Annotated in this window: 114 protein-coding genes (1 of these 114 cut by a window edge); 28 read left to right on the top strand and 86 right to left on the bottom strand. The window is 63.1% G+C overall.

Annotated features, from left to right (window positions below; all coding sequences use genetic code 11):
- On the top strand, positions 1 to 1077 hold a 1077-nt coding region (locus tag DRF71_RS28730), incomplete at its 5' end, for an ABC transporter permease (RefSeq protein ID WP_232831576.1).
- 96 nt (positions 1078 to 1173) lie between these two features.
- Here DRF71_RS28730 and fsa read toward each other — a convergent pair.
- Entirely contained in the window at positions 1174 to 1827 is a 654-nt protein-coding gene (gene fsa, locus DRF71_RS18645; protein WP_112312008.1) for a fructose-6-phosphate aldolase, read from the bottom strand.
- A gap of 132 nt (positions 1828 to 1959) precedes the next feature.
- On the opposite strand from fsa, the gene DRF71_RS18640 reads away from it, so the two are divergent.
- From DRF71_RS18640 to DRF71_RS18620, 4 genes are all read left to right on the top strand, one after another.
- The gene (locus tag DRF71_RS18640; RefSeq protein ID WP_112312007.1) at positions 1960 to 4152 is read left to right on the top strand and encodes a primosomal protein N'; all 2193 of its coding nucleotides are present in this window, start codon (positions 1960 to 1962) and stop codon (positions 4150 to 4152) included.
- A gap of 1057 nt (positions 4153 to 5209) precedes the next feature.
- A complete protein-coding gene (locus tag DRF71_RS18630; protein WP_112312005.1) occupies positions 5210 to 5917 on the top strand; it encodes a DUF484 family protein in 708 nt (235 codons plus the stop codon).
- A gap of 26 nt (positions 5918 to 5943) precedes the next feature.
- The gene (locus DRF71_RS18625; protein ID WP_112312165.1) at positions 5944 to 6876 is read left to right on the top strand and encodes a tyrosine recombinase XerC; all 933 of its coding nucleotides are present in this window, start codon (positions 5944 to 5946) and stop codon (positions 6874 to 6876) included.
- Between the two features lie 46 nt (positions 6877 to 6922).
- A complete protein-coding gene (locus tag DRF71_RS18620; RefSeq protein ID WP_112312164.1) occupies positions 6923 to 7627 on the top strand; it encodes a CDP-alcohol phosphatidyltransferase family protein in 705 nt (234 codons plus the stop codon).
- A 143-nt stretch (positions 7628 to 7770) separates the two neighbouring features.
- Here the strand turns inward: DRF71_RS18620 and DRF71_RS18615 are convergent, their stop codons facing one another.
- The 4 genes from DRF71_RS18615 to DRF71_RS18600 all read right to left on the bottom strand — a co-directional run bounded on the left by DRF71_RS18615 (position 7771) and on the right by DRF71_RS18600 (position 10747).
- Positions 7771 to 8607 carry a DMT family transporter gene (locus DRF71_RS18615; RefSeq protein ID WP_112312004.1) on the bottom strand — a complete coding sequence of 279 codons (837 nt, stop codon included), beginning with the start codon at positions 8605 to 8607 and terminating at the stop codon, positions 7771 to 7773.
- 81 nt (positions 8608 to 8688) lie between these two features.
- On the bottom strand, positions 8689 to 9135 hold the full coding sequence (locus tag DRF71_RS18610; protein WP_112312003.1) for a methylated-DNA--[protein]-cysteine S-methyltransferase: 447 nt from the start codon (positions 9133 to 9135) through the stop codon (positions 8689 to 8691).
- Positions 9132 to 9617: a DUF1176 domain-containing protein gene (locus tag DRF71_RS18605; RefSeq protein ID WP_232831575.1), complete on the bottom strand. Its 486-nt coding sequence runs from the start codon at positions 9615 to 9617 to the stop codon at positions 9132 to 9134. Before DRF71_RS18605 ends, DRF71_RS18610 begins: the two co-directional genes overlap by 4 nt.
- Positions 9618 to 9817: 200 nt before the next feature.
- Complete coding sequence (locus DRF71_RS18600) at positions 9818 to 10747, bottom strand: LysR family transcriptional regulator (protein ID WP_112312001.1); 930 nt, start codon at positions 10745 to 10747, stop codon at positions 9818 to 9820.
- A 102-nt stretch (positions 10748 to 10849) separates the two neighbouring features.
- Between DRF71_RS18600 and DRF71_RS18595 the strand changes: the two genes are divergently transcribed.
- Positions 10850 to 11053 carry a DUF1127 domain-containing protein gene (locus DRF71_RS18595; protein ID WP_232831574.1) on the top strand — a complete coding sequence of 68 codons (204 nt, stop codon included), beginning with the start codon at positions 10850 to 10852 and terminating at the stop codon, positions 11051 to 11053.
- A gap of 120 nt (positions 11054 to 11173) precedes the next feature.
- Here the strand turns inward: DRF71_RS18595 and DRF71_RS18590 are convergent, their stop codons facing one another.
- Together DRF71_RS18590 and ileS are read right to left on the bottom strand one after the other, a co-directional pair.
- Entirely contained in the window at positions 11174 to 11761 is a 588-nt protein-coding gene (locus DRF71_RS18590; protein ID WP_157971154.1) for a hypothetical protein, read from the bottom strand.
- Positions 11762 to 12349: 588 nt separating this feature from the next.
- On the bottom strand, positions 12350 to 15301 hold the full coding sequence (gene ileS / locus DRF71_RS18585) for an isoleucine--tRNA ligase (protein WP_112311998.1): 2952 nt from the start codon (positions 15299 to 15301) through the stop codon (positions 12350 to 12352).
- 216 nt (positions 15302 to 15517) lie between these two features.
- Here ileS and DRF71_RS18580 point away from each other — a divergent pair, with 216 nt between their 5' ends.
- The 3 genes from DRF71_RS18580 to DRF71_RS18570 all read left to right on the top strand — a co-directional run bounded on the left by DRF71_RS18580 (position 15518) and on the right by DRF71_RS18570 (position 17614).
- A complete protein-coding gene (locus DRF71_RS18580; protein WP_112311997.1) occupies positions 15518 to 16711 on the top strand; it encodes an FAD-dependent oxidoreductase in 1194 nt (397 codons plus the stop codon).
- 93 nt (positions 16712 to 16804) lie between these two features.
- Entirely contained in the window at positions 16805 to 17182 is a 378-nt protein-coding gene (locus DRF71_RS18575) for a DUF2237 family protein (protein WP_112311996.1), read from the top strand.
- 42 nt (positions 17183 to 17224) lie between these two features.
- Positions 17225 to 17614, top strand: a complete 390-nt coding sequence (locus DRF71_RS18570; RefSeq protein ID WP_112311995.1) for a group III truncated hemoglobin — start codon at positions 17225 to 17227, stop codon at positions 17612 to 17614.
- Positions 17615 to 17970: 356 nt separating this feature from the next.
- Here DRF71_RS18570 and trpB read toward each other — a convergent pair whose 3' ends face one another.
- Both trpB and DRF71_RS18560 read right to left on the bottom strand, forming a co-directional pair.
- Positions 17971 to 19203: a tryptophan synthase subunit beta gene (gene trpB, locus DRF71_RS18565; protein WP_112311994.1), complete on the bottom strand. Its 1233-nt coding sequence runs from the start codon at positions 19201 to 19203 to the stop codon at positions 17971 to 17973.
- A 300-nt stretch (positions 19204 to 19503) separates the two neighbouring features.
- Positions 19504 to 19968 carry a helix-turn-helix domain-containing protein gene (locus tag DRF71_RS18560; protein WP_112311993.1) on the bottom strand — a complete coding sequence of 155 codons (465 nt, stop codon included), beginning with the start codon at positions 19966 to 19968 and terminating at the stop codon, positions 19504 to 19506.
- Positions 19969 to 20055: 87 nt separating this feature from the next.
- Between DRF71_RS18560 and DRF71_RS18555 the strand changes: the two genes are divergently transcribed.
- The 7 genes from DRF71_RS18555 to DRF71_RS18525 all read left to right on the top strand — a co-directional run bounded on the left by DRF71_RS18555 (position 20056) and on the right by DRF71_RS18525 (position 27390).
- Positions 20056 to 20793: a hypothetical protein gene (locus tag DRF71_RS18555; protein WP_157971152.1), complete on the top strand. Its 738-nt coding sequence runs from the start codon at positions 20056 to 20058 to the stop codon at positions 20791 to 20793.
- Between the two features lie 79 nt (positions 20794 to 20872).
- Positions 20873 to 21508 carry a (d)CMP kinase gene (locus DRF71_RS18550; RefSeq protein ID WP_112312163.1) on the top strand — a complete coding sequence of 212 codons (636 nt, stop codon included), beginning with the start codon at positions 20873 to 20875 and terminating at the stop codon, positions 21506 to 21508.
- Positions 21509 to 21566: 58 nt separating this feature from the next.
- Positions 21567 to 23732 carry a CHAT domain-containing protein gene (locus DRF71_RS18545; protein ID WP_112311991.1) on the top strand — a complete coding sequence of 722 codons (2166 nt, stop codon included), beginning with the start codon at positions 21567 to 21569 and terminating at the stop codon, positions 23730 to 23732.
- A gap of 213 nt (positions 23733 to 23945) precedes the next feature.
- Positions 23946 to 25625, top strand: a complete 1680-nt coding sequence (rpsA, locus tag DRF71_RS18540) for a 30S ribosomal protein S1 (protein ID WP_112311990.1) — start codon at positions 23946 to 23948, stop codon at positions 25623 to 25625.
- Positions 25626 to 25975: 350 nt separating this feature from the next.
- The gene (ihfB, locus tag DRF71_RS18535) at positions 25976 to 26257 is read left to right on the top strand and encodes an integration host factor subunit beta (protein ID WP_112312162.1); all 282 of its coding nucleotides are present in this window, start codon (positions 25976 to 25978) and stop codon (positions 26255 to 26257) included.
- 99 nt (positions 26258 to 26356) lie between these two features.
- Positions 26357 to 26719 (top strand): lipopolysaccharide assembly protein LapA domain-containing protein, encoded by a 363-nt coding sequence (locus tag DRF71_RS18530; RefSeq protein ID WP_112311989.1) that lies wholly within the window; start codon positions 26357 to 26359, stop codon positions 26717 to 26719.
- A complete protein-coding gene (locus DRF71_RS18525; RefSeq protein WP_112311988.1) occupies positions 26716 to 27390 on the top strand; it encodes a phosphoribosylanthranilate isomerase in 675 nt (224 codons plus the stop codon). The genes DRF71_RS18530 and DRF71_RS18525 overlap by 4 nt, the downstream gene beginning before the upstream one ends.
- 95 nt (positions 27391 to 27485) lie before the next feature.
- Here DRF71_RS18525 and DRF71_RS18520 read toward each other — a convergent pair whose 3' ends face one another.
- The 5 genes from DRF71_RS18520 to DRF71_RS18500 form a co-directional block, all read right to left on the bottom strand.
- The gene (locus DRF71_RS18520; protein ID WP_112311987.1) at positions 27486 to 28046 is read right to left on the bottom strand and encodes a F0F1 ATP synthase subunit B; all 561 of its coding nucleotides are present in this window, start codon (positions 28044 to 28046) and stop codon (positions 27486 to 27488) included.
- 4 nt (positions 28047 to 28050) lie between these two features.
- A complete protein-coding gene (locus DRF71_RS18515) occupies positions 28051 to 28602 on the bottom strand; it encodes a F0F1 ATP synthase subunit B' (protein WP_112311986.1) in 552 nt (183 codons plus the stop codon).
- An 87-nt stretch (positions 28603 to 28689) separates the two neighbouring features.
- Complete coding sequence (locus DRF71_RS18510) at positions 28690 to 28926, bottom strand: F0F1 ATP synthase subunit C (protein ID WP_092899130.1); 237 nt, start codon at positions 28924 to 28926, stop codon at positions 28690 to 28692.
- A 49-nt stretch (positions 28927 to 28975) separates the two neighbouring features.
- Positions 28976 to 29686 (bottom strand): F0F1 ATP synthase subunit A, encoded by a 711-nt coding sequence (locus DRF71_RS18505; RefSeq protein WP_112312161.1) that lies wholly within the window; start codon positions 29684 to 29686, stop codon positions 28976 to 28978.
- A gap of 54 nt (positions 29687 to 29740) precedes the next feature.
- On the bottom strand, positions 29741 to 30109 hold the full coding sequence (locus tag DRF71_RS18500; RefSeq protein ID WP_112311985.1) for an AtpZ/AtpI family protein: 369 nt from the start codon (positions 30107 to 30109) through the stop codon (positions 29741 to 29743).
- Between the two features lie 238 nt (positions 30110 to 30347).
- Here DRF71_RS18500 and DRF71_RS18495 point away from each other — a divergent pair, with 238 nt between their 5' ends.
- Positions 30348 to 30728 carry an ArsR/SmtB family transcription factor gene (locus DRF71_RS18495; protein WP_112311984.1) on the top strand — a complete coding sequence of 127 codons (381 nt, stop codon included), beginning with the start codon at positions 30348 to 30350 and terminating at the stop codon, positions 30726 to 30728.
- A gap of 290 nt (positions 30729 to 31018) precedes the next feature.
- On the opposite strand, the gene DRF71_RS18490 is transcribed toward DRF71_RS18495, so the two are convergent.
- The gene (locus tag DRF71_RS18490) at positions 31019 to 32527 is read right to left on the bottom strand and encodes a malonate--CoA ligase (protein WP_112312160.1); all 1509 of its coding nucleotides are present in this window, start codon (positions 32525 to 32527) and stop codon (positions 31019 to 31021) included.
- Positions 32528 to 32831: 304 nt separating this feature from the next.
- Between DRF71_RS18490 and DRF71_RS27545 the strand changes: the two genes are divergently transcribed.
- Positions 32832 to 32999, top strand: a complete 168-nt coding sequence (locus tag DRF71_RS27545) for a hypothetical protein (protein WP_157971151.1) — start codon at positions 32832 to 32834, stop codon at positions 32997 to 32999.
- Here the strand turns inward: DRF71_RS27545 and DRF71_RS18485 are convergent.
- The 17 genes from DRF71_RS18485 to argB form a co-directional block, all read right to left on the bottom strand.
- A complete protein-coding gene (locus DRF71_RS18485; RefSeq protein WP_112311983.1) occupies positions 32968 to 33777 on the bottom strand; it encodes a division plane positioning ATPase MipZ in 810 nt (269 codons plus the stop codon). The two genes, DRF71_RS27545 and DRF71_RS18485, sit on opposite strands and share 32 nt — an antisense overlap.
- A 229-nt stretch (positions 33778 to 34006) precedes the next feature.
- Complete coding sequence (locus DRF71_RS29070; protein ID WP_269814382.1) at positions 34007 to 34129, bottom strand: hypothetical protein; 123 nt, start codon at positions 34127 to 34129, stop codon at positions 34007 to 34009.
- Positions 34130 to 34337: 208 nt separating this feature from the next.
- Complete coding sequence (rpmE, locus tag DRF71_RS18475) at positions 34338 to 34559, bottom strand: 50S ribosomal protein L31 (protein WP_092899140.1); 222 nt, start codon at positions 34557 to 34559, stop codon at positions 34338 to 34340.
- Between the two features lie 11 nt (positions 34560 to 34570).
- The gene (gene rplS, locus DRF71_RS18470) at positions 34571 to 34945 is read right to left on the bottom strand and encodes a 50S ribosomal protein L19 (protein ID WP_112311981.1); all 375 of its coding nucleotides are present in this window, start codon (positions 34943 to 34945) and stop codon (positions 34571 to 34573) included.
- Between the two features lie 407 nt (positions 34946 to 35352).
- Positions 35353 to 36168 (bottom strand): tRNA (guanosine(37)-N1)-methyltransferase TrmD, encoded by an 816-nt coding sequence (gene trmD, locus DRF71_RS18465; RefSeq protein ID WP_112312159.1) that lies wholly within the window; start codon positions 36166 to 36168, stop codon positions 35353 to 35355.
- A 187-nt stretch (positions 36169 to 36355) separates the two neighbouring features.
- Positions 36356 to 37342: a hypothetical protein gene (locus DRF71_RS18460; protein WP_157971150.1), complete on the bottom strand. Its 987-nt coding sequence runs from the start codon at positions 37340 to 37342 to the stop codon at positions 36356 to 36358.
- A gap of 373 nt (positions 37343 to 37715) precedes the next feature.
- Entirely contained in the window at positions 37716 to 38222 is a 507-nt protein-coding gene (rimM, locus tag DRF71_RS18455) for a ribosome maturation factor RimM (protein ID WP_112311979.1), read from the bottom strand.
- A gap of 55 nt (positions 38223 to 38277) precedes the next feature.
- Positions 38278 to 38637, bottom strand: a complete 360-nt coding sequence (rpsP, locus tag DRF71_RS18450; RefSeq protein WP_112311978.1) for a 30S ribosomal protein S16 — start codon at positions 38635 to 38637, stop codon at positions 38278 to 38280.
- Between the two features lie 44 nt (positions 38638 to 38681).
- Positions 38682 to 38978, bottom strand: coding sequence for a chorismate mutase (locus DRF71_RS18445; RefSeq protein ID WP_112311977.1), 297 nt, complete (start codon positions 38976 to 38978; stop codon positions 38682 to 38684).
- Entirely contained in the window at positions 38975 to 39529 is a 555-nt protein-coding gene (locus tag DRF71_RS18440; protein WP_112311976.1) for a GNAT family N-acetyltransferase, read from the bottom strand. Before DRF71_RS18440 ends, DRF71_RS18445 begins: the two co-directional genes overlap by 4 nt.
- On the bottom strand, positions 39526 to 40044 hold the full coding sequence (locus DRF71_RS18435; RefSeq protein WP_157971149.1) for a GNAT family N-acetyltransferase: 519 nt from the start codon (positions 40042 to 40044) through the stop codon (positions 39526 to 39528). The genes DRF71_RS18440 and DRF71_RS18435 overlap by 4 nt, the downstream gene beginning before the upstream one ends.
- On the bottom strand, positions 40041 to 40607 hold the full coding sequence (locus tag DRF71_RS18430; protein WP_112311974.1) for a demethoxyubiquinone hydroxylase family protein: 567 nt from the start codon (positions 40605 to 40607) through the stop codon (positions 40041 to 40043). The genes DRF71_RS18435 and DRF71_RS18430 overlap by 4 nt, the downstream gene beginning before the upstream one ends.
- The gene (gene ffh, locus DRF71_RS18425) at positions 40604 to 42127 is read right to left on the bottom strand and encodes a signal recognition particle protein (RefSeq protein ID WP_112311973.1); all 1524 of its coding nucleotides are present in this window, start codon (positions 42125 to 42127) and stop codon (positions 40604 to 40606) included. Before ffh ends, DRF71_RS18430 begins: the two co-directional genes overlap by 4 nt.
- A gap of 229 nt (positions 42128 to 42356) precedes the next feature.
- Positions 42357 to 43322 (bottom strand): aldo/keto reductase, encoded by a 966-nt coding sequence (locus DRF71_RS18420; protein WP_232831573.1) that lies wholly within the window; start codon positions 43320 to 43322, stop codon positions 42357 to 42359.
- A gap of 64 nt (positions 43323 to 43386) precedes the next feature.
- Positions 43387 to 43890 carry a SixA phosphatase family protein gene (locus tag DRF71_RS18415; RefSeq protein WP_112311971.1) on the bottom strand — a complete coding sequence of 168 codons (504 nt, stop codon included), beginning with the start codon at positions 43888 to 43890 and terminating at the stop codon, positions 43387 to 43389.
- Complete coding sequence (locus tag DRF71_RS18410; protein WP_112311970.1) at positions 43887 to 44549, bottom strand: ferredoxin; 663 nt, start codon at positions 44547 to 44549, stop codon at positions 43887 to 43889. Before DRF71_RS18410 ends, DRF71_RS18415 begins: the two co-directional genes overlap by 4 nt.
- 128 nt (positions 44550 to 44677) lie before the next feature.
- Positions 44678 to 45559 carry an acetylglutamate kinase gene (gene argB / locus DRF71_RS18405; RefSeq protein WP_112312158.1) on the bottom strand — a complete coding sequence of 294 codons (882 nt, stop codon included), beginning with the start codon at positions 45557 to 45559 and terminating at the stop codon, positions 44678 to 44680.
- A gap of 178 nt (positions 45560 to 45737) precedes the next feature.
- Between argB and DRF71_RS18400 the strand changes: the two genes are divergently transcribed.
- Complete coding sequence (locus tag DRF71_RS18400; protein WP_198672257.1) at positions 45738 to 46367, top strand: TetR/AcrR family transcriptional regulator; 630 nt, start codon at positions 45738 to 45740, stop codon at positions 46365 to 46367.
- 12 nt (positions 46368 to 46379) lie between these two features.
- Here the strand turns inward: DRF71_RS18400 and DRF71_RS18395 are convergent, their stop codons facing one another.
- From DRF71_RS18395 to rplO, 21 genes are all read right to left on the bottom strand, one after another.
- Entirely contained in the window at positions 46380 to 47156 is a 777-nt protein-coding gene (locus tag DRF71_RS18395; RefSeq protein ID WP_112311968.1) for an ABC transporter permease, read from the bottom strand.
- Positions 47156 to 47881, bottom strand: a complete 726-nt coding sequence (locus DRF71_RS18390) for an ABC transporter permease (protein ID WP_112311967.1) — start codon at positions 47879 to 47881, stop codon at positions 47156 to 47158. Before DRF71_RS18390 ends, DRF71_RS18395 begins: the two co-directional genes overlap by 1 nt.
- Positions 47882 to 47906: 25 nt before the next feature.
- Complete coding sequence (locus tag DRF71_RS18385; protein ID WP_112311966.1) at positions 47907 to 48683, bottom strand: transporter substrate-binding domain-containing protein; 777 nt, start codon at positions 48681 to 48683, stop codon at positions 47907 to 47909.
- Positions 48684 to 48709: 26 nt separating this feature from the next.
- Complete coding sequence (locus DRF71_RS18380; protein ID WP_112311965.1) at positions 48710 to 49516, bottom strand: ABC transporter ATP-binding protein; 807 nt, start codon at positions 49514 to 49516, stop codon at positions 48710 to 48712.
- 27 nt (positions 49517 to 49543) lie between these two features.
- Positions 49544 to 50356: an alpha/beta fold hydrolase gene (locus DRF71_RS18375; RefSeq protein ID WP_112311964.1), complete on the bottom strand. Its 813-nt coding sequence runs from the start codon at positions 50354 to 50356 to the stop codon at positions 49544 to 49546.
- 3 nt (positions 50357 to 50359) lie between these two features.
- Positions 50360 to 50578, bottom strand: a complete 219-nt coding sequence (locus tag DRF71_RS18370) for a tautomerase family protein (protein WP_269814386.1) — start codon at positions 50576 to 50578, stop codon at positions 50360 to 50362.
- Complete coding sequence (locus tag DRF71_RS18365; protein WP_112311962.1) at positions 50575 to 51603, bottom strand: LLM class flavin-dependent oxidoreductase; 1029 nt, start codon at positions 51601 to 51603, stop codon at positions 50575 to 50577. Before DRF71_RS18365 ends, DRF71_RS18370 begins: the two co-directional genes overlap by 4 nt.
- Positions 51604 to 51785: 182 nt before the next feature.
- Positions 51786 to 52436, bottom strand: a complete 651-nt coding sequence (gene yihA, locus DRF71_RS18360) for a ribosome biogenesis GTP-binding protein YihA/YsxC (protein WP_112311961.1) — start codon at positions 52434 to 52436, stop codon at positions 51786 to 51788.
- Positions 52433 to 53194, bottom strand: a complete 762-nt coding sequence (locus DRF71_RS18355) for an MOSC domain-containing protein (RefSeq protein ID WP_112311960.1) — start codon at positions 53192 to 53194, stop codon at positions 52433 to 52435. The genes yihA and DRF71_RS18355 overlap by 4 nt, the downstream gene beginning before the upstream one ends.
- A complete protein-coding gene (yidC, locus tag DRF71_RS18350; protein WP_112311959.1) occupies positions 53191 to 55071 on the bottom strand; it encodes a membrane protein insertase YidC in 1881 nt (626 codons plus the stop codon). Before yidC ends, DRF71_RS18355 begins: the two co-directional genes overlap by 4 nt.
- A 256-nt stretch (positions 55072 to 55327) precedes the next feature.
- Complete coding sequence (locus DRF71_RS18345; RefSeq protein WP_112311958.1) at positions 55328 to 56866, bottom strand: putative bifunctional diguanylate cyclase/phosphodiesterase; 1539 nt, start codon at positions 56864 to 56866, stop codon at positions 55328 to 55330.
- A gap of 69 nt (positions 56867 to 56935) precedes the next feature.
- Positions 56936 to 57808, bottom strand: a complete 873-nt coding sequence (gene ttcA / locus DRF71_RS18340) for a tRNA 2-thiocytidine(32) synthetase TtcA (protein WP_112311957.1) — start codon at positions 57806 to 57808, stop codon at positions 56936 to 56938.
- A 62-nt stretch (positions 57809 to 57870) separates the two neighbouring features.
- Complete coding sequence (locus DRF71_RS18335) at positions 57871 to 59202, bottom strand: replication-associated recombination protein A (RefSeq protein WP_112311956.1); 1332 nt, start codon at positions 59200 to 59202, stop codon at positions 57871 to 57873.
- Positions 59203 to 59225: 23 nt separating this feature from the next.
- Positions 59226 to 60638 (bottom strand): trypsin-like peptidase domain-containing protein, encoded by a 1413-nt coding sequence (locus DRF71_RS18330; RefSeq protein WP_112311955.1) that lies wholly within the window; start codon positions 60636 to 60638, stop codon positions 59226 to 59228.
- A gap of 185 nt (positions 60639 to 60823) precedes the next feature.
- Entirely contained in the window at positions 60824 to 61234 is a 411-nt protein-coding gene (rplQ, locus tag DRF71_RS18325; RefSeq protein WP_112311954.1) for a 50S ribosomal protein L17, read from the bottom strand.
- A gap of 181 nt (positions 61235 to 61415) precedes the next feature.
- Entirely contained in the window at positions 61416 to 62432 is a 1017-nt protein-coding gene (locus DRF71_RS18320) for a DNA-directed RNA polymerase subunit alpha (RefSeq protein WP_112311953.1), read from the bottom strand.
- A 145-nt stretch (positions 62433 to 62577) separates the two neighbouring features.
- The gene (gene rpsK / locus DRF71_RS18315; protein ID WP_092899195.1) at positions 62578 to 62976 is read right to left on the bottom strand and encodes a 30S ribosomal protein S11; all 399 of its coding nucleotides are present in this window, start codon (positions 62974 to 62976) and stop codon (positions 62578 to 62580) included.
- A gap of 15 nt (positions 62977 to 62991) precedes the next feature.
- Positions 62992 to 63360: a 30S ribosomal protein S13 gene (gene rpsM / locus DRF71_RS18310; protein ID WP_112311952.1), complete on the bottom strand. Its 369-nt coding sequence runs from the start codon at positions 63358 to 63360 to the stop codon at positions 62992 to 62994.
- Between the two features lie 179 nt (positions 63361 to 63539).
- The gene (locus DRF71_RS18305) at positions 63540 to 64127 is read right to left on the bottom strand and encodes an adenylate kinase (RefSeq protein ID WP_112311951.1); all 588 of its coding nucleotides are present in this window, start codon (positions 64125 to 64127) and stop codon (positions 63540 to 63542) included.
- A 51-nt stretch (positions 64128 to 64178) separates the two neighbouring features.
- Positions 64179 to 65537: a preprotein translocase subunit SecY gene (gene secY, locus DRF71_RS18300; RefSeq protein ID WP_112311950.1), complete on the bottom strand. Its 1359-nt coding sequence runs from the start codon at positions 65535 to 65537 to the stop codon at positions 64179 to 64181.
- A gap of 112 nt (positions 65538 to 65649) precedes the next feature.
- Positions 65650 to 66123 (bottom strand): 50S ribosomal protein L15, encoded by a 474-nt coding sequence (gene rplO, locus DRF71_RS18295; RefSeq protein ID WP_112311949.1) that lies wholly within the window; start codon positions 66121 to 66123, stop codon positions 65650 to 65652.
- A gap of 221 nt (positions 66124 to 66344) precedes the next feature.
- Here rplO and DRF71_RS18290 point away from each other — a divergent pair, with 221 nt between their 5' ends.
- Positions 66345 to 66875 carry a TonB C-terminal domain-containing protein gene (locus DRF71_RS18290; RefSeq protein ID WP_112311948.1) on the top strand — a complete coding sequence of 177 codons (531 nt, stop codon included), beginning with the start codon at positions 66345 to 66347 and terminating at the stop codon, positions 66873 to 66875.
- Here the strand turns inward: DRF71_RS18290 and DRF71_RS18285 are convergent.
- From DRF71_RS18285 to rplB, 18 genes are all read right to left on the bottom strand, one after another.
- Positions 66863 to 67855, bottom strand: a complete 993-nt coding sequence (locus DRF71_RS18285) for a glycosyltransferase family protein (RefSeq protein ID WP_112311947.1) — start codon at positions 67853 to 67855, stop codon at positions 66863 to 66865. The genes DRF71_RS18290 and DRF71_RS18285 overlap by 13 nt on opposite strands.
- Positions 67856 to 67956: 101 nt before the next feature.
- Positions 67957 to 68148 carry a 50S ribosomal protein L30 gene (gene rpmD / locus DRF71_RS18280; RefSeq protein ID WP_112311946.1) on the bottom strand — a complete coding sequence of 64 codons (192 nt, stop codon included), beginning with the start codon at positions 68146 to 68148 and terminating at the stop codon, positions 67957 to 67959.
- Positions 68149 to 68152: 4 nt separating this feature from the next.
- Entirely contained in the window at positions 68153 to 68713 is a 561-nt protein-coding gene (rpsE, locus tag DRF71_RS18275; RefSeq protein ID WP_112311945.1) for a 30S ribosomal protein S5, read from the bottom strand.
- A gap of 118 nt (positions 68714 to 68831) precedes the next feature.
- The gene (gene rplR, locus DRF71_RS18270) at positions 68832 to 69191 is read right to left on the bottom strand and encodes a 50S ribosomal protein L18 (RefSeq protein ID WP_112311944.1); all 360 of its coding nucleotides are present in this window, start codon (positions 69189 to 69191) and stop codon (positions 68832 to 68834) included.
- 11 nt (positions 69192 to 69202) lie between these two features.
- Positions 69203 to 69736: a 50S ribosomal protein L6 gene (gene rplF / locus DRF71_RS18265; protein WP_112311943.1), complete on the bottom strand. Its 534-nt coding sequence runs from the start codon at positions 69734 to 69736 to the stop codon at positions 69203 to 69205.
- Between the two features lie 10 nt (positions 69737 to 69746).
- Entirely contained in the window at positions 69747 to 70145 is a 399-nt protein-coding gene (rpsH, locus tag DRF71_RS18260; protein WP_112311942.1) for a 30S ribosomal protein S8, read from the bottom strand.
- A 12-nt stretch (positions 70146 to 70157) separates the two neighbouring features.
- Entirely contained in the window at positions 70158 to 70463 is a 306-nt protein-coding gene (gene rpsN, locus DRF71_RS18255; protein WP_112311941.1) for a 30S ribosomal protein S14, read from the bottom strand.
- Positions 70464 to 70481: 18 nt separating this feature from the next.
- The gene (rplE, locus tag DRF71_RS18250) at positions 70482 to 71042 is read right to left on the bottom strand and encodes a 50S ribosomal protein L5 (protein ID WP_112311940.1); all 561 of its coding nucleotides are present in this window, start codon (positions 71040 to 71042) and stop codon (positions 70482 to 70484) included.
- A gap of 1 nt (position 71043) precedes the next feature.
- Positions 71044 to 71349, bottom strand: a complete 306-nt coding sequence (gene rplX, locus DRF71_RS18245) for a 50S ribosomal protein L24 (RefSeq protein ID WP_112311939.1) — start codon at positions 71347 to 71349, stop codon at positions 71044 to 71046.
- Position 71350: 1 nt separating this feature from the next.
- Positions 71351 to 71719, bottom strand: coding sequence for a 50S ribosomal protein L14 (gene rplN / locus DRF71_RS18240; RefSeq protein ID WP_112311938.1), 369 nt, complete (start codon positions 71717 to 71719; stop codon positions 71351 to 71353).
- Positions 71720 to 71807: 88 nt separating this feature from the next.
- Positions 71808 to 72041 carry a 30S ribosomal protein S17 gene (gene rpsQ, locus DRF71_RS18235; RefSeq protein WP_112311937.1) on the bottom strand — a complete coding sequence of 78 codons (234 nt, stop codon included), beginning with the start codon at positions 72039 to 72041 and terminating at the stop codon, positions 71808 to 71810.
- A gap of 11 nt (positions 72042 to 72052) precedes the next feature.
- Positions 72053 to 72253: a 50S ribosomal protein L29 gene (gene rpmC, locus DRF71_RS18230; RefSeq protein WP_112311936.1), complete on the bottom strand. Its 201-nt coding sequence runs from the start codon at positions 72251 to 72253 to the stop codon at positions 72053 to 72055.
- A gap of 196 nt (positions 72254 to 72449) precedes the next feature.
- Positions 72450 to 73178, bottom strand: a complete 729-nt coding sequence (locus tag DRF71_RS18225; protein WP_232831571.1) for an MgtC/SapB family protein — start codon at positions 73176 to 73178, stop codon at positions 72450 to 72452.
- 139 nt (positions 73179 to 73317) lie between these two features.
- A complete protein-coding gene (gene rplP / locus DRF71_RS18220; protein ID WP_112311935.1) occupies positions 73318 to 73731 on the bottom strand; it encodes a 50S ribosomal protein L16 in 414 nt (137 codons plus the stop codon).
- 13 nt (positions 73732 to 73744) lie between these two features.
- Positions 73745 to 74470 (bottom strand): 30S ribosomal protein S3, encoded by a 726-nt coding sequence (rpsC, locus tag DRF71_RS18215; protein WP_112311934.1) that lies wholly within the window; start codon positions 74468 to 74470, stop codon positions 73745 to 73747.
- Complete coding sequence (gene rplV / locus DRF71_RS18210; RefSeq protein WP_112311933.1) at positions 74470 to 74850, bottom strand: 50S ribosomal protein L22; 381 nt, start codon at positions 74848 to 74850, stop codon at positions 74470 to 74472. The genes rpsC and rplV overlap by 1 nt, the downstream gene beginning before the upstream one ends.
- 3 nt (positions 74851 to 74853) lie before the next feature.
- Positions 74854 to 75132: a 30S ribosomal protein S19 gene (rpsS, locus tag DRF71_RS18205; protein WP_112311932.1), complete on the bottom strand. Its 279-nt coding sequence runs from the start codon at positions 75130 to 75132 to the stop codon at positions 74854 to 74856.
- Positions 75133 to 75135: 3 nt separating this feature from the next.
- A complete protein-coding gene (gene rplB, locus DRF71_RS18200; protein WP_112311931.1) occupies positions 75136 to 75975 on the bottom strand; it encodes a 50S ribosomal protein L2 in 840 nt (279 codons plus the stop codon).
- Positions 75976 to 76320: 345 nt separating this feature from the next.
- Between rplB and DRF71_RS18195 the strand changes: the two genes are divergently transcribed.
- The gene (locus DRF71_RS18195) at positions 76321 to 76950 is read left to right on the top strand and encodes a hypothetical protein (protein ID WP_112311930.1); all 630 of its coding nucleotides are present in this window, start codon (positions 76321 to 76323) and stop codon (positions 76948 to 76950) included.
- A 79-nt stretch (positions 76951 to 77029) separates the two neighbouring features.
- On the opposite strand, the gene DRF71_RS18190 is transcribed toward DRF71_RS18195, so the two are convergent.
- The 7 genes from DRF71_RS18190 to DRF71_RS18160 form a co-directional block, all read right to left on the bottom strand.
- Positions 77030 to 77326, bottom strand: a complete 297-nt coding sequence (locus DRF71_RS18190) for a 50S ribosomal protein L23 (protein ID WP_112311929.1) — start codon at positions 77324 to 77326, stop codon at positions 77030 to 77032.
- Positions 77323 to 77943 (bottom strand): 50S ribosomal protein L4, encoded by a 621-nt coding sequence (gene rplD / locus DRF71_RS18185; RefSeq protein WP_112311928.1) that lies wholly within the window; start codon positions 77941 to 77943, stop codon positions 77323 to 77325. The genes DRF71_RS18190 and rplD overlap by 4 nt, the downstream gene beginning before the upstream one ends.
- On the bottom strand, positions 77940 to 78665 hold the full coding sequence (gene rplC, locus DRF71_RS18180; RefSeq protein ID WP_112311927.1) for a 50S ribosomal protein L3: 726 nt from the start codon (positions 78663 to 78665) through the stop codon (positions 77940 to 77942). Before rplC ends, rplD begins: the two co-directional genes overlap by 4 nt.
- 10 nt (positions 78666 to 78675) lie before the next feature.
- Complete coding sequence (rpsJ, locus tag DRF71_RS18175) at positions 78676 to 78984, bottom strand: 30S ribosomal protein S10 (protein WP_092899250.1); 309 nt, start codon at positions 78982 to 78984, stop codon at positions 78676 to 78678.
- Positions 78985 to 79372: 388 nt separating this feature from the next.
- Entirely contained in the window at positions 79373 to 80548 is a 1176-nt protein-coding gene (gene tuf, locus DRF71_RS18170; RefSeq protein WP_112311926.1) for an elongation factor Tu, read from the bottom strand.
- 116 nt (positions 80549 to 80664) lie between these two features.
- On the bottom strand, positions 80665 to 81369 hold the full coding sequence (locus tag DRF71_RS18165) for a hypothetical protein (protein ID WP_232831570.1): 705 nt from the start codon (positions 81367 to 81369) through the stop codon (positions 80665 to 80667).
- A 136-nt stretch (positions 81370 to 81505) separates the two neighbouring features.
- Positions 81506 to 83812: a DNA topoisomerase IV subunit A gene (locus DRF71_RS18160; RefSeq protein WP_112311925.1), complete on the bottom strand. Its 2307-nt coding sequence runs from the start codon at positions 83810 to 83812 to the stop codon at positions 81506 to 81508.
- Between the two features lie 153 nt (positions 83813 to 83965).
- On the opposite strand from DRF71_RS18160, the gene DRF71_RS18155 reads away from it, so the two are divergent.
- The 7 genes from DRF71_RS18155 to DRF71_RS18125 all read left to right on the top strand — a co-directional run bounded on the left by DRF71_RS18155 (position 83966) and on the right by DRF71_RS18125 (position 89358).
- Positions 83966 to 84616 (top strand): SH3 domain-containing protein, encoded by a 651-nt coding sequence (locus DRF71_RS18155; protein ID WP_112311924.1) that lies wholly within the window; start codon positions 83966 to 83968, stop codon positions 84614 to 84616.
- A 69-nt stretch (positions 84617 to 84685) separates the two neighbouring features.
- Positions 84686 to 85513, top strand: a complete 828-nt coding sequence (locus DRF71_RS18150; protein ID WP_112311923.1) for an SDR family NAD(P)-dependent oxidoreductase — start codon at positions 84686 to 84688, stop codon at positions 85511 to 85513.
- Between the two features lie 138 nt (positions 85514 to 85651).
- Positions 85652 to 85858 carry a twin transmembrane helix small protein gene (locus tag DRF71_RS18145; protein WP_112311922.1) on the top strand — a complete coding sequence of 69 codons (207 nt, stop codon included), beginning with the start codon at positions 85652 to 85654 and terminating at the stop codon, positions 85856 to 85858.
- Between the two features lie 47 nt (positions 85859 to 85905).
- Entirely contained in the window at positions 85906 to 86508 is a 603-nt protein-coding gene (locus tag DRF71_RS18140) for a cob(I)yrinic acid a,c-diamide adenosyltransferase (protein WP_112311921.1), read from the top strand.
- Positions 86509 to 86671: 163 nt separating this feature from the next.
- Positions 86672 to 87433, top strand: coding sequence for an electron transfer flavoprotein subunit beta/FixA family protein (locus tag DRF71_RS18135; protein ID WP_112312156.1), 762 nt, complete (start codon positions 86672 to 86674; stop codon positions 87431 to 87433).
- Positions 87433 to 88344, top strand: a complete 912-nt coding sequence (locus DRF71_RS18130) for an electron transfer flavoprotein subunit alpha/FixB family protein (RefSeq protein WP_112311920.1) — start codon at positions 87433 to 87435, stop codon at positions 88342 to 88344. Before DRF71_RS18135 ends, DRF71_RS18130 begins: the two co-directional genes overlap by 1 nt.
- Positions 88345 to 88482: 138 nt before the next feature.
- A complete protein-coding gene (locus tag DRF71_RS18125) occupies positions 88483 to 89358 on the top strand; it encodes a 3-hydroxybutyryl-CoA dehydrogenase (protein ID WP_112311919.1) in 876 nt (291 codons plus the stop codon).
- A gap of 22 nt (positions 89359 to 89380) precedes the next feature.
- Here the strand turns inward: DRF71_RS18125 and DRF71_RS18120 are convergent, their stop codons facing one another.
- From DRF71_RS18120 to DRF71_RS18085, 8 genes are all read right to left on the bottom strand, one after another.
- Positions 89381 to 90814, bottom strand: coding sequence for a mannitol dehydrogenase family protein (locus DRF71_RS18120; protein WP_112311918.1), 1434 nt, complete (start codon positions 90812 to 90814; stop codon positions 89381 to 89383).
- Position 90815: 1 nt separating this feature from the next.
- Entirely contained in the window at positions 90816 to 91589 is a 774-nt protein-coding gene (locus DRF71_RS18115; RefSeq protein ID WP_112311917.1) for an L-iditol 2-dehydrogenase, read from the bottom strand.
- A complete protein-coding gene (locus DRF71_RS18110; RefSeq protein WP_112312155.1) occupies positions 91586 to 92581 on the bottom strand; it encodes an ABC transporter ATP-binding protein in 996 nt (331 codons plus the stop codon). The genes DRF71_RS18115 and DRF71_RS18110 overlap by 4 nt, the downstream gene beginning before the upstream one ends.
- A gap of 8 nt (positions 92582 to 92589) precedes the next feature.
- Entirely contained in the window at positions 92590 to 93420 is an 831-nt protein-coding gene (locus DRF71_RS18105; protein ID WP_112311916.1) for a carbohydrate ABC transporter permease, read from the bottom strand.
- A gap of 3 nt (positions 93421 to 93423) precedes the next feature.
- Positions 93424 to 94296, bottom strand: coding sequence for a carbohydrate ABC transporter permease (locus DRF71_RS18100; RefSeq protein WP_112311915.1), 873 nt, complete (start codon positions 94294 to 94296; stop codon positions 93424 to 93426).
- 82 nt (positions 94297 to 94378) lie between these two features.
- The gene (locus DRF71_RS18095) at positions 94379 to 95692 is read right to left on the bottom strand and encodes an ABC transporter substrate-binding protein (protein ID WP_112311914.1); all 1314 of its coding nucleotides are present in this window, start codon (positions 95690 to 95692) and stop codon (positions 94379 to 94381) included.
- A gap of 129 nt (positions 95693 to 95821) precedes the next feature.
- The gene (locus DRF71_RS18090; RefSeq protein WP_112311913.1) at positions 95822 to 96778 is read right to left on the bottom strand and encodes a sugar-binding transcriptional regulator; all 957 of its coding nucleotides are present in this window, start codon (positions 96776 to 96778) and stop codon (positions 95822 to 95824) included.
- Positions 96775 to 96844, bottom strand: partial view of an HAD family hydrolase gene (locus tag DRF71_RS18085; RefSeq protein WP_112312154.1) — the final stretch only. 623 nt of this gene lie beyond the right edge of the window; 70 of the gene's 693 nt are visible here — the last part of the coding sequence; its start codon lies beyond the right edge, outside the window; it ends in the stop codon at positions 96775 to 96777. Before DRF71_RS18085 ends, DRF71_RS18090 begins: the two co-directional genes overlap by 4 nt.

Raw genomic sequence — 96844 nt, 5'->3', positions numbered from 1 at the left:
TCGGTGGTCGCCCTTGGCAACGGTTCGCGCGAAAAGGTGCTGGAGGAAATCTCGGCCCTTGGCACCAGCACCGTCACCGTCCGGCCCGGATCGGGCTTTGGCGACCGGCGGGCGAATGCGGTGCGCTCGCTGGTTTCGGCCGATGCCGATGCCATCGCGGCCGAACCCTTCGCGGTCTCGGTCTCGCCCGAGATCAGTTCCAGCGGGCTCGCCACGCGGGGGGCGGTCTCGATGACCGCCTCGATTGCCGGGGTTGGGGTCGAATTCTTCGACGCCGAGGGGCTGCGGCTGACGCGCGGCAGCCTGCTGAACCGCCACCAGATCGAGACCGCCGCCCAGGTGGTGATCCTGAACGAGGCGGCGGTACGGACCTTCTTCCCCGGCGGCGAGAACCCGCTGGGGCAAAGCCTGCGGCTCGACCGGATGCCGGCCGAGGTGATCGGGGTAATCGGCGATGACGGGTTCGGGGCCTCAAGCCCGCGGTTTTTCGTGCCCTATTCGACGGTCACGAAACGCATCAACGGCCAGAACTGGGTGCATGAGATTCTGGTGCGTTTTCAGGACGACATGCCCCGCGCCGAGGCTGAGACTGCCATCGAGGAGTTGCTGATCCGCCGCCATGGCACGAAAGATTTCTTTATGACCAGCTCGGCCGCGATCCAGGAGAGCCTTGACGCCACCACCCGCACCCTGACCCTGCTGATCTCCTCTATCGCCCTGATTTCGCTGATTGTCGGTGGCATCGGGGTGATGAATATCATGCTGGCTTCGGTGACCGAGCGCACCCGCGAGATCGGGGTCAGGATGGCGGTCGGCGCCCGGCGTTCGGATATCGTCGCGCAGTTCTTGCTGGAAGCGGTGGCGGTCTGCCTGACAGGCGGCCTTGTCGGCATCGCGCTGGCGCTTGGCGGCGGCGCACTGATGGAGATCTTCCAGCAGGATATCCGCCTGTCCTGGTCGCCGCTGGCGATCCTGGTCGCCTGCCTGTCCTCAAGCGTGATCGGGGTGGTGTTCGGCTATCTCCCCGCCCGGGCGGCATCGCGGCTGGACCCGGTGGTGGCGCTGGCGCGGGACTGAGACGGGAAATGGAAAAGGGGGAGAGAGCCCGGGCTCCCTCCCCCCCTAAGCGATCCGGCTCCGGCTGATCGCCGGCGCCCCGCTGACAGGATCCGTTCAGAGGATCTTCTGACCGGTCTTCGCCCAGTCCTTCGCGAATTGCTCCAGCCCCTTATCGGTCAGGATATGGTTCGCCATCGCCTTGATCACCGAAGGCGGTGCGGTCATCACGTCGGCGCCGATCAGCGCACAGTCTTTCGCATGGTTCACGGTGCGGACCGAGGCCGCGAGGATCTGGGTTTCGAACCCGTAATTGTCATAGATGGTGCGGATATCCTGGATCAGATCAAGGCCGTCCAGGTTGATATCGTCCAGCCGGCCCACGAAGGGCGAGATGAAGGTCGCACCGGCTTTTGCCGCCAGCAGCGCCTGGTTGGCCGAGAAGCAAAGCGTCACATTGACCATCTTGCCTTCGCCCGACAGCACTTTGCAGGCTTTCAGACCATCCCAGGTCAGCGGCACTTTCACCGCAATATTCGAGGCGATCTGGGCCAGTTTGCGGCCCTCGGCGATCATGTCATCAGCCTTGTCGGCGACGACCTCGGCCGAGACCGGGCCGGTGACAAGCGAACAGATCTCTTTGGTGACTTCCAGGATGTCACGGCCCGATTTCAGAATGATCGACGGGTTGGTGGTCACACCATCCACCATTCCCAGATCGTTCAGCTCACGGATGGCATCCACATCAGCGGTATCGACAAAGAACTTCATGGCGTCATGCTCCCATTGGGCGGCTGGTTTTGGTGGAGTAGTGGGTGGAGTAAGGGGGTCGGGGGCGGTATTACCGCAAAGCGGCCTGGGGTGAAAGAGGGTCCGGGCCTGGAAATGTGAGCGCTAACAGAAATGATCACGGAACGGGTTTTCGATGCGGGAGAGGCGGTGGCGGTGCTGACCACCGAGCCGCTTGGCCCGTTTCTCGATTACCGCGCGCCCGAGGGCGGCTGCGGCACCGGCGATTTCGTAGAGGTGCCGCTGGGTCCGCGCCGGGTCCTCGGCGTTGTATGGGGGCCCGGCACGGGCGGGTTCGACCGCGCGAAGCTGCGCGATATCCGTCAGGTGCTGGATGTGGCCCCGATGCGGGCCGAGCTGCGCCAGTTCCTGATGCGCGCCGCCGATTACACCATGACCTGGCTGCCCTCGATGCTGCGGCTGGCAACCCGCGCGCCCGGGCTGCTGGATCCGCCCTCGATGCGCAAGGTCTTGCGGATGACCGGCCCGGTGCCGAACCAGCTGACCGATGCCCGCCACCGCGTGATCGAGGCGTTGCGCCAGTTCGGTGGCGCGGCGGTCCTGCCGGGTGAACTGGCCGAGGCGGCCTCGGTTTCCGCGTCGGTGGTCAAGGGGCTGGTGAAGCTCGGCGTGATCTCCGAGGAGGACGCGCCGCGCGACCTGCCCTATCCGCGCCTTGATGCCGCCATGCCGGGACGGCTCTCGGGCGATCAGATCCCTGCGGGCGAATCCCTGCGCGCCATGGTGGGCGAGGCGGGCTTTCAGCCGGTCCTTCTGAAAGGCGTCACAGGGTCGGGCAAAACCGAGGTCTATCTTGAGGCGGTGGCCGAGGCGCTCAGGCGTGGGCGTCAGGCGCTGGTCCTCTTGCCCGAGATCGCGCTGACCGCCGATTTCCTGTCCCGCGTCGAGGCCCGTTTCGGCGCCCGCCCCGGCGAATGGCATTCCGGCGTGACCCAGACCGAGCGCCGCCGGTTGTGGAAAATGGTCGCCACCGGCGATGTCGGCCTCGTGGTCGGCGCCCGTTCGGCGCTGTTCCTACCCTTCCGGGACCTCGCGCTGATCGTGGTCGATGAAGAGCATGACAGCTCATACAAGCAGGAAGAGGGCGCGCTTTACAATGCGCGGGATATGGCGGTGCTGCGCGCCTCGATCACGCATTGCCCGGTGGTGCTGGCTTCGGCCACGCCCTCGCTGGAAAGCTGGGTCAATGCCGGACAGGGGCGTTATCGGCGGCTGGATCTGACGGCGCGGTTCGGCACGGCAGAAATGCCCGGCATGCGCGCCATTGATATGCGGGCCGAGAAACTGCCGGCGGATCGCTGGATGTCCGAAACCCTGGCCAAAGGAGTCGAGGCGCGGGTTCGGGCCGGCGAACAGGCGCTGTTGTTCATCAACCGGCGGGGTTATGCGCCGGTGACGCTGTGTCGGGCCTGCGGCCAGCAGGTCGGCTGCGACCATTGCGATGCGCGGATGGTGGAGCACCGCTTTCTCAAACGCCTCGTCTGCCATCAATGCGGCGCGACGAAACCGATTCCGGAAAGCTGTCCCTCCTGCGGGGTCGAGGGGCGGATGGCGGCGATTGGCCCAGGGGTGGAGCGGCTGGCCGAAGAGGTCACAGCGCGCTTTCCCGAGGCGCGGGTGGCGGTGCTGTCCTCGGACCTCTTCGGCTCGGCCCGGGCGCTGAAGGCACAGATCGAGGAGATCGCGGCGGGCGGCGCCGATATCATCATCGGCACGCAGATCGTCGCGAAAGGGCATAATTTCCCGCATCTGACGCTGGTAGGGGTGATCGACGCCGATCTGGGTCTGCAGGGATCGGATCTGCGTGCCGCAGAACGCACCTTTCAGCTGATGCGCCAGGTCGCAGGGCGCGCGGGTCGGGCTGAAAAACCGGGCGAGGCCTGGTTGCAGACCCATCAGCCCGAACATCCGGTGATCCGCGCCATTCTTGGCGGCAACGAGGAAGCCTTCTGGCGGGCGCAGGCGGATGAGCGTCGGCAGGCCAGCGCCCCCCCTTTCGGCCGTTTTGCCGGCATCATCCTTTCCGGGGCCGATCTGCAACCGTTGTTCGATTTCGGAGCCGATCTCGCCCGGGCCGATGGCCCGATCCGCCAGGTCGGCGGTGAGGTGCTGGGCCCCGCCCCTGCCCCTGTTGCCCGGGTGCGCGGCCGCCACCGTGTTCGCCTGCTGATCCGTGCGCCGAAAAACGCCGCTCTGCAAAATGCCATTGCGGCCTGGCTGCGGCAGACCCGCCAGCCCAAAGGCATCCGGCTGGCCATTGATATCGACCCGCAAAGTTTTTTGTGACAGGGCCTTTTCTGGCCGCGCGAAGGGGGCGCTGCCCCCGCCTGCCTGCGGCAGCCTCCCCCGGAGTATTTCGGTCAAGAGGAATGGGCTTTCCTCCTGATCTGAACAGGGCGTTGTTGCGCGATGCCGGCTTGGAGCGGACACCGGCCTTCCCATTGCTTTCTGGCCAGGCAGTCCATCCAGGTGGTGTTGCGCGCATCGACGCGGCTCCTGAATACGATGCGGGTATGGGGTGCGGCGGTTTGTCGGTCGGGGTCGCTGGCGGCGCGGCGGTCGTCGAAGGATTTGAGGTCGAACTGGGGGGGGGCGCCACAGGTTCGTGAGACGCGGCGAGGTCCTCTCGCTTCGATCGGGCCTCCTGCGTGCTGTCCCCCCAGTGCTTTCGGGACCCCCTGCCATCGTGGCGGTGCATTCCGGTCCTGACCCGCGCAGCTGGGCGGTCTTGCTGGCATGGGCCGCTGTTCCGATGAATCGGGCATCGCAACGGCGTCTCGCCCGGGGATGGCGGCGGGGAACGAGGCGAGGCTCGGGGTGGGGCTCGGGGTGGGGCTCGGGGTGGGGCACAGGCTCTGTCTGTCGGCCACGTCCCGACCTTTTCGTCCCTCGGGAACGGATCAGCCCGGCCTGGCGGAGGAGGCCGGGTCGGGCTGGTCGCCTGCTCTAGTGGGACCTGAGGGTCGCGACCCTGAGCGGAAGACAGAACCGGATCGCTGCATTAGAAAGATCGGCGCCCCCCGGCGTGAGCCAGGTCATGTCCTTGTCCGGCCAGATCAGCAGAACCCGCGCGCCCCGAAGGCTGAGATGTCGCCGGACCAGTTCTGCGGCAATCGGCGGGCGGCTATCGCCTCACGCCATCCGCATCGTCTGACGCCATGGATCACCATGGGAAAACCGCAAAGCCAGAAGTCTGAAAAAAGCGCCCCTGACCACTCTCGCCGGAGGCAGATATGCCACGCGCGCCGCGCTTTCCCGAAAGCCGGGCGGAAAATATCCGTTGGCTTTCACTTTTTTGCTATATTATGCCACGAACAAACAAAAATAGCCCGAGCAGCTTGCAATGATCGAACCTGACCTGCGCGACCGCATCCTGGCGGAGCCTGAGACTCTGCTGGATGATCGCGATCTGATGAACGCGCTGGTGGCGGCGAATGAACGGGCAATGGGCTCGAATGTCATTGATCTGCGCGGCATTGCCATGCAGCGGCTGGAGACAAGGCTGGAGCGGCTGGAAGACACGCATCGTTCGGTGATCTCGGCGGCCTATGAGAACCTTGCCGGCACCAACCAGATCCACCGCGCCATTTTGCAGATGCTCGATCCGCTGGATTTCGGCGAATTCCTCGCCGGCCTCTCGGGCGAGGTTGCGGCGACGCTGAGGGTCGACCGGGTGCGCCTGGTGCTGGAAAGCGCCGGCGGGGGTGAACAGGACGAGGATCCTGCGCTGGCGCGGCTTGGCACTGTGCTGCTGATCGCCGGGCCCGGGTTTATCACGAACTATCTGACGGCCGGCCGCCAGACCGCGCCGCGCAATGTCACCCTGCGACCGGTGGCCATCCAGGTCCAGGCAGAGTGCGACCGCATTTACGGCGCCGGCTTCATCCGGTCCGAAGCGCTGTTGCGGCTTGATTTCGGCCAGGGCCGGCTGCCGGGGATGCTGGCGCTTGGCTCAGAAGATCCGCATCAGTTCCGTCCGACCCAGGGCACCGATCTGCTGGCCTTCTTTGCCGGCGTGTTCGAGCGCTCGATGCGCCGGTTCCTGTCGTGAATGACCTTGCCGCGCTGTCGCCGCAGATGCGCGCGGCGCTGAGCGACTGGCTCGCGACCCTTTCGGCGTTGAAAAATGCCTCCAATCATACGATTGGCGCCTATCGCCATGATGTGGTGAACTGGATGGGGTTCCTCGCCGCGCATCATGGTGAGCCGGCCGGCCCGGCGGCGATTGCCGCGATGAGCCAGACTGATTTGCGCGCCTGGATGGCGCATGAACGGGCGCGCGGGCTGTCGGCGCGCTCGCTGGCGCGGGCGTTGTCATCGGTGCGCAGTTTCGCCCGCTGGCTGACCGAGAGGCAGGAAGGCATCGGCGAGGCCACGGTGATCCTCTCGGCACGCGGCCCGAAATACCGCCGCCGCCTGCCACGGCCCCTGAGCGAAAGCCATGCCCGGGAGATGATCGACACCGTTGCCCTTCAGGCGCGCGAAGACTGGCAACAGGCGCGCGATGTGGCGGTGGTGACGCTGCTTTACGGCTGCGGGCTGCGGATCTCCGAGGCGCTGTCGCTGACCGGCGCCGATCAGCCACTGCCCGATATGCTGCGGATCACCGGCAAGGGCGGCAAGACGCGACTGGTGCCGGTGCTGCCGGCGGCGCGGGCGGCCGTGTCCGAGTATATCCGCCTCTGCCCCTGGCAGGTGACGCCCGACACCCCCCTGTTCCGCGGCGCGCGCGGCGGGGCGCTGAACCCGCGCCTGATCCAGAAGGCGATGGAACAGGCGCGGCTGCAGCTTGGCCTCCCCGCGACCGCCACCCCGCATGCGATGCGGCACAGCTTCGCGACACATCTGCTGTCGGCGGGCGGCGATCTGCGCTCGATCCAGGAATTGCTGGGCCATGCCTCGCTTTCCACGACCGAGGCCTATACCGCCGTCGACGCCGCCCGGCTGATGGAAGTATATGCCTCAGCGCATCCCCGAGCGCATTCCGCACCGCAACGGGGGCTTTCCTGACCCGCCGGTGATTGCACTCGCGGCGCGTTTCGGTCATGTCTTTATCATGTCAGACCGTTATAAGGCCCTTTCCGTCCATTTACTGACCGCCTCCGGTGCGGTCCTGTCGATGCTGGCCATGCTGGCAGCGGTCGAGGCAAAATGGAGCCTGATGTTCCTCTGGCTGGTGGTTGCACTGATCATCGACGGGATCGACGGGCCGCTGGCGCGCAAATTCGACGTTCAGAAAAACTGGCCGACCTATGACGGTGTGCTGATGGATCTGATTGTCGATTACCTGACCTATGTGTTCATCCCGGCCTATGCGCTGTTCAAGTCCGGACTGCTGGATGGCTGGACCGGCTGGATCGCGATCATCGTGATCGTCTTCGGCTCGGTAGTCTATTTCGCCGATACGCGGATGAAGACAAAGGATAAAAGCTTTGCCGGCTTCCCGGCCTGCTGGAATATGGTGGTGCTGGTCCTCTTCGCAGTGGCGCCGTCGCAGGGCGTGATCCTGACCATCGTGATCCTGCTGACGGTGGCGATGTTCACCAATCTGAAATTCATCCACCCGACCCGCACCAAACGCTGGCATAAGGTATCGCTGCCGGTCTCCATCGCCTGGATCGTCTTTGCCGCCTGGGCCGCCTGGATGGATTTCGCCGAAGGAAGCCTCGCGCATTGGGGGCTGATCGTGACCTCGCTTTATCTCGCGCTGGCGGGGATCCTGCAGCAAATCATTCCGGAAGGGATCCGGCGCGTCAGGTAAGCCAGTCGCCTCTGACTTATCGGCGGAAGCCTCCGGCGGGGATATTTAGAGACAGATGAAATCCATCTTCCTTAGTATTTCATCTGTCTCTAAATATCCCGGGGGTGAGGCGCGGCACGCGCCGAGGGGGCTGGCCCCCTCGCTTAAAGCCTCGTCAGGATCACCCCCGCCACGATGACGAGCGCCGCCATAAGCTTATCCCGGCTCATCCTCTCGCCGAATACCAGCCAGCCGATCAGTACCGCGAACAGGATCGAGGTCTCCCGCAGCGCCGCCACCAGTGCAATCGGCGCGAAGGTCATCGCCCAGACCGAGATCGCATAGGCGCCGAAGCTCGCGGCCGCGCCTATGGTGCCCATCTTCCAGGCCTGAAAGCCCCCCGGCACCACGGCCCGGCCGCGCAGAGCCAGCATTCCCAGCGAAAAGATCAGCCCATCCGCCACAAAGACCCAGGCGATATAGGCGACCGCATTGCCCGATATCCGCGCGCCCTGGCCGTCGATCAGCGTATAGCTGGCCGTCGCCAGCGCCGAACCGAGCGCGAAGGGCACCAGTTTGCGATTCTCATCGCTGGAAAACACCCCTCGTGCCATCATCAGGATCCCCGCCGCCAGCACCGCAATGGCGAGATACTGGCGCGGGCTCATCTCATCGGTCAGCAGGAAGGTCCCGGCCAGCGCCACCAGCATCGGCGCCGCCCCGCGCGCAATCGGGTAGACGCGGCTCAGATCACCACGTTCATAGGCATAGCAGAGGAAGTATTTATAGGCGAAATGCGTCATCCCCGCCGCGATCACCCAGGGGATCGAGGCCGGATTGATCGGCCCCATGAAGAAGGCAACGCCAAGGCCGATGGGGATTTCCATCACCGAAAGGATCACCATCGCACCGATCTTGGACGTGCCAAGCTTGATCAGCGCATTCCACAGCGCATGCAGAAAGGCCGCAGCCATGACAGCCAGAAAGACACCGAGGGTCACGATGGAAAACCGTTACAGTTCCGTTACGCGAATCTCTGACATGGCGCAAAGCCGGCGGCAAGCTGCCCCATATCAGGCTGCTCAGATCAGAAGACCCGCCGCCCCCTCGAAACGCAACAGCGCCACTTTGGTCTCGACGCCGCCGGGCGCCGAGAACCCCCCCAGGGTTTTCGCGCCCAGAACCCGGTGGCAGGGGATGATGATCGGCACCGGATTGGCGCCGCAGGCCTGGCCCACCGCCTGGGCGGGGGCGCCGGTCAGCCTGGCGATATCGCCATAGGTGCGGGTCTCGCCCATCGGGATCGCCGCCATGGCGCGCCGCACCTTCTCATGCAGCCCGGTGCCCCAGTCCAGCGGCAGGTCAAAGCGCGTCAGCCGGCGGTCGAACCAGGCCGCAAGCTGCGCCAGCCCCTCACGCTGCAAGGCGTCCGGCTCGCCCTCCCCCTCGCCCCAGACCAGCGCCGTGATCCTCGCCCCATCGTCGCGCAGCGAGACCGGCCCAAAGGGGGTGAGGCAGGAATTCGTCACTGGTAATCGACCAGGGTGACGGGATTGCCCTCACCATCATAGCTGGCATCGACCTCGTAGCGCTGCAGCCGGAAGGCGCTATCCTGCAAGCGCCAGACCCCGGCATCCGAGGCATCCCCCATCCCGCGCCAGAAAGCATAGGCGGAAATCGTCAGCGTCGCCGGATCGAAAGAGGCATTGATCGCCACGGGGTTCGCGCTCCAGCCATTGATTTCCAGCAGGCGCACCACGCTGTCGGCCTCGTCCGGGGCGGCAGCCTCTTCATCATATTCGATCTTCAGCGTCGGACGGGCCAGCGCCACCGGCACCACCCCGCCCATATCGGTCGAGACCATAAAGACCTGAGAGGTATTATAGGCATAGATATCGCAGCGGAACTGCCAGACCACCATCGGCACCGGATCGCTCCAGGTACTGGGGCTTTCGACCTCAAAGCGCTGCGGCGGCTCGATCAGCCCGCCATTTTCCAGGAATGCGCCCATACAATCCTCGCCGAAACTGGCTGAAAAAACCGCAATCGCGGCATCGTCCCCCGGCAGCGTACTTTGAGCAAAGGCGGGGGGTGCCGATATAAGCAGGGGAAACAGGATCTTTCGCATCGGACGGGTCTCCTTCTGCGGCGAGACTGCCATGCGGGCCGCGCCCTGCCAAGCGTCGCCCGGGTCGGGTTTTGCCGCTGCGGTCAGAGGCGCGGCGCCAGGACCATACGTTCGGGCGCGACCTTTTCCTCGGTTCCGGGCGCCCGCGCCATCGCCAGCGGGCGGAAGGCCTCGCGCAGCACCGCTGCCATACCCTCGATGGCGGGCGAGGTGCCACGCGGATTGCGCCTGAGCAGAACCCGCGCCGAATCAATCGAGGGGAAACCCTCCTCCACCGTCAGCTCACGGCAACCGGCCGGGATGGTCGAGCGCGACAGCGGCGAGATCGCCATGCCATTGGTCACCGCATTGCGCATGCCGCTGGCCACATCGCAATACCAGGCCCGCCGCCAGCGCATCCCCTGGTGGTTCAGCGAGGCCTCGGCGAATTCGCGGCACCAGGAGCTTTCGATATAGACAGAGACCGGCACCGGGCTGCGCAAATGCTGCATATGGGCGATCGAGGTGACCCAGACAGTCGGGTCGATGGCCAGCAGCTCCCCCTCCTGGAAATAGCTGGTATCGTGGATCACCGCGATATCCAGCCGGTCCTCTTCCAGCGCCTCCATCTGCCGCTCGGAATGGTCGCACAGGACCGAGACCTGCAACCCTTCATGCCGCTCGTCAAAGGCTGCCAGCGCGCGCGGCAGGATGGTGCCGGAATATTCATCCGGAATGCCCACCCGAACCGGGCCGGTCAGGGGCTTTTCGCGCAGCGCCAGCGTCGCCTCGTCCAACAGTGCCACCACCCGTTGCGCATAAGGCAGAAGCTGCTCGCCCCGCGCGGTCAGGCTGACACCCCGCGCCAGCCGCTGGAACAAAGGCTGGCCGAGATTGTCCTCCAGCCGCCGGATCAACAGGCTGACCGCCGATTGCGTCCGCCCCAGCCGCGAGGCCGCCTGCGTCACCGAACCCGATTCCGCCACGGCCAGAAAGCCCCGCATCAGATCGCTTTCAAGATTGGGGTGCGACATTGCCAAACCCATAAGATTTAATCATGCCAGACATTAAATCTATTCGTTTGTGAAATGTCAAAGCCTGACCCATATAGATCTGGTAATTCCAAGGAGGCTACAATGTTCACCCGTCTGAAATCGCTGATGGAGATGCGCCGTTCGACTGCGTTTCTGCTCAATCGCGCGGATGACCGGTTGCTGGACGATATTGGTCTGACCCGCGGCGACCTGATGGCGATGCATGACGGGCTCGGGGCTGATACCAGCGCCGCGAATGCGCCGATTCTGCTGCCGCTCTGGCTGGGTGTGAAACGCGCCGCCTGATCTTTCGTTGTCTTCAATGATCGTCCCCTGTCGGTGACGAAACACCTGTGACGCCAGCGCTTGCCGCTGGCGTCTTTTTCATATCACGACCGGGAAAGGCCGATAAGCAGGCACAGGCGATCAGAGATAGCCGGCCTGTTCGGCCCTTTGCCGCAGCTCTTCGCGCGAAAGATCCAGCAGCACCTCGCCCCGGCGGCTTACCACGGCGCGGGTCTTGTCGATCCGGAACAGATCATCGCCGACCTGCAGCGCGATCTCGGGCGACATCGCAAGGAAACCGCGTTTGGCGGTCAGCGTGTAAAGACTGTCGCGCAAGCCCTCTGCCTGGTCGCGGTAAAACAGCGCGATCAGCTGCGGCAGATGCATTTTTATCGCCTGGGCGCCGGCCTTCCTCGCATCGGGCAGCGGCACCTTGAACAGCCGCGACGGCCCGGTCGCCATTTTGAAGGTAACGTCATCGCCGAAAATCTCGCCCGTGACCTTTTGCAGGCTGCGCTTTTGTTTCGGATTGGCCGGCACTTCCTGATATTCCGCGTTGAAGCTCTCGCGGGTGCGGATCTGCTGGCGGTCGGTAACGGTGACCACCCGCATTCGTGGCTCTTGTTGCCCCGCGATCAGCGCCAGCCCGACCAGCAGCACATCGCCGAAAAACAGCTTTGAAAGATCGAGAGACTGGCGCCCGGCAATGTCGCGGACCTGCATATTCATGGGCATATTCATGGGCCTTGCCCCCTGACTGAGAAACACATCCCCGCCGGGATGGGCCAGGAAACGGGCCGAATTCGGAACAAACTAAGGTAATCCCGCGACCAGGGCCGGGCAGGTCATGGAAAATCCACGCGATGGGGCCCGTTCATGCCCTGGCCTCCGGGGATGCCGCTCCTGATCTGTCAGGGGGGCCTCGCCTCGCCTCAGCCCGTCCCTGAGCACCATGCTGTTGCCACTTGCGCCGGCCGCCTGTCCGGCCCCGAGCCGCAACACGGCAAGTCCTGTTTCGACCGCCCGGACCGCAATTCCGCCGCCACGGTATCCCGACAGCCCGCTGTGACTTTCGCCTCCGACCGGCGCCTGCGACATCAACAGCGCAGGCCGCAATAAACCGGCTTCCGGGGCGATGGTTTCATCATCCACTGGCACCCCGCACGGGATGACGCCAGACGGCGGGATCCGCTCATGCGCAAGGCCCCCCCCTGCCGACGCCCGCACCGGGTGCTTACCAACCGCGAAACCCCGCGCCGCGCCAGGAACAGAAAAGGCCGCATCCTGCGATGCGGCCTTTGTTTATCCAGCCTTCCCTCAGCCCAGAACGCTGTTGCAGCGCACGCAGGTCTCGGGGTGATTCTTATGGCCGACCTCGGGCAGGATCTGCCAGCAACGCTGACATTTCGCGCCCTCCGCCGGGGCGAAGACCACTTTCACCGCCGGCATATCGGCCAGCGTGAAGGCGGTCTCCGGCGCCGGTGCATCGGTCAGGGTGATGCCCGAGGTGATGCAGATATCGGCGAAAGCGACCGAATTCAACGCCGCCAGCATCGCCGTATTGGCCACATGCACAACCGGCTTCGCCTCAAGGCTGGCGCCGATCACCTTGGCGGTGCGCTCGACCTCAAGCGCGCCGGTCACCACGCGCCGCGCCGCCCGGATGCCCTCCCATTTTTTCGCCAGCGCCTCGTTCTTCCAGGCGTTCGGCGTCTCGGGGAAGTCCTCCAGGTGGACCGAACTGTCATCGCCCGGGTGACGCGACAACCAGACATCCTCCATCGTAAACGGCAGGATCGGCGCGAGCCAGGTCGTCAGGCGCTGGAACAAGAGATCCAGCACCGTCCGCGCAGCACAGCGGCGCGGACTGTCGGGCCCGTCGCAATACAGCGCATCCTTGCGGATGTCGAAATAATAGGCCGAGAGGTCCACCGTCGCGAAGTTGAACAGCGTCTGGAACACGCCCGCAAAATTGAAAGCGCGGTATTCGCGGCGGATTTCCTCGTCGAGTTCCGCCAGGCGGTGCAGCACCCATTGCTCCAGCTCGGGCATGCTCGCCTCGTCCACCCGCTCGGACTCGCTGAATCCGGCCAGCGCGCCCAGCATGAACCGCAGCGTATTGCGCAGACGACGATAGCTGTCGGCGGTGCCTTTGATGATCTTGGGGCCGATCCGCTGATCCAGCGTGTAATCGGTTTGCGCCACCCAAAGGCGCAGAATATCGGCGCCATATTCCTTGATGATTTCCTGGGGCGCGACGGTGTTGCCGATGGATTTGGACATCTTCATGCCCTTCTCATCCAGCGTGAACCCATGCGTCACCACATTGCGATAAGGCGCACGGCCCCGGGTGGCCGAGGCCTGCAACAGCGAAGAATGGAACCAGCCGCGATGCTGGTCGGTGCCCTCAAGATAGACATCGGCAATGCCGTCATCGGTGCCGTCGGCGCGGTCCCTCAGCACGAAAGCATGGGTCGAGCCACTATCGAACCACACATCCAGCACATCATAGACCTGTTCATAATCCGACGGATCAACCACCCCTTCGAGGGCTTTTTCCTTGAAACCTTGCACATACCAGACATCGGCGCCGTCTTGCCCGAACGCCTCATAGATGCGCTGGTTGACAGTGTCATTGCGCAAAAGGAAATCCGGATCGGTCGGCTTCGCACCTTTTCTGGTGAAGCAGGTCAGCGGCACGCCCCAGGCGCGCTGGCGCGAGAGCACCCAGTCGGGCCGGTGCTCGATCATCGAATGGAGGCGGTTCTTGCCCGAAACCGGCGTGAACTCCACCAGATCCTCGATCGAGGTCAAAGCGCGTTTGCGGATCGTGTCGCCGAACTCGCCAAAACCGTCATTCAGCGTCTCGTCGATAGCCGCAAACCATTGCGGCGTGTTGCGGAAGATCACCGGCGCTTTCGAGCGCCAGCTATGCGGGTAGGAATGCTTGACCCTGCCCTTGGCCAGCAGCGCGCCCGAATAGGCCATCTGCTTGATATTCGAGACATTTGCCGGGCCTTCCTTGCCATCGGCGAGGATGATGTGCTGGCCGCCGAACAAGGGCAGATCCGCGCGGTACGAACTGTCTTCGGTGACGTTATACGTCATCGGCAGCTTGTATTTCACGCCCACCTGGTAGTCGTCATCGCCGTGGCTGGGCGCGGTATGGACAAAGCCCGTGCCGGCATCATCGGTCACATGATCGCCCGGCAGCATGGGAATATCATAATCCCATTCGCCATTGCCACCCTCGACCCCGTGATAAGGGTGACGCAAGATAACCCCTTCAAACTCCGGGGCTTTCACATCGCGCAACCGGGTCCAGGCCTCGACCTTCGCCGCAGCCCTGACGCCCTCGGCCAGCGCATCGGCCAGCACCAGGGTCTCACCGACCACCGCCGTCGATTTCTCGTCGGCCGCATCGACGCGGTAGAGGCCATAGGCGATCTCCGGCCCGTAAGCCACGGCGCGGTTTTGCGGGATCGTCCAGGGCGTCGTGGTCCAGATCACCACCGAGGCCTGCAACAGATCGGTGTTGATGCAGCCATCCAGCTCGGGGAAATGCGCGGCCGAGGCCGGGCGGAACCGCACCCAGACCGTGTGGCTGGTATGGTCGTGATATTCGATCTCAGCCTCGGCCAAAGCGGTCTTCTCGACCGGCGACCACATCACGGGTTTTGATCCCTGATAGAGCGAGCCGTTCATCAGGAGCTTCATAAAGTCCTGGGCAATCACCGCCTCGGCGTGATAAGCCATTGTCAGGTAAGGATCTCCCCAATTGCCATAGACACCCAGACGCTTGAATTCCTCGCGCTGGATATCCACCCAACCCTCGGCAAAGCGGCGGCATTCCTGGCGGAAATCGACGACATTCACATCGTCCTTGTTCAGGCCTTTGGCGCGGTATTGTTCCTCGATCTTCCACTCGATCGGCAGGCCGTGGCAGTCCCAGCCCGGCACATAGCGCGCATCATGGCCCATCATCTGATGGCTGCGCGTGATGATATCCTTGATCACCTTGTTCAGCGCATGGCCGATATGGAGGTGACCATTGGCATAGGGAGGGCCGTCATGCAGCACGAAAGAGGGGCGGCCCGCCTTCTCGCGCAGCCGGTTATAGACGCCAAGCCGCGCCCAGCGGGCCAGCCAGTCGGGTTCGCGGTTCGGCAGATCGCCCCGCATCGGGAAATCGGTTTCGGGCAGAAAAACGGTGTCGCGATAATCGACAGCCGCATCGGAAGCGGTATCAGCGGTGGTATCGGCGCACATCTTATGCGGTCCTCTGGAATGTTGGCTCTGGCTGCGCCCCCGGCCCTGCGCCATTCGCAGCAAGGCCGGTCCGCGCGAAATCTCCCGGCGTGCTGGTATTCAGCGCGCCGGGCCGCTAATTCGGACACCCGGGAGCCGGGCGAGGATCGCGAAAAGATACGACATGGTGCCGGCTTATAGTCCTGGCCATGGAACTGGTCCAGAGGTGGGTTGAGGATGGCGGCGGGGAATCACACGGGCAAAGCGCTGGAAATCGCGGTGATCGGTGCCGGGATGGGGGGCCTCGCGGCGGCGGGCCTGCTGGCGCGGGATGGCCATAAGGTCACCCTGATCGAGCGGTTCGCAGAGCCGCGCGCTCTGGGTTCGGGGCTGATGATCCAGCCGGTAGGACTGGCGGTGCTGGCAGAGCTGGGGCTGGACGAGGCGGCGCGCGCGCTTGGCACGCCGATCCGGCGGATGCGCGGCCGGTCGGGGCGGCGCAATGCGCTTGATGTGCATTATCCGGCGGCGGCGCCGGGGCTCGGGATGCTTCGCGCCAGCCTTTTCCATCTGCTCTGGCAGGCGATGACGGAAAGCGGTGTGCAGCTGATCACCGGCGCGGAAGTGACCGGCACCGAGCTGCGCGGCGAGCAGCGGGTGATGCGCAGCGCTGCCGGGGCAATGAGGGCGTTCGACTTCGTGGTCGATGCCTCGGGCGCCGGCTCGCTCCTGTCGCCGATGAAGGCGCGGCCGCTGCTTTATGGCGCGATCTGGGGGCATGTGCCCTGGCCGGAGGACGGCGCCCTGCCCGGAGACGAGCTGCGCCAGCGCTATTTTCGCGCAAGCCATATGGCCGGGGTGCTGCCCATCGGTCGCCTGCCGGGCGAGGCCACAAGCCGCGCCGCCGTCTTCTGGTCGATGCCGCGCCGGAAACTGTCGCATTGGGGAGAGGCGGAATTTGCCGGCTGGAAGGCGGAGGTCACCGCGCATTGGTCTGAAATGGCGCCCTTTATCGCGCCGATTGAATCGGCGGCGCAGATGACCCCGGCCTTTTACAGCCATGGTACTTTGCGCCGCCCCTATGAGCGGCGGCTGGTCTTCATCGGTGATTCTGCCCATCGCGCCAGCCCGCAGCTGGGCCAGGGGGCGAATATGGCGCTGCTTGACGCGCTGGCGCTGCGGCTTGCGTTGCGGCAGGACCTGGATGATGCGCCAGCCGCCTATGCCAGGATGCGGCGCTGGCATGTGCGCCTTTACCAGCTGCTCAGCGCCTTTCTGACGCCGGCCTATCAATCCGACAGCCGGCTGTTGCCGCTGCTCCGCGACCTCGTGCTTGCGCCTGCCTCGCTGGTGCCGCCGTTGCCCGGATTGCTGACCCGGCTGGTTGCCGGTCAGCTGATTCCGCCTTTGGCCTCAACGCGCTGGCCCTGATGCGCTGGCTCTGAGCGTAGTCTGTGGCTGGCCGCAGCGTGACTTGACCCCGGCCGGCGCTTTCCGCAGGCTGGGCTGCAAAGGGAGAGCGTGATGAAATACCCGTCGATCAATGTGCTGGGCGGTGCACTGGAACCCTGTTCGACCCGCCCGTTGACCGGGTTTTTCCGGGATGGCTGCTGCAATTCCGGACCGACCGACCAGGGGCTGCATACGGTCTGTGCCGAGATGACGGCCGAGTTCCTCGCTTTGTCGAAATATCTCGGCAATGACCTCTCGACGCCGCGCCCTGAATTCGGCTTTCCGGGGCTGAAACCGGGCGATCAGTGGTGCCTTTGCGCCGGGCGTTTCCTTCAGGCACATGAAGAAGGCGCCGCGCCGAAATTGCGGCTGAAAGCCACCCATCATGCGACACTTGACCAGGTTCCGCTGGAGGTTCTGCGGCTCTACGCTACCGATAACGATGCCTAGTCGCTTTCACTTATCGAACATTTCAGCCTGGAAATCAGCCAGATGACCCTCGCCCGCTTTCCTATTTCCGACAATGAGCTGCGCGACGTGGTGCATGACTTCTATGCTGCGGTGCGGGCGCATCCGGTGCTGGGTCCGGTCTTCGGCGCGCATGTCACCGACTGGCCGGCGCATGAGGAAAAGATCATCGCCTTCTGGCGCAATGCCATCCTGATGGAGCGCGGTTATGACGGCAATCCGATGGCCGTCCACAAAGCCGCCGGCAATGTCCGTGCCGGCATGTTCACCCCCTGGCTCAGGCTGTTCGATGAGACCCTGAGCCGCCGCCTGAGCCCGGAAACCGCCGGCGCCTGGTCGGCGCTCGCGCATCGGATCGGGCGCGGGCTCAGCCTCGGGCTGCAGGAATTCGGCGGCATACCAAAGCTGAAATAGCCCTGTTCGCAGCGCTTGTAGCGCACCGAAAACCCGCTCCCGACCCGCAAGAGACCGGCCTCCCTGTCAGGCATCAGCAGGATCGGGCATCAGCGGGATGCGGCCTGTCCAGGTCGTGCCCTCGCCCGGGCAAACCATGTCATAGAGGAAGGTGATCCATGCCGCGAACGGGCGTCGGGCTTTCAAGGGCGCAGAGGCTCTCGTAGAATTCGATTGCGCCGGGTGTGACCGTGACATGCGCGTCCGAATGGGGATCGTTGCAGTCGCCCGCCGAATAGCGGCCCTAGATCCCCGCGGCGGCCATGGCCGGCAACAGCAGGGAGACAAGCGCGAAACTGGCCGCCTTCAGCATGGGCTCACCCTTTGATTTCAACACCCAGGTGGCGGGCGACGGTGAAGATATCCTTGTCGCCGCGCCCCGAGAGGTTGACCACGATGATGTGATCCTTCGGCAGGTCGGGTGCGTATTTGGTCACATAGGCCAGGGCGTGGCTCGGCTCCAGCGCGGGGATGATGCCCTCGGTCTGGCACAGAAGCTGGAAGGCGGCCAGCGCCTCGTCATCGGTGACCGACACATAGTCCGCGCGACCGACATCATGGAGCCAGGAATGCTCCGGCCCGATGCCGGGATAGTCGAGCCCGGCCGAGATCGAGAAGCCTTCGAGGATCTGGCCGTCATCATCTTGCAACAGATAGGTGCGGTTCCCGTGCAGCACGCCGGGGCGACCACCGGTCAGGCTGGCGCAATGCTGCATCCGCTCATCCACGCCTTTGCCACCGGCCTCGACGCCGATGATCTTCACCGACGGATCGTCAAGGAAAGGGTGGAAGAGGCCCATGGCGTTCGAGCCGCCGCCGATTGCGGCGATAACGGTGTCGGGCAGACGCCCCTCGCCTTCCTGCTCGGCCAGCTGTTCGCGGGTCTCGCGGCCGATGATCGACTGAAAGTCGCGCACCATGGCCGGATAGGGATGCGGGCCCGCGACGGTGCCGATGCAGTAAAACGTATCGCGCACATTGGTGACCCAGTCGCGCAGCGCATCATTCATCGCGTCTTTCAGCGTGCCGCGGCCCGAGGTGACCGGAACCACTTCGGCGCCCAGCAGGCGCATCCGGAACACGTTCGGCGCCTGACGCTCGACATCATGCGCGCCCATATAGACGATGCATTTCAGCCCGAACCGCGCACAGACGGTGGCCGTCGCCACACCGTGCTGGCCGGCGCCGGTCTCGGCGATGATACGTTTCTTGCCCATGCGCCGCGCGAGCAGGATCTGGCCAAGGACGTTGTTGATCTTGTGGGAGCCGGTATGGTTCAGCTCTTCACGCTTGAGATAGATCTTTGCGCCGCCGAGATGTTCGGTCAGGCGCGGCGCATAGTAAAGCGGGCTGGGGCGGCCGACATAGTATTTCCACAGATCGGCCATCTCGTCCCAGAAGCTCTGGTCGGTTTTGGCGTTTTCATATTCGGCTTCGAGATCGAGGATCAGCGGCATCAGCGTTTCCGAGACGAAACGCCCGCCATGGATGCCAAAGCGGCCGCGCTCATCCGGGCCGGTCATAAAGCTGTTGATGCCATCTTCGGCCATGGTGTTCCCCTCGTGCTGTGTTTGCTGGTGTAACGCCCTTGCAGCCCGGGGAAAAGGGGGCGCTGCCCGGCAATGGGTGCGAAGAAGAGGTGGCCCTGCCCCCTCGTGACACGTCTCAACAGGTTTGATACTTTGAGGGCTGCACGGGTAGGTGCAGGCCTTCACGCCTCGGAAGAGGCACAAAATAGTCAATGAAATCAGTGGTGAAATTTCGCAAGTGTGGGATGATTTGCCCATAATCGGGAAGGGTTCAGTTCCCGTTTCCTATTGAACGTTGGGTATTGGCTTAACACTTAACGCTCACACAATCCGAAAGTGTTCGTCTCGCCGACCGGCTTCAAACGACCTTTTGAAGAGGCCAGCGCGGGCGAACGCCTGATCGCGGGCGAAGTCAGCAAACGCTTTGCTGCCGACCTTCAGCGACCTGAACTCCGGGGCGGGTATCGGATCGCATTCGAGGGCTTCGATCAGGTCAGCAAACGCCTTGAAGGCGCGTTGATAAGCTGACTCGACCTGGGGGTCCAGGTTCCCGAACATGAGCAGATCTGCACTCATGTTCAGTTCCTTCGACAGGTTGGCGATGGTGACCGCTCCGGGAGAGCTGGGACCAGCGAGGTATTTCTCCATGGCGCTTCTGGACACACCGGCCATCCTGACGAGTTGGGTCACGGTCAAGCCACGCGCGGCCATGATCGTGCGAAGCAAGCAGAACAGATCAAGCGTTTCAGCCGATTGTTGCCTCGGGTCCAGTTTACGCAGAACCACATCCAAACAGGCAATACCGTAAAGATTACGGTGTCACTTTAAATGAAGATACACTTGCGGTGCATTTGTGGCACCAGCGGAAGTAACATGCGGACTCCCGTATCAATATTGATGGGGCTTCAACCTGTTCCGGGACGCAAACCCGCGTACCTCGCCTGGTTGCGCCGCGCCGGTGTCGAACTTCATCCCATCGGCAACCGCTTAACCGTAGAAGTCTCCGACCTTCCTGCCGTTGGCTGCCGCGCGTGGGCGCTTCGGCAGATCGAGGCAACGGGGCTGCCTGCCGGAGAGTTTGACGATGCGGCGCATGCTCGTTTTGCCGAGGCCACGCCTGCGATGCAGGCGGCGGCGCTGCGCAAAGCCGAGAGTGCACGGTTCCTGACTGCGGGCGGAGCCTCCGAAGGCCGGGGCCTGACCAGCGCCCTGATGGCCCAGGTACGGGAACGGTTCGGGACGGAGGGCACCGACCGGATGACATTGCGCCGCATCCTGCGCACCGTTGCGGGCGGCGATCCGGTGAACTTCGCGCCCGCGGTGCTTCCATCCTACACCCGCGCAGGTAAACCCCCGGCAGAAGCCTCGCCTGAGACCTGGGCCTGTTTCCTGACCACGATACGCGACGCCGGGCCACAGTTTCCATTCAAGCAGGCCTGGCGCCGCATTTCCCGCCGCGCGTCGGGTCTCGTGGTCCTCGATCAGCAGGTGGTGGCGGCACTTCAACCACGCCACAGCGCAGCCCTCAACCGCCTGATCCTGGCCTACACCAGCAAATCCCGGAAATGGCTGGCTGGTATCAAACCCAATGAAACCCGGTCACAGACTTAAGGAAACACAACACCTCGCCACGTTGCGGCTCTCCCCCGGGATATCTTATAGACAGATGAAATGGGTTCTGGAGCGCCGGATGATCTTTACCGTGGCAATTGACGGGCCGGCGGCAGCGGGCAAGGGCACGATCAGCCGTGCGGTGGCCGAGCGGTTCGGCTTTGCGCATCTGGATACCGGCGCGCTGTATCGCGCGGTTGGGGTGAAGGGCGGCGATCCGGTGGCGGCGGCGCGCGGCCTGAGCGCGGCGGATCTGGCGCGGGATGATCTGCGCAGCCTTGAGGCAGGCCAGGCGGCAAGCCGGGTGGCGGTGATCCCCGAGGTGCGGGCGGCACTGCTGGCGTTTCAGCGCGATTTCGCCCGGCGCGAGGGCGGCGCGGTGCTGGATGGACGCGATATCGGCACGGTGATCTGCCCCGAGGCGGAGGTGAAGCTGTTCGTCACCGCCAGTGCAGAGGTACGGGCGCGGCGGCGCTGGCTGGAGCTGGGCGGGGAGCGGGCGGAGAAGAGCCTCGCCTCTGTCCTCGCGGAAGTGGAGGAGCGGGACCGGCGCGACCGCGACCGCAGTGAGGCGCCCTTGCGGCCGGCTGCGGATGCGATTTTGCTGGATACCGGTGCGCTGACGGCCAAGGCGGCGATTGAAGAGGCAGGGCGCCTTGTACTGGTCGCGCTGAGGGCGGCGGGGCATATGCGCGACGGGATGGCGGGCGATTGACAGCCCGGGCCGGCGCGCCGGATAGTCCGGTCTGTTACCCGAAATTTCCGGACGCCTTATGTTCAGACCCCTTTGCCGCCAGGCGGCCCTTTGCTGCCTTGCCCTGAGCCTGATCACTGCACCTGCTTTCGTCCCGGCAGCCCTGGCGCAGAGCGTCGAAGAGGCAGAGCCGCAGTCGGCGCTGCTGCCGGGCTCGGGCATCCCGCTGCCTGCCACCCGCAGCCTGCTGTCGCTGAAACCGGAGCAACCCCGCTTTGGCTTTCTGGATCCGCTGCTCGCGCCGCTTTTGGAATCCAGCCGGGCCAAGATCATGCCCGCCGGTGGCGGCCCCTGGGTTTCCATCGAAGAGGCCGCCCGCATCATGGCGGAAACCGATGCCGCCGCTTTGGCGGCGACGGGGCCTGAAAGCCTTGTTTTCGCGCAATATCTCTCGGACAGCCTGATCGAATCGCGCTATGCATTCGGCAGTGCCGCCACCCTTGCCCGCGCCGATATGGCAACCGAAATCGAACGGCGCCAGATCGCCGCCGCCGAGATCTTTGCCGACTATTTCTCGGGGCCCATCCTTGAAATCCCCACCCCCAGCTCGACCGTGCGCGATCATGTCCTGCAATGGGCGGTGATCGAATTGCGCGGCATGCAGGATTTCGTCGCCTCGGGCCGGGATAGCAGCGGCAGTGTCGCTGAAAACATCGTTCTTTATGAGGCCGCGCTTTTCGAATGGCTGCAGGCGATGATGTCCGGCCCCGGCGCCCAGGCCGTGGTGCGGCATTACCGCAGCGGCGAGGCCTTCCAGCGGCTGCTGACACTGCAACAGCGCAACAGCGCGATCATGGGCAGCCTGCGCAGCCTGTTCCAGCCCGGAGAAAATGCACTGATGGAGGCGATCCAGGTCGAGCGCCGCGCGGTCGAGATCCCGCAGCTGAGCAAGGCCATGGCGGAAACGGCGGCGGATATGGACTGGCTGCTGGGTGTCGGGCCGGAGATTATGACCACACTGCTGCCCTATCCGGTGCCGCTTGCCGACACCCAGGAGGTGCTCGGAGACGATGAGGCCCTGGTGCTGACCGCCGTGGCCGGCCCCTATTACCTGGTCTTCGTGGTGACGAAAACCGACATCGCCTGGCATGTCACCAGCCTGACCATGGCCGAGATCGACGCCCTGGCGGGCGAGATCCTTTCCGAGATCGGGGTCAGTGATGCGCGCGGCGTGGTGGCGCTGAACAACCTGTTTTCCTCACCGCCGCAGCGGGTGGGAGAGCGGGGCTGGGTGCTTTACCGGGAATTGCTGCAGCCGGCTCAGGCGCTGATCCGGGACAGGCAGCTGGTGATCGTGCCCGCAGGGGCGGCGGCCCATTTCCCCTGGGCGATCCTGGTGGCCTCGCCGCCCGGTCAGACCCGTGACTATCGCGAACTGGACTGGCTGATCCGCCATCACGCCATTCGGGTGGTGCCGGCGGTCGAGCAATTGCTGCAACCGGTTGCAGAGCCGCTCGCCCCGGCCGAGATGCGCTATATCGGCTTTGGCGACCCGGTTTTCGACACCGGCGCCCGCAACTGGTCCGATCTGATGTTCTCCGGCATGTTGCCCGACCTGACGCCCTTGCCCGGCGCCGCGCGCGAGGTGCGCGAGGTCGGCGCGCTTTACGGCGAGGCGGGCCGGGTGGTGCTGACCGGGGCCGAAGCGAGCGAGGCGGCGCTTTACGATCTTGCGGCGGATGGAAGGCTGCGCGAGGCCGATGTGGTGCATTTTGCCACCCATGCCCTGACCAGCGGCGATCACAGCCAGCTGGTCTCGGGGATGATCGCGCTGGCGCCGCCGCCCCAGACGCTGCCGCCGCCGGGGTCGGGGATCTATGCCAGTCTTGATCCCATCCCCGATGGCGCGCTGCGCGACAGCGAGATCCGCAGCCTGCGGCTGAATGCGGCGCTGGTGATCCTTTCGGCCTGCAAGACCGTGGCCAGCGAAAGCTATGAGCGCGACGGCGTCACCGGCCTTGCCGCAGCCTTCCTGCATGCCGGGGCGCAAAGGGTGCTTGCGACCCATTGGCAGGTCAACAACCAGGCTGCCATCGAGATCACCATCGCGATGATGCGGCGCGATCCGGCGGTGGAAAACCCCTCGGAAGCACTGCGCCAGGCCATGCTGGAAACCCTCAACAAGGGCGGCCCGCGCGCCGACCCCTCCTGGTGGGCGGCGTTTTCGCTGATCGGCCTGCGCTGACCGGCCAAAACCCGCATATAATGCCGGGTTCCGGCGATGCCCGGGGGCGCTTTTCCTTGCCCCTGCTCCGCTTTCCCGCTATAGGGCCGCATCCCGAGAGAGTCGCAATCGTCCCGGTTTAATCCGGACTGCTGCGTTTTTCTTCCCGGGACCACCAAAGACCGGCGGAGCCAACCGCATGGCCAGAAAACCATCAAAAGGAAAACACCTCATATGTGCGCTAAAAACGCTATGGACGAATTCGAAGCCCTGCTTGCAGAAAGCTTTGAAATTGACACCCCCGACGAGGGTACTGTCGTCAAAGGCAAGGTCATCGCGATCGAAGCGGGCCAGGCCATCATCGATGTCGGCTACAAGATGGAAGGCCGCGTCGATCTGAAAGAATTCGCAAATCCCGGCGAAGCTCCGTCGATCAATGTGGGCGACACCGTCGAGGTCTATCTGGACCGCGTCGAGAATGCCCGTGGCGAAGCTGTCATCTCGCGCGAGAAAGCCCGCCGCGAAGAGGCCTGGGATCGTCTTGAGAAAGCCTATGCTGACGAGATCCGCGTCGAAGGCGCGATCTTCGGCCGCGTCAAAGGCGGCTTCACCGTGGATCTGGGCGGCGCTGTTGCCTTCCTTCCGGGTTCGCAGGTTGACGTGCGCCCGGTGCGCGACGCTGGCCCGCTGATGGGTATGAAACAGCCGTTCCAGATCCTGAAAATGGATCGCCGTCGTGGCAATATCGTGGTGTCGCGCCGTGCGATCCTCGAAGAGAGCCGCGCCGAGCAGCGCGCAGAAGTCATCGGCAACCTGCACGAAGGTCAGGTTGTGGACGGCGTGGTCAAGAACATCACCGAATATGGTGCCTTCGTTGACCTCGGCGGCGTTGACGGCCTGCTGCACGTCACCGACATGGCATGGCGCCGCGTCAACCACCCGTCCGAGATCCTGTCGATCGGCGAGACAATCAAGGTCCAGGTCATCAAGATCAACAAAGAAACCCACCGTATCAGCCTGGGCATGAAACAGCTCCAGAACGATCCGTGGGATGCGGTGGAAAAAGCCTATCCGATCTCGTCGGTCCATAAAGGCCGCGTCACCAACATCACCGATTACGGCGCCTTTGTTGAGCTGGAAGCCGGTGTCGAGGGCCTCGTTCACGTCTCGGAAATGTCCTGGACCAAAAAGAACGTGCACCCCGGCAAGATCGTCTCCACCTCGCAAGAGGTTGAGGTCATGGTGCTGGAAATCGACAGCGCCAAGCGTCGCGTTTCGCTGGGCCTGAAGCAGACCATGCGCAATCCGTGGGAAGTCTTCGCCGAAACCCATCCGGTTGGCTCGACCATCGAAGGCGAAGTCAAGAACATCACCGAATTCGGTCTGTTCGTTGGCCTCGACAACGACATCGACGGCATGGTTCACCTCTCCGACCTGTCCTGGGACAAGCGCGGCGAAGAGGCCATCCAGGAATACCGCAAGGGCGACATCGTCAAGGCGGCTGTCTCGGAAGTCGATATCGACAAAGAGCGTATCTCGCTCTCGATCAAGGCTCTCGGCGAAGACACCTTCTCCGAAGCTGTTGACGGCGTGAAGCGTGGCTCGATCATCACCGTGACCATCACCGCCATCGAAGAAGGCGGCGTCGAGGTCGATTACAACGGCATGAAGAACTTCATCCGTCGTTCGGATCTCGCCCGTGACCGTGCCGACCAGCGCCCCGAGCGTTTCAATGTCGGTGACAAGGTCGATGTGCGCGTGACCAATGTGGACTCGAAGACCCGCAAGCTGGGTCTGTCGATCAAGGCGCGCGAAATCGCCGAAGAGCAGGAAGCTGTTCAGCAATACGGTTCCTCGGATTCGGGCGCTTCGCTCGGCGACATCCTCGGCGCCGCGCTGAAGGGCGACCGCTGAGCGGATCTGCCCGTCGCCCAGGCGTGACAGCCGGGAACGTGACAGGCGCGAAACCGATGAAAAGGCCGGGCATTTTTTGCCCGGCCTTTTTCCTTTTCCGGCCTGTGCCGTCGTCCGGCCCCGGTGACCGATTCGCCGCCGGATGGTTCCACTGGTGGAATTCCGCCCAAATCTTCCCGTTGCGCGGCCCGCCTTCCCCCTATGACGCATAAGACTCGCCCTCTCCAGGCGGCCAGGTGCTTGTTTTCATTTGCCTCGTCGCCATTTTCTGCTTTTATGAGCGCAGAAAAGCCCGAATGCCGCTGCCGCGTAATCGGGATGAAAACAAGGTCGCGAAGGGGAGAGACCGGATGATCCGCTCGGAACTGATCCAGAAGATCGCAGACGAGAACCCGCATCTGACCCAACGCCATGTCGAGCGCATCGTGAACACGGTCTTCGAGGAAATCATCGAGGCGCTGTCGCGCGGTGACCGGGTCGAATTGCGCGGCTTTGGCGCATTTTCGGTCAAGGAGCGGGATGCCCGCACCGGCCGTAACCCCCGCACCGGCGAGGCCGTCGATGTCGAGGACAAGCGCGTGCCCTTCTTCAAAACCGGCAAATTGCTGCGTGACCGGCTGAACGGTCGCTGATCGGCGCGAAGCCGGGTTGAACAGCGCCGGCTTAGGGCCGATATTCCCCCTGAAGGGGCGACTGGTTTGCCCGGGCTTGAACGGACGGATTGGCGTACCATGCTGCGTTACCTGCGCTTCCTCTTTATCTGTATTACCGGGATCATCCTGCTGACGCTGGCTCTGGCCAATCGTGGCGCGGTGGATCTGCGGCTGTTGCCCGAAGGGATCGGCTCGATGCTGGGGATCAGCTCCGGCTGGTCGGTTCCGCTTTTCGTGGTGATCCTCGGCTCGGTGGCAATCGGCATCCTTGTCGGCTTTGTCTGGGAATGGCTGCGCGAGATGCGGCTGCGCCAGGCGGCAAAGCAGCAGACCAAAACCGTGGCACGGCTGGAAAAGGAAATCGCCGTGCTGAAGGACAGCAATTCGCTGCCACCGCAGGATGAGGTGCTGGCGATCCTGGCCGAGGGTGGCCGGAAGTGAGCTCTCCGATCCGTGTGAAGATCTGCGGCCTGCGCGATGCCGCCGGCGTGGCCGCCGCTGCGGCTGCAGGGGCCGCTTATGTGGGCTTTGTCTTCTTTCCCAAATCACCGCGCCATGTCTCGCTGACCGAGGCGCGTGAGGCTGCGCTGAGCGCGCCTGAGGGCCTGTGCAAGACCGCTTTGGTGGTCGATGCCGATGATGCGACTCTCGACAGCATTGTGGCCGGGGTGCCCCTGGATATGCTGCAGCTCCACGGCCATGAAAGCCCTGAGCGGGTGGCCGGGATCAGGGCGCGATTCGGCCTGCCGGTGATGAAGGCGGTGGGGGTTGCCGATGAGGGCGATCTGGCGCCGCTGATGGATTACGCGCTGGTGGCCGATCAGTTGCTGATCGACGCCAAACCGCCAAAGGGTGCCCCCCTGCCCGGTGGCAATGGGCTGAGTTTCGACTGGCGGCTGGTGGCACAGAGGCGCTGGCTGAAGCCCTGGATGCTGGCCGGCGGGCTGAGCCCCGACAATGTCGCCGAGGCGATCCGGCTGACCAATGCGCGCCAGGTGGATGTGTCCTCGGGCGTGGAAAGCGCGCCGGGGATCAAGGACCCGGCAAAGATCCAGGCCTTTGCCCGCGCCGCACTCGGTCCGGCGGAACCGGCGATCCCCAGGCTGCGCTGACGGCTGCACATACACTGGCTGAGCACACACTCGCAGGCCGCAAAAACGAAAAAGCCCCGGATCGCTCCGGGGTCTTTTCTGTCATGTCTGACCGGTCAGTGCAGTTTTGCATCGACCTGGGCAATCGCGTCATCAATCGACGCCGCCGCCCATTCCTCAGAGCTGTTCTTCGCCAGCAGGTCGCCCGCAGCGGCAACCGCCACAGCGACGGCGCGCTCACGCACCTGACGCACGGCGGTTTGCTCGGCCAGAGCGATCTGCTCTTCGGCGGCCTTCACCCGGCGGTCGATGGCGATCTTCAGATCCGCCCGCGCCCTGTCGGCAGCGGCCCGCGCCTCATCCCTGGCCGAAGCCACGATGCGGTCGGATTGCTCGATCACTTCCTTTTGCTTGCGCTCGTAGGAAGCGAGGATCGACTTGGCCTCTTCGCGAAGCGCACGCGCCTCGTCGAGTTCGGCCTTGATGCCAGCCGCCCGCTTGTCGAGCAGCCGCCCCAGCATCCCCGGCACACCTGCATAGAACAGGATGCCGACGAAGATCAGGAAGGCGATCAGCACGATGAAGTCGGTATTCTTCAGCGAGAAGAACGGGCCCGAAGCCGCCATGGCAGGCGTGGCGCTCACGAGGGCTGCGGCAGAGATGAGAAGTTTTTTCATCGCCTTACCCTTTCAGCCTTGCATTGATCGCCGCCGTCACCGATCGCGCATCGGCAGAGCCGCCAAGTGCTGCGACCAGTTCCTTTGCGGTGTCTTTCGCGACGGTCTGCACCGCCTCTTCAGCACCGGCGCGAATCTCGGCGATTTTCGCCTCGGATTCCGTTGCCCGCGCGGAAATCTCCGCATCGGCCTTGGCCGTTGCCACATCCAGGTCTTTCTGGATATCGGCCTTTGCCGCCGCGACGATCTTCGCAGCCTCGGCGCGGGCGGTGGCGAGCGCTTCGTTATAGGCTTTCTCTGCCTCAACCGCCTTGAGCTTCAGCTCTTCGGCAGCGGCGAGATCATTGGTGATCGTTCCCTTGCGCTCTGCCAGCACCGCGCCGATACGCGGCAGGGCAACGCGCGAGAGGATCACGAACAGCACCACCAGGGCCACCGCGAGCCAGAAGATCTGGTTCGGCATCCAGTCGGTGCAAAGCTGCGGCATACCGATCGCGCCGCCATTAGCGTTGACGCAGGTGCCAGCGGCCTCTTCGAGATATGGTTCGCTTGCCATGTCGTTCTCCGTCGATCCCTTCTGAACAGGAAGGGCGCCAGCCGTCTCCGACCCGCGCCGCTTCCCACTTTTACGTCAGAAGCAGGATCAGACTGCGAACATCAGCAAGAGGGCGATCAGGAACGAGAAGATCCCGAGTGCTTCTGCGAAAGCGATACCAACGAAGAGGTTGGCGGTCTGGCCCGGAGCGGCCGAGGGGTTGCGCAGAGCGCCAGCAAGGAAGTTGCCGACGATGTTACCCACACCGATACCAGCACCGCCGAGACCGAAAGCCGCGAGGCCAGCGCCGATATATTTGCCGAGAGCTGCGATTTCGCCTTCCATGGTCGAATACTCCTGTAGTTGGATTGGCTGAGATTGAGAACTGACCGGGTTAGTGGTGGGCGTCGCCCACCGCGTCTTTCAGATAGACGCAGGTCAGAATGGTGAAGACATAGGCCTGAACAAAGGCCACGAGCACCTCGAGCGCGTAGATGCCGACGGCACCTGCGATCGCGAGCGGCGAGATGATCGCCATCGAGGCAAAGCCCGCGAAAACTTTAAGAACGGCGTGACCGGCCAGCAGGTTGCCGGCAAGACGGATCGAATGGGAGACCGGGCGCATGATGTAGGAGATGATCTCGATCACGGCCAGAACCGGACGCAGCGCAAGCGGCGCTGAGGAGACCCAGAACATCGAGAAGAAGCCCAGACCCTTGCGCGCAATCCCGATCAGCGTGACGCCGAAGAACACGAGGAGCGCAAGCGTCGCGGTCACTGCGACATGCGAGGTGGTGGTGAAGCTCATCGGCAGGAGGCCAAGAAGATTCGAGAGCAGGATGAAGAGGAAAAGCGTCATCACATAGGGGAAATATTTCACCCCGTCATGGCCGGCGACCTCCTCGACCATATTGTGGATGAAGCCGTAAAAGACTTCGGCAACCGATTGCAGGCGGGTCGGGATGATGCCGCGATGACGGGTCGCCAGCACGAACAATGCGAAGATGCACAGCAGCGCGATGCCCATCCAGAGCGTCACATTGGTCGGCGTGTACCAATGGACCGGGCCATCGCCCGACAGCGGCTTAACGATGAACTGATCCATCGGATAGATCGAAAAACCGCTTCCGCCTTCAGCCGTGCTTTCTGCCGCCACGATTCAGTTCCCTTCGTCCGATGCGGCGCCGGGCCCTGCCCTTGCCGCCTTGTCATCTCTTGCGGCCTCGGCCGCGCGTTTTTCGGCCACTTCGCGCGCGGTGCCCATCATGGTGCGCACCCCCGCGGCGAACCCTAACAGCGAAAAGATCACCAGGAGGAAGGGCAGCGTCCCGAACAACCGGTCCAGCCCGTAACCGATCGCTGTTCCGACCACAATGCCGGTCGCCAGCTCGATCACCATCCTCCAGGCAAGCTCGCCATGCGAGAGGCCCTTCGCCACCGAGGTCTTGTTTGTCTTCGGCTTGTCCCGCAAGGTTTCCAGCCGCTTTTCCAGCGCCCTGAGCCTGTCGGGATCGGGTTCCGAAGCCATTTCGCCACCCCATGACATTTGCCAGCGTTCTATGCGGGAGGGAGGAATGAGTCAACCTTGCGTGAACGGGAAGCATCCTGTCGCAATGCCTTGAAATTACTGCATTACATGGCTTTCATCCAATCTTTCTTCCACTGCCCTTACAGCGGGAGAGGCCGGTTCCGCCCCGCTTTGATATTCAACGATATGGTTGATTATCCCCGGTTGCGTCTGGCCCGCCCGCCCGCGATACTGCGTCATGCTTTCCGCCTCTGCCCAGCTGGACCTCGTTTTCGCCGCCCTCGCCGATCCGACGCGGCGCGCGATCCTTGCAATGTTGCTGGAGGATGACATGGCAGTGACCGATGTGGCCCATCCGTTCGAGATGAGCCTTGCCGCAGTGTCGAAACATCTCGGCGTGCTGGCGGATGCCGGGCTGATCTCGCGGGAACGGCGCGGAAGGGTGATCTGGTGCAAACTGGAGCCCGATGCGTTGCGGGCGGCCTCGGTCTGGATGCAGGCTTTCGGACAGTTCGAGCCGGTCGATCTTGACCAGTTCGAGCGTTTTCTGGAACGCGAGCTCTCTGAGGATACGCCGTCGCGGCTGGCTGCGGAGGAAGCCTCCGGCGGGGATATTTAAGGACAGATGAAGACGGCTTTCCTCTGACCCTTGAGGCCTGACCCCGGGGGGGTGCCGCTGTGATTCCTTCTCAGAAATGGACCATCACGCAGGGAAGGGCTGCCTGGGCGCGCTTCAGTTGCCCCGAACCGGCCTCGCCCAGGCCCGTGATCCGGCGCGGGGGCTCAGGGCAGCGAAGGCGCTGAGCCATATGAAGAGATCCGCACAGCCCGGCAGGTGAACCGCTGCGTTTCACCAGATGAGGAACGAGGAGCAAAGACACAGAAGAGGGCCGCCCCGTGCCCCGCCGGTCAGGCGCGGAACCAGTCTTTATAGCGGTCGCGCAGCAGGTTCTTTTGCACCTTGCCCATGGTGTTTCGCGGCAGATCATCGACCACCACCGCCGCTTTCGGCTGTTTGAACCTGGCCACGCGGCCGGCGAGCCCGGCCAGAACAGTGGCGGTATCCGGCTGTGCCCCGGGGCGGCGTGCGAGAACGGCAAAGACTGCCTCGCCGAAATCAGGATGCGGCAGACCGATCACCGCGCTTTCCAGCACGCCGGGTGCCTCGTCAAGCAGCAGTTCAAGTTCTTTCGGATAGACATTGAAGCCACCGGTGATCACCAGATCCTTCGCGCGGCCAACGATCCGCACATAGCCCCCGGCGTCACGGGTCGCGAGATCGCCGGTGATGAACCAGCCATCCTCGCGCAGCTCCTCGCGGGTCTTTTCCGGCATCTGCCAATAGCCCTTGAACACATTCGGGCCGCGCACCTCGATCACGCCCACTGCGCCCGGCGCGACCTCTGCCCCCTCCGCCATGATCCGCAACTCCACCCCCGGCAGCGGGAGGCCCACCGTGCCGGCGCGCCGCTCGCCCTTATAGGGGTTGGAGGTGGACATATTGGTCTCGGTCATGCCGTAGCGTTCGAGAATGCGCTGGCCGGTGCGGGTCTCGAAGTCCCGATGCGTCTCTTCCAGCAGCGGCGCCGAGCCGGAGATGAAGAGCCGCATATGCGCCACGAGATCGCGCGTGAACCGCGGATCGCCAAGGAGACGCGTGTAAAAGGTCGGCACCCCCATCAGCGTCGTCGCCTGCGGCATCAGCCGCAGCATCGCCTCGGGATCGAAGCCCGGCAGAAAGATCATCTGCGCCCCCGCCGCCAGCACCACATTGGTCGCAACGAAAAGCCCATGGGTGTGGAAGACCGGCAGCGCATGCAGCAGCACATCCTGGGGCGTAAAGCGCCACAGCTCTGTCAGGACCTCGGCATTGGACAAGAGATTGCCGTGGCTGAGCATCGCCCCTTTTGAGCGCCCCGTCGTGCCCGATGTATAGAGAATCGCCGCCAGATCGCCGGTACGGCGGGGAACCGGCGCCAAATCGACAGATGCCTCAGCCATCAGAGCGGCAAAGCTCCCCCCGCCCGAGGCGTCAAGCGTCAGGATCCGCGCGCCCGCCGCCTCTGCCAGCGGCGCCAGCGCGGCCTCATCCGCCGGATCGCAAAGAAACACCGCCGGACGGGCATCGCCGAGGAAATAGCCGATCTCTTCCGGCGCATAGGCGGTGTTGAGCGGCAGGAAGACCGCGCCCGCCGCCACTGCTCCGGCATAGACCGCCAGCGCCTCGGGCGTCTTTGCGATCTGCACCGCCACCCGGTCGCCAGGCCCCACCCCCAGCGAAAGCAGCGCATTCGCCGCGCGCGCCAGCATGTCGTGAAAGGCGCCCGCCGTGATGTTTCGCCCATCCGCCAGCCGGATCAGCCCCCGCGACGCCCCGGAAAGCGGTGCGAACAACGCGTCATACAAAGTATTGCCCATCGCCAGCTCCCCTCGTGACCGGTCCGTGTTGCCGGCCATCCTGTTCAGATTTCTGCCGCATCCGCCCGGCGCCGCCAAGCCCCTGAGGTTGCAGAAAATCCTCCGCCGGAACGGCCCGCCGCGCCCTGCGATTCTTCCGGCAGCGGAAACAGTCTGTCCAAGGGGCGGCGGCCATAGCCCCTGTTTCAACCGGGGGCTGCCACAAACCTGCCCCGGTTCAGGGCGATCCTGGTCTCAGGAAAACGAAAGGGCCCACCGCCAGCCGGAAGGCAGGCAGCGGGCCAGGAACAGAAGGAACGCCCCGATGACCAAGGCACTGGAATTTCTGCGGAGCCTGACCACGAAACGCGACGCTCAGCCCGATGTGGATGCCGCCTTCGATGCGCGCCTGCAAAAGCTTGACGCGGTGCGCCAGGTGACGGTTTCGCGCGCGGTTCTGTTCAGAACGCAGGCTGCACAGCCGGAAGCCTGAGCGCGGTGATCAGGTCGCGCAGCTCTTGCCGCGCGGCCACATTCGACAGGTTCATCTGCTCGACCCCGGTATCTTTCAGATCCAGCAGCGTCAGCCCGCGCGGGAAAAGCTCGCGAAAGATCACGCGTTCGGAGAAACCGGGCGCCACACGAAAGCCGATGCGGCGCGACAGATCCTCAAGCGCGGCGCCGACCTTCTTCTTGTTATGCATCGCCTGGGCACCCAGTCGGTTACGAAGCACGATCCAGTCGATCGGCTTAAGCCCGGCCTGGGCGCGCAATTGCCGGGCCCCCCAGACCATCTCGGCATAGATCGAGGGTCCCTTGACCTTGCCCGTCTCGGGGTCGATCCGGGCCAGCAGGTCGAAATCCACAAAGGAATCGTTCAGCGGCGTGATCAGCGTATCGGCCAGCGAATGCGCCACCTGGCTCAGCCTGGTATGGCTGCCGGGGCAGTCGATGACGATGAAATCCTTGACGGGGTCCAGCGCCGAGACTGCGGCGGTCAGACGCTGGTCAAACGGGTTCTCGCCTTCGGCAAGGCTGGCCTCATCGACCTCGGGCAATTCACGGTAATCCGGCGAGGGCAGGTCCAGCCCGGATTTCGCAAGGAAGACCCGGCGGTTCTCGACATAACGGCCAAAGCTGCGCTGGCGCAGGTCAAGATCCAGCGCCCCCACCCGGTGCCCCATACGGGCCAAAGCCGTCGCGACATGCATCGAGGTGGTCGATTTTCCCGACCCGCCCTTTTCATTCCCAACGACGATAATATGCGCCATGGCAGTGGCTACCCCCCGAAAACTTCATCCTTCTATTGGCAAGGAGTGGCCGAAAGGGAAAGCCCTTTTTAACCACAATCAGCCCCTGGCGCATTGGAGACGCAGCGCCGATGCCAGGTCCTGCAGCAATCGGCAGGCCCGTCGGTCCGGCCCGACACTATCCCCCGACACTATCCCCCGATACGGACCGCCGGGCGCGGGATAGGGGCAACCGCCTCCCCCTGGCCCGTCAGGCGCTGCTCGCCTTCCGGCGCGAGGACGAGGCCGTCTGGCAGGACCCCCGCACCGCATATCTGCCCTCGATCACCGTTTCGCTCCGGTCATTCGTCCCCGAAGCGGACAGGAGGAACATCGCCTCCGTCCTGTCTTCGGAAAAGGTGATGCGTTGGGGGTTAACGGTGCAACTGGTCTGATCGCTCCAGATAGGTCCGAAACGGCCCGGGAGCTGCCGGAACAGATCCTCCACCGGGTCCGCAGCGGCCGGTGACGGCGCCAGGGTAAGACCCGCGCAAAGAAAAAGGGCGCCTCCGAAGAGACGCCCCTGAAACAATTGCCTGCGCTCAGAAACCAAGGCCGGCATATTTGTTTTTGAACTTCGAAACGCGGCCGCCGGTATCCATCAGCTTGGCCGACTGGCCGGTCCAGGCCGGATGCGCCAGCGGGTCGATGTCGAGCGACATGGTGTCGCCCTCCTTGCCCCAGGTCGAACGGGTCTGATAGGTCGAGCCGTCGGTCATTTTCACTTCGATGAAGTGATATTCGGGGTGAATGCCCTCTTTCATCTCGGCTCTCCTTATTCCGATTTGGCTTTATAGGTGCTGTCTTCGGCGATACGGGCCGATTTGCCGCGACGCGCACGCAGGTAGTACAGCTTGGCGCGACGGACTTTACCACGGCGGACCACTTCGATCGAATCGATATTGGTCGAGTAGAGCGGGAACACACGCTCCACGCCTTCGCCGAAGGAAATCTTGCGGATGGTGAACGAGGCTGCGAGGGTCGCGCCGCCTTTGCGGCCGATGCAGACGCCTTCATAGGCCTGCACACGGGTGCGGGTGCCCTCGGTCACTTTATAGCCAACGCGCACGGTGTCGCCGGCTTTGAAGTCAGGGATCTTCTTGTCGAGGGCGGCAATCTGCTCCGCCTCGATCTGAGCGATCAGGTTCATCGCATTTCTCCATATGCCTGTGGTTCAAACCCACAGAGGTGATCCTGGCCGAGAGCTCCTGGTCTTCTTCCGGATCCCTGCATCGCGACATACGCGACCGGCCCGCCTGAGTTCGGTTCGGTTGACTTTGTTTGCCGTCTGCCGCGCCCCGCCTGCCCCCGCCGAAGAAGGCGGTTTGATCAGTCAAGGGAATCGGGTCCGACAGGCTTTCACCCCGGACCCGCTGGCTATAGGGCCGGACAGGGTTCTGGTCAAGCGGCGGCGCGGGCGCGCAGACACGTCCCGGCATTCTGCCGGGAATGCCTCCGGCGGGGATATTTAAGGACAGATGAATAACCTTCTTCCCATTTCATCTGTCCGCAAATATCCCGGGGGTGAGCGCGGAACGCGCGAGGGGGCTGGCCCCATCAACGCCCCTTCCGCGCGCGAAACGCATCCCAGAGATCGGGGCGCCGCGCCGCTGTTATCTCCTGCGATTGCGCATGGCGCCATTTTGCGATTTCGCCGTGATTGCCCGACATCAGCACTGGAGGAATTTCGCGTCCCTCCCAGTCTGCAGGCCGGGTATATTGCGGATGTTCCAGCAGCCCGTCGGAGAAGCTTTCCTCCACCGCCGATTCCGCATTGCCCAACACGCCGGGCAGCAGCCGCAGCGTCGCGTCCAACACCGCCTGGGCGGCGATCTCTCCCCCTGTCATCACAAAATCGCCGAGGCTTACCTCTTCGATCTGCCAGTGATCCAACACGCGCTGATCGACGCCCTCGAACCGGCCGCAGAGCAGTGTAAGCCCTTCGCCGGCGGCAAAGCGCCGGGCCATGGCCTGGTCGAACGGGCGCCCGCGCGGTGAGAGGTAGATCAGCGGCCATTGCGCCCGGCTGGCGCGCACGCCCTCCATCGCAGCCGACAGCGCCCGATGCGTCACATCCGCGCGCAGCACCATGCCAGCGCCGCCCCCGGCGGGCGTGTCATCGACATTGCGGTGCTTGCCCTCGCCAAACTGGCGCAGATCGAAGGTCTCCAGCCGCCAGCGCCCCATGTCCAGCGCTTTGCCGGTCAGCGAGAGGCCAAGCGTGCCGGGAAATGCCTCGGGAAACAGCGTCACGATACGGGTCTCGAAAGCCCCCTGCAGGAGCCGCGGCTCAGCCATCAGATCACGCGGCTTCAGCGAGGCGCGGATCTTCAGCTTGCCATGGCTTCGGTCCGGCGCGGCATCCGCCGCCATACCGCCCGCGTCAGCCCCCGCCGCATCGGCACCGGGTTTTGCGCCAGACTGATCCTGTTCACCGGGTTCTTCATTCATGCCCCCGCTCTAGCGCGAAAGCCGGCGCCACGAAAGGGCTGATGCAGAAACGAAAAGGCGGATCAGTCTCCTGATCCGCCCAGTTCATCCATTCGCGCTTGCGCCCCGATCACGCCCCCTGCGCGCTGGCCGCAGGCGGCACGAAGCCAGGCACCCGCGTGGCGGCAGGCTTTGTCCTGACCGGCTCCGGAGTTTGCTCCGCCCCGCTCGCAACCAGCCCGGCCGCCAGATCGCGCAGCGCGAGCGCCGCCGTGGTATCGCCACAGGCCTCTGCCAGTTCCAGCACCACCCCGACCGGCGGGAAATAATGTGCCGTGGCCGGGATCTTCTGCAAAAGCGCCCTGCCCCGCAGCGAGAGCAGCGACAGCAGATCCGCCGAGTTCCCGGCGGCGGCAAAAGCGGTTCGCATCTCGCCGGGAACGGTATATTCCGATTGCGGGAATGGGTCGGTGGCCTTCAGGATCACCGCTGTGCGCAGCGAGAGATGGTCGCTTGACGGGCAGGCATCCAGCGCAGCGGTCAGCGCCGCAAGGCGCGACCAGATGTCGCCGGTATCGAGAAAATGATCCAGACGGTCGAGCATGACCTCGGTATCAGTTCCGGCATCCTCGGACAGGGCGAAAAGCCCGGATACAGCCCCCTCGGCCGAAGCCGGGATCTGGCGGGGTGCATCCGCGCCGGGGTCATCGGTCCAGAGCAGCTGGTCGATAGTCTCTCCATTGGCCAGCGCGAGTTCGGGCACCCAGGCCATTCGCAACAGCGGCACGGCAACAAAAGACAGCGCCAGCGGCAACAGCGGGTTGAACAACGGCACAAAGCCCAGCACGCCGCCAATGCCGCGCCCGATCCCGAACAGCACCGCCACGAACAGAATCTGCGAGGTCAGCAGCGTCACCCCGGCAATCAGCGCCGTCGGGGTCAGCCATTCGCCAAAGCTTTGCGGCCATTTATGCGGCCGGAGCATCACCAGCCAGAGCATGAACAGCGTCACGAAGGGCATAAGATAGCCAGGCCCGAAGCCGGCAAGACCAGCCAGAAGCGGCCCCATATAAAGCAAAACAGTAGTCGCCTGTATCAGCCTCTTACGATACGCCACGACGCTTCCCTTTCGCCGATGCGGAATTCTCCGCTCTGTTGCCATCACGGCCCGGGCGCCAGGGCAACCCGTAAACCGGCCCCACCTCTCAACCTGCGGGTGACAGGAGCAGGTGAGAGCCCGGCAGTGGCAAAAAAAAGGCGGCGCCGTGTCGGGCCAGGGAAATCAGGGGAATTTGTGAAAAACTTTCGCGCCTGGGTGGCATCAATGCCGGCGAGCGGGCGCTATTGTTCCCAAAACCCACAGGCAACCTGTGGCAGGGGTGAAAATGCCTTCACACCTGTGGCGTTGGTCTGGCGGGTCGGCGGCAGCGGATGGCTCTCAGCCCAGACCCTCGGTCCAGGCCCTCGGTCCAGGCCCTCGGTCCAGGCCTTCAGTCCAGCCCCTCGGGCAGATCGGCGATCAGCAGCCCGCGCGCCAGATCGACGGTCGGCACGGTTGCAAGCGTGAAAGGCAACAGCAGCGGCGCCGGTTTGGCGGCAAGGCGGATCTCGATCAGATCACCCGCACCGTGATTATGCACCGCGATCACGGTGCCAAGGCTGGCGCCGCCGGTATCGCGGACCTCAAGCCCGATCAGATCGGCATGGTAAAATTCATCATCGGGCAATGCCGGCAGGCGGTCGCGCGCGACATAAAGCTCGGTGCCGCGCAGGGCATCGGCCTCTTCCTTGGTCGCAACCCCCGAAAGCCGCGCCCCAAGCGCACCGGCCACCGGTCGCGTCAGGGTCACCGCAAAGCTGCGGCCACCGTCTTTGGTGAAAAGCGGACCATATGAGGCGATATCGGTCGGCTCGGCGCAAAAGCTTTTCAGCCGCACCTCGCCGCGAATGCCCCAGGCACCCGCGATGGAACCGACACAGATCCGCTCGTCCGACATATCCCGCTCCAGTCCTGATGCGGATGGCCCGTTGGCCGGGCCATCCGCGAAATGATCACTCTTCCGCAGCAGCCGGGGCTTCCGAACGGGCGGCTTTCTTGGCAGCGCGATCGGCCATGGCCTTGCCCGGAACAGCCGATTTCGGGTTGTTGCGGACGGCTTTCTCTTTCAGGCCAGCCGATTCCAGGAAACGGGCAACGCGGTCGGTCGCCTGGGCGCCCTGGCCCAGCCAGTACTGGATACGCTCGACATTGAGCACGACGCGGGCTTCGTTGTCTTTGGCCAGCAGCGGGTTATAGGTGCCCAGCTTCTCGATGAAGCGGCCATCGCGCGGCATGCGCGAATCCGACGCGACAATCGCGTAGAACGGACGCTTTTTCGAACCGCCACGGGCGAGACGGATTTTCATAGCCATGGTTTTTCTCCTTCAGATGGCTGTGTTGCGGGCGGATCGCCCGCTCATTTCTGCAGTTTCTCGTGATGCCTGATGACTTCGGATATGATGAAGGTCAGGAATTTCTTGGCGAATTCCGGATCCAGCTTTGCTTCTTCGGCAAGCCGTTCCAGACGTTCGATCTGACGCGCCTCGCGGGCGGGGTCGGATGGGGGGAGGTCATGCCCGGCCTTCAGCCGGCCAACCGATTGCGTATGCTTGAACCGCTCGGCCAGGGTATAGACGAGGATCGCATCCAGCCGGTCGATCGACTCGCGATGCTCTTTCAAAAGCACTGCCGCGCGGGCGACGGGATCACTCATGGCGTTCCTCCGGTTGCGGGGCCGGTTTTCGGGGGGCTTTGCAGCGCATGGCGCCAGATCGTCATCGGCTTGCCGAAAATCTCGTCATCACGCTCGGGCGCGGCACCAAGGCGGCGGGCCAGCGCCATTGATCGGTGATTGTCGCGCGCGATCATGCTGATCGCGGTGGACCAGCCAAGCTTTGCGACCGCATGGTCGCGGATCGCGAAGGCCGCCTCGGTCGCATAGCCATAGCCCTCATGCGCGGCGTCCCAGAGATTCCAGGCCAGTTCCGGCTCGGGCCAGGCGGGCGGGTTCAGATGGCCGGCCAGGCCGATGGCCTCGCCGGTTTCGGTGAGGGTAACCGCAAACAGCCCATAGCCGCGCAGAACCCAGTGGCCGCAGACGGTGGCAAAGGTCTGGAAGGCGCCGGACGCGCTGGCCGGACCACCGGTGAAGGCCGCGCGAGGGCTGGCCATATAGGCGGTGAAGCCGGGCAGATCGCGCTCTTCAGGGGCGCGCAGTGTCAGGCGCAGGGTGGTCAGGACCGGGGCGCCGGCGAGGGTGATCATGCCGTCCCCTCCGCCTGCAGCGGGAAATGCCACAGAACCGCACCCGCCAGATGCGGCGAGGGCTCTGCCGTCGCGACGCCACCGATCTTCCGCGCAATCGCCGCCGAGGCATGGTTGTCGCGGTGGATCGAGGTCACGGCCGAGGCAAAGCGCCCATCCGCCACCATCCAGTCCCTGACCAGCTGCACCGCCTCGGATGCGAGGCCGCAGCCCTCGGAGCCCGCGCTCCAGAGCGACCAGGTCAGATCGACCGGCGCGCTGGTGTCGAAATGCAGCGGCCCGGCATGGCCAAGCGCCGCACCGCTCTCGCGCCCGGTAATGGTGAAGCGGCCATAGCCGCGCAGATACCACTGGCCGATCATGGCGGCGAATTTCTCAGCCGCCTGGGCCGGGGTCTTCGCATCGCCGACAAACCGCGTCCGCTCCGACCCCGCAAAAGCGGTGAAGGCCGCAAGATCGCCCGCTTCGGGCGCGCGCAGGATCAGGCGGTCGGAATTGAGGATCGGAAAGCTCATGCCGCCGCCTCCAGATCGCGACGCATCCGCGACGATTCTCCCCATGTCGAGAGCCAGATCACCAGGTTGACGCTGTGACGCACCAGCGCCTGGAAGGCGCGGCTGCTCCGCGTATCACGGGTCTTGTGATGGCGGGCGAGATCAAGATGCCCCTCTTCCTCGGCGCGGATGCTTTCGATCAGATCATGCAATACCGGGTCGCGCGCGCGCAGAAAAGCCAGTTGATCGGTCAGATGCTGGTGAACGGTGTCCTCCACCGCCTCAGTGCAGGCCCAGATCAGGTTCGGGCCCAAAACGGTCGAGGCCGCACCAAGCGCCCAGCCGCCCATGCTCCACAGATACATCGCGCGGCAAGGACGCCCGCCCCGTTCGCGCAGTGCTGTGATGAACAGCGCACAATGTTCGATCTCATGCGCCTTCAGCTCCGCCAGCTGGTCTGCAAGCGAAGGCCAGACATGGCGGCAAATCGCAATCTGCGCGCCATAGATCCTGATCGCGCCGTATTCACCGGCGTGATTGACCCTGGCGATACGGATCGCTGAGAGGCGCTCGGCCGGGGTCATTTCTTGCGCATCATCCCGGACAGGCCCGCCGGCAGCGTCACGCCGCGCGGCATCCCCGGAAGCGAGCCGCCGCCAAGACCAGGCAGACCGCCCATGCCACCGGCGCCCTGTTGCACGCCTTTGGCAAGTTCCGCCAGTTGTTCAGGCGACATTTTCGACGGGTCGGGCATACCGCCACCCTTGCCAAGGAATTGCTTGATCATGTTCTTCATCATGCCCCCCTTGCCCATCTTTTTCATCATATCGGCCATCTGCTTATGCTGTTTCAGCAGACGGTTCAGGTCCTGCACCTCAAGCCCGGCGCCGGCCGCGATCCGTTTCTTGCGGCTCGCCTGCAGCATATCCGGGTTGGCGCGTTCCTTTTTGGTCATCGAGTTGATCAGCGCGATCTGGCGTTTCAGCATGGAATCGTCCAGCCCGGCCTCAGCCGCTGCCGCCTGGTGCTTTGCCATGCCCGGGAGCATTCCCATCAGCCCCTGCATGCCGCCCATTTTCAGCATCTGGTCCAGCTGCATCTTCAGGTCGTTCATATTGAACAGACCCTTGGCGAAGCGCTTGGCCATCCGTTCGGCCTGCTCGGCCTCGAAGGTCTCCTGCGCGCGCTCGACCAGCGCCACGATGTCGCCCATGCCGAGGATACGGCCCGCAACACGCTCGGCATCAAAAACCTCGATGGCGTCCATCTTCTCGCCAAGACCCACGAAACGGATCGGCTTGCCGGTGACCGCCCGCATCGAAAGCGCGGCACCGCCACGGCCATCACCATCCATCCGGGTCAGCACGACGCCGGAAATGCCGACCTTGCCGTCGAACTCGGTGGCAACATTGACCGCGTCCTGGCCGGTGAGGCCGTCAACCACCAGCAGCACTTCGCGCGGCCCGGCGATATCGCGAACCGCCTGGACCTCATCCATCAGCACTTCGTCGATATGCAACCGGCCTGCGGTGTCGAGGAACAGCACATCATAGCCGCCAAGGCTGGCCTGGGTCTTCGCGCGTTTCGCGATCTGAACCGCCGTCTCGCCTTTGACGATGGGCAGGCTGTCAACACCGACCTGGCCGGCCAGAATCGCCAGCTGTTCCATCGCGGCCGGGCGCTGCGTGTCCAGAGACGCCAGCAGCACCCGCTTGCCATTGCGGTCTTTCAGACGCTTTGCCAGTTTTGCGGTCGTGGTCGTCTTGCCCGAGCCCTGCAGACCCACCATCAGGATCGTCGCGGGGGAATTGTCGATCTTCAGCGCATCCGCCGGGCCATCGCCCTGCAGCGTCCGTACCAGCTCGTCATGCACGAATTTGACGACCATCTGGCCGGGCGTGATCGACTTGGTGACTGCCGAGCCGGTGGCCTTTTCCTGCACCCGCTTGATGAATTCGCGCGCGACCGGCAGCGAGACATCCGCCTCGAGCAGCGCGATCCGCACCTCGCGCATCGCCGAGACGACATCGGCCTCGGTCAGCGCGCCCTGTTTCGTCAGGCGATCAAAGACGCCGCCAAGGCGTTCTGAAAGGCTCTCAAACATGCGCGGCTCCTCGCGTGGTCGGGTTTGCCCCGATATGGGGCGGCGGGCGGTTTACCCCAATAAGGGGGCAGGTACGGACAAAGCGGTTTCGCACCCGTGGGCGCAAACGCGCTGACGGATGGCGATCCCGGGCAATGCCCAAGGGACCGGAAGCTCAGGCCTCCGGGGAATTCTCATGCGGGTTAAGCAAAGCGGCGGGAAGAGTCAAGTCCGGGCAGGTTTCCGGGCGTCAGTCACTGGCGGCGGTGAGCGCGGTCAGCTCCTCACCCGACAACCGCAATGAGCCCGCGCGGGCGAAGCTGGCAACCTGGTCCGGCGTGGTGGCCGAGGCAATCGGCGCGGTTATCCCCGGCTGCGCCATGGTCCATGCCAGCGCGACCTCGGCCGGCTTCGCGCCATGGGCGGCGGCGACCGCATCCAGCGCGTCGAGGATCCGCATCCCCTTCGCGTCAAGATATTTCTCAACCGCATCTCCCCGTGCCGATTTGTCCAGATCGGCTTTCGAACGGTATTTGCCCGAGAGAAACCCTGACGCCAGGCTGAAATAGGTGACGACGCCAATCCCTTCGGCAAGACAGAGATCGCGCAAGGGGCCTTCGAACTCGGCCCGGTCGTAAAGGTTGTATTCCGGCTGGATCACCTGATAGCGCGGCAATGCCGTGCCCGCCGCCTTCAGCGCCGCCGTCAACAGGGTCGCGTCGTAATTCGACGCACCGATGGCCTTGATCTTGCCTGCTTTCAGCAGGGCCTCATAGGCGCCAAGCGTATCCTCATGGCGGGCCTCCGCATCGGGCCAATGCGAGAAATAGAGATCGATGCTCTCGATCCCCAGCCGCCTGAGCGAGTTCTCCGCCGCCTCGACGATCCAGCGCGAGGAAAGCCCCTTCTGCCCCGGTTGCCCCAGATCCGAGCCGACTTTGGTGAAAATCTTCACCCGCTGCCGCATTCCGGGCCGCGCCCGCAGCCAGGCGCCGATGATCGTCTCCGATTCGCCGCCTTTATTGCCGGACTTCCAGGAGGAATAGACATCCGCTGTGTCGATGGCGTCGAAACCGTGATCGACAAAGGCATCCAGCACGCGGAAGGACTGCGCCTCGTCAATGGTCCAGCCAAAGACATTGCCGCCAAAAACCAGCGGCATGAAACTCAGCCCGCTTTTGCCCGCTTCGCGCCGTTCCATAGCGATCTCCGTCATGTCTCAATATCCGGGCCGGGACTGGCCCCATGTCGCCTGGGCGGCAAGGCCCCGCAAAGCGGCCTCAGCCGCCGATTTCGCGCGGCACGATGAAATCGACCGTGATACCCTGGCCGAAACCGGTCTCGGCCCAGCTGGCATTGTCGAAATCCACCACCAGCGTGGCGCCGGTCGGATAGCGGGTGAATTGCGAGGAAATCGGCGTCTTCGCCACCAGGCGATGGGCGAATTCCGCAATGCCCGGGTTATGGCCCAGCATCATCACGCAATCGGATTGCGCCTTGCGCAACACCGTCAGCATCACATCCGGCCCGGCATGGTAGAGGGTCGGTTTCAGCTCCAGCTCCGGCCCTTCGGGCAGCTCGCGCGCGATCCCGGACCAGGTCTCCCAGGTCCTGAGTGCATCCGAGCACAGCACCTGGCCCGGCACATAGCCGCGCGAGGCGAGCCAGAGCCCGAGATCCGTCGCCGCCGCCTTGCCGCGGTCATTCAGGGGCCGGTCATGGTCCGCCATGGTCGGGTCGTCCCAGCTGGATTTGGCATGGCGGATAAGGATCAAACGCTTCATTTGTGGAACTGGCTCATATGATAGGCTGAATGTTCCGGCAGTCTTGCATAGCGAGAGGACAACGGGCAAGCGCGGCGCGTGATGCAGCCGGAATTGAGGCAATCGGCGCCGCCGGGCTGATCAAGAAAAGCGTGGCAGGCGGGCACGTCATAGCCCTGCCCCCCAAGCGCCCCGGCCGGACAGGCGGTCAGACAGGGCGCCGCGCAACTGTCGCAGGGCTTTACCCCGGACGTGACCTCCAGATGCTGTTTCAGCGCCAATGCGCCGCGAAAGCTGACCAGCAATCCCTGATCCTGATGCACAAGCAGCCGCACCGGACTGTCCCAGACGCGCCCCGAGCGCAGGGCCCAGGCATAGAACGGATGCCAGGGCGGCCCGCCAAAGGGAAAAAGCGCTTTCCCACCGATAGCGCAGGCAAGCCGCCCGATCACCCGGCGCGACCAGCGATCAACCGGATCGGGTCGTCCATCCCATTCGGGTTGCGACGTCAGATGCTGCCAATAGCCCGGCTCGCGCGGGCCGATGAGCAACAGCGTCCGGGTGCCCCTGGGAAAACCCACCTCGCCAGGTGCCGGGTTGAAACCGCCAAGCATGGTCAGGAAATGCGGTGCGAGCCGCGTCTCCAGCTCCTGCACATTGTTCAGTGGCGTCGCGGCCATGTTCTGCCCTGCCAGGCGGGGGCCAGCCCCCGCACCCCCGGAGTATTTTCATCAAGAGGAAGAATATGCATTCCTCTTGACTTAAATACTCCCGCCGGAGGCTTCCCCGCTATGCCGGAAGCGACCGCTCACCCGCGTTTCACGCGCGGTTTCACACGGGGCTCGGTCGAGCGGATCTGGCTCCCTGCCCCGTGATCGGTGAAGAGTTCCAGCAGCGCCGCATTCGGGATGCGGCCATCGAGGATGGTTACCGCCCGCACGCCCTCATCAATGGCTTTCAGCGCGGTCTCGGTTTTCGGGATCATGCCGCCTGCGATCACACCATCGACGGTCAGCTGCCGGATCTCTTCGGGGGAGAGCGAGGTCATCACCTGGCCATCTGCCCCTTTCACCCCCGCAACATCCGTCAGCAAAAGCAGGCGATCGGCCCGCAGCGCGCCGGCAATGGCGCCGGCCGCAGTGTCTCCGTTCACGTTGAAGGTCTCGTTATCCTTCATGCCGGTCGCCACCGGCGCCACCACCGGGATGATCCCGGCCGAGTAAAGATCGCGCAGCACCTGGACATTCATCTCGACCGGACGCCCGACATAGCCCAGTTCGGGATCATCGGCCTCGCAGACCATCAGGTCATCATCCTTGCCCGAAATCCCGACCGCGCGACCGCCCGCATCCATGATCGACTGCACGATGCGCTTATTCACAAGGCCGGAAAGGATCATCTCGACCACCTCAACCGTCGCCTTGTCGGTCACCCTTTTGCCGCGCACGAATTCCGATTTGATGCCGAGCCTGGTCAGCATCTCGTTGATCATCGGCCCGCCGCCATGCACCACCACCGGATGTACGCCGACCTGTTTCATCAGCACGATATCGCGGGCGAATTCGGCCATGGCCTCATCATCGCCCATCGCATTGCCGCCGAATTTCACCACCACCACCGCATCCTCGTATCGCTGCAGATATGGCAACGCTTCCGACAGCATTTTCGCGGTGTTCTGGGCGTCTTTCATGGTCAGGGTCTGCTGCTTCATCAGGGCCTCCGGGTTGCCTTTGCCCCATAGGACTTTCGCGCCTGCTTGCCAAGCGCCGCGCATCCCTGCCGGCGCCGTTTGGGCGCTGTTTTGACAGAACCGCCCGCAACGGGTATGCGGTGTCCGCATAGATATGGTGATTTCAGTGAGCGACCCCTTGAGTGCAGAGGACAAACCCCGGGCAAGAAAGGCGCCGCGCAAACTGAGCGAGGCCAATATCAACCGGCGCGAAGAGATCCTGCAGGCAACCGAACGCGTGTTGCGTCAGGAGGGCTATTCGGGCCTGACCGCGCGCAAGGTCGCGGCAGAGGCGGGCTTTTCGCTGGGCCATATCACCTATAATTTCAACGGGATGGATGAGGTCCTTTCGGAAACCTATCGCCGTCTCTCTGGCCGGTTGCGCGAGAGTACCGCAAGCTCCGATGCCGCCGACGCGCCGCCACTGGCGCGGCTTGAGGCCTTTCTGCGGGCCGCTTTCACCGCCGAATTCCTGGATCCCGGGCATTTGCGGCTGCGGATCGACCTCTGGTCGGCGGCGCTGACATCCGAGGTGATCGCGGCCACCGAATCCGGGCTTTACGCGCATTACCGCAGCGATCTGGAGACGCATCTGCTGGCCGTTGCGGGCGATGATGCCGCGCGCCGCACGCAGGTGCCGGTTCTGACCGATACGCTGATGGCGACGCTGGACGGGCTCTGGCTCGACTGGATGCGCCGGCGCGACAAGGCGGGTCTGCGCAACGGGCTGGCGGGCTGCATGGCACTGGTCCGCGCGCTGTTGCCCTGATCAGGCCGATGATCAGGCGGTGCGGCGTGGGCGCCGGCTCTCCAGCCAGGCAAAGCCCAGCACGATCACCCCCGCCAGAGCCAGATAGACCGCCGCGACGAAGAACAGCGGTTCATAGGTGATCAGCAGATCCTGGCGCACCCGGCTCGATGCCGCATAGATCTCCAGCACGGTGATCGTCGCCACCAGCGGCGTCGCCTTCAGCTGCAACACGGTTTCCCCGCCCAAGGTCGGCAAAACGCTTTGCAGCGCCTGGGGGAAGGAAATCCGCGTCAGGATCTTGTGGCGCGGCATGCCCATGGCACGGGCGGCCTCGATCTGGCCGCGCGGCACCGAGGCGAAGGCACCGCGCATCACCTCGCCCTCATAGCCGGCATAAGACAGCGACAAAGCCAGCAAGGCATAGGGCCAGGCCTGGCGCAAAATCGGCCAGAGATCGCTTTCGCGGATCCAGGGAATGCCGGGAAACAGCGATCCCAGCCCGTAATACAAAAGCCAGACCTGGAGCAAAAGCGGCGTGCCGCGGATCACCGTGCAAAAGACCCGCGCCGGCACCGCCAGATACCAGGGGCCAGAGGCCTGGGCGAGGCCAAGCGGCACCGCCAGCGCAAATCCGATCAGCACCGACAGCGCCAGCAACCAGATCGTGCGCCAGACGCCCTGGAGGATCAGGGTCTGGTATTTCGGCTCCCAGAGCCAGTCCCAGCGACCGGCCAGACAGATCCACATGACCAGCCCGGCGGCGATCAGCAGCATCACGATGCGATGCGGTTGCAACAGCGCTTTCATCAGCGCCCCCCTGCCTGGCGGGGCGGATCACCGCGCCTGGCCCAGCGTTCCAGCCGCGCGAAACCCCAGGTCGAGATCAGGGTGATCACGAGGTAAATCAGCCCGGCCGCTATGAAAAAGGTGAAAAAGGCCTTGGTGGTGCTGGCGGCCTGACGCGTGGCCAGGGTCAGCTCGTTGAAGCCCACGATCGCCATCAGCGCGGTATCCTTGGTGGCGATCAGCCAGAGGTTCGACAGCCCCGGCAGCGCGAGGCCCAGCATGGTCGGCAGCGTGATCCGGCTGGCCACCTTGCGCGCCGGCATCCCCATCGCCTTTGCCGCCTCGATCTGACCGGCCGGCACGGCGAGGATGGCGCCCCGCAGGATCTCGGTCGCGTAAGCGCCCTGCACCACGCCCAGCACGATGATCCCGGCCACCACGCCGGAAATCTGGATCCGCTCATATCCCATGACCAGCAGAGCGCGGTTCATCAGATCGGTCAGCCCGAAATACAGCAAGAGGATCAGGATCAGCTCGGGCAGCGCGCGTACCATGGTGGTGTAAACGCCCAGACAATCGCGCAGGATCGGCCCGCCATAGATTTTGCCATAGGCCCCGGCCAACCCGATCACAAGGCCGATGCCAAAGGCCCCTACCGCGATCCGGATCGAAGCCCAGAGCGCGACCAGCAATGTGCCCCCCCATCCGGGAGGGCTGAGGGCCAGAAGGCCAAGCGTGCTTTCCACGGCGCAGCGCCCGGGCGATCAGCGCTTATTCACCATAGATCGAAGAGGCGAAATATTTCGCGGTGATGGTGTCATAGCTGCCATCAGCGATCACCGCCGCGATGCCCTTGTTGAAAGCCTCTTTCAGCTTTTCGTCGCCCTTGCGCAGGCCGACCCCGACGCCCAGCCCCAGCACGGCGGCATCATCGGCCACGGCGCCCATCGACTCGCAGCAGGCCTGACCATCGGCCGAGGCGAGGAACGCGTCCAGCGCCGTCGAATCCGCCTGGATCGCATCGACCCGTCCGGCAACGAGGTCCTGGTTTGCCTCGTCCTGGGTCTGATAGGCCTTGATCTCGGAGGCTGCGCCCGCGAAGTGCTTTTCGGCATAGGCCTGATGGATGGTCGAGACCTGAACGCCCAGGATCTTGCCTTCCAGCCCTGCGGCATCCGGGGTGATCCCCGCACCTTTTGCCGCAACGATCACCGACGGTGTGTTGTAGTATTTGTTCGAAAAATCAATGACCTTCAGACGTTCATCATTGATCGACATCGAGTTCATAATCGCGTCGATCTGGCCGGCGGTCAGCGCGGGGATGATGCCATCCCAGGCGGTGGGGGTGATGACGCAATCCAGCTCTGCCGCCTTGCAGACGGCCTCCATGATCTCGATCTCCCAGCCGGTCCAGTTGCCCGAAGCATCAACGCTGGCAAAGGGCGGATAGGGTTCCGGCGCCATGCCGACGCGCACGGTCTCGGCAGCGGCCATGCCGGTGAAACCAAAGGCGAAAGCGGCGGCGAGTGCGATTTTCTTCATGGTCATCTCCCTGAGTTTGAATGCCGGTCTTCTTACGAGACCGATTTAAGAAACTGTTTCAGCCGCGCCGATTGCGGCGCGCCGAAAAGTTGATCGGGGGGGCCTTCCTCCTCGATCAGGCCATTGTAAAGATAGACGATATGGTCCGAGACCTCACGGGCGAATTTCATCTCATGCGTGACCAGCAGCATGGTGCGCCCCTCATCGGCCAGGCTGCGGATCACGGCGAGAACCTCGCCCACCAGTTCCGGGTCCAGCGCCGAGGTCGGTTCGTCGAACAGCATGGCGCGCGGCTCCATGCACAGCGCGCGCGCAATGGCGGCCCGCTGCTGCTGGCCGCCCGACAGAAAGGCCGGATAGGCATTCTCCTTGGCCGCAAGCCCGACCCGGTCAAGCAATTTGCGCGCGGTGGCAACCGCCTCGTCCTTTGGCTTTTTCAGCACATGGACCGGCACTTCGATCAGGTTTTCCAGCACCGTCTTATGGGTCCAGAGGTTGAACTGCTGGAACACCATGCCAAGGCTTTGCCGGATCCGTTCGATCTGGCGGCGGTCCGAGGGCGTGCCGTCTCCCCGACAGCGGACCTCTTCGCCGCCGATCAGGATCCGCCCCGATGAGGGCGTTTCCAGAAAATTCACACAGCGCAGCAGCGTCGATTTCCCCGAGCCCGATCCGCCGATCAGCGTAACGACATCGCCCTCTTTCGCCGAGATCGACACGCCTTTCAGCACCTCATGCGGGCCGAAACTCTTATGCAAATTCTCGACGCGGATCGCTTCGGCCTTGCCGGTAACTGACCCGGTCACATTGCCCGGGGCTGCTGCGGTCGCGATGCTCATCTGATCCGGCACCCCCGTGAAATGTCGCTACCCCATCTTCTCCCGGCCCATCTTCTCCCGGCCCGTCCTCTCCCGGTCGAGAAGGAACCGGCGGACATGCGGAAGCACCTGTTCGGTCGCTTCGATAAAAATCGCATGTTTCAGCCCGGGAAGGACCACCAGCTCCGCCTCGGGCATGGCCCCGGCGATAAGCGTATTGAGACGAGGATTGCAGCCGCCGTCAAGCTCGCCGGTCAAAACCTGGGCCGGTGCCCGGATTTTATGCAGCCAGGGCGCCATTTCCGTTTCGGCATAGATATCAAATACATTCAGAAAGATATCTGCCGGCGTATCAATCACCTGCTGCTTGCGCCAGGCGATCACATCCGGGCGGGCTTCGGTGAATTCATCGGTGAACCAGCGCGCGGTCAGCGTGTCGAGCACCGGGCCGATCCCCTTGTCCCGCATCGCCTGTACCACGGCTTTGACCTTCGCGCTGTCATCGGCGTCGCGAAAAGCGGCGGTCGACCACAGCCCCAGCGAGCGCACCCGTTCCGGATAGCGCAGCGCATAGGCCGGGCCGATCATGCCCCCCAGCGAATGGCCGGCGAAATGGGCGTGTTCGATCCCCAGCTTCGCCCGCAGCGCCTCCAGATCATCGACCAGATCGTCCAGGGTGAAGCGCCCTTCGGGCAGCGGGCTTTCGCCATGGCCGCGCAGATCATAGCTGATACAGGTGAAGCGGTCTTTCAGCCCCTCCACGAGGCGCGTAAAGGTGGCCCGGCGCGCGCCGATGCCGTGGATCAGGACGAGGGGCGGCCCCTCCCCCGTCACCGAATATGCGCAGTTGATGGCAGTCATGGCTCACTCCGGTTTCGGATCACAGCCGAGCCGGCCCCCAAAGGCCCAGTCCTGTTTCTGCACATCGACAAAAACGATCTGCAGCGCTTCGGGCGTGCCGCCGCAGGTCTCGACAAAGGCCTGGGTCAGGGCTTTCGCGCAGGCGCGCTTTTGTTCGACAGTGCGACCTTCGAACATTTCGATACGGATCATCGGCATTTTATGGTCCTTGCTTTCACTTATGCAACTTTTTGGTGGATCAGCCGGATCGAGGGCATCACCTCTTCGGCAAAGCGGCTCATCATCTCCAGCGTGACCTCCTGCGGCTGGCCGAAATTCGAAGAGGCGATCACCTCGTCAATGCCCAGTTCTGCATAACCGGCCAGCCGGTCGATCATCTCGGCCCGGGTGCAGATGAGCACATTCTGCCGCAACTCCTCAACCGTCTGACGGCGCGGCAGCGGCCGGATCATGCCCTGGTCAACAAGGCCGGGCCCACCGAAGACATTGTCAAAGCTCTGATAATAGGTATGGGCGCGGGCGACCATCTGATCGGCCTCGACCTCATCGCGCGCCAGCCAGAGTGTCCGCTGCAGCGAAAGCCGCTGGCTCTCGGGCCGCGCCGCCCTCGCCCGGCCAGAATGAAACGCATCGACCTGGCTGCGCAGAATCTCGTGACTGGCGCCCAGCGGCGTGGTCTGGATCGAATAGCCCCTCGCCGCCGCCGCTTCGATGCCGGGCGGCGCCATGATCGCCAGAGCCAGCGGGACCGGATCCTCCGGACGCGGCATCACCGTCAGCGCCTCAAACCGATAACGGGCACCGTTCCAGGCCACCTCTTCACGCGACAGCAGGGCCTCAAGAACAGCGAGGCTCTCCTCAAATATCGCTTTGGTCTCCGCCATCGGAACACCAATGCGACCGGTCTCGAAACCGAATGCCCCCTTGCCCACCCCCAAGACCAGCCGCCCGTCGCACAGCGCCTGGGCCTGGACCACCTCGCCGGCAAAGACCCGCATATCCCTGAGCGGCAGCTGACAGATCGAGGTCGCAATCTCAAGGCTTTCAGTCAGCGCCGCGATCCGGACCGCCAGCTGGAGCGGCGACGGAACCAGCAAGATATTGATCAGGTGATGTTCCGGAATGGCGACTCCGCGATAGCCACAGGCTTCGGCATGCAGTGCCTGCTGCGTCATCTCCCGGTAAAGCTGTTTGCCGCCGACATCCCTGCTCAGGATATGGCTGCTGAGAAAATGCGAGAAATCCAATCGCCCCTCCTGATTTTTTGCACATAAGTACAATTGTACAGTTGAGCAAACCTGTCAACGGAAAATCATCCACAGCGACCATGGCCGGCCAGAAGCAAGGAATGGGAAGCAGATACGAAACCGCAGCAAAAAGCCCCGGAGTTTTGAAAACTCCGGTCCGGTTTCTGTCCAGAAACCGGCGCCTATTCCAGCGTTGCGATCACGGCGCGAAGGGTCTCGACCCCCTCGCCCTTCTCGGAACTTGTGACGATAATTTCGGGATAGGCTGCGGGGTGCTTTTGCAGGGCCTGCATCACCTGCGCGATATTGGCCTCACGCGTGGCGAGATTGACCTTATCGGCCTTGGTCATCACGACCTGAAATGTCACCGCCGAGCGGTCAAGCAGACCCATGATCTCGTCATCGACCGATTTCACCCCATGCCGGGTGTCGATCAGCACAAAAGCACGGCGAAGCGTCTGGCGGCCAGCGAGATAAGCCTTCAGCAACTCCTGCCATTTGCGCACAATCGCGACCGGTGCCTCGGCAAAACCATAACCCGGAAGGTCGACCAGATAGCGGCTTTCCCCCAGATCGAAGAAGTTGATTTCCTGTGTCCGTCCAGGCGTATTCGAGGCCCGGGCAAGATTTTTTCGCGTGGTCAGTGCATTGATCAGGCTCGATTTCCCAACATTCGAGCGCCCGGCAAAGCAGACCTCGACCCGGTCGGCCGGCGGCAGCGCCGCCATGGTCGTAACACCTTTCACAAAATCGACCGGCCCCGCGAAAAGCAGGCGCCCGGTCTCGCGCGCCCCGTCTTCCGGCTCCGGCGCGAGGGTGAATGTCATCGTCATACCAGCACCTCGACCCTGTCGCCGGCACGGATCTCACCGCCCTCAAGCACGACACCGAAAACTCCGAAATCCTGGACGCCGACCGTCTCCATCAGCGCATCCAGCGTATCTGCATCGACCTGCCCGGTTTCCGGATTCGACATGGTGGCGCGACAGCGCCCCACCCGCTCGCGAATCTCCAGCATCGTGGCGCCGATCCGCAGCCGCCGCCCGATCCAGGTCATCTCTTCCCAGGCCGCAAAGCCGTCGATCCAGAGATTGCCGCGCCAGCGATGAATCGAGAGGTCGCGCTTCATCTTTTTCCCGAGCGCCAGATTCGATGCCAGATTCTTGATCGAGATGCTGGGCCAGGCGGTATCGGTCATCGCCCGTCCCGGCGCCCGCACCAGCGCCACCGGCCGGAACCGCAATTGCGGACTGATCGGCAACACCCAGTCGATCAGCTTTTGCCCCTCGGTTTCCGGGTTAAAGCGCAGCGGCGCCAGCTCCGGATGGGTCAGCTGCATCTCTCCCGAAACCGCATCGAAGCGCGCCTCGATCGCCATCAGCGAAGGGCTGCGCGCCGCGCGCTGGAAGTTGATGCAGGGCATCCAGGAGGGCGCCCCGGGGTCGAATTTCGACAGGTCATGCGCGACCGCCCAATGCCGGTCCCAGGGCATCGCCTCACCTTCCGACAGCCGAACGGACGCGAGTTCCTCGCGTCCGTGGGCCTTGATCGGATGACGGAAGATCTGCGCGAGGCGCCCTTCACCGGTCATTTCTTTTTCGCACCACCTTTGTCGGCCAGCTTACCCGCCGGCGCTTTGTTGGCATTGGCCGCAGCCTCTTTCTTGCGAAAGCCCGAGAGGATATTGCCGAAGAGATCCGGCTTATGCCCATGGCTGCGCATGATGATATATTGCTGGCTGAAGGTGATGATGTTGTTGGTGATCCAGTACACCACCAGGCCCGAGGCGAAACCGCCCAGCATGAACATGAACACCCAGGGCATCCAGGCGAAAATCGAGGCCTGAACCGGATCGGTGGGGGCCGGGTTCAGCTTTTGCTGCAGCCACATGGTGATGCCCAGGAGGATCGGCAGAACACCGATGAACACCAGATGCAGGAGCGAGCCCGCCACCGGCGCATCCCAGGGCAGCGCCCCAAAGAGGTTGAACAGAGACGAAGGATCAGGCGCCGAGAGATCGCGCAGCCAGCCGAAGAACGGTGCGTGACGCAATTCGATGGTGACAAAAATCACCTTATAGAGCGAGAAGAAGATCGGGATCTGAATCAGGATCGGCAGACAGCCGGCCGCCGGATTGACCTTCTTGTCGCGGTAAAGCTGCAGCATCTCCTTTTGCAACCGTTGCTTGTCGTCGCCAGCACGCTCTTTCAGCGCCTCCATCTCGGGCTGCAGCTCTTTCATCCGCGCCATCGAGACATAGGATTTATAGGCCAACGGCAGCACGATCAGCTTCAGCACGAAGGTCAGCGCGATGATCGCGAGGCCCATATTGCCGATCAGGCCATGGATCCAGTGCAGCAGCGCAAAGATCGGTTTGGTGAGAAAGTAGAACCAGCCCCAGTCAATCGAATCGATAAAGCCCGGGATCGGCGCGCGCGCCTCGTCAACATTCGCGCCGAAAAGGCGGGAAACGGCGCCGGGCTCGTTCTGATAGTCGCGGATCGCCTCCCATTCCTTGGCACCGGCGAAGAAGCGGGTCGAGGTGGTGAAGCTTTGACCAGGCGTTACGATGACGGCCGGCTGGCGCGCCTCGGTCAGGTAGAGATCATGCGACGCGATGTATTTCGTCACCTGGGTGATCGGCTTGCCCTGTTCCGGCACCAGAACCGACATCCAGTAGTGATCGGTGAAACCGATCCAGCCGCCATCCGCAGCCTCGACGACGCTGGCCGGGGCGGCCTCGCGCTCGACCGGGTCAAGGGCAACGATGTTCTTATAGGTCGTCTCGGTCAGTTCGCCACCGGCGCGGGAAATGGCACCTTCATGCAGGATGAAGAAGCCCTTCATATTGGCCGGCAGGCCGTAGCGCTGGATCTGGCCGTAATAGAACATCGACGCGTCGCCGGTGCCACTATTCGCCACCGTCTCGTTGACGGTGAACATGAATTCCTCATCCACCGCGATCTCGCGGGTGAAGGTCAGCCCTTTGCCATTGTCCCAGATCAGTTTCACCGGCCGGCCTGGCGAGAGCGCGCCATCGGTCACCGGGGTCCATTCGGTCTGGGCGCCAGGCACATCGCCTTCGGCCAGCGAACCGGCCGGGCGCCAGCCGAACAGCGCAAAATAAGCGCCGGGCTCACCCTGCGGGGTCAGCAGGCGGACGATGGGCGAATCTTTTTCGATGGTCTCACGGTAGTTTTTCAGACGCAGATCATCGATGCGGCCACCGCGCAGCGAGATCGAGCCCTCAAGCTGCGGCGTGTCGACCCGCAGGCGCGGCGCCTCGGGCACGGGTTCAGAGGTGGCTGCCCCGGCGGTTTCCGGCGCGGGGGTGCCGGTCTGTTCGGTCGTCGCGGTCTCGACCGGGGCCGGGGTTTCGGGGGGAGGGAAGAGCCAGAACCACACCAGGATGACCAAAGCGCTGAGCACCATGGCGAGAATGAGGTTCTTGTTGTTGTTCTCGTCCATATTCTGAACCGCTGCCGCATGTAAGGAAGGATCAGCGGTCTTCAACAGAAGGGGGGGCGAAAGGTCAAGCGGTTTCGCCTGAAAAGCCTGCCGGCTGCGCCCCGATCACGCGGATTCGCCTGGTCTGACGGGCCCCGGGCGGCTGGCAGGCTTGTCTGCGGAAAGGGTGGGCAGGCCTTTGGTCCGGGACGGGGAAGCCCCTGTCATGCCCATCGCAAATCCCGGTTCCGGCCCGGCGCCGTCCGCCGGCGGAGGCCTAGCGGCCGCGCGCGCCGATCCTCGGGATGCGGTCGGGGCGGTTCTGGTGCTTGCGGATCCATTCGAGCGCGTCTTCCGGGTTCAGTGGCCTCTCGATTCCATAGCCCTGCACGAACCGGCAGCCGAGCTGCGACAGCATCGAATGCTCGCTCGCGGTCTCCACCCCTTCGGCCAGGGTTTCCAGCCCCAGACGGTCCGCCAGCGAGATGATCGCCGAAACCATGCGCTGCTGATCGCGATCCTGATCCACCCGGGTGACAAAGCTGCGGTCGATCTTCAGCCGGCGCACGGTAAAGCGCCGGATGGTCGAGATCGAGGCATGGCCGGTGCCGAAATCGTCAAGGTCAATGCCACAGCCCATCGCCGCCAGCTGCGCGATATTCGAGACGATCACATCATTTTCGGCCTGGGCGACCACGGTTTCCAGAATCTCCACCGTCAGACGCGCCGGTTTCAGGTCGAACCGCTCCAGCTCCCAGCGGATGCGGTCGGGCAGGCGCGGGTTGCGCAGCTCGGCCGCCGAGAAATTGACCGAGACGGTGGGCACCTGCAGCCCCGCCTTGTCCCAGTCCTTCAGCGCGACCAGGGCATGCGACAGCATGGCCTCGCTCAGCCTGTCGCTCAGATCGCTGCTTTCGACCAGCGGCAGGAATTCGGCGGGCGACAGCACGCCGCGCATGGGATGATGCCAGCGTGCCAGTGCCTCAAGCCCGGAAATCTCGCCCGTATCGGTGGAGATCTGCGGCTGGAACCAGGCGCGGATCTCGCCCTTGTCGAGCGCCTCTTCCAGATCGTCGCGCAAAGCGGCGCGGATCACGCTGCGCTCTGCCATGTCGCGGGAAAAGGCCCGGATCGCCCCCGGACCATGACCAAAGGCCTCATCCGCCGCCGCCTGGGCGGCATCGAGCAGCGAGCGCCCCGTCGCCTCGGGCGAGCAGCCGCCGATGCAGAACCCGATCGAACAGGTTATGTAAAGCCTTGCGCCACCAAGGGAAATCGGCTCGGCCACCGCATCCTGCAACCGCGCGCAAAGCTGAACCATGCTTTCCAGATCCAGCCGCCGGACCGGCGAGAGCACCACGACCGCCGAAGCACCCAGCGGATTGGTCACGATATCCCCGGCCCGCAGCGCGCCGCGGATGCGGTCTGTCGCGCGTTCCAGCACCTCGGTATGCGCGGCGCGGCCATGGCGTTCCAGCGTATTGGCCATATTGTCGAACTGCACGATCATACAGGCGGTATTGCGCCCGTTATCCGAGACCTGCGGCAGCATCCGGTTCATCGCGGCAATGGCGCGCTGCAGCGAACTGCCCTCATCACCATCGGCCTGCGGCACCGGCGAGCGCGTCGGGTCCGGCCCGGCAATTGCGATGATCAGCGGCAAGCCGAGCGCGAGGAAGATCAGCGCCCGCTCCCCCCCCAGCCAGTAGCCGCCCAGCGTGATCGCCGGCAGGAACAAAAGAAACTCCGGCCGCCGGAAGCAGCCAAGAAGCTTCAGATACCTGTGGTTGCGGGCAGAGTGCTGAAGAACCGACATACCGAACCCTCTTCTGTCATGGCGCCTGGCCATCGCAGAACAGGATTGGCGAAACCGGTATGGGCTTTCTTAATCCGGGAGACGAAGATGCTTCGCATTTTCCTCAACTTCTCCGGGTTCACCCGTCATCAGCCCGAGAAAATCGAAGATGCCGGGATCGGCAAGATGCGAAGGACGCACATTCATCAATGCGCGGAACATCACCTGGCGGCGGCCGGGCGCGCGGGTTTCCCAGTCATCCAGCAGCTTTTTCACCTGGGCGCGTTGCAGCCCTTCCTGGCTGCCGCAGAGGTCGCAGGGGATGATCGGATAGTTCATCGCGCGGGCGAAACGGTCGCAATCGGCCTCGGCCACGAAGGCCAGCGGGCGGTACAGGAACAGGTCGCCCTCTTCGTTAACCAGTTTCGGCGGCATCGAAGCCAGCCGCCCGCCATGGAAGAGATTCATGAAAAATGTCTCGAGAATATCGTCGCGGTGATGCCCCAGCACCACGGCCGAACAGCCCTCTTCACGCGCGATCCGGTAAAGATTTCCGCGCCTTAGCCGCGAGCACAGCGAACACATCGTCCCGCCCGGCTTGATCTTTGAGGTCACCACCGAATAGGTGTCCTGATATTCGACCCGGTGCTCGACCCCCATTTTCGCGAGAAACTCCGGCAGCACGGTCGAAGGGAATCCCGGCTGGCCCTGGTCAAGATTGCAGGCCAGCAGATCGACCGGCAGCAGACCGCGCCATTTCAGCTCATGCAGCACCGCCAGCAGCGTATAGCTGTCTTTCCCGCCCGAGAGACAAACCAGCCAGCGTGTGCCGGGCTGGATCATGCCATAGGTGTCGATGGCATCGCGCACCTGTTGCACCAGACGTTTGCGCAATTTGCGGAATTCGGTCGATTTCGGCGCGCCGTAAAACAGCGGATGAATGTCGTCGGCCTCGTCCAGCATGGGTCGCACCTTTATGTGTTCCTGCGGCCAGATGGCCTGTCAGTGTTAACAGGTCAAGCCCGTCATCCACCCTGGCGCCGCTGCCGCAGCTTTGCGAAATAGTCGATTCGCTTTTTCAGCTCACGCTCAAACCCGCGTTCGGGCGGGTTATAGAGCACCGGGCGCGTCATGCCTTCGGGGAAATAATCCTGCCCCGAAAAACCGTCCTCGGCATCATGGTCGTAATTATAGCCGGTGCCATAGCCGATTTCCTTCATCAGCTTTGTCGGAGCATTGAGGATATGGCGCGGCGGCATCTGGCTGCCGGTCTCTTTCGCCAGCACCCGCGCGGCCTTATAGGCCACATAGACCCCGTTAGATTTCGGCGCCAGCGCCAGATAGACCACCGCATTGGCCAGCGCCAGTTCGCCCTCGGGCGAGCCGAGCCGCTCATAGGTGTTCCAGGCGTCAAGGCAGACCGATTGTGCCTGGGGATCGGCCAGACCGATATCCTCGACCGCCATCCGGGTGAACCGCCGCGCCAGAAAACGCGGATCTTCGCCGCCTTCCAGCATCCGCGCATACCAGTAAAGCGCGGCATCCGGATCAGACCCCCGCACCGATTTATGCAGCGCCGAGATGAGATTGTAATGCTCATCCCCGGATTTGTCATAGCGCGCGGCACGGCGCATCAGGCGCTTTGACAGCTCATCCCGCGACAAAGGCTGTGCGATTTTCCAGGCCGCGACCTGCTCGATCAGGTTCAATAGCGCCCGCCCGTCGCCATCAGCCATTTCCAGCATGGCATCGCGCGCCTCACCGGAGAGCGGCAGCGCGCGGCCCAGTTCCCGCTCGGCCCGCTGGCTCATGCGTTCAAGATCGGCAAGGCTGAGCCGCTCCAGCACGATCACCTGCGAGCGCGACAGGAGCGCCGCGTTCAGCTCGAAAGACGGGTTCTCGGTGGTGGCGCCGACCAGAAGGATGGTGCCATCCTCCATCCAGGGCAGGAATCCGTCCTGCTGTGCCTTGTTGAAACGGTGGATCTCGTCGACGAATAAAAGCGTCCCCTGCCCGTTGCCGCGCCGGATCTTTGCCGACTCGAACACCTTCCTCAGCTCCGGCACCCCGGTGAAAATCGCCGAAATCTGCACGAAGGCCATCTCGGTCTGATCGGCCAGCAACCGCGCTATGGTGGTCTTGCCCACCCCGGGCGGCCCCCAAAGGATCAGCGACGACAGGCTGCCTGCCGCCAGCATCGCGCCCAGCGGCCCTTCGGGCGAGAGAACATGCTCCTGCCCGATCACCTCGGACAGGCTCTGCGGCCGCAGCCGGTCAGCCAGCGGGCGCGGGGCCTCGTGACCTGCGGTTTTGCGCCCGGCCGCGCCGGAATCAGGGGAATCGAAAAGATCGGCCATAGAAACAGCTTCGCATGAAGCGCTCAGAGCCGGAAGCGCAGACGCAGCGGCTGGCCCTGGCGGATCAGATCAACCTGCCAGCGCCGCGCGCCGATCTCAGCCACCGCCTGGACATCGCCCGGCACCATCACCGGCTGGTCATTCAGCGTGAGGATGACATCGCCGGGCTGCAGCCCGGTAGCGGCGGCAATTCCGGTGACGCCGGTGACCAGCACGCCCTCATCTTTCAGCGCGAGGCCATATTCCTGGATCAGCGAGGGGTTGATCCGCGCCAGCGACAGGCCGGCAATCCCTGCCTGCGGTCCCAAAGTCAGCGCCTCGCGATCCGGGCTGTCGGGGGCCGGGCCAAGCGTCACCTGGGCCGCAAGCTCCGCCCCGTCATGGATATAGGCCACCGGCACCGCCTGGCCCACGCCGATGACCGAAAGCCGGTAGACGAATTCCTGCGGCGAGTTGATCGCCTGGCCGGCAAGGCTGAGAACCACATCGCCTTCGACCAGCCCGGCCCCGGCAAAGGGGCTTTGCGGATGCAGATCCGAGATCAGCACGCCCTGCGGCAGCGCCATCCCCATCGCCCCGGCCATGGCACCGTCAACGACCTGGCCGGAGATCCCCGCCCAGGGCCGGGTGAATGTGGCAGCGCCACTCCGCGCCTCGTCCACCACCTTCGCCACCAGATCCGAGGGAATCGCGAATCCAATCCCGTTCGAGCCGCCCGAAGTCGTCACGATCGCCGAATTGATGCCGATCAGCCGCCCCGCCATATCGACCAGCGCGCCGCCAGAATTGCCCGGATTGATCGGCGCATCGGTCTGGATGAAATAGCCCGAGCCATCGCCCACCTGCAGAGCCGAGCGTGCCAGCCCCGAGACGATGCCCGAGCTGACCGTCTGCCCGACCCCGAACGGATTGCCGATTGCCAGCACCAGATCGCCGACCTCCAGCGCCTCGCTCCTGCCGATCTCCAGCGCCGGCAGCGGTGCATCCGCGTCGATCTTCAGCACCGCCAGATCACTTTGCCGGTCGGAAAGCAGCACCTTCGCCGGGTATTCCCGCCGGTCAGAAAGGATCACCCGAATGTCGGTCGCCTCGCCGGTGACATGGTAATTCGACACCACGATCCCGTCCGGCGAAACGATCACCCCCGAGCCCAGAGAATTCTCTATCCGTCTCCGCGCCGGGCCGAAATCCTGGCCCATGCCCTGGAAGAACTGCTCAAAGAACGGATCCCCGGCAAAGGGGCTGCGTCGCGTCTCAACCATCTGGCGGACATAGATATTCACCACCGCCGGCGAGGCCTGTTTCACCACGGGCGAGAAAGACATTGCGATCTCACCCTGATCGGCGGGCAGCCGGGTCTCGGCCAATGGCGGCGAAGAGATCAGACCGGCAACCAGCGCCGGCACAAGAAGGGCGATACGGCAGGATTTGCGCATATCGGAACTCCGGTATTGCTGACAGATGGCGCGACTATGAACCCTTGCCCCCCGCCCCACAACGGCCCCACAGCGACCCCGCTGATCACATGCTGCGGAGCAGGGCGCGAGCCGGAAATGACAAAGCCCGCCTAGACGGCGGGCTTTGCGCAATCCTGATCCAAAAGCGGATCAGCGATCCGAAATCACTCTTCGGCAGCTTCCAGGCGGGCACGGTCAGCCGCGCCTTTGGCCGAGGTATCACGGTCGACAAACTCGATGATCGCCATCGGAGCCATGTCGCCATAACGGAAACCGGCTTTCAACACGCGGATATAGCCGCCCTGACGGTCCTTGTAGCGCGGGCCCAGGATCGCGAACAGCTTTTCGACGTCTTTGTCTTCTTTCAGCGCTGCAGCAGCCTGACGACGGGCGTGCAAATCGCCACGCTTGGCCAGGGTGATCAGCTTCTCGACGATCGGACGCAGTTCCTTCGCTTTCGGAAGCGTGGTCTTGATCTGCTCATGCTCGATCAGCGAGCCGGCCATGTTCGAGAAAAGCGCCTTGCGGTGCTCATGGGTGCGGTTGAGGCGACGATAGCCGCGGGCGTGACGCATGGGTCTCTCCTATAGCGTTTTTACTTTGTGTTGCCGGCCTGCGTTGGGCCGACGTCGTTGGGGCGGAATTGCCCGGGAGTTCAACGCTGCCCTCAAACACAAAGCGGGCGGCGGGGGGTCCGGGGGGCCTTAGCCCCCGGCCTGTTCAGTCAACCGGCCTTCCGCCAGTCAGCGCGGCGGTTCAGAACTGGTCCTCGAACCGCTTGGCAAGATCTTCGATGTTTTCCGGCGGCCAGTCTTCGACTTCCATCCCGAGATGCAGGCCCATGCCCGAAAGCACTTCCTTGATCTCGTTCAGCGATTTGCGGCCGAAGTTCGGGGTGCGCAGCATCTCGGCTTCGGTCTTCTGGATCAGATCGCCGATATAGACGATATTGTCGTTCTTCAGGCAGTTCGCCGAACGCACCGACAGTTCCAGCTCGTCGACCTTCTTCAGCAGAAGCGGGTTGAATTCGAGACCCGAATCCACTTCGCCCGCCCGCGCCGCTTCCGGCTCGTCGAAGTTCACGAACACCGCCAGCTGGTCTTGCAGAATGCGCGCGGCATAGGCCACGGCGTCATCCGGCGTCAGCGAGCCATCGGTTTCAACCTTCATCGTCAGCTTGTCATAGTCCAGCACCTGGCCCTCACGGGTCGGCTGCACTTCGTAAGACACGCGCTTGACCGGCGAGTAGATCGCGTCAATCGGGATCAGACCGATCGGCGCATCTTCCGGGCGGTTCTTATCGGCCGAGACATAGCCCTTGCCGGTATTCACCGTCAGTTCCATGAACACGTCCGCACCATCGTCGAGGTGGCAGATCACATGGTCCTTGTTCAGCACTTCGATGCCGTTGGTCTCGGAGATCGAAGCCGCAGTCACAACGCCCGGGCCGCGCGCCGAGATCGACAGGCGCTTCGGCCCCTCGACATCCATCTTCAGCGAAACGCCTTTGAGGTTCAGAACGATATCGGTGACATCCTCGCGGACGCCCGGCACCGAGGAGAACTCATGCAGGACATTGTCGATCTGAACGCTGGTGATCGCAGCGCCTTGCAGCGACGACAGCAGCACGCGGCGCAGCGCGTTGCCGAGCGTCAGGCCAAAGCCCCGCTCCAGCGGCTCGGCGATGACCGTGGCGACGCGCGAGGCGTCATTCCCGGGCTTCACGACCAGCTGCGTCGGCTTGATCAGTTCCTGCCAGTTCTTGTGGATCATGCTTATGCCTCCATACCTGCCATCGCTTCCATGTTCCGGTCGAAGCGCGGCGCCCGAGGGTCTTTAACGGATTTCGGACAATGAACCCGTCAAACAGGAATAACCGGGCCATGCGAAAGCACGGCCCGGTCTTGGTCTCAAAAGATCAGACGCGGCGACGCTTGGGCGGGCGGCAGCCATTATGTGCCAAAGGCGTCACGTCGCGGATCGAGGTGATGGTCAGACCAATGGCCGACAGAGCGCGCAGAGCCGATTCGCGACCCGAACCCGGGCCCTGAACTTCGACTTCCAGCGTCTTCACGCCATGTTCCTGTGCCTTACGGCCGGCGTCTTCGGCAGCCATCTGGGCAGCGTAAGGGGTCGATTTGCGCGAACCCTTGAAGCCCATGGTCCCGGCCGACGACCAGGAGATGGCGTTGCCCTGAACATCCGAGATCAGGATTTTGGTATTGTTGAACGACGAGTTCACATGAGCAACGCCGGCGGCGATGTTCTTGCGCTCTTTACGCTTGCCACCACGGGCGGCTTTCGGATCACGTGCCATGTGTCAGGCCTCCCCTTACTTCTTCTTGCCAGCGATGGCCTTTGCGGGGCCTTTGCGGGTACGAGCGTTGGTGTGGGTCCGCTGACCGCGCACCGGGAGACCGCGACGATGGCGCAGGCCGCGATAGCAGCCAAGATCCATCAGGCGCTTGATGTTCATCGAAACTTCACGGCGCAGGTCGCCCTCGACGGTGAAGTTCGCGTCGATATGTTCGCGGATCGCGAGCACTTCGGCATCCGACAGCTCATTGACGCGGCGGGCGCGGTCGATGTTCAGCGCGGCGCAGATCTGCTCTGCGACATGCGGGCCGATGCCGGTGATATACTGAAGCGCGATCGGAATGCGCTTATTGGTGGGGATGTTGACGCCAGCAATACGTGCCACGCGTATATTCCTTTCGTTGCGGTTCCGTAGCTCCAGAACCTTTTTTCACAACCGGCCAGCAAATCTGTCCCGGCCGATTCGATCTTCCCGAAAAGGGAAACCCCGGAGCGGTGATTCCACCCCGGGACACTGTGCAATATGGTCAAATTCCCTGCGGGTCAAGGCCCCGCGCCGCATTTTCATGCCTTGTCAAGAACTTTCGCAATGGCGCCGGCAACCCTCTCCATGGCGACCATGCCATCGACCTGCACCAGACCGCCTTTGGCATAGTAATAACCAATCAGCGGCGCGGTCTGCTTATAATACTCGCGCAGACGGCGGGCAAAGACCTCGGGATTGTCATCGGGGCGCACCGGCTCGCCGGCGCTCGCAGCCTCTTCGGCGCGCTTCACGATCCGACCGACCAGCGCCTCGTCATCGACGATCAGCTCGATCACCGCATCGAGAGCAGCGCCTTTTTCGGCCAACAGACGCCCCAGAGCATCGGCCTGACCCAGAGTGCGCGGGAAGCCATCAAAGATGAACCCGCCAACCGCGCCCTGATCCAGTTTCTCGGCAATCAGGCCGATCACGATCTCATCGGTCACCAACTGCCCGGCATCCATGATCGCGGCGACCTTTTTGCCCATCTCGGTGCCCGAGCTTTTGGCCGCACGAAGCATGTCGCCGGTCGAAAGCTGGACCATGCCGCGCTCATCAACGAGCCGCTTGGCCTGGGTGCCTTTGCCGGCCCCGGGGGGGCCAAGCAGGATGATGTTCTTCGCCAATGCGTTTCCTTTCCCTCGGGTCTGCACGCCTGCGCGTGCGGGCCTCTCCCCTTAGCGACGCGCCGGAGCGCGCGGCCCGGTCTTGCGTTTGCCGCGCAGCTGCGACTTCTCGATCAGGCTCTCATATTGATGCGCCAGCAAATGGGACTGAACCTGGTTGATCGTGTCCATCGTAACCGAAACCACGATCAGAACCGAAGTACCACCAAAGTAGAAGGGCAGACCGAGATTGGCGATCAGGAATTCCGGCAGCAGGCAGACGGCGGCCAGATAGGTGGCACCCAGAACCAGCACCCGGTTGGTCACATAGGTCAGGTATTCCTCGGTCTTTTTGCCGGGGCGGATGCCCGGGATGAACCCGTTTTGCGTCTTCAGATTCTCGGCCACCTCATCAACCTTGAAGCTGACATTATGGGTGTAGAAATAGCTGAAGAAGACGATCAGCAGCGCCAGCGCCAGCGCATGAAGCGGGGTGCCGTAACTCAGATACAACGAGATCCAGCTGATCACCGGGTTGGTGGTGCTCCCCGAAAAGGTGCCGATGGTGGTCGGCAGGAGCAGGATCGACGAGGCAAAGATCGCCGGGATAACGCCGGCCGGGTTGACCTTGATCGGCAGATGCGAGGAGCCGCCGTCATAGACCTTCATCCCCACCTGACGGCGCGGATACTGGATATGGATCTTGCGAAGCGCGCGCTCCATGAACACCACGAAGGCGATCACGGCGATGATCAGGACGATCACGCCCAGGATCACCGGCGTCGAGATGGCACCCGAACGGCCCTGTGCAAGGAAGTTCATCAGCGCGGCCGGGATCTCGGCGACGATGCCGACAAAGATGATCAGCGAGATGCCGTTGCCGATGCCGCGGGCGGTGATCTGCTCGCCCAGCCACATCAGGAACATGGTGCCGCCGACCAGCGTGATCACCACGCCGGCGATAAAGAACCAGCCGGGGTTATGTGCAAGATCGCCTGCCTGCAGCGAGGCACCGATACCATAGGCCTGGAAGACCGCCAGCAGCACGGTGCCGTAGCGGGTATACTGGTTCAGCTTCTTGCGGCCCAGCTCGCCCTCTTTCTTGAGGTTCTTCCAGGGCTCATACATCGTGCCCAGAAGCTGGACGATGATCGAGGCCGAAATATAGGGCATGATGCCTAGGGCAAAGATGCCCATCCGGCTCATGGCGCCGCCGGTGAACAGGTTCAGCATCCCGCCGATGCCCTGCCCCACCTCGGCCCAGGTGCGCTTGAGCGCCTCACCCTCGATGCCGGGCACCGGGATATAGGTGCCAAGCCGATAGATGATCAGCAGGCCGATGGTAAAGAAGATGCGTTGGCGAAGATCGGTCGCCTTGGCCAAAGCCCCCCAGGAGAGGTTGGCGGCCATTTGCTCTGCGGCAGATGCCATTTCCGGTCTCTTTCATGGACAGCGCCGCCGGACCGTTCTCCGATCCGGCGGCGCAGGAAAACTGAGTGGAGATGTAAGCGACGAAACCGCCGCTCACAACCGCTTTGTTGGCTTATTCAGCCGCAGCTTCTGCCTTCACAGTGATCGAGCCACCGGCGGCCTTGATGGCCTCGACAGCCGCCGCCGAAGCGCCGGTCACGTTCAGTTTGACAGCCGATTTGATCTCGCCCTTGTTCAGGATGCGGATCCCGTCACGCTTGTTCGACGTCAGGCCCGCTGCAACCAGCGCGTCCTCATTGATTTCGGCCTTGATGTCGAGCTTGCCCAGACCGATGAATTTCTCGATCAGGCCCAGATTGACGACGGCATATTCTTTTGCGTTCGGCTTCGAGAAGCCACGCTTGGGCAGACGGCGATAGAGCGGCATCTGGCCGCCTTCATATCCACCAATGGCCACGCCCGAACGGGATTTCTGACCCTTGATACCGCGCCCTGCGGTTTTGCCTTTGCCCGAACCCGGGCCGCGCGCCACGCGCTTTTTCTTGCGGGCGGCGCCGTCATTATCGCGAAGTTCATTCAGTTTCATGTCGCATACTCCTGGCCGGAACGACCCCCCTGCGACGGATTGGGGCCAACACGGCATTTCTTGGTTGTGAGTCGCAGCCCTCTGGGCCACGGTGGCGCCTATAGACCACCACCCAGCCCCTGGCAAGCCCGGCATCAAAGCTGGCGCCCGGCCGGAAAGCGCGGCACGGTCAATCCTCCCTCCGGCCCCGCCCTTTTCCGGGCCATTTTTCAGGACCAGCCATGACTGCCTCGCTTACCCGCTCGCTGTTTGTCCCCCTCATCGCCAGCGGCCTGATTCTGGTCGCGCCCCTGGCCGCCAGGGCCCAGGAGACCAATGCCGGGGAGGGAAACGCCGCGCCCGAAACGGCCACCATATCCGAGGCACCGCCCGCCGCCGCCCCCAGGACCGAGGCCGAATATTCGGCGGCGGTGGTGGCCCACATCAACGCCGTCAAGATGAACACCCTGGCGCTGCAACAGGCCGGGGCGGTCGGCACGTTCCGCACCGGGGTTCAGTTCACCATCGGTTCGGATGGCAGACTGGTCGGCAGCGCGGTTCTTGAAAGCTCGGGCAATATCCAGCATGACAATTTCGCCATGCTGCAGATCCGCGCGGTCGAACCTTTCCCGCTTTTCGCGCCGGATATGGGCGATGAGGACAGGAAATACTCGATCTTTATCGAGTCGACGGTAGAAGGCCCCGTGACGCCCGCGCCAGAGGGTGCGCCCGAAAACGCGCCAGAGGCAACATCCGAACCTCAGGCAGAGTAAGCCGGCTCAGCGCCCCGCGCTTTGGCAGCAAACCAGTCGCACCAGACGCGCGGGGCGCTGCGGGTCAGCGCCGCTGCCTGCGCCCGCGCGGCCAGAGCTGCGATATCCGGCCCGCCGCTGCTCAGCCGCTCCATCGCGCCGGCCAGCGCTTCCGGGTCGCCGGGCGGCAGCAAGAGGCTGTTCGAGGCATCGACATAGTCGCGCACGCCAAGGGAATCGGTAATCGCCAGCGGCACCCCCAGCATCTGCGCACCGACCAGCGTGATATGGCCATTGGGCGTGCGCCCTTCGCGCAGCGGCAAGAGCATCCCGGCCGCGCCCTGCACCAGCCCCCAGGCCTCGGCAGCAGGGAGGTTGGCGAAGGCCTTCACATTCGCCGGCAATTGCAGCCCGGCCAGGTTATAGGGCCTTGCGATCACCACCAGCCGCAGATCAGGGCACAGGGCCGCCGCCTGCACAAGCGCCGGATAATCACGCCCCTCGCCCCCAAGCGCCACCAGCCAGGGCCGGTCAAAGGGCGCGGTCACCGGGCCGGGCTGCGGTGGCTCCATCGCCCAGGGCAGGAAGGTGAAGCGCCCGGGCGGAAGGCCGAAATGGTGCGAATAGAGGTCGCGCTCGAAATTGGAGAAGACAACGAATTCATCGACCCGGGAAAGCGCCGCGCGATAGGCGCGGAGTTTTCGCCCCTGCGGCAGGTCGGTAAAGTTAAAGGCAAATGCGATATGTTTCGCCCCCTGCCCCGCCAGAACCGCCACCCGCAGCGTGGCTCCGGGCAGATGGCTGACCAGAACCGCATCCGCCCGCGCGCGTGCCGCCCTGACCGCACGGCGTGCAGCCGACCAGGAGTTCAGCCTGAGCCCCCATGAGCGGCTGCCCGGCCGGATCACATGGCATTCCGAGCTGACACCCGGCACCTGGCAAGAGGGATCCGGAAAGTGCCAGTCTGGCCCCATCAGCTCGGAAAAATTCACCAGATGCACGCAGGAACCTCTCGTAATGCAGCGCCATCCTGGCGGCAAAGGCACAAAAAGAAAACGCCCCGGTCGCTGGGACCGGGGCGTTTTCAGAAATCGTCAGAGGCTCAGCCGCGCTCTTCGATGATCTTCACAAGATGCGGGATCTTGTTGACCATGCCGCGAACCGAAGGGGTATCTTCCAGCTCACGGGTGCGGTTCAGCTTGTTGAGGCCGAGACCGATCAGGGTCTGGGTCTGGATCGCCGGGCGACGGGCGGCCGAGGCGTATTGCTGGACGACAATGGTTTTCTTAGCCATGGTCTCAGCCCTCCGCCGCTTCGGTTTCCGGCTTACGCAGGATCTCGGCGACTTTCTTGCCACGACGCGCAGCAACCGAACGCGGCGAATTCTCTTTCGAGAGGCCTTCGAAGGTTGCGCGGATCATGTTGTAGGGGTTTTGCGAGCCGAGCGACTTCGCAACAACGTCCTGCACACCGAGCATCTCGAAGACAGCGCGCATCGGGCCGCCGGCGATGATACCGGTACCTGCAACAGCGGTCCGCATCACGACTTTACCAGCGCCGTGACGGCCCTCGATATCGTGGTGAAGGGTGCGGGCGTCTTTCAGCTGCACACGGATCATCTGGCGCTTGGCCTGCTCGGTGGCTTTACGGACAGCCTCCGGCACTTCTTTCGCCTTGCCCTTGCCGAAGCCGACGCGGCCGCGCTGATCGCCGACAACGACGAGAGCTGCAAAGCCGAAACGCTTACCGCCCTTGACGGTTTTCGACACGCGGTTGATCGCGACAAGGCGATCTGCGAATTCCGGGGTCTCTTCGCGACGGTCGTCACGACGCTCCCGGCGGTTTTCACGTTCTGCCATGTGACAGAGTCCTTTCCGTGAATGGCGCAGGTGAAGCCGCGCCGATTAAATCAATCCTGGTGGGTGCCACAAAGGCACCCCCGGATCATCGGGGCCGCGCGAACGCGGCCCGCAAGGATCAGAACTTCAGGCCACCTTCGCGAGCAGCTTCTGCCAGGGCTTTGATTTTGCCATGGAACAGGAAGCCGCCACGGTCGAAGTAAACTTCTTCGACACCGGCTGCTTTGGCGCGTTCTGCAATCGCTGCACCCACTTTCGCGGCTGCTTCGACGTTGTTCTTGCCAACGACGCCCAGTTCTTTTTCCAGCGAAGATGCTGCCGCCAGGGTCACGCCCTTCACATCGTCGATCAGCTGAACGCTGATGTTTTTCGACGAGCGGTGAACGGAGAGACGCAGACGACCTGCATTCGCCGATTTGATTTTGTTCCGTACGCGCAAGCGGCGCTTGAGGAACAGCTCTCGTTTGTTCAAAGCCATTTTCGCGCCCCTTACTTCTTCTTGCCTTCCTTGCGGAAGACGAACTCGCCCTTGTAGCGGATCCCTTTGCCTTTATAGGGCTCGGGACGCTTCCAGTCGCGGATGTTCGCTGCCACCTGGCCGACTTCCTGCTGATCAATGCCCTCGACGGTGATCTCGGTGGGCTTCGGGGTCGTAACGGTGATCCCCTTCGGCACTTCGAAATTCACTTCATGCGAGAAGCCGAGAGACAGTTTCAGGATGTTGCCCTGCATTGCTGCACGGTAGCCAACGCCCTGGATTTCCATCTCTTTCTTGAAGCCGGTGGTCACACCGGTCACAAGATTTTCGATCATCGAACGCGACATGCCCCATTGTTGACGAGCAATTTTGGAAAGGCCACGCGGGGTGACTTTCACTTCATTGCCCTCAACAGTGATCGACACATTGTCGCCAGCGGTGAAGGAACGGGTGCCTTTCGGCCCCTTGACTTCGATGGTCTGACCAGAGACGGACGCCGTAACGCCCTTCGCCAGGTCGACGGGTTTTTTGCCGATACGAGACATTAAACCCTCCTCAGAACACGGTGCAAAGCACTTCGCCGCCAACATTGGCTGCGCGCGCATTTGCATCCGACAGAACGCCCTTCGGGGTCGAGACGATCGCCACACCCAGACCATTGCGGACCGAGGGAAGATCTTCGACACCCATATACACGCGGCGGCCCGGCTTCGAGACCCGCTTCAACTCGCGGATAACCGGCTCGCCTTCGTAGTATTTCAGGCTGATGGTGAACTCGCCCTGACCATTCGAGGTCTCGGACTTTTCATAACCGCGGATGTAACCTTCTGCGAGCAGCACGTCGAGGACGCGGGCGCGCAGGGTCGAGGCCGGGGTCGAAACCGTGGACTTGCCGCGCAGCGACGAGTTACGGATACGGGTCAGCATATCGCCGATGGGATCATTAACAGGCATCTGCTCTCTCCCTTACCAGCTCGACTTGACCATGCCGGGGATCTGGCCGAACGAGGCCAGGTCACGCAGCTTGATCCGCGACAGTTTGAGCTTACGGTAGTAAGCATGCGGGCGACCGGTCAGCTGGCAACGGTTGTGGATACGAACCGCCGACGAGTTCCGGGGCATCTCAGCCAGTTTCAGAGTCGCGGCAAAGCGCTCTTCAATCGGCTTCTCTTGGTCATTGATCACCGCCTTGAGTGCAGCGCGCTTGCTGGCATGACGCTCAACAAGTTTGGCGCGCTTCACTTCGCGGTTCACCATGGATTTCTTAGCCATGTTTCAGGTTCCTCGCGATCAGGCCGAGAACGGCATGTTGAAATGCTTCAGCAACGATTTTGCTTCGGCATCCGACTTGGCGTTCGTGCAGATGATGATGTCCATACCCAGAACCTCATCGACTTTGTCGAATTCGATTTCCGGGAAAACGATGTGCTCTTTCAAGCCCATGGCATAGTTGCCACGGCCATCGAACGAGGTTGCCTTCACGCCGCGGAAGTCGCGGACGCGGGGCAGGGCCACGTTGATCAGACGATCAAGGAATTCATACATCTTGTCGCCGCGCAGCGTGACTTTGGTGCCGAGCGGCATCTCTTCACGAACGCGGAAGCCTGCGATGGATTTCTTGGCCTTGGTGATGACAGCCTTCTGGCCGGCGATTTGCGAAAGCTCTTCCGCAGCCTGCTTGACCTTCTTGGTGTCTTTCACCGCTTCGCCGACGCCCATATTCAGGACGATCTTGTCAAGGCGCGGGATCTGCATGTCGTTCTTATAGGAGAATTCCTCCTTCAGAGCGGCGCGGATCTTGGCCTTGTACTCGGCTTTCAGACGCGGGGTGTATGCGCTGGTATCGAGCATATCAGATGGTCTCCCCGGTGGTCTTGGCGAAACGGACCTTCTTGCCGTCTTCCTCACGGAAGCCAACGCGGGTCGCTTTGCCGTTCTTGTCGAGCAGAGCAAGGTTCGACAGGTCGATCGGCATCGCTTTCGGGATGCGGCCGCCTTGCGAACCAGCGGATTGCTTGGTGTGACGGATTGCGATGTTCACGCCATCGACAACGGCTTTATTGGCCTTGGGCGACACGGACGAGATCTCGCCCTTCTTGCCCTTGTCCTTGCCGGCCAACACGACGACGGTGTCGCCTTTTTTCAGCTTAGCAGCCATATCACAGCACCTCCGGCGCCAGCGAGATGATCTTCATGAAGTTCTTCGCGCGCAGCTCACGAACGACCGGCCCGAAGATACGGGTGCCAACCGGCTCGCCCTGATTGTTCAGGATGACGGCGGCGTTACGGTCAAAGCGGATGGCGGTGCCATCTTCGCGGAACACTTCTTTCGCGGTGCGAACGACGACGGCTTTACGCACGTCACCCTTCTTCACGCGACCCTTAGGAATCGCCTCCTTGACCGACACCACGATGATGTCGCCCACGGATGCGTAGCGGCGGTGCGAGCCGCCCAGAACCTTGATGCACTGAACCCGGCGGGCGCCGGAGTTGTCAGCTACATCCAGATTGGTCTGCATCTGGATCATTTGGTTTCTCCCGACCTTCGGGGACAGCGATCAACCGCCCCGGGGTATCGCTCAGTTGTAGCTGAACGGTATGGAGAGGACTGATTGCTCAGGCCTCAACCACCACCGTCCAACGCTTCGTCTTCGAAATCGGCGCGCACTCTTCGATACGAACAGTGTCACCAACCTTGAACTTGTTTTCCGCGTCATGGGCGCGGTATTTCTTCGACTTGCGGACCGTTTTTTGCAGCAGCGGGTGCTTGAAACGACGCTCGACGAGAACGGTGATGGTCTGCTCGTTCTTGTCCGAGGTAACGGTGCCAGTCAGGATGCGCTTCGGCATGGGTCTGATCCTTACTTCGCAGCTTCAGCGGCTTTTTGGCCGAGAACGGTTTTGATACGGGCCACTTCGCGGCGCACGGTGCGCATGCGGGCGGTGTTCTCAAGCTGATTGGTCGCTTGCTGGAAGCGCAGATTGAAGGCTTCTTTCTTGAGCGCGACCAGTTGGTCACGCAGCTGGTCCGGGGTTTTCCCGGTCAGTTCTTTGGCGGTCATTCGCCTTTTCCTTTTACATTCACCAGAGGGCCCCGACATCTGGCCGGGTGACCTTTGACCTGGTGGATCAATGAAATATCCCCGAATCCGAGTCGCCCCGGAGCCGTGGATGGGGCCTGATACAGGAGCCCCGCCCAAAGGGCAAGCTTTATCCCGTTATTTCCAGGGGCGGGAAGATCGTCGCGGCAGCGCCCGCTCAGCCAATCTCGGAAAGGACCGGCTCGATCCTCAAGCGGTGAAACGCCCCTGCCCCGCCCAGCATCGCTGCGATCTCCTCGGGACGGATCGTCGGGTCGCGCAGCGAGATCAGCGTCTCATATCGGCGCAGCCCGGTCTCGCTGTCCATGCTGAACCCCATCGGGCCGCATTCGATGCCTTTGCCGCGCAACTTATCCCTGAGCGTGGCGGCGGTCAGATCGCCCTCCTTCGCCAGCTCGACCTCCAGCCGCGCGAAGGGCGGCGGCGGTGCCAGCCGCTGAAAGAACCGCAGCACCGCCAGCACGATCACCGCAATCGTCGCGCCGATCATACCAAGGGCCATCAGCCCGGTGCCGAAGACGATGCCAAGCGCTGCGGTCAGCCAGAGCGAGGCCGCCGTGGTCAGCCCCCTGACCGAAGCGCCCTCGCGAAAGATCACACCCGCCCCCAGAAAGCCGACCCCGGTCAGAATGGCATGCGGCATCCTGGCCATATCCGAGACAATCTGGGTGCCCTCGGGCAGATAGACCACCCATTCATTCATCCGAAGCCCGATCAGCGTCATCAGTGCCGCCGCGAAACACAAAAGCGCATGGGTTCGGATGCCGGCAGGCTTGCGGTTCAGCTCACGTTCGGCGCCGATCAGCCCGCCCGCGATCAGGCTGCAGATCAGCGGGACCATCACATCGCTATCCTGCAGGGCGGTCAGTATGGCATCGGGATTCATCAGGGGCTCCGTCCGGTTGCGACGGACAACCGGGCAGAGGCGAAACGGTTCCCCGTCCCCCAGGAAAGCGAAAGGCCCCCGGCGCTAACACGCCGGGGGCCAATGCGGTCAGTCCTGCCACCCGAAGGCGGCGGGGAACTTACCAGTCTTCGCGCGCGACGATGCGCGAGGTGACCGGCAGCTTCATCGCGCCGAGACGCAGGGCTTCACGAGCGATTTCCTCGTTCACGCCGTCGATCTCGAACATGATGCGACCGGGCTTGACGCGGCAGGCCCAGTAATCGACCGAGCCCTTACCCGAACCCATCCGAACCTCGGTCGGCTTGGCCGAAACCGGGGTATCCGGGAAAATGCGGATCCAGACCCGGCCCTGACGCTTCATGTGGCGGGTGATCGCGCGGCGGGCCGCTTCGATCTGACGCGCGGTCACACGCTCCGGCTCGGTCGCTTTAAGGGCGAAGGAACCGAAGTTCAGCAGGAAACCGCCTTTTGCCTCGCCGGAGATCCGGCCCTTGTGCATCTTGCGGAATTTAGTGCGCTTTGGTTGCAGCATTGTTCTCTACTCCTCACGCGCGCTCACGGTCGCCACGCTCACGGCGCGGACCGCGGGGTGCCGGAGCATCCGCTGCCTCTGCCAGGCGACGATCATGGGCCTGCGGATCATGCTCAAGGATTTCGCCTTTGAAGATCCAGACTTTCACACCGATGATCCCATAGGGGGTTTCGGCTTCCGACAGCGCATAGTCGATATCGGCGCGGAGCGTATGCAGCGGCACACGGCCTTCGCGGTACCATTCCGTACGCGCGATTTCCGCCCCACCCAGACGACCAGCCACGTTCACACGGATGCCAAGGGCGCCCATGCGCATCGCGTTCTGCACGCCACGCTTCATCGCACGACGGAACGACACGCGACGCTCCATCTGTTGTGCGATCGACTCGGCGACAAGCTGAGCATCGACTTCGGGCTTGCGCACTTCGACGATGTTCAGATGCAGTTCCGAGGCGGTGAAAGCGGCGACCTTCTTGCGAAGGGTCTCGATGTCAGCGCCTTTTTTGCCGATGATCACACCCGGACGTGCCGAGTAGATGGTCACGCGGCATTTGCGGTGCGGACGCTCGATGACGACTTTCGAGATGCCGGCCTGTTTGGCTTCTTTGTGGATGAACTCGCGGATGCGGAGATCTTCCAGAAGCAGGTTGCCGAAATCTTTCGATTCAGCGAACCAGCGGCTGTCCCAGGTACGGTTGACCTGGAGACGCATGCCGATCGGATTGACCTTCTGACCCATTATGCCGACTCCCCGGTCTGACGAACCTTGATGGTGATTTCGCTGAACGGCTTCATAATCTTGCCGAAGCGACCACGAGCCCGCGGACGGCCCCGCTTCATCACCAGGTTCTTGCCGCACCAGGCTTCCGCCACGATCAGGCTGTCAACGTCGAGACCATGGTTGTTCTCGGCATTGGCAATCGCGGATTGCAGAACCTTTTTCACTTCACCGGCAATACGGCGCTTCGAGAAGGTCAGATCGGCCAGAGCCTTTTCAACCTTCTTGCCGCGGATCATGCCGGCAACCAGATTCAGTTTCTGGGGCGAGGTGCGCAGCATACGAGCCACGGCCATCGCCTCATTTTCCGCCACGCGGCGCGGATTCTTTTCCTTACCCATGGCTTACTTCCTCTTGGCTTTCTTGTCGGCAGCATGCCCGTAATAGGTACGGGTCGGCGAATATTCACCGAATTTCTGGCCGATCATCTCCTCGGTCACGGCGACCGGGACGTGTTTCTTACCGTTATAGACGCCGAAGGTCAGTCCGACGAATTGCGGCAGGATGGTCGAGCGACGCGACCAGATCTTGATCACTTCGTTCTTGCCCGAAGCGCGCGAGGTCTCTGCCTTTTTCAGGACATAGCCATCGACAAACGGGCCTTTCCAGATGGAACGTGCCATGGATCAGCGCCCTTTCTTCTTGGCGTGACGCGAGCGGACAATGTATTTGTCCGTCGTCGAGTTGGTGCGCGTACGGGCGCCCTTGGTGGGCTTGCCCCAGGGCGTAACCGGGTGACGACCACCCGAGGTCCGGCCTTCACCACCACCATGCGGGTGGTCGATCGGGTTCATAGCCACACCACGGACCGTCGGACGCACGCCTTTATGGCGCAGACGACCGGCTTTACCGAAGTTCTGGTTCGAGTTGTCGGGGTTCGACACGGCGCCGATGGTCGCCATGCATTCCTGACGGACCAGACGCAGCTCGCCCGACGAGAGGCGGATCTGGGCGTAGGAGCCGTCACGGCCGACGAATTGCGCATAGGTGCCTGCCGCACGAGCCAGCTGACCACCTTTGCCCGGCTTCAGTTCCACGTTGTGCACAATGGTACCGATCGGCATGCCCGAGAAAGGCATCGCATTGCCGGGCTTCACGTCGACTTTGGCGCCGGCGACGACTGCGTCACCAACGGCCAGACGCTGCGGAGCGAGGATATAGGCCTGCTCACCATCTTCATAGCGCACCAGCGCGATGAATGCGGTGCGGTTGGGGTCGTATTCGATCCGTTCAACGGTCGCTGCAACATCCCATTTTGCGCGCTTGAAATCCACCACGCGATAGAGGCGCTTTGCCCCGCCGCCCTGGTGGCGCACAGTAATCCGTCCGGTATTGTTCCGGCCGCCGTTTTTACGCAGACCTTCGGTCAGCGCTTTAACAGGACGGCCCTTCCACAGCTCCGAACGGTCGATCAGAACCAGCCCGCGCTGGCCTGGCGTCGTAGGTTTATAAGACCTGAGTGCCATGTTCTCTGTCTTCCGTTTGCTTCTGGGCCATAAGTGCTGTGGTCCGTCGTGACGACTTCCACAGCTTTTCGGCCCGGGGTTAAGGGCTCCGAAGATCCCCGGCTGAGATGTCTGAACCTTGCGAACAAGGGATTCGGACAAAACCAAAGGACCCCGGACGAATCCGGGGTCTCTGGAATGGCGGGGGAGTAACAGAAGAAAGACGGGGCGGCAACTCGCTAATTCGTGTTTTTCTCTGCAAACAGTGCTGGCCTGGTTTGTTCAATCAGCCCCAAATCGCCTTACTTCCACCACACCAGGCCCCATCCCTTCCGGGTCAATGCATTTTCTGGGAGTCCAATTTACATGACCCTCGACCCGCGCAAATTCGAACCATGGCTTATGTTTCGGGTCACGGGTGGCGGCCTCTCTTTCAACGAGTATCCGGCACAGGAAGACATGGCTTTCATCCAGATGAAGGATATGCCCGCCTTCCTCTCCACTCACAGGGACCAGTCCCTTTGGCTCGCCATCATCACCGGCCTGAACCCCGATGGTGATCTGGCCGCGCTGACGGAGGTTCACCGATGGATCCTGTCCCAGCATGACTGCGACAATGTCGTCGCCGTTGCGGCCTGGAAGTGGTGGCGCTCTCATGAATGGTGCGGCCGCCCAGCAGGGGCGACAGGCGGCACTGCTGACCGACACGCGGTCATTCCCGTTCTGATCGCCAAACGTGACGAGGCAAATCCTTTCAGCACCGGCGCCCTTTCGGACCCATCGGATCTCTTTGACCGCTCCTTGTTGCTGGCCAAGGCTACTGCGGAAGCGGCAAAACTCCCAGGGGGAGGTGAACCAATAGCATCCGTGCCGCTGAGAATGCTGAGCTGCACTCCAACCGGACAAACGCCCACCCAGGGCTTTGTAATTGAGGAAAATGCCGTCGGGATCGTGAAAAGAAATCTGCCGCTTCTTGAAAGGTTGCGCATTCGCTGATCTGCGATTGTCTTTGATCGCCAAACGAAAAAGCCCCCGCTCGCGCAGGGGCTTTTCCAATTCAGGGGATCGCGAACGATCAGAGACCGGTCGACACGTCGATCGTGTTGCCCTCTTCGAGGGTCACATAGGCCTTCTTCACGTCCGAACGCTCACCGGCGCGGCCGCGGAAACGCTTGGCCTTGCCTTTGGTGATGGTGGTGTTGACGGCTTTGACCTTGACGCCAAAGACAGCCTCGACGGCCTCTTTGATCTGCGGCTTGGTCGAATCCATCGCAACCTGGAACACAACCGCGCCATTTTCCGAGGCCATGGTGGCTTTCTCGGTGATGACCGGCTTGCGGATCACGTCGTAATGTTCTGCTTTCGCGCTCATTTCAGGCGAGCCTCCAGAGCTTCGATACCTGCTTTGGTGATCACCAGAGTGTCACGTTTCAGGATATCATAGACATTGGCGCCGATGGTCGGGAGCACGTCCACGCCTTCGATATTGCGGGCAGCCAGCGCGAAATTCGCGTCAACCGTCGCACCATCGATGACCAGAACGCGTTTCCAGCCACGCTCGCCCAGGGTTTTGGCCAGAACGCCGGTTTTCGCATCGGCCAGCGCGAGGCTGTCGAGGATCACCAGTTCGCCGGCTTTGGCCTTGGCCGAAAGCGCGTGACACAGACCGAGCGCACGGAACTTCTTCGGTAGATCATGGGCGTGGCTGCGGGGCTGCGGGCCCTTATAGACACCACCATGACGGAAGATCGGAGCTTTCTTGGACCCGTGACGTGCGCCACCGGTGCCTTTTTGCTTGTAGATCTTCTTGGTCGAATAGCTCACATCCGATTTACCCAGCGTCGAATGGGTGCCGGCCTGTGCTTTCGCACGCTGCCAGCGAACCACGCGGTGCAGGATGTCGGCGCGCGGCTCAAGGCCGAACAGAGCCTCGTCCAGGTCAACGGAACCGGCGGCGCCGCCGTCGAGTTTGATCACATCGAGTTTCATGCTTCACCCCCTTCGACTGCTTCCGCAGCCGGAGCAGCAGCTGCCGCTGCCGAGCGGAGCGCCGCCGGACGCGGTGCATCAGCATGCGGAGCCTTTTTCACGGCATCCTTGACAGTGACCCAGCCACCGGCCGAACCGGGGACAGCGCCCTTGACGAGGATCAGGCCACGTTCTGCATCGGTCTTGACGACCTGCAGGTTCTGGGTGGTGACGCGCACGGCACCCATGTGACCAGCCATTTTCTTGCCCTTGAACACCTTGCCGGGGTCCTGGCACTGACCGGTCGAACCATGCGAACGGTGCGAAACCGAGACACCGTGCGAGGCGCGAAGGCCGCCGAAGTTGTGACGCTTCATCGCACCGGCAAAGCCTTTACCGATCGAGGTGCCGGCAACGTCGACAAACTGGCCCGAAACATAGTGTTCAGCCGAGATTTCGGCGCCCACTTCGATCAGGTTGTCAGGCGAGACGCGGAACTCAACCAGCTTGCGCTTGGGGGCGACATTCGCTTTCGCGAAATGGCCACGCTGCGCGGCAGTTGTGCGCGAAACTTTGGCAGTGCCGGCGCCGAGTTGAACAGCGGTATAGCCGTCAACGTCGTCGGTGCGGTTTGCCACGACCTGGAGGGCGTCAAGCTGCAGCACCGTGACCGGGATCTGCTTGCCGTCTTCCAGGAACAGCCGGGTCATGCCCAGCTTCTTTGCGATAATACCGGAACGCATCTTTGCCCCCTTACACCTTGATCTCGACATCCACGCCAGCGGCGAGGTCGAGCTTCATCAGCGCGTCCACGGTCTGGGGGGTCGGATTGACGATGTCGAGCAGACGCTTATGCGTGCGGATCTCCCACTGGTCGCGCGATTTCTTGTCGATATGCGGACCACGGAGAACCGTGAATTTCTCGATCTTGTTCGGCAGCGGGATCGGCCCGCGGACTTCTGCACCGGTGCGCTTGGCCGTGGAAACGATTTCCTGGGTGCTGGCATCCAGCACGCGGTAATCGAAGGCCTTGAGGCGGATGCGAATGGTCTGACCTTGCATTGCTTCTTCCTTCGGAACGTCATGGCGAAACCAGGATGGCCGCGCCCGATAGGTTCACATTGTTGACGGTCTTTTTCTCTGAACGGGCGGAATAACCGGCCCACCCGAAGAATCAGGCAGACGGCCCTTTTCAGCGCCGCGCGCTCCTTTTGCACCAAAGGCCGTGGAAATCAAGGCCTGCGCCCGACGAATTACACGAAACCCTGGCCAGCAGCCTGCCAGCACGCACCACCCGCGCCTCTGGCCACTGTGGACCGCTCTGCGGGGAGTATTTGGGTCAGGAGGAAAGCGGCATTTCCTCTTGACCCAAATACTCCCGCCGGAGGCATCGGACGGAAAAGGCCGCCCCGTGGGGCGGCCTTTGGATCATCGGGCCTCAGGCCTCAGATCACTTGAGGATTTTCGCAACAACGCCGGCGCCGACCGTGCGGCCGCCTTCACGGATGGCGAAGCGCAGTTTCTCTTCCATCGCGATCGGTGCGATCAGTTCGACTTCGAACTTCAGGTTGTCGCCCGGCATCACCATTTCAGTGCCTTCCGGCAGCTTGACCATGCCGGTCACGTCGGTGGTCCGGAAGTAGAATTGCGGACGGTAATTCGCGAAGAACGGGGTGTGGCGGCCGCCTTCTTCCTTGGTGAGGATATAGGCCTCAGCCTCGAAAGTGGTGTGCGGGTTGACCGATTTCGGCTTCGCCAGAACCTGACCACGCTCGACGCCATCACGGTCGACGCCGCGCAGCAGCGCGCCGATATTGTCGCCGGCCTCACCGCGATCCAGCAGCTTGCGGAACATTTCCACACCGGTGCAGGTCGATTTCGAGGTCGGGCGGATGCCGACGATCTCGACTTCGTCGCCAACGTTGATCACGCCGCGCTCGATACGGCCGGTCACAACCGTGCCGCGGCCCGAGATCGAGAACACGTCTTCGATCGGCATCAGGAAGGGCTGGTCAACAGCGCGTTCCGGGGTCGGGATGTAGCTGTCGACGGCCGCGATCAGCTCGCGGATCGAATTCTCGCCGATTTCCGGGTTGGTGCCGTTCATCGCCGCCAGAGCCGAGCCCTTGATGATCGGGATATCGTCGCCCGGATATTCGTAGGACGACAGGAGCTCGCGGATTTCCATCTCGACGAGTTCCAGCAGCTCCGGATCGTCGACCTGGTCGACCTTGTTCATGTAGACGACCATGTAGGGGATACCCACCTGGCGGCCAAGAAGGATGTGCTCGCGGGTCTGCGGCATCGGGCCGTCAGCTGCGTTCACAACGAGGATCGCGCCGTCCATCTGGGCCGCGCCGGTGATCATGTTCTTCACATAGTCAGCGTGGCCGGGGCAGTCGACATGGGCGTAGTGACGGGCTTCCGACTCATATTCGACATGAGCGGTCGAGATCGTGATGCCGCGCGCGCGCTCTTCCGGTGCTCCGTCGATCTGGTCATAGGCTTTGAATTCACCAAAATATTTGGTGATCGCGGCCGTCAGCGTCGTCTTGCCGTGGTCAACGTGGCCGATCGTGCCGATATTGACGTGCGGTTTGTTCCGTTCAAACTTTGCCTTTGCCATCCTGGCCGCCCTTGCTCTGCGGAGCCTCCCACGCGGGAAACCCCTGGTTCACTCGGGCGGCGACTTAACGATGGTGACGGGGAAAATCAAGCCTCTGTTGGTCCCGAACAGCAGCCTCAGCCCGCTGCCGCGCCCGTATCCGGCATCTCGGCACCGTCAGCAGCGGCGGGAGGGGCCGCGCTCTCCTCTGCGGCAGCCGCCGCCCCCTTCTCACTTGCCGCAGCGGCGGTGCTTTCGATTTCGGCCTCTCGCGCTGCAAGCAGTTCTTTCTGCTGATCTTTCGTCATGCCGAACCATTCAGGGTTATCCAGCAGCCACGCCTCGACCTTCTGCACCGCATTGTAGCTCAGCGCCTCCATCTGTTGCGCTTTGGTGCGGGTCAGGCCGGTGCCGATCACGCTTTCTCCCGAGAGCCCTTCGAAGATGGTGAATTTCTTCCCCTCCTCATTGAGCTTCTTGCCCTGGGCATCGTCCCAGATATTGGCGGTGATCGCGAGAACGGATTTCGGGGCGGCAACCACCGGAATACCGGGTGGCGCCAGCGCATAACCATCAACCGAGATGCCGATATTATAGATTCGGCTGCCCTGATAGCGCTTCTGGCCAAACCGGTCATCGACCGCTTTCTGCATCACCTTCTGCCACTCTTCCGGCGTCGCATCGCGTGAGATCGGCACTTTCTGCACATTGTCGGCAACGATGATATTATGCCCAAGCACGAAATCCCCAAAGGGCATCGGGGGCTCGTTCAGATCCGCTTTGCCACCACAGGCGGCCAGCGTCAGGACAAGGGCGAAAGAAGCGATACCGCGCTGAAACAAGACTGATCTCCGTCTGGGTCACCCACCGATAGCGGAGCCAGAGGCACGAGGCAAACCCTGACGCACCGTCCCGGCCAGAAGCCAAATTCCTTCAAAGGAATTTGCCCGGAATTTTACAAAATTCCGGGCGTCGCGCTCAGTTGAAACGGTTGTCGCGAGGGAAGCCGCGCGGGGCCATCTTGCCGGTTCCCGCCCTGGCGCCGATCCATTCGCTCAGATCGGTCTCCAGCCTCGTCCGGCCCGCCGGATCCTTCCAGCTCAGCCCATCGGCGAGGGTGAAGGTGATCGCGTCCGAGAGGCCGCCATCCTTGTACTTCTGCAGCCGGACGCCCTTGCCTTTCGCCATTTCCGGCAGCTGCACCAGCGGGAAGACGAGGAGCTTGCGGTTCTCACCCACCACCGCGACGTGATCGCCGCTGATCTTGCGGCAAATTGCGGATTTCACGCCGTCTCTCACCGTCAGCACCTGCTTGCCCGCCTTGGTTTGCGCCAGCAATTCCTCGGCCGGCACCACAAAACCATCCCCTGCCGTCGAGGCGAGCATGTATTTCTCGCCCGGACGGTAGAGGATCAGATCGGTGATATCGGTGTCATTCGCCAGATCGACCATCAGGCGCACGGGTTCCCCCATACCGCGCCCGCCCGGCAGATTGGCCCCGATCAGGGTGAAGAAGCGACCATTCTCGGCAACCAGCAGGATCTTGTCGGTGGTCTCGGCATGAAAGGCGAAACGCGGCCCGTCGCCATCCTTGAACTTCTGCTCCGCCGCCAGATCGACATGGCCCTTCATCGCCCGGATCCAGCCCATTTTCGAGCAGATCACCGTGATCGGCTCGCGCTCGATCATCGCCTCAAACGGCACTTCCTCGACCGCCGCCGCATCCGCAAATGTCGTGCGACGCGCGCCCTGGGCCCAGCCTTTGCCGAATTTCAGCCGGATCTCTTCGAGCTCCTGGCCGATGCGCTTCCATTGCTTTTTATCCGAGGCCAGCAAGTCCGCCAGCCCCGCCCGCTCGGCGATCAGCGCATCCCGCTCGGCGCGCAGCTCCATCTCCTCAAGCCTGCGCAAAGACCGCAGGCGCATGTTCAGGATCGCCTCAGCCTGCACCTCGGTCAGATCACCCGGCGCGCGGGGCTTCGGCGCCACATAGTCTTTCTCGGACAGCGCGCGCGCGAAAGTTCCGCCCCAGATCTCGGCCATCAGGGCGGATTTCGGGTCGCCGTCATAGCGGATGATGTCGATCACCCGGTCGAGGTTCAGATAGGCGATGATGAAGCCTTCCAGCACCTCAAGCCGGTGGTCGATCTTTTCGATCCGGTGGGTCGAGCGACGCCGCAGCACCTCACGCCGGTGATCCAGAAAGGCCCGCAGCACCTCTTTCAGCGAACAGACCCTCGGCACGCGACCGTCGATCAGCACGTTCATGTTCAGGCTGAACCGGGTTTCGAGATCCGAGTTGCGGAACAGCATCCCCATCAGCATCTCGGGATCGACATTGCGGGCGCGCGGTTCCAGCACGACGCGGACATCCTCGGCGGATTCGTCGCGCACATCGGCCAGCAGCGGCACCTTTTTCAGGTGAATCACCTCGGCCAGTTTCTCAATGAGCCTGGATTTCTGTACCTGATAGGGGATCTCGGTGACGACGATCTGCCAGGCGCCACGGCCCAGATCCTCGATTTCCCATTTCGCCCGGATGCGGAAGGCGCCGCGCCCGCTGGCATAGGCTTCGCGCATCGACTCTTTCGGCTCGACGATCACGCCGCCGGTCGGGAAATCGGGGCCAGGAATATGTTCCATCAGCCCGTCAATGTCGATTTCCGGATTTTCCAGCATCGCATGGCAGCCCCGGATCAGCTCATCCAGGTTATGCGGCGCGATATTGGTCGCCATGCCGACCGCGATCCCCGACGACCCGTTCGCCAGCAGGTTCGGGAAGGCCGCCGGCATCACCACCGGCTCTTCCAGCGTGCCGTCGTAATTCGGGCGGAAATCAACCGCGTTTTCGGCAAGCCCCTCCATCAGGGTCTCGGCCAGGGCGGTCAGACGTGCCTCGGTATAGCGGGACGCCGCCGGGCTGTCGCCGTCGATATTGCCGAAATTGCCCTGACCATCGACCAGCGGGTAGCGGACGTTGAAATCCTGCGCCAGCCGCGCCATCGCGTCATAGATCGCGCCATCGCCATGCGGGTGATAATTGCCCATCACATCGCCAACGATCTTGGCAGATTTTCGGAACCCCCCGGTCGCGGTCAGCTTCAGCTCGCGCATCGCATAAAGGATTCGCCGGTGGACCGGCTTCAGCCCGTCGCGCGCATCCGGCAGCGCCCGGTGCATGATGGTCGAAAGCGCATAGGTCAGATACCGCTCACCAATGGCCCGAGACAGCGGCTCGACGGCGGTTTCACCCAGGGATTTGTTATCTTCATCTTCGTCGGACATGCATCTTGTCTAGGCCGCGTCCCCTGTCGGGTCCAGAGGGTTTCGCGCAACAGCGGGCGGCGCCATCATGGCCTGCGGATTTTACCCCTGATTTTCTGTCGCGACCTGTGCTAGACAGAGGCTCTGCTGCTGCCAAATTCCGAAAGTCTGCCGATGTTGCGCTATGTGTTGCCGCTTTCTGCGGCTATGTTCGTCACGTTGCTGGTCGCCGGCGAGGATAAGGGCCAGATGCGCCCCGGCCTCGCCCGGGCGGTCGCCTCCGGTGATCAGATCGTGATGGTGACCCGCACCTTCTCGCCGACCGTCACTGTGGCGGCCGAACCCGAGCGTGTACAGCTGACCGCCACCGACCTGCCGCCACCGGTCGAACTGGCCGCAGCGCCCACGGTCGCCGGCGTTCCGAAGGCAGAGCCGCCGGTTCCGGAATCGAAACCGGTCTTCACCCTTTCGTCGCTGCCCGATCCAAGCGGTGATCGCGCAGAGATCGACCCGGCTGCAACCGATGCGGCTGCGCCCGAAGCCTCGCTTTACGCCGATCCGACCGATGGCGGCGCCCTGTCGCCCGATCCGGCATCCGATGCGTTGGCCGATACCGGCATGGCCGGCGATATCCGCACCGTTTCGGCCAGCTCGGTCAATGTCCGCCTCGGCCCGTCGACCGACACATCGGTGGTCGGGCGCCTCTCGCAGGGCGAAAGCGTGCGCATCCTCGGCGCGGTCGATTCGGAATGGGTCGAAGTGCTGATCGAAGGCGACGGTGTCTCGGGTTATGTCGCCTCGCGCTTTCTGACCGCCGGCTATTGACCACCTGATCTTCATTTGACGCTGCCCGGTCTTTGCCCCTAAGGCTTTGGGAAAAAGACGGGCAGCACCATGGACAGATCGATTCTCATCACCGGATGTTCCTCCGGCATCGGGCTTGATGCCGCGAAGGGCATGAAAGCGCGCGGCTGGCGGGTCTTTGCCACCTGCCGCCAGGAGGCGGATTGCGAGCGGCTGCGCGAACAGGGATTCGAGAGTTTCCGCCTCGACTATGCCGATGAGGCCAGCATCGCGAGTGCCATCGACGAGATTCAGGAGCGGAATGGCGGTCGGCTGGGCGCGCTCTTCAACAATGGCGCCTTTGCCTGTCCCGGCGCGGTCGAGGATCTGCCGCGCGGCGCCCTGCGCGAGATTTTCGAGGTCAATCTCTTCGGCTATCACGACCTGACCCGCCGGGTGATCCCGCTGATGCGGGCAGCTGGTGAGGGGCGGATCGTCAACTGCTCCTCGGTGCTGGGGCTGGTGCCGATGAAATGGCGCGGCGCCTATGTGGCGACGAAATTCGCCATGGAAGGGATGACCGATGTGCTGCGGCTGGAAATGCGCGGCACCGGTATCGGGGTGGTGCTGATCGAGCCCGGCCCCGTCACCTCGCGCATCCGAGAGAACTCAATCCCGCATTTCGAGAAATGGATCGACTGGGAGAATTCCGCGCGCTCTGACGAATATCGCGGGCTGTTGCACCGGCTTTACGAATCGAAAAACGCACCTGACCGCTTTGAACTGCCCCCTTCGGCGGTGACTGCGGTGCTGGTGAAAGCGGTGGAAAAGCCGCGCCCGAAGGCCAGGTATTATGTGACCAAAGCAACATATCTGATGGCCTTCGCGCGCTGGTTGCTGCCGCGCCGGATGCTCGACTGGCTGATCGCCAAGGGATAAGGCAGCAGTTTCACCCTTCGCATTCCGGCCCGGGCGCTCTAATCTCGGCGCAGAGCCGGGCCCTGTTCCCTGGCCGGTAGCAGACCCGCCCCTGTCGGATTTCCGCAGACCGGCCGGGCGCGAAGAAGGAGCGCGATCATGCTGAGAGACCCCCTTTTCCTGCTGGCAGCCTTTGCTGCGCTTGCGGTGGCCGCAATCCTCATCTTCGGCATCGGCACCTTCGCAAAGGGCGGTGAATTCAACCGCCGCAATGCCAATAAGATCATGCGCTGGCGGCTGATCGCGCAATTCATCGCGGTGATCGTGCTGGTGGCCTTTGCCTGGTTCCGGCGCTCGGGCGGCTGAGGCGGCGCGCGGTCACAGGGATTTCACGGCGAATTTACGGAGGGAAAATGGTCGTTCTTTCAAAGATTTACACGCGCACCGGCGACAAGGGCGAGACCGCGCTGTCGAATGGTGCGAGGGTTCCGAAACATTCGGTCCGCGTCTCGGCCTATGGCACAGTGGATGAGACGAATGCGACCGTCGGCCTCGCGCGGCTGCATGCCGGGGGCGACGTGGCACAGGCGCTGGCACGGATTTCGAACGACCTCTTCGATCTCGGCGCCGATCTCGCGACGCCCGACCGGCATCTGGATGACACGCTGTCTTACACGCCGCTGCGGATGATCGCCCCCCAGGTGGAGCGGCTGGAGCGGGAAATCGACGGGATGAATGCGCGGCTGACGCCGTTGCGCAGTTTTATCCTGCCGGGAGGCTCGGCGCTGGCGGCGCAGCTGCATCTGTGCCGCACGGTCTGCCGCCGGGCCGAGCGGCTGGCGGTCGAGCTGGCAGGCGATGAGGATGTCAATCCCGAGGCCGTTCGCTATCTGAACCGTCTGTCGGACTGGTTCTTCGTGGCAGGCCGCATCGCCAATGACGACGGCAAATCCGACGTGCTTTGGGTCCCCGGGCTGACCCGCGATGCGGATAAATCCGGTGATGCGGCAGTCTGATCGCCATCACCGCGCATCTGATCGAAAATTCGCATCAGTAACACGACGTAGTGCGTCCTGGACCTGTCGCTTTTTGCTGTAGAATCATTTCCCCCTGCGATAACACTCCTGCCGGGAGCTTGTGAGGGGCGTGCGAACGCCCCCAGAAATGGAGATGAGCCGCATGAAGGTCCTGGTACCTGTCAAACGGGTGATTGACTACAACGTTAAGGTTCGCGTTAAGGCGGACGGCTCGGGCGTCGATCTTGCGAATGTGAAGATGTCGATGAACCCGTTTGACGAGATCGCGGTGGAAGAGGCGATCCGTCTGAAGGAGAAGGGGATTGCGACCGAGGTTGTCGTGGTCTCGATCGGCGTCAAACAGGCGCAGGAGACCTTGCGGAATGCGCTGGCGATGGGCGCGGACCGGGCGATCCTGATCGAGGCCGCCTCGGATGTGCATACCGATATCGAGCCGCTCGCGGTGGCGAAGCTGCTGGCAGCGGTGGTGAAGGAAGAGGCCCCCGGCCTCGTTCTGGCCGGCAAGCAGGCGATTGACAACGATATGAACGCGACCGGCCAGATGCTGGCGGCGCTGCTTGGTCAGGCCCAGGCAACCTTCGCCTCGGAACTGGTGATTGAGGGCGGCAAGGCGAAAATCACCCGCGAGGTTGATGGCGGGTTGCAGGTCATCGAGGTCAGCCTGCCGGCGGTCGTCACCGTCGATCTGCGCCTGAATGAGCCGCGTTATGCGTCGCTCCCGAATATTATGAAGGCCAAAGCCAAGCCGCTGGCGGTGAAGACCCCGGCTGATTATGGCGTCGATGTCAGCCCGCGCCTGACGGTCGTGAAGACGACGGAGCCGGCCGGCCGCAAGGCGGGGGTGCGTGTTGCCTCGGTCGATGAGCTGGTGGCGAAACTCAAAGATGAAGCGGGGGTGATCTGATGGCTGTTCTCCTGATTGCCGATGTGAACGAGGGCCAGCTTGCCACCGATTCGGTTGCCAAAGCCCTAACGGCGGTGAAATCCCTGGGCGAGGTGCATCTTCTGGTCGCCGGCCCGTCGGCTGCGGCCCAGGCAGCTGCAAAGCTGGAAGGCGTCACCAAAGTCCTGAATGCCAGTGATAACAATGGCCTGGCCGAGCCCATGGCGGATCTGGTGGTTGGCCTGGCCGGCGCCTACAGCCATATCGCGGGCGCAGCGACAGCCTATAACAAGAACATCCTGCCGCGGGTTGCGGCGCTTCTGGATGTGATGGTGCTCTCGGATGTGACCGCCGTTATCGATTCTGAAACCTTTGAGCGGCCAATCTATGCTGGCAATGCGATCCAGACGGTGAAATCTTCGGACGCGAAGAAGGTCTTTTCGGTGCGCACGGCAGCCTTCGCGGCGGCGGGCGAAGGGGGTTCGGCCCCGGTTGAGGCGGCTGCGGATGCAGCGGCGACCGGTCTGTCGGGCTTTGTCGAAAACCGGGTGGCGGCTTCGGACCGGCCAGAGCTGACCTCGGCGAAGATCGTCGTGTCGGGCGGGCGCGGCGTCGGATCCAAGGAAAGCTTCGCGGTGATCGAAAAGCTCGCCGACAAGCTGAACGCAGCCGTGGGCGCCAGCCGCGCGGCGGTCGACTCGGGCTATGCACCGAATGACTGGCAGGTCGGCCAGACCGGCAAAGTCGTGGCGCCGGATCTTTACGTCGCCATCGGCATTTCGGGCGCGATCCAGCACCTTGCCGGGATGAAAGACTCCAAAGTCATCGTCGCAATCAACAAGGACGAAGAGGCTCCGATCTTCCAGGTCGCAGATTACGGCCTCGTCGGCGACCTCTTCACCCTGGTCCCGGAACTCACCGAAAAAGTCTGAGCCGCAAGGCAAGAGCAGGTATAAAGGGCGCCTTTCGGGCGCCCTTTTCCGTTTGATAAACCGTGCGGTGCCGCGGCAGGGATTGCCCCGGCTGGCCCCCGCGCCTAATCTCTCAGCCGCAACAGCAAGAGGCTCATCATGGATATCCGTTCGGTCGGCATCGTAGGCGCGGGGCAGATGGGCAATGGCATCGCGCATGTTTTCGCGCTTGCCGGCTATGATGTGCTGCTGAACGATATCAGCGAGGACTCGCTGCAAAAGGCCGTAGCCACCATCGACCGCAATCTTGAGCGGCAGGTCTCGCGCGGGAAGGTCTCGGCCGAGGACAAACAGGCCGCGATGGGCCGTATCCGCACCACCATGACACTCGCCGATCTGGGTCCCTCCGACCTCGTGATCGAGGCCGCGACCGAGCGGGAGACCGTGAAACAGGCCATTTTCGACCAGCTGCTGCCGCATCTGAAGCCAGAAACCATCCTGACCTCGAACACCTCTTCGATCTCGATCACCCGGCTTGCCTCGCGTACCGACAGGCCCGAGAAATTCATGGGCTTCCACTTTATGAACCCGGTTCCCGTGATGCAGCTGGTCGAGCTGATCCGGGGTATTGCCACCGACCAACCCACCTATAGCGCGCTGCATGCGGTGGTAGAAAAGCTTGGGAAAACAGCCGCTTCGGCCGAGGATTTCCCCGCCTTCATCGTGAACCGCATTCTGATCCCGATGATCAACGAGGCGGTCTATACGCTTTATGAAGGCGTCGGCAATGTGCGCTCGATTGACGAGGCGCTCAAGCTTGGGGCCAATCACCCGATGGGGCCGCTGGAACTGGCCGATTTCATCGGGCTGGACACCTGCCTGGCCATTATGAATGTGCTTTATGACGGGCTCGCCGATACCAAATACCGCCCCTGCCCGCTTTTGACCAAATATGTCGAGGCCGGCTGGCTGGGCCGCAAATCGCAGCGCGGTTTCTATGATTATCGCGGCGAGGTGCCGGTTCCGACCCGCTGATCCGGCACCCGACCGTGCCCCCTCAGGGCCGGCCGAGATAGTCCGACAGCGTCGCGCGGGTGCCTTCGGACCAGAGCTGCCGCAGCCGGCGCGCGAAAGCCTCTGCAAAACGCGGGTCTGCACCTGTTTCACCATAGATCGCGCGCTGTGCCAGCCAAAGCTCCGGCTGCGCACGCGCCTGCACCGCCAGCGCCGTCAGGCGCTCCCAGTCAGGATCATTCGGCGAGATCACCGCACCGCCATCCGTCACCCCGGCGCAATAGCGACACCAGAGCGCCGAGACCAGCGCCAGCCCCTCGACCGGCCCGCCCAGAGCCAGCGCATCCCGCAGCGAGGGGATGATGAATTTCGGCTGCCGGTTTGATCCGTCCAGACAGAGCCGCCGCGTGGTATCCGCCACCTCGGGGTTCGAAAAGCGGCTCCGGATCACCTGATAATAGCCGGCAATATCCGTCTCGGGCACCGGGGCCACATAGGGCACCACCTCTTCCGCCTCGACCTTGTCCAGGAAGCCGAGGATCAGCGGATCGGCCATCGCCTCATGCACAAACGCGATATCCATCAGCCCGCCAGGATAGGCGATGATCGCGTGACCGCCATTCAGGATGCGGATCTTCATCATTTCATAGGCATGGACCTCGGTGCTGAAGGTCACGCCGACCCTCTCCAGCGCCGGGCGGCCGGCGGGGAAGTGATCCTCGACCACCCATTGCCGGAAAGGCTCGCAGGTGACCGGCACCGGGTCATCAAGGCCGAAACGTGCCGCCATCTCGCGTTCGCGCGGGCCGGTGGCGGGGGTGATGCGGTCGACCATCGCATTCGGAAAGGCGACGCTGGCGTCGATCCAGGCGGCAAGGTCGGGATCCGAGAGCCGCGCCAGCCCCACCACCGCATTGCGGGTAACCTGGCCATTCCCCGGCAGATTGTCGCAGCACATCACGGTAAAGGGCGCGACCGCAGCCGCGCGCCGGGCCTTCAGTGCCGCGATGATGGCGCCGAAGGCGGTGGCCGGCGCCCCGGGCCGCGCCGCATCCGCCAGGATCGCCGGCGCGGTGGGATCAAAGGCGCCGGTGGCTGCGTCGATGAAATACCCCCCCTCGGTCACGGTCAGCGAGACGATGCGAATCTCCGGCCGCGACATCGCCGCGATCAGGCTGGCATTCCCGGGCTCGACCGGCAGGAAATCAACCATCGAGCCGATGCGGCGGCAGCTGCGACCCTCCGGGTCCAGCTCGATCACGGTGGAAAGGCAATCCTGCGCCAACAGCGCCTCGCGCATCGCCGCATCGGGGGCACGTACGCCGGCGCCGATGATTGCCCAGTCATGGCTCAACCCCTGGCTGAACAGATCATCCAGATAGACCGCCATATGGGCCCGGTGAAAATTCCCCAACCCGATATGGACGATGCCGGGGGTCAGGCTTTTGCGGTCATAGCGGGGAAGTTCGACACTCATGTCATGCCATCCAGTTGCCGCCGTCCACGCCGAAGCATTGGGCGGTGATGTAATCGGCCTCCGGCGTGGCGAGGAATACCGCCATGCCAGTCAGATCTGCGGCGGTGCCCATCCGCCCGAAGGGCACAGCGGCGCCCACCTCGGCCTTTTTCTGGCCCGGTGCCTTGCCCTCATATTTCGCGAAGAAGGCATCCACCCCGTCCCAATGCTCGCCATCGACCACGCCGGGGGCGATGGCGTTGACGGTGATGCCATGGGCGATCAGGTTCAGCCCGGCGCTTTGGGTCAGGCTGATAACGGCGGCCTTGGTCGCGCAATAGACCGCCACCAGGCTCTCCCCCCGCCGCCCGGCCTGCGAGGCCATGTTGATGATACGCCCCCCCTGCCCTTGTGTGATCATCTGACGCGCCGCTGCCTGCATCGGGAACAGCGTCCCAGCCACATTGACCGAGAACAGCCGGTCATAATCCTGGCGGGTGATTTCCGTGATCGGCGCAGCCGAGAACAAGGCCGCATTGTTGATCAGGATATCGAGCCCGCCCATCGCCGCCACGGCCTGGGCAAAACCGGCATCAATACTGGCCTCATCTGTCACATCCATCCCCACCGGCACCGCCTGCGGGCCAAGCGCGCGCGCCGCCGCTGTGACGGCGCGCTCATTGATATCGGCCAGCGCCACCATCGCGCCTTCGGCGATATAGGCGCGGGCGAATTCCAGCCCGATGCCGCGCGCCGCGCCGGTGATCAGCGCCCGTTTGCCTGCAAGCCGCATCAAAGCGCCAGCCCGGCATGGTCAAAGCGGTAGAGTTTGCCCTCCTGCGGCGTGAGGCTGACCCGGTCGCCGTGATGCAGCGCCTTTTCGCCCGAGACCCGCACGGTCAGCTCGCCCGCCTCCTCGGTCATCACCTTGAGAAAGGTGTCGGAACCGAGATGTTCAGCGAGGCCGACAATGCCGTTCCAGCGGCCGCCCTCGCGCAGGTCCACATGTTCGGGGCGGATGCCGAGCGTGGTGCAGCCCTCGCGCGCCGCCTCGGCGCCGGTGATGAAATTCATCTTGGGGCTGCCGATGAAGCCCGCGACGAACAGGTTCTTCGGGCTGCGATACAGCTCCAGCGGCGATCCGACCTGTTCGATGCGACCCGCATTCAGCACCACGATCTTGTCGGCCATGGTCATCGCCTCGACCTGGTCATGGGTGACATAGATCATCGTAGTCTTAAGCGTCTGGTGCAGCTCGGAAATCTCCTGCCGCATGGTGACGCGCAAAGCCGCATCCAGGTTGGAAAGCGGTTCGTCGAACAAAAACGCCGCCGGTTCGCGCACAATGGCGCGGCCAATGGCTACACGCTGGCGCTGCCCACCGGAGAGCTGACCCGGGCGGCGGTCGAGATAGTTGGAAAGATTCAGCACCTTTGCCGCCTGCTCGACCTTCGCATTCTGCTGCTCCTGGCTGAGACCGGCCATTTTCAGCGGAAAGGCGATATTTTTCCGCACCGTCATATGCGGGTAAAGCGCATAAGACTGGAACACCATCGCAAGGCCCCGCTGGCCCGGTGCGGTCTCGGTCGCGTCCTTGCCGTCGATCACGACCTGGCCCGAGGAAATATCCTCCAGCCCCGCGATCAGCCGCAGCAAAGTCGATTTGCCACAGCCCGAAGGCCCGACGAACACAACGAATTCACCGTCATTGATGGTCAGATCCAGCGGCGGAATGACATTCACTTCGCCGAAGGATTTCGTGACTGCGGAAAGAGTAATCTGTCCCATCATTTACCTCACTTCACCGCGCCAAAGGTCAGGCCGCGGACGAGTTGTTTCTGGCTGAACCAGCCGAGGATCAGGATCGGCGCAATGGCCATGGTCGAGGCCGCCGAGAGTTTTGCGTAGAAGAGCCCTTCGGGGCTGGAATAGCTGGCGATGAACTGCGTGAGCGGCGCCGCGTTCTTTGTGGTCAGCTGCAGCGTCCAGAAAGCCTCATTCCAGGCGAGGATGATGTTCAGAAGCATGGTCGAGGCGATCCCCGGCACCGCCATCGGCGTCAGCACATAGAGGATCTCGTTTCGCAGGCTGGCGCCGTCCATCCGCGCGGCTTCAAGGATCTCGCCGGGGATTTCCTTGAAATAGGTGTAAAGCATCCAGACCACGATCGGCAGGTTGATCAGGGTCAGCACGCCCACCAGACCGATGCGGCTGTCGAGCAGACCGAAATCGCGGAACAAGAGGTAAAGCGGCACCAGCACGCCGACCGCCGGCATCATCTTGGTCGAAAGCATCCACATCAGCAGGTCTTTGGTGCGTTTGCCGGGGACGAAAGCCATCGACCAGGCCGCCGGGATCGCGATCACCAGCGCCAGCACGGTAGAGCCCAGCGAGATGATCACCGAATTCATAAAATGCAGGAAGTAATTCGAGCGCTCCTGCACGACATGATAGCTTTCCATCGTCCAGCCCGAACTCAGCACCGCCAGCGGCGATTTGATCGCGTCCCCCTCGGTCTTGAACGAGAGGATGATGATCCAGAGGATCGGGAAGAAGATCAGGAAACCGATGGTCCAGGCCGCCACGGTGACGACCCATTTGCGGGCGGGGCTTGTGTTGCGCGCCATCGCTCAGGTCTCCAGATTCTTGCCGATCATCCGCATCAGGAAGATCGCAACGATATTGGCCAGGATGACCGCGATGATGCCGCCCGCCGCACCGCCGCCCACATCGAAGGACAAAAGCGACTGCGAATAGACGAGGAACGGGAGATTGGTCGATGCCGTTCCCGGCCCGCCATTGGTTGTCACCAGGATCTCGGCAAAGACCGAGAGCAGAAAGATCGTCTGGATCAGGATCACGACCGTGATCGAGCGCGTCAGATGCGGCAAAGTCAGGTGCCAGAAACGGCTGCCCCAGCCGGCACCGTCCATTTCGGCGGCCTCCATCTGTTCGCGGTCAAGGCTTTGCAGCGCGGTCAGCAGGATCAGCGTGGCAAAGGGCAGCCAGGACCAGGCGACGATCAGGATGATCGAGGCCAGCGGCGCCTGCGACAGGAAATCAAAAGGCTGCAACCCGACCGCCTTGAACATATGGGCGAACATGCCGTTGACGGGGTTCATAAACATGTTCTTCCAGACCAGCGCCGCGACAGTGGGCATCACGAAGAAAGGCGCGATCACCATGACCCGCACAATCCCCTGGCCCCTGAACGGCTGGTCCAGCAGCAAAGCCAGGGCGATGCCGCCGATCACCGTAATCGCCAGCACGCCCAGGACGAGTAAGAGCGTGTTGATCAGCGCCGGCCAGAAAGCGGGCTGGGTGATGAAATAGTAATAATTGTCAAAGCCGGTCCATGTCTCCATCCCCGGCATAAGCAGGTTGTAGCGCAGGAAACTGAAGTAAAGCGTCATGCCCAGCGGCACGATCATCCACAAAAACAAAAGGATAACCGCCGGAGAAACCATAAGACGCGCAGCCGTTCGGGACTGTTCGGTCGCCATGATCTGGTCCTGAAACTCGGGGGAAAAGGTGGCGGGACTGCGAAGGAGAGGAGCAGCCCCGCCCGGAGGATTCGTTAACAGATCACTTGATATAGCCCGCGCGGGTCATCTCGGTGGTGGTGAAGGCCTGGGCCTTGGCCAGCGCGCCTTCGGCCGTATCCGACCCTGCCAGCGCCGCCGAGAACATCTGTCCCACAGCTGTTCCGAGGCCCTGGAATTCCGGGATCGCCACGAATTGCACGCCGACATAGGGCACCGGATCGACCGCCGGAAGGGTCGGGTCGGCCGCATTGATCGACTCGAGCGTCATCTTCGCGAACGGCACTTTCTGATATTCCGGATTGTCGTAAAGCGACTGACGGGTGCCGGGGGGGACATTTGCCCAGCCTTCTTTTTCGGCCACCAGAGCGAGGTATTCCTTGCTGGTCGCCCAGGCGACAAAGGCTTTCGCGGCCTCTTCCTTCTGCGTGCCCGCAGGGATCGCGAGGTTCCAGGCCCAGAGCCAGTTGCCGCGTTTCCCCAGCCCGTTATCCGGTGCCAGCGCGAAGCCGACCTTGTCGGCCACGGTCGACTCTGCGGCATTGGTCACAAAGCTCGCCGCGACGGTTGCGTCGATCCACATGCCGCATTTGCCCTGCTGGAACAGCGAGAGGTTCTCGTTGAAACCGTTATTCGAGGCGCCGGGCGGGCCATAATTGTTCATCAGGTCAAGATAGAAGGTCAGCGTATCGGCCCAGGGCTTCTGGTCGAATTGCGGCTTCCAGTCCATGTCGAACCATTTGGCGCCGAAGCTGTTCGACATGGCCGAAAGGAAGGCCATATTCTCGCCCCAGCCGGCCTTGCCACGCAGGCAGATGCCGTAAACCTCATTCGGCTTATCGGTCATCGCGGCGGCGGCTTCTTTGATGAAGGTCCAGGTCGGCGCCTCGGGCATGGTCAGCCCGGCCTTCTCCATCAGATCGGTGCGATACATCACCATCGAGCTTTCGCCGTAGAACGGCGCGGCGATCAGGTTGCCATCAACCGTCAACCCGCCGCGAATGGCCGGCAGCAGGTCATCGACATCGTAATCGGCGGGCAGATCGTTCAGCGGCACCAGCCAGCCCTGCTTGCCCCAGATCGGCGCCTCATAGGTGCCGATGGTCATCACGTCGAACTGGCCGCCTTTGGTCGCCACATCGGTGGTGACGCGCTGGCGCAGAACGTTTTCCTCCAGCGTCACCCAATCGACCTTGATATCGGGGTGTTTGGCGTAAAATGCATCCATCAGACCCTGCATGCGGATCATGTCGCCATTGTTCACGGTGGCAACGGTGATGGTGGTTTCGGCCATGGCAGCCCCCGAAAGGGCGAGCGCGACCGTCGCGCCAAACATGGCGCGGTGCGACAGTTTCATTGATCTTCCTCCCTGTCTGCGCCTGAACCGCCCGCATGAGCAATTCATCGCAATGCGGTCAATTGCTCACAACAAGACGGGATTCGTCAATCCCCTTCCTGCGCCGCAGCTGCGAGGGTCAGAGGGGGATCAGGGGCGGGACAGCAGCGCCTCGGCCGTGGGGGCGTCTGTCACCAGGCCGTTGATAATACGGGATTTCAGCGCGGCATGGATGCCCGGCACCTTGGATGCGCCTGCAGCAATGCCGATGGCGGGGCGGGACAGGTCCGGCTCGACCCGGACCCCGCCGGTGCGGGTATTGATGCCGAAATCGAGATAGCGCCCCTCTGAGTCGAAGACCCAGCCGGCGATTTCACCCGCCGCTCCGGCGGCCTGCATCTCGCGCAATTCCGCCGCGCTGACGAAGCCATCCATCTGCAAGGGCGCGTCCTCCGACATCTGGCCGACGCCGACAAAGACCACATCCGCCGCCCGCGCCAGTTCCAGCACCCGCTGCACGGGGGCAAGCGCGTGGAACCCGGCCCGCTCGGCCGCGGTCGGAGAGACCACCGGCACCAGCATCGGATAATGCGGCGCCATCACCCGGTCGGCCAGCCGCATCACCACGTCGAAGAAACTCGCCGAGCCATCGGGGGCGATATTGCCGATCAGCGAGACCAGCCGGTGCTGCGGCGCAGCCAGCGGCTCCAGCGCTTCGACAAGGGCCCGCAGCGCGCGGCCGGTACCGAAGCCGATGGTCAGCGGCGCGGCGCTGCGCAGGATGCGCTCCAGCTCGGCCGCCGCCGCCCCCGCGATACCAGCGGCAGGGTCCGCCCCGGGCCCGAGCCCCGGCACCACCCGGCAGATCGACAGGCCAAACCGCTGTTTCAGCCGCGCCGCCAGATCCATCGAGGCGCCGATCGGGTGGTTCAGCCGCACCTGGATCAGCCCTTCGGCCATGGCGCGGCTGACAAGGCGCTGCGCGCGCTGGCGCGAAATGCCCAGCTCGCTCGCAATCTGGTCCTGGGTCATGCCGCCGACATAATAGAGCCAGCCGGCGCGGGCGGCATCGTCAAGCAGGCTCGGCTCGGTATCGGCGCGGCTCATGGCTGTCTCCTCAAGGCCGACCTCCTCAATGCTGGCGCAATGTCAAAAAACCGGGCGAAATCGTCA

Source organism: Pseudogemmobacter bohemicus, from assembly GCF_003290025.1.
GTDB classification, from domain to species: domain Bacteria; phylum Pseudomonadota; class Alphaproteobacteria; order Rhodobacterales; family Rhodobacteraceae; genus Pseudogemmobacter; species Pseudogemmobacter bohemicus.
The sequence above is the reverse complement of the archived record's forward strand: the minus strand, read 5'-3'. Positions and strand labels throughout refer to the sequence as shown.

What these genes read in the sequence shown, in the direction of transcription:
- DRF71_RS18440 (WP_112311976.1), bottom strand. Translation starts at nt 39,529, where the DNA reads ATGATCACCCTCGCCGGCGCCCCGGTCCTGACCACCCTGCGCCTGACA.
- ffh (WP_112311973.1), bottom strand. Translation starts at nt 42,127, where the DNA reads ATGTTTGAGAGCCTTTCAGAACGCCTTGGCGGCGTCTTTGATCGCCTG.
- DRF71_RS18330 (WP_112311955.1), bottom strand. Translation starts at nt 60,638, where the DNA reads ATGCGCAAATCCTGCCGTATCGCCCTTCTTGTGCCGGCGCTGGTTGCC.
- DRF71_RS18380 (WP_112311965.1), bottom strand. Translation starts at nt 49,516, where the DNA reads ATGAGCATCGCGACCGCAGCAGCCCCGGGCAATGTGACCGGGTCAGTT.
- rplE (WP_112311940.1), bottom strand. Translation starts at nt 71,042, where the DNA reads ATGCTCGATACCAGCGCATACACCCCGCGTCTGAAAGCCGAGTACAAG.
- rpmC (WP_112311936.1), bottom strand. Translation starts at nt 72,253, where the DNA reads ATGACCGCCAAAGAACTGACCGGGAAAACCCCGGACCAGCTGCGTGAC.
- DRF71_RS18500 (WP_112311985.1), bottom strand. Translation starts at nt 30,109, where the DNA reads ATGGCTTCGGAACCCGATCCCGACAGGCTCAGGGCGCTGGAAAAGCGG.
- DRF71_RS18190 (WP_112311929.1), bottom strand. Translation starts at nt 77,326, where the DNA reads ATGAGCGCGAAAGCAGAACATTACGACGTGATCCGCAAGCCGGTCATC.
- ileS (WP_112311998.1), bottom strand. Translation starts at nt 15,301, where the DNA reads ATGTGCGCCGATACCACCGCTGATACCGCTTCCGATGCGGCTGTCGAT.
- DRF71_RS18355 (WP_112311960.1), bottom strand. Translation starts at nt 53,194, where the DNA reads ATGACCGGTGAAGGGCGCCTCGCGCAGATCTTCCGTCATCCGATCAAG.
- trmD (WP_112312159.1), bottom strand. Translation starts at nt 36,168, where the DNA reads ATGGCGGCGGATGCCGCGCCGGACCGAAGCCATGGCAAGCTGAAGATC.
- rpsK (WP_092899195.1), bottom strand. Translation starts at nt 62,976, where the DNA reads ATGGCACGTGATCCGAAAGCCGCCCGTGGTGGCAAGCGTAAAGAGCGC.
- DRF71_RS18595 (WP_232831574.1), top strand. Translation starts at nt 10,850, where the DNA reads ATGTTCACCCGTCTGAAATCGCTGATGGAGATGCGCCGTTCGACTGCG.
- DRF71_RS27545 (WP_157971151.1), top strand. Translation starts at nt 32,832, where the DNA reads ATGACCAAGGCACTGGAATTTCTGCGGAGCCTGACCACGAAACGCGAC.
- DRF71_RS29070 (WP_269814382.1), bottom strand. Translation starts at nt 34,129, where the DNA reads ATGTTCCTCCTGTCCGCTTCGGGGACGAATGACCGGAGCGAAACGGTG.
- yihA (WP_112311961.1), bottom strand. Translation starts at nt 52,436, where the DNA reads ATGACGATGACATTCACCCTCGCGCCGGAGCCGGAAGACGGGGCGCGC.
- DRF71_RS18580 (WP_112311997.1), top strand. Translation starts at nt 15,518, where the DNA reads ATGGCGGCGGGGAATCACACGGGCAAAGCGCTGGAAATCGCGGTGATC.
- rpsH (WP_112311942.1), bottom strand. Translation starts at nt 70,145, where the DNA reads ATGCCTGTTAATGATCCCATCGGCGATATGCTGACCCGTATCCGTAAC.
- DRF71_RS18155 (WP_112311924.1), top strand. Translation starts at nt 83,966, where the DNA reads ATGTTGCGCTATGTGTTGCCGCTTTCTGCGGCTATGTTCGTCACGTTG.
- DRF71_RS18630 (WP_112312005.1), top strand. Translation starts at nt 5,210, where the DNA reads ATGATCGAACCTGACCTGCGCGACCGCATCCTGGCGGAGCCTGAGACT.
- rplS (WP_112311981.1), bottom strand. Translation starts at nt 34,945, where the DNA reads ATGAACCTGATCGCTCAGATCGAGGCGGAGCAGATTGCCGCCCTCGAC.
- rplC (WP_112311927.1), bottom strand. Translation starts at nt 78,665, where the DNA reads ATGCGTTCCGGTATTATCGCAAAGAAGCTGGGCATGACCCGGCTGTTC.
- DRF71_RS18395 (WP_112311968.1), bottom strand. Translation starts at nt 47,156, where the DNA reads ATGAAAGCGCTGTTGCAACCGCATCGCATCGTGATGCTGCTGATCGCC.
- DRF71_RS18550 (WP_112312163.1), top strand. Translation starts at nt 20,873, where the DNA reads ATGATCTTTACCGTGGCAATTGACGGGCCGGCGGCAGCGGGCAAGGGC.
- DRF71_RS18345 (WP_112311958.1), bottom strand. Translation starts at nt 56,866, where the DNA reads ATGTCGGTTCTTCAGCACTCTGCCCGCAACCACAGGTATCTGAAGCTT.
- rplV (WP_112311933.1), bottom strand. Translation starts at nt 74,850, where the DNA reads ATGGGTAAGGAAAAGAATCCGCGCCGCGTGGCGGAAAATGAGGCGATG.
- DRF71_RS18625 (WP_112312165.1), top strand. Translation starts at nt 5,944, where the DNA reads ATGCGCGCGGCGCTGAGCGACTGGCTCGCGACCCTTTCGGCGTTGAAA.
- rplP (WP_112311935.1), bottom strand. Translation starts at nt 73,731, where the DNA reads ATGCTGCAACCAAAGCGCACTAAATTCCGCAAGATGCACAAGGGCCGG.
- rpsC (WP_112311934.1), bottom strand. Translation starts at nt 74,470, where the DNA reads ATGGGTCAGAAGGTCAATCCGATCGGCATGCGTCTCCAGGTCAACCGT.
- DRF71_RS18620 (WP_112312164.1), top strand. Translation starts at nt 6,923, where the DNA reads ATGTCAGACCGTTATAAGGCCCTTTCCGTCCATTTACTGACCGCCTCC.
- rplB (WP_112311931.1), bottom strand. Translation starts at nt 75,975, where the DNA reads ATGGCACTCAGGTCTTATAAACCTACGACGCCAGGCCAGCGCGGGCTG.
- DRF71_RS18140 (WP_112311921.1), top strand. Translation starts at nt 85,906, where the DNA reads ATGGTCGTTCTTTCAAAGATTTACACGCGCACCGGCGACAAGGGCGAG.
- yidC (WP_112311959.1), bottom strand. Translation starts at nt 55,071, where the DNA reads ATGGACGAGAACAACAACAAGAACCTCATTCTCGCCATGGTGCTCAGC.
- DRF71_RS18335 (WP_112311956.1), bottom strand. Translation starts at nt 59,202, where the DNA reads ATGGCCGATCTTTTCGATTCCCCTGATTCCGGCGCGGCCGGGCGCAAA.
- DRF71_RS18110 (WP_112312155.1), bottom strand. Translation starts at nt 92,581, where the DNA reads ATGGGACAGATTACTCTTTCCGCAGTCACGAAATCCTTCGGCGAAGTG.
- DRF71_RS18490 (WP_112312160.1), bottom strand. Translation starts at nt 32,527, where the DNA reads ATGGGCAATACTTTGTATGACGCGTTGTTCGCACCGCTTTCCGGGGCG.
- DRF71_RS18160 (WP_112311925.1), bottom strand. Translation starts at nt 83,812, where the DNA reads ATGTCCGACGAAGATGAAGATAACAAATCCCTGGGTGAAACCGCCGTC.
- DRF71_RS18385 (WP_112311966.1), bottom strand. Translation starts at nt 48,683, where the DNA reads ATGACCATGAAGAAAATCGCACTCGCCGCCGCTTTCGCCTTTGGTTTC.
- DRF71_RS18105 (WP_112311916.1), bottom strand. Translation starts at nt 93,420, where the DNA reads ATGGCGCGCAACACAAGCCCCGCCCGCAAATGGGTCGTCACCGTGGCG.
- DRF71_RS18485 (WP_112311983.1), bottom strand. Translation starts at nt 33,777, where the DNA reads ATGGCGCATATTATCGTCGTTGGGAATGAAAAGGGCGGGTCGGGAAAA.
- DRF71_RS18195 (WP_112311930.1), top strand. Translation starts at nt 76,321, where the DNA reads ATGACCCTCGACCCGCGCAAATTCGAACCATGGCTTATGTTTCGGGTC.
- DRF71_RS18100 (WP_112311915.1), bottom strand. Translation starts at nt 94,296, where the DNA reads ATGGCGACCGAACAGTCCCGAACGGCTGCGCGTCTTATGGTTTCTCCG.
- tuf (WP_112311926.1), bottom strand. Translation starts at nt 80,548, where the DNA reads ATGGCAAAGGCAAAGTTTGAACGGAACAAACCGCACGTCAATATCGGC.
- DRF71_RS18575 (WP_112311996.1), top strand. Translation starts at nt 16,805, where the DNA reads ATGAAATACCCGTCGATCAATGTGCTGGGCGGTGCACTGGAACCCTGT.
- DRF71_RS18420 (WP_232831573.1), bottom strand. Translation starts at nt 43,322, where the DNA reads ATGACGGAGATCGCTATGGAACGGCGCGAAGCGGGCAAAAGCGGGCTG.
- rpmE (WP_092899140.1), bottom strand. Translation starts at nt 34,559, where the DNA reads ATGAAAGAGGGCATTCACCCCGAATATCACTTCATCGAAGTGAAAATG.
- ttcA (WP_112311957.1), bottom strand. Translation starts at nt 57,808, where the DNA reads ATGCTGGACGAGGCCGACGACATTCATCCGCTGTTTTACGGCGCGCCG.
- DRF71_RS18090 (WP_112311913.1), bottom strand. Translation starts at nt 96,778, where the DNA reads ATGAGCCGCGCCGATACCGAGCCGAGCCTGCTTGACGATGCCGCCCGC.
- DRF71_RS18290 (WP_112311948.1), top strand. Translation starts at nt 66,345, where the DNA reads ATGACTGCCTCGCTTACCCGCTCGCTGTTTGTCCCCCTCATCGCCAGC.
- DRF71_RS18600 (WP_112312001.1), bottom strand. Translation starts at nt 10,747, where the DNA reads ATGTCGCACCCCAATCTTGAAAGCGATCTGATGCGGGGCTTTCTGGCC.
- DRF71_RS18605 (WP_232831575.1), bottom strand. Translation starts at nt 9,617, where the DNA reads ATGGGCGCATTCCTGGAAAATGGCGGGCTGATCGAGCCGCCGCAGCGC.
- trpB (WP_112311994.1), bottom strand. Translation starts at nt 19,203, where the DNA reads ATGGCCGAAGATGGCATCAACAGCTTTATGACCGGCCCGGATGAGCGC.
- DRF71_RS18430 (WP_112311974.1), bottom strand. Translation starts at nt 40,607, where the DNA reads ATGACCCCGGCCGAGCGCCTCTCAGCGATCCGTATCGCCAGGGTCAAT.
- DRF71_RS18375 (WP_112311964.1), bottom strand. Translation starts at nt 50,356, where the DNA reads ATGACTGCCATCAACTGCGCATATTCGGTGACGGGGGAGGGGCCGCCC.
- DRF71_RS18545 (WP_112311991.1), top strand. Translation starts at nt 21,567, where the DNA reads ATGTTCAGACCCCTTTGCCGCCAGGCGGCCCTTTGCTGCCTTGCCCTG.
- DRF71_RS18320 (WP_112311953.1), bottom strand. Translation starts at nt 62,432, where the DNA reads ATGATCCACAAGAACTGGCAGGAACTGATCAAGCCGACGCAGCTGGTC.
- rpsJ (WP_092899250.1), bottom strand. Translation starts at nt 78,984, where the DNA reads ATGCAAGGTCAGACCATTCGCATCCGCCTCAAGGCCTTCGATTACCGC.
- fsa (WP_112312008.1), bottom strand. Translation starts at nt 1,827, where the DNA reads ATGAAGTTCTTTGTCGATACCGCTGATGTGGATGCCATCCGTGAGCTG.
- rpsQ (WP_112311937.1), bottom strand. Translation starts at nt 72,041, where the DNA reads ATGCCGAAGCGCATCCTGACTGGCACCGTTACCTCGGACAAGAACGAG.
- rpsE (WP_112311945.1), bottom strand. Translation starts at nt 68,713, where the DNA reads ATGGCAGAACGTGAAAACCGCCGGGAGCGTCGTGACGACCGTCGCGAA.
- DRF71_RS18445 (WP_112311977.1), bottom strand. Translation starts at nt 38,978, where the DNA reads ATGAGTGATCCCGTCGCCCGCGCGGCAGTGCTTTTGAAAGAGCATCGC.
- rplF (WP_112311943.1), bottom strand. Translation starts at nt 69,736, where the DNA reads ATGTCTCGTATCGGCAAAAAACCCGTCGACCTGGCGAAGGGCGTTACG.
- DRF71_RS18410 (WP_112311970.1), bottom strand. Translation starts at nt 44,549, where the DNA reads ATGGCCGCGACGCCACTGAACAATGTGCAGGAGCTGGAGACGCGGCTC.
- rpsA (WP_112311990.1), top strand. Translation starts at nt 23,946, where the DNA reads ATGTGCGCTAAAAACGCTATGGACGAATTCGAAGCCCTGCTTGCAGAA.
- rplR (WP_112311944.1), bottom strand. Translation starts at nt 69,191, where the DNA reads ATGGCTTTGAACAAACGAGAGCTGTTCCTCAAGCGCCGCTTGCGCGTA.
- DRF71_RS18135 (WP_112312156.1), top strand. Translation starts at nt 86,672, where the DNA reads ATGAAGGTCCTGGTACCTGTCAAACGGGTGATTGACTACAACGTTAAG.
- rimM (WP_112311979.1), bottom strand. Translation starts at nt 38,222, where the DNA reads ATGTCGGACGAGCGGATCTGTGTCGGTTCCATCGCGGGTGCCTGGGGC.
- DRF71_RS18555 (WP_157971152.1), top strand. Translation starts at nt 20,056, where the DNA reads ATGCGGACTCCCGTATCAATATTGATGGGGCTTCAACCTGTTCCGGGA.
- DRF71_RS18125 (WP_112311919.1), top strand. Translation starts at nt 88,483, where the DNA reads ATGGATATCCGTTCGGTCGGCATCGTAGGCGCGGGGCAGATGGGCAAT.
- rplD (WP_112311928.1), bottom strand. Translation starts at nt 77,943, where the DNA reads ATGAAACTCGATGTGATCAAACTCGACGGCGGCGCCGCCGGTTCCGTT.
- rplX (WP_112311939.1), bottom strand. Translation starts at nt 71,349, where the DNA reads ATGGCTGCTAAGCTGAAAAAAGGCGACACCGTCGTCGTGTTGGCCGGC.
- rplO (WP_112311949.1), bottom strand. Translation starts at nt 66,123, where the DNA reads ATGAAACTGAATGAACTTCGCGATAATGACGGCGCCGCCCGCAAGAAA.
- DRF71_RS18515 (WP_112311986.1), bottom strand. Translation starts at nt 28,602, where the DNA reads ATGGCAAGCGAACCATATCTCGAAGAGGCCGCTGGCACCTGCGTCAAC.
- rpsS (WP_112311932.1), bottom strand. Translation starts at nt 75,132, where the DNA reads ATGGCACGTTCCATCTGGAAAGGCCCGTTTGTCGATGGCTATGTCCTG.
- DRF71_RS18435 (WP_157971149.1), bottom strand. Translation starts at nt 40,044, where the DNA reads ATGAGCTTTCCGATCCTCAATTCCGACCGCCTGATCCTGCGCGCGCCC.
- DRF71_RS18130 (WP_112311920.1), top strand. Translation starts at nt 87,433, where the DNA reads ATGGCTGTTCTCCTGATTGCCGATGTGAACGAGGGCCAGCTTGCCACC.
- DRF71_RS18095 (WP_112311914.1), bottom strand. Translation starts at nt 95,692, where the DNA reads ATGAAACTGTCGCACCGCGCCATGTTTGGCGCGACGGTCGCGCTCGCC.
- DRF71_RS18150 (WP_112311923.1), top strand. Translation starts at nt 84,686, where the DNA reads ATGGACAGATCGATTCTCATCACCGGATGTTCCTCCGGCATCGGGCTT.
- DRF71_RS18120 (WP_112311918.1), bottom strand. Translation starts at nt 90,814, where the DNA reads ATGAGTGTCGAACTTCCCCGCTATGACCGCAAAAGCCTGACCCCCGGC.
- DRF71_RS18505 (WP_112312161.1), bottom strand. Translation starts at nt 29,686, where the DNA reads ATGGATCAGTTCATCGTTAAGCCGCTGTCGGGCGATGGCCCGGTCCAT.
- DRF71_RS18640 (WP_112312007.1), top strand. Translation starts at nt 1,960, where the DNA reads ATGATCACGGAACGGGTTTTCGATGCGGGAGAGGCGGTGGCGGTGCTG.
- rplN (WP_112311938.1), bottom strand. Translation starts at nt 71,719, where the DNA reads ATGATCCAGATGCAGACCAATCTGGATGTAGCTGACAACTCCGGCGCC.
- ihfB (WP_112312162.1), top strand. Translation starts at nt 25,976, where the DNA reads ATGATCCGCTCGGAACTGATCCAGAAGATCGCAGACGAGAACCCGCAT.
- DRF71_RS18520 (WP_112311987.1), bottom strand. Translation starts at nt 28,046, where the DNA reads ATGAAAAAACTTCTCATCTCTGCCGCAGCCCTCGTGAGCGCCACGCCT.
- DRF71_RS18510 (WP_092899130.1), bottom strand. Translation starts at nt 28,926, where the DNA reads ATGGAAGGCGAAATCGCAGCTCTCGGCAAATATATCGGCGCTGGCCTC.
- DRF71_RS18145 (WP_112311922.1), top strand. Translation starts at nt 85,652, where the DNA reads ATGCTGAGAGACCCCCTTTTCCTGCTGGCAGCCTTTGCTGCGCTTGCG.
- rplQ (WP_112311954.1), bottom strand. Translation starts at nt 61,234, where the DNA reads ATGCGTCACGCCCGCGGCTATCGTCGCCTCAACCGCACCCATGAGCAC.
- rpsN (WP_112311941.1), bottom strand. Translation starts at nt 70,463, where the DNA reads ATGGCTAAGAAATCCATGGTGAACCGCGAAGTGAAGCGCGCCAAACTT.
- secY (WP_112311950.1), bottom strand. Translation starts at nt 65,537, where the DNA reads ATGGCATCTGCCGCAGAGCAAATGGCCGCCAACCTCTCCTGGGGGGCT.
- DRF71_RS18590 (WP_157971154.1), bottom strand. Translation starts at nt 11,761, where the DNA reads ATGAATATGCAGGTCCGCGACATTGCCGGGCGCCAGTCTCTCGATCTT.
- DRF71_RS18495 (WP_112311984.1), top strand. Translation starts at nt 30,348, where the DNA reads ATGCTTTCCGCCTCTGCCCAGCTGGACCTCGTTTTCGCCGCCCTCGCC.
- argB (WP_112312158.1), bottom strand. Translation starts at nt 45,559, where the DNA reads ATGAAAGACGCCCAGAACACCGCGAAAATGCTGTCGGAAGCGTTGCCA.
- rpsP (WP_112311978.1), bottom strand. Translation starts at nt 38,637, where the DNA reads ATGGCTATGAAAATCCGTCTCGCCCGTGGCGGTTCGAAAAAGCGTCCG.
- rpmD (WP_112311946.1), bottom strand. Translation starts at nt 68,148, where the DNA reads ATGGCTAAGAAAACCATTGTCGTCCAGCAATACGCCTCGGCCGCCCGT.
- DRF71_RS18225 (WP_232831571.1), bottom strand. Translation starts at nt 73,178, where the DNA reads ATGAATCCCGATGCCATACTGACCGCCCTGCAGGATAGCGATGTGATG.
- DRF71_RS18415 (WP_112311971.1), bottom strand. Translation starts at nt 43,890, where the DNA reads ATGAAGCGTTTGATCCTTATCCGCCATGCCAAATCCAGCTGGGACGAC.
- DRF71_RS18530 (WP_112311989.1), top strand. Translation starts at nt 26,357, where the DNA reads ATGCTGCGTTACCTGCGCTTCCTCTTTATCTGTATTACCGGGATCATC.
- DRF71_RS18570 (WP_112311995.1), top strand. Translation starts at nt 17,225, where the DNA reads ATGACCCTCGCCCGCTTTCCTATTTCCGACAATGAGCTGCGCGACGTG.